This is a genomic window from Pseudomonas sp. TH41 (genome assembly GCF_016650695.1).
Lineage (GTDB): Bacteria > Pseudomonadota > Gammaproteobacteria > Pseudomonadales > Pseudomonadaceae > Aquipseudomonas.
Map to the genome: position 1 here is coordinate 1,421,094 of NZ_JAEKFH010000003.1, position 115,343 is coordinate 1,536,436.

94 protein-coding genes, 2 tRNA genes, 3 rRNA genes and 3 pseudogenes (2 of these 102 cut by a window edge) are annotated in these 115,343 nt (G+C 59.5%); 62 read left to right on the top strand and 40 right to left on the bottom strand.

Going from position 1 to position 115,343, the window contains the following annotated elements:
- Nucleotides 1-125, top strand: partial view of a LysR family transcriptional regulator gene (locus tag JFU37_RS09235; protein WP_201115006.1) — the 3' portion only. Its footprint begins 826 nt before the window's first position; only the last 125 of its 951 coding nucleotides appear in the window; its start codon lies beyond the left edge, outside the window; the stop codon is at nucleotides 123-125.
- Here JFU37_RS09235 and recD read toward each other — a convergent pair whose 3' ends face one another.
- The 10 genes from recD to JFU37_RS09285 form a co-directional block, all read right to left on the bottom strand.
- On the bottom strand, nucleotides 126-2,228 hold the full coding sequence (gene recD / locus JFU37_RS09240; RefSeq protein ID WP_201115007.1) for an exodeoxyribonuclease V subunit alpha: 2,103 nt from the start codon (nucleotides 2,226-2,228) through the stop codon (nucleotides 126-128).
- Nucleotides 2,225-5,917: an exodeoxyribonuclease V subunit beta gene (recB, locus tag JFU37_RS09245; protein WP_201115008.1), complete on the bottom strand. Its 3,693-nt coding sequence runs from the start codon at nucleotides 5,915-5,917 to the stop codon at nucleotides 2,225-2,227. Before recB ends, recD begins: the two co-directional genes overlap by 4 nt.
- Nucleotides 5,914-9,366, bottom strand: coding sequence for an exodeoxyribonuclease V subunit gamma (recC, locus tag JFU37_RS09250; RefSeq protein ID WP_201115009.1), 3,453 nt, complete (start codon nucleotides 9,364-9,366; stop codon nucleotides 5,914-5,916). The genes recB and recC overlap by 4 nt, the downstream gene beginning before the upstream one ends.
- 156 nt (nucleotides 9,367-9,522) lie before the next feature.
- Nucleotides 9,523-9,638, bottom strand: a 5S ribosomal RNA gene (gene rrf, locus JFU37_RS09255).
- Between the two features lie 175 nt (nucleotides 9,639-9,813).
- Nucleotides 9,814-12,705 (bottom strand): 23S ribosomal RNA (locus JFU37_RS09260).
- Nucleotides 12,706-12,941: 236 nt separating this feature from the next.
- Nucleotides 12,942-13,017: transfer RNA gene (locus tag JFU37_RS09265), tRNA-Ala, on the bottom strand.
- 30 nt (nucleotides 13,018-13,047) lie between these two features.
- Nucleotides 13,048-13,124: transfer RNA gene (locus JFU37_RS09270), tRNA-Ile, on the bottom strand.
- 82 nt (nucleotides 13,125-13,206) lie between these two features.
- Nucleotides 13,207-14,745 (bottom strand): 16S ribosomal RNA (locus JFU37_RS09275).
- The 16S, 23S and 5S rRNA genes sit together here with 2 tRNA genes alongside, the layout of an rRNA operon.
- Nucleotides 14,746-15,333: 588 nt before the next feature.
- Nucleotides 15,334-16,827: a CoA-acylating methylmalonate-semialdehyde dehydrogenase gene (locus JFU37_RS09280; protein ID WP_201115010.1), complete on the bottom strand. Its 1,494-nt coding sequence runs from the start codon at nucleotides 16,825-16,827 to the stop codon at nucleotides 15,334-15,336.
- A gap of 161 nt (nucleotides 16,828-16,988) precedes the next feature.
- Nucleotides 16,989-18,338 carry an aspartate aminotransferase family protein gene (locus JFU37_RS09285; protein ID WP_201115011.1) on the bottom strand — a complete coding sequence of 450 codons (1,350 nt, stop codon included), beginning with the start codon at nucleotides 18,336-18,338 and terminating at the stop codon, nucleotides 16,989-16,991.
- Nucleotides 18,339-18,462: 124 nt separating this feature from the next.
- Between JFU37_RS09285 and JFU37_RS09290 the strand changes: the two genes are divergently transcribed.
- The 5 genes from JFU37_RS09290 to JFU37_RS09310 all read left to right on the top strand — a co-directional run bounded on the left by JFU37_RS09290 (nucleotide 18,463) and on the right by JFU37_RS09310 (nucleotide 23,583).
- Complete coding sequence (locus tag JFU37_RS09290; RefSeq protein WP_007940170.1) at nucleotides 18,463-19,383, top strand: LysR family transcriptional regulator; 921 nt, start codon at nucleotides 18,463-18,465, stop codon at nucleotides 19,381-19,383.
- A 186-nt stretch (nucleotides 19,384-19,569) separates the two neighbouring features.
- Entirely contained in the window at nucleotides 19,570-20,220 is a 651-nt protein-coding gene (locus JFU37_RS09295) for a TetR/AcrR family transcriptional regulator (RefSeq protein WP_201115012.1), read from the top strand.
- Between the two features lie 7 nt (nucleotides 20,221-20,227).
- Complete coding sequence (locus tag JFU37_RS09300; protein ID WP_201115013.1) at nucleotides 20,228-20,809, top strand: IMPACT family protein; 582 nt, start codon at nucleotides 20,228-20,230, stop codon at nucleotides 20,807-20,809.
- A gap of 483 nt (nucleotides 20,810-21,292) precedes the next feature.
- Nucleotides 21,293-21,979 (top strand): SDR family oxidoreductase, encoded by a 687-nt coding sequence (locus tag JFU37_RS09305; protein WP_201115014.1) that lies wholly within the window; start codon nucleotides 21,293-21,295, stop codon nucleotides 21,977-21,979.
- Nucleotides 21,980-22,224: 245 nt separating this feature from the next.
- Nucleotides 22,225-23,583: an 8-oxoguanine deaminase gene (locus tag JFU37_RS09310; RefSeq protein WP_201115015.1), complete on the top strand. Its 1,359-nt coding sequence runs from the start codon at nucleotides 22,225-22,227 to the stop codon at nucleotides 23,581-23,583.
- Between the two features lie 114 nt (nucleotides 23,584-23,697).
- On the opposite strand, the gene JFU37_RS09315 is transcribed toward JFU37_RS09310, so the two are convergent.
- Nucleotides 23,698-24,786, bottom strand: a complete 1,089-nt coding sequence (locus JFU37_RS09315) for a calcium:proton antiporter (RefSeq protein ID WP_201115016.1) — start codon at nucleotides 24,784-24,786, stop codon at nucleotides 23,698-23,700.
- 184 nt (nucleotides 24,787-24,970) lie between these two features.
- Here JFU37_RS09315 and JFU37_RS09320 point away from each other — a divergent pair, with 184 nt between their 5' ends.
- Nucleotides 24,971-25,924 carry an adenosine deaminase gene (locus JFU37_RS09320; protein WP_201115017.1) on the top strand — a complete coding sequence of 318 codons (954 nt, stop codon included), beginning with the start codon at nucleotides 24,971-24,973 and terminating at the stop codon, nucleotides 25,922-25,924.
- Nucleotides 25,925-26,064: 140 nt separating this feature from the next.
- On the opposite strand, the gene JFU37_RS09325 is transcribed toward JFU37_RS09320, so the two are convergent.
- Both JFU37_RS09325 and JFU37_RS09330 read right to left on the bottom strand, forming a co-directional pair.
- The gene (locus JFU37_RS09325) at nucleotides 26,065-26,799 is read right to left on the bottom strand and encodes an ArsR/SmtB family transcription factor (protein WP_201115018.1); all 735 of its coding nucleotides are present in this window, start codon (nucleotides 26,797-26,799) and stop codon (nucleotides 26,065-26,067) included.
- A 231-nt stretch (nucleotides 26,800-27,030) separates the two neighbouring features.
- The gene (locus tag JFU37_RS09330; protein ID WP_201115019.1) at nucleotides 27,031-27,960 is read right to left on the bottom strand and encodes a LysR family transcriptional regulator; all 930 of its coding nucleotides are present in this window, start codon (nucleotides 27,958-27,960) and stop codon (nucleotides 27,031-27,033) included.
- Nucleotides 27,961-28,157: 197 nt separating this feature from the next.
- Here JFU37_RS09330 and JFU37_RS09335 point away from each other — a divergent pair, with 197 nt between their 5' ends.
- Both JFU37_RS09335 and JFU37_RS09340 read left to right on the top strand, forming a co-directional pair.
- Nucleotides 28,158-29,171 (top strand): zinc-binding alcohol dehydrogenase family protein, encoded by a 1,014-nt coding sequence (locus tag JFU37_RS09335; protein WP_201115020.1) that lies wholly within the window; start codon nucleotides 28,158-28,160, stop codon nucleotides 29,169-29,171.
- 198 nt (nucleotides 29,172-29,369) lie between these two features.
- Nucleotides 29,370-29,540: a hypothetical protein gene (locus JFU37_RS09340; protein WP_178129551.1), complete on the top strand. Its 171-nt coding sequence runs from the start codon at nucleotides 29,370-29,372 to the stop codon at nucleotides 29,538-29,540.
- 8 nt (nucleotides 29,541-29,548) lie between these two features.
- Here the strand turns inward: JFU37_RS09340 and JFU37_RS09345 are convergent, their stop codons facing one another.
- A complete protein-coding gene (locus JFU37_RS09345; protein ID WP_201115021.1) occupies nucleotides 29,549-30,745 on the bottom strand; it encodes a multidrug effflux MFS transporter in 1,197 nt (398 codons plus the stop codon).
- 221 nt (nucleotides 30,746-30,966) lie between these two features.
- Nucleotides 30,967-31,164, bottom strand: coding sequence for a heavy-metal-associated domain-containing protein (locus tag JFU37_RS09350; protein WP_201115022.1), 198 nt, complete (start codon nucleotides 31,162-31,164; stop codon nucleotides 30,967-30,969).
- Between the two features lie 148 nt (nucleotides 31,165-31,312).
- Between JFU37_RS09350 and JFU37_RS09355 the strand changes: the two genes are divergently transcribed.
- The 3 genes from JFU37_RS09355 to cueR all read left to right on the top strand — a co-directional run bounded on the left by JFU37_RS09355 (nucleotide 31,313) and on the right by cueR (nucleotide 34,662).
- Nucleotides 31,313-31,696, top strand: coding sequence for a hypothetical protein (locus tag JFU37_RS09355; protein WP_201115023.1), 384 nt, complete (start codon nucleotides 31,313-31,315; stop codon nucleotides 31,694-31,696).
- 162 nt (nucleotides 31,697-31,858) lie between these two features.
- Nucleotides 31,859-34,252 (top strand): heavy metal translocating P-type ATPase, encoded by a 2,394-nt coding sequence (locus JFU37_RS09360; protein WP_201115024.1) that lies wholly within the window; start codon nucleotides 31,859-31,861, stop codon nucleotides 34,250-34,252.
- Nucleotides 34,249-34,662: a Cu(I)-responsive transcriptional regulator gene (gene cueR / locus JFU37_RS09365; protein ID WP_201115025.1), complete on the top strand. Its 414-nt coding sequence runs from the start codon at nucleotides 34,249-34,251 to the stop codon at nucleotides 34,660-34,662. The genes JFU37_RS09360 and cueR overlap by 4 nt, the downstream gene beginning before the upstream one ends.
- 195 nt (nucleotides 34,663-34,857) lie before the next feature.
- On the opposite strand, the gene JFU37_RS09370 is transcribed toward cueR, so the two are convergent.
- Nucleotides 34,858-35,751: a PA4780 family RIO1-like protein kinase gene (locus JFU37_RS09370; RefSeq protein ID WP_201115026.1), complete on the bottom strand. Its 894-nt coding sequence runs from the start codon at nucleotides 35,749-35,751 to the stop codon at nucleotides 34,858-34,860.
- 601 nt (nucleotides 35,752-36,352) lie between these two features.
- Between JFU37_RS09370 and JFU37_RS31230 the strand changes: the two are divergent.
- Together JFU37_RS31230 and JFU37_RS31235 are read left to right on the top strand one after the other, a co-directional pair.
- Nucleotides 36,353-37,285: pseudogene (locus JFU37_RS31230) on the top strand (cache domain-containing protein); the annotation flags it as partial.
- A 261-nt stretch (nucleotides 37,286-37,546) separates the two neighbouring features.
- A pseudogene (locus JFU37_RS31235) lies at nucleotides 37,547-38,143 on the top strand (methyl-accepting chemotaxis protein); the annotation flags it as partial.
- A gap of 127 nt (nucleotides 38,144-38,270) precedes the next feature.
- Here the strand turns inward: JFU37_RS31235 and JFU37_RS09380 are convergent.
- Both JFU37_RS09380 and JFU37_RS09385 read right to left on the bottom strand, forming a co-directional pair.
- On the bottom strand, nucleotides 38,271-39,062 hold the full coding sequence (locus JFU37_RS09380) for an AraC family transcriptional regulator (protein WP_201115028.1): 792 nt from the start codon (nucleotides 39,060-39,062) through the stop codon (nucleotides 38,271-38,273).
- A 188-nt stretch (nucleotides 39,063-39,250) separates the two neighbouring features.
- Complete coding sequence (locus JFU37_RS09385) at nucleotides 39,251-40,528, bottom strand: acetyl-CoA C-acetyltransferase (RefSeq protein ID WP_201115029.1); 1,278 nt, start codon at nucleotides 40,526-40,528, stop codon at nucleotides 39,251-39,253.
- Nucleotides 40,529-40,740: 212 nt separating this feature from the next.
- Between JFU37_RS09385 and JFU37_RS09390 the strand changes: the two genes are divergently transcribed.
- Nucleotides 40,741-42,093 (top strand): 3-oxoacyl-ACP reductase, encoded by a 1,353-nt coding sequence (locus tag JFU37_RS09390; protein WP_201115030.1) that lies wholly within the window; start codon nucleotides 40,741-40,743, stop codon nucleotides 42,091-42,093.
- Between the two features lie 2 nt (nucleotides 42,094-42,095).
- Nucleotides 42,096-42,950 carry a MaoC family dehydratase gene (locus tag JFU37_RS09395; protein WP_201115031.1) on the top strand — a complete coding sequence of 285 codons (855 nt, stop codon included), beginning with the start codon at nucleotides 42,096-42,098 and terminating at the stop codon, nucleotides 42,948-42,950.
- 141 nt (nucleotides 42,951-43,091) lie between these two features.
- Here JFU37_RS09395 and JFU37_RS09400 read toward each other — a convergent pair whose 3' ends face one another.
- Both JFU37_RS09400 and JFU37_RS09405 read right to left on the bottom strand, forming a co-directional pair.
- On the bottom strand, nucleotides 43,092-43,505 hold the full coding sequence (locus tag JFU37_RS09400; RefSeq protein ID WP_201115032.1) for a response regulator: 414 nt from the start codon (nucleotides 43,503-43,505) through the stop codon (nucleotides 43,092-43,094).
- Nucleotides 43,506-43,564: 59 nt separating this feature from the next.
- Nucleotides 43,565-43,774, bottom strand: a complete 210-nt coding sequence (locus tag JFU37_RS09405; RefSeq protein WP_201115033.1) for a Flp family type IVb pilin — start codon at nucleotides 43,772-43,774, stop codon at nucleotides 43,565-43,567.
- Between the two features lie 324 nt (nucleotides 43,775-44,098).
- On the opposite strand from JFU37_RS09405, the gene cpaB reads away from it, so the two are divergent.
- The 8 genes from cpaB to JFU37_RS09445 are packed head-to-tail and all read left to right on the top strand — an operon-like array spanning nucleotide 44,099 to nucleotide 51,585.
- A complete protein-coding gene (gene cpaB / locus JFU37_RS09410) occupies nucleotides 44,099-45,043 on the top strand; it encodes a Flp pilus assembly protein CpaB (RefSeq protein ID WP_201115034.1) in 945 nt (314 codons plus the stop codon).
- 21 nt (nucleotides 45,044-45,064) lie between these two features.
- Nucleotides 45,065-46,327 (top strand): type II and III secretion system protein family protein, encoded by a 1,263-nt coding sequence (locus JFU37_RS09415; RefSeq protein ID WP_201115035.1) that lies wholly within the window; start codon nucleotides 45,065-45,067, stop codon nucleotides 46,325-46,327.
- Complete coding sequence (locus JFU37_RS09420; protein WP_201115036.1) at nucleotides 46,324-47,514, top strand: AAA family ATPase; 1,191 nt, start codon at nucleotides 46,324-46,326, stop codon at nucleotides 47,512-47,514. The genes JFU37_RS09415 and JFU37_RS09420 overlap by 4 nt, the downstream gene beginning before the upstream one ends.
- Nucleotides 47,511-48,791 carry a CpaF family protein gene (locus tag JFU37_RS09425; RefSeq protein ID WP_201115037.1) on the top strand — a complete coding sequence of 427 codons (1,281 nt, stop codon included), beginning with the start codon at nucleotides 47,511-47,513 and terminating at the stop codon, nucleotides 48,789-48,791. Before JFU37_RS09420 ends, JFU37_RS09425 begins: the two co-directional genes overlap by 4 nt.
- A gap of 10 nt (nucleotides 48,792-48,801) precedes the next feature.
- Nucleotides 48,802-49,686, top strand: a complete 885-nt coding sequence (locus JFU37_RS09430) for a type II secretion system F family protein (protein ID WP_201115038.1) — start codon at nucleotides 48,802-48,804, stop codon at nucleotides 49,684-49,686.
- Entirely contained in the window at nucleotides 49,683-50,573 is an 891-nt protein-coding gene (locus tag JFU37_RS09435) for a type II secretion system F family protein (protein WP_201115039.1), read from the top strand. Before JFU37_RS09430 ends, JFU37_RS09435 begins: the two co-directional genes overlap by 4 nt.
- A gap of 10 nt (nucleotides 50,574-50,583) precedes the next feature.
- A complete protein-coding gene (locus JFU37_RS09440) occupies nucleotides 50,584-51,297 on the top strand; it encodes a hypothetical protein (protein WP_201115040.1) in 714 nt (237 codons plus the stop codon).
- A 12-nt stretch (nucleotides 51,298-51,309) separates the two neighbouring features.
- On the top strand, nucleotides 51,310-51,585 hold the full coding sequence (locus tag JFU37_RS09445) for a DUF3613 domain-containing protein (RefSeq protein ID WP_201115041.1): 276 nt from the start codon (nucleotides 51,310-51,312) through the stop codon (nucleotides 51,583-51,585).
- Between the two features lie 793 nt (nucleotides 51,586-52,378).
- Here JFU37_RS09445 and JFU37_RS09450 read toward each other — a convergent pair.
- Both JFU37_RS09450 and JFU37_RS09455 read right to left on the bottom strand, forming a co-directional pair.
- Nucleotides 52,379-53,167: a response regulator gene (locus tag JFU37_RS09450; protein ID WP_201115042.1), complete on the bottom strand. Its 789-nt coding sequence runs from the start codon at nucleotides 53,165-53,167 to the stop codon at nucleotides 52,379-52,381.
- Nucleotides 53,168-53,270: 103 nt separating this feature from the next.
- On the bottom strand, nucleotides 53,271-53,753 hold the full coding sequence (locus JFU37_RS09455) for an A24 family peptidase (protein WP_201115043.1): 483 nt from the start codon (nucleotides 53,751-53,753) through the stop codon (nucleotides 53,271-53,273).
- A 75-nt stretch (nucleotides 53,754-53,828) separates the two neighbouring features.
- On the opposite strand from JFU37_RS09455, the gene JFU37_RS09460 reads away from it, so the two are divergent.
- Together JFU37_RS09460 and JFU37_RS09465 are read left to right on the top strand one after the other, a co-directional pair.
- Complete coding sequence (locus tag JFU37_RS09460; protein WP_201115044.1) at nucleotides 53,829-54,269, top strand: TadE/TadG family type IV pilus assembly protein; 441 nt, start codon at nucleotides 53,829-53,831, stop codon at nucleotides 54,267-54,269.
- Nucleotides 54,266-56,992 (top strand): PAS domain-containing sensor histidine kinase, encoded by a 2,727-nt coding sequence (locus tag JFU37_RS09465; protein ID WP_201115045.1) that lies wholly within the window; start codon nucleotides 54,266-54,268, stop codon nucleotides 56,990-56,992. The genes JFU37_RS09460 and JFU37_RS09465 overlap by 4 nt, the downstream gene beginning before the upstream one ends.
- Here JFU37_RS09465 and JFU37_RS09470 read toward each other — a convergent pair.
- The 5 genes from JFU37_RS09470 to JFU37_RS09490 all read right to left on the bottom strand — a co-directional run bounded on the left by JFU37_RS09470 (nucleotide 56,989) and on the right by JFU37_RS09490 (nucleotide 61,496).
- On the bottom strand, nucleotides 56,989-58,992 hold the full coding sequence (locus tag JFU37_RS09470) for a pilus assembly protein TadG-related protein (protein WP_201115046.1): 2,004 nt from the start codon (nucleotides 58,990-58,992) through the stop codon (nucleotides 56,989-56,991). The genes JFU37_RS09465 and JFU37_RS09470 overlap by 4 nt on opposite strands.
- Nucleotides 58,993-59,205: 213 nt before the next feature.
- Nucleotides 59,206-59,763 carry a DUF4136 domain-containing protein gene (locus JFU37_RS09475; protein ID WP_201115047.1) on the bottom strand — a complete coding sequence of 186 codons (558 nt, stop codon included), beginning with the start codon at nucleotides 59,761-59,763 and terminating at the stop codon, nucleotides 59,206-59,208.
- A gap of 54 nt (nucleotides 59,764-59,817) precedes the next feature.
- On the bottom strand, nucleotides 59,818-60,432 hold the full coding sequence (locus JFU37_RS09480; protein ID WP_201115048.1) for a DUF4136 domain-containing protein: 615 nt from the start codon (nucleotides 60,430-60,432) through the stop codon (nucleotides 59,818-59,820).
- Nucleotides 60,433-60,444: 12 nt separating this feature from the next.
- Nucleotides 60,445-61,194: a methyltransferase domain-containing protein gene (locus tag JFU37_RS09485; protein WP_201115049.1), complete on the bottom strand. Its 750-nt coding sequence runs from the start codon at nucleotides 61,192-61,194 to the stop codon at nucleotides 60,445-60,447.
- Nucleotides 61,194-61,496 carry a MazG-like family protein gene (locus JFU37_RS09490; RefSeq protein ID WP_201115050.1) on the bottom strand — a complete coding sequence of 101 codons (303 nt, stop codon included), beginning with the start codon at nucleotides 61,494-61,496 and terminating at the stop codon, nucleotides 61,194-61,196. The genes JFU37_RS09485 and JFU37_RS09490 overlap by 1 nt, the downstream gene beginning before the upstream one ends.
- 294 nt (nucleotides 61,497-61,790) lie before the next feature.
- Here JFU37_RS09490 and JFU37_RS09495 point away from each other — a divergent pair, with 294 nt between their 5' ends.
- Together JFU37_RS09495 and JFU37_RS09500 are read left to right on the top strand one after the other, a co-directional pair.
- Nucleotides 61,791-62,084 carry a hypothetical protein gene (locus JFU37_RS09495; RefSeq protein ID WP_201115051.1) on the top strand — a complete coding sequence of 98 codons (294 nt, stop codon included), beginning with the start codon at nucleotides 61,791-61,793 and terminating at the stop codon, nucleotides 62,082-62,084.
- Between the two features lie 160 nt (nucleotides 62,085-62,244).
- Complete coding sequence (locus JFU37_RS09500; protein WP_201115052.1) at nucleotides 62,245-63,594, top strand: MATE family efflux transporter; 1,350 nt, start codon at nucleotides 62,245-62,247, stop codon at nucleotides 63,592-63,594.
- 13 nt (nucleotides 63,595-63,607) lie between these two features.
- Here JFU37_RS09500 and JFU37_RS09505 read toward each other — a convergent pair whose 3' ends face one another.
- The 6 genes from JFU37_RS09505 to JFU37_RS09530 all read right to left on the bottom strand — a co-directional run bounded on the left by JFU37_RS09505 (nucleotide 63,608) and on the right by JFU37_RS09530 (nucleotide 70,463).
- Entirely contained in the window at nucleotides 63,608-64,390 is a 783-nt protein-coding gene (locus tag JFU37_RS09505; RefSeq protein WP_201115053.1) for a DUF4123 domain-containing protein, read from the bottom strand.
- Nucleotides 64,387-65,694: a contractile injection system protein, VgrG/Pvc8 family gene (locus tag JFU37_RS09510; protein ID WP_201115054.1), complete on the bottom strand. Its 1,308-nt coding sequence runs from the start codon at nucleotides 65,692-65,694 to the stop codon at nucleotides 64,387-64,389. The genes JFU37_RS09505 and JFU37_RS09510 overlap by 4 nt, the downstream gene beginning before the upstream one ends.
- Nucleotides 65,695-65,927: 233 nt before the next feature.
- A complete protein-coding gene (gene speA / locus JFU37_RS09515; protein WP_201115055.1) occupies nucleotides 65,928-67,841 on the bottom strand; it encodes an arginine decarboxylase in 1,914 nt (637 codons plus the stop codon).
- A gap of 220 nt (nucleotides 67,842-68,061) precedes the next feature.
- Complete coding sequence (locus JFU37_RS09520; RefSeq protein ID WP_201115056.1) at nucleotides 68,062-68,433, bottom strand: translation initiation factor Sui1; 372 nt, start codon at nucleotides 68,431-68,433, stop codon at nucleotides 68,062-68,064.
- Nucleotides 68,434-68,834: 401 nt separating this feature from the next.
- Nucleotides 68,835-69,392 carry an NUDIX hydrolase gene (locus JFU37_RS09525; RefSeq protein WP_201115057.1) on the bottom strand — a complete coding sequence of 186 codons (558 nt, stop codon included), beginning with the start codon at nucleotides 69,390-69,392 and terminating at the stop codon, nucleotides 68,835-68,837.
- 3 nt (nucleotides 69,393-69,395) lie between these two features.
- Nucleotides 69,396-70,463: a DUF2333 family protein gene (locus tag JFU37_RS09530; RefSeq protein ID WP_201115058.1), complete on the bottom strand. Its 1,068-nt coding sequence runs from the start codon at nucleotides 70,461-70,463 to the stop codon at nucleotides 69,396-69,398.
- Between the two features lie 570 nt (nucleotides 70,464-71,033).
- On the opposite strand from JFU37_RS09530, the gene JFU37_RS09535 reads away from it, so the two are divergent.
- The 15 genes from JFU37_RS09535 (at nucleotide 71,034) to JFU37_RS09605 (ending at nucleotide 91,259) form a co-directional block, all read left to right on the top strand.
- Complete coding sequence (locus JFU37_RS09535; RefSeq protein ID WP_201115059.1) at nucleotides 71,034-72,704, top strand: response regulator; 1,671 nt, start codon at nucleotides 71,034-71,036, stop codon at nucleotides 72,702-72,704.
- Nucleotides 72,705-73,656: 952 nt separating this feature from the next.
- Nucleotides 73,657-74,700, top strand: coding sequence for a methyl-accepting chemotaxis protein (locus JFU37_RS31240; protein ID WP_446739440.1), 1,044 nt, complete (start codon nucleotides 73,657-73,659; stop codon nucleotides 74,698-74,700).
- Nucleotides 74,701-74,874: 174 nt separating this feature from the next.
- Complete coding sequence (locus JFU37_RS09545; protein ID WP_201115061.1) at nucleotides 74,875-76,629, top strand: protein-disulfide reductase DsbD; 1,755 nt, start codon at nucleotides 74,875-74,877, stop codon at nucleotides 76,627-76,629.
- A gap of 131 nt (nucleotides 76,630-76,760) precedes the next feature.
- Nucleotides 76,761-77,216 carry a type II 3-dehydroquinate dehydratase gene (aroQ, locus tag JFU37_RS09550; RefSeq protein ID WP_201115062.1) on the top strand — a complete coding sequence of 152 codons (456 nt, stop codon included), beginning with the start codon at nucleotides 76,761-76,763 and terminating at the stop codon, nucleotides 77,214-77,216.
- Between the two features lie 24 nt (nucleotides 77,217-77,240).
- Nucleotides 77,241-77,702, top strand: a complete 462-nt coding sequence (gene accB, locus JFU37_RS09555; protein ID WP_201115063.1) for an acetyl-CoA carboxylase biotin carboxyl carrier protein — start codon at nucleotides 77,241-77,243, stop codon at nucleotides 77,700-77,702.
- Between the two features lie 17 nt (nucleotides 77,703-77,719).
- The gene (accC, locus tag JFU37_RS09560; RefSeq protein WP_201115064.1) at nucleotides 77,720-79,078 is read left to right on the top strand and encodes an acetyl-CoA carboxylase biotin carboxylase subunit; all 1,359 of its coding nucleotides are present in this window, start codon (nucleotides 77,720-77,722) and stop codon (nucleotides 79,076-79,078) included.
- Between the two features lie 156 nt (nucleotides 79,079-79,234).
- Complete coding sequence (locus JFU37_RS09565; RefSeq protein WP_201115065.1) at nucleotides 79,235-80,776, top strand: Fic family protein; 1,542 nt, start codon at nucleotides 79,235-79,237, stop codon at nucleotides 80,774-80,776.
- A gap of 173 nt (nucleotides 80,777-80,949) precedes the next feature.
- Complete coding sequence (gene prmA / locus JFU37_RS09570) at nucleotides 80,950-81,828, top strand: 50S ribosomal protein L11 methyltransferase (protein WP_201115066.1); 879 nt, start codon at nucleotides 80,950-80,952, stop codon at nucleotides 81,826-81,828.
- Between the two features lie 30 nt (nucleotides 81,829-81,858).
- A complete protein-coding gene (locus JFU37_RS09575; protein WP_201115067.1) occupies nucleotides 81,859-83,070 on the top strand; it encodes a DUF3426 domain-containing protein in 1,212 nt (403 codons plus the stop codon).
- Nucleotides 83,071-83,255: 185 nt separating this feature from the next.
- On the top strand, nucleotides 83,256-84,266 hold the full coding sequence (dusB, locus tag JFU37_RS09580) for a tRNA dihydrouridine synthase DusB (RefSeq protein WP_201115068.1): 1,011 nt from the start codon (nucleotides 83,256-83,258) through the stop codon (nucleotides 84,264-84,266).
- A complete protein-coding gene (fis, locus tag JFU37_RS09585; protein WP_007907419.1) occupies nucleotides 84,263-84,583 on the top strand; it encodes a DNA-binding transcriptional regulator Fis in 321 nt (106 codons plus the stop codon). Before dusB ends, fis begins: the two co-directional genes overlap by 4 nt.
- Nucleotides 84,584-84,664: 81 nt before the next feature.
- Nucleotides 84,665-86,272 (top strand): bifunctional phosphoribosylaminoimidazolecarboxamide formyltransferase/IMP cyclohydrolase, encoded by a 1,608-nt coding sequence (purH, locus tag JFU37_RS09590; RefSeq protein ID WP_201115069.1) that lies wholly within the window; start codon nucleotides 84,665-84,667, stop codon nucleotides 86,270-86,272.
- A 153-nt stretch (nucleotides 86,273-86,425) separates the two neighbouring features.
- Nucleotides 86,426-87,721: a phosphoribosylamine--glycine ligase gene (purD, locus tag JFU37_RS09595; protein WP_201115070.1), complete on the top strand. Its 1,296-nt coding sequence runs from the start codon at nucleotides 86,426-86,428 to the stop codon at nucleotides 87,719-87,721.
- Nucleotides 87,722-87,820: 99 nt separating this feature from the next.
- On the top strand, nucleotides 87,821-90,598 hold the full coding sequence (locus JFU37_RS09600; RefSeq protein WP_201115071.1) for a response regulator: 2,778 nt from the start codon (nucleotides 87,821-87,823) through the stop codon (nucleotides 90,596-90,598).
- 64 nt (nucleotides 90,599-90,662) lie between these two features.
- Nucleotides 90,663-91,259 carry a MarC family protein gene (locus tag JFU37_RS09605; protein ID WP_054044032.1) on the top strand — a complete coding sequence of 199 codons (597 nt, stop codon included), beginning with the start codon at nucleotides 90,663-90,665 and terminating at the stop codon, nucleotides 91,257-91,259.
- Here JFU37_RS09605 and JFU37_RS09610 read toward each other — a convergent pair.
- The 7 genes from JFU37_RS09610 to JFU37_RS09640 all read right to left on the bottom strand — a co-directional run bounded on the left by JFU37_RS09610 (nucleotide 91,228) and on the right by JFU37_RS09640 (nucleotide 98,309).
- Nucleotides 91,228-91,974 (bottom strand): hypothetical protein, encoded by a 747-nt coding sequence (locus JFU37_RS09610; protein ID WP_201115072.1) that lies wholly within the window; start codon nucleotides 91,972-91,974, stop codon nucleotides 91,228-91,230. The two genes, JFU37_RS09605 and JFU37_RS09610, sit on opposite strands and share 32 nt — an antisense overlap.
- 55 nt (nucleotides 91,975-92,029) lie before the next feature.
- A complete protein-coding gene (locus JFU37_RS09615; protein WP_201115073.1) occupies nucleotides 92,030-92,809 on the bottom strand; it encodes a hypothetical protein in 780 nt (259 codons plus the stop codon).
- A gap of 204 nt (nucleotides 92,810-93,013) precedes the next feature.
- Nucleotides 93,014-94,711 carry a precorrin-3B C(17)-methyltransferase gene (cobJ, locus tag JFU37_RS09620; protein ID WP_201115074.1) on the bottom strand — a complete coding sequence of 566 codons (1,698 nt, stop codon included), beginning with the start codon at nucleotides 94,709-94,711 and terminating at the stop codon, nucleotides 93,014-93,016.
- Nucleotides 94,711-95,442, bottom strand: coding sequence for a precorrin-2 C(20)-methyltransferase (locus JFU37_RS09625; protein ID WP_201116461.1), 732 nt, complete (start codon nucleotides 95,440-95,442; stop codon nucleotides 94,711-94,713). Before JFU37_RS09625 ends, cobJ begins: the two co-directional genes overlap by 1 nt.
- Complete coding sequence (locus tag JFU37_RS09630; RefSeq protein WP_201115075.1) at nucleotides 95,442-96,068, bottom strand: precorrin-8X methylmutase; 627 nt, start codon at nucleotides 96,066-96,068, stop codon at nucleotides 95,442-95,444. Before JFU37_RS09630 ends, JFU37_RS09625 begins: the two co-directional genes overlap by 1 nt.
- The gene (gene cobG, locus JFU37_RS09635; RefSeq protein ID WP_242485722.1) at nucleotides 96,061-97,368 is read right to left on the bottom strand and encodes a precorrin-3B synthase; all 1,308 of its coding nucleotides are present in this window, start codon (nucleotides 97,366-97,368) and stop codon (nucleotides 96,061-96,063) included. The genes JFU37_RS09630 and cobG overlap by 8 nt, the downstream gene beginning before the upstream one ends.
- Nucleotides 97,369-97,535: 167 nt before the next feature.
- Nucleotides 97,536-98,309, bottom strand: coding sequence for a hypothetical protein (locus JFU37_RS09640; protein ID WP_201115077.1), 774 nt, complete (start codon nucleotides 98,307-98,309; stop codon nucleotides 97,536-97,538).
- Nucleotides 98,310-98,540: 231 nt separating this feature from the next.
- Here JFU37_RS09640 and cbiE point away from each other — a divergent pair, with 231 nt between their 5' ends.
- The 19 genes and pseudogenes from cbiE to ureC form a co-directional block, all read left to right on the top strand.
- A complete protein-coding gene (cbiE, locus tag JFU37_RS09645; protein WP_201115078.1) occupies nucleotides 98,541-99,752 on the top strand; it encodes a precorrin-6y C5,15-methyltransferase (decarboxylating) subunit CbiE in 1,212 nt (403 codons plus the stop codon).
- Nucleotides 99,745-100,842 (top strand): cobalt-precorrin-5B (C(1))-methyltransferase, encoded by a 1,098-nt coding sequence (locus JFU37_RS09650; RefSeq protein WP_201115079.1) that lies wholly within the window; start codon nucleotides 99,745-99,747, stop codon nucleotides 100,840-100,842. The genes cbiE and JFU37_RS09650 overlap by 8 nt, the downstream gene beginning before the upstream one ends.
- Nucleotides 100,839-101,567: a cobalt-precorrin-6A reductase gene (locus JFU37_RS09655; protein ID WP_201115080.1), complete on the top strand. Its 729-nt coding sequence runs from the start codon at nucleotides 100,839-100,841 to the stop codon at nucleotides 101,565-101,567. Before JFU37_RS09650 ends, JFU37_RS09655 begins: the two co-directional genes overlap by 4 nt.
- A 263-nt stretch (nucleotides 101,568-101,830) precedes the next feature.
- Nucleotides 101,831-102,118, top strand: a complete 288-nt coding sequence (locus tag JFU37_RS09660; protein WP_201115081.1) for an addiction module antidote protein — start codon at nucleotides 101,831-101,833, stop codon at nucleotides 102,116-102,118.
- 99 nt (nucleotides 102,119-102,217) lie between these two features.
- Nucleotides 102,218-102,616, top strand: a complete 399-nt coding sequence (locus tag JFU37_RS09665) for a DUF2946 domain-containing protein (RefSeq protein ID WP_201115082.1) — start codon at nucleotides 102,218-102,220, stop codon at nucleotides 102,614-102,616.
- 48 nt (nucleotides 102,617-102,664) lie between these two features.
- The gene (locus tag JFU37_RS09670) at nucleotides 102,665-103,144 is read left to right on the top strand and encodes a copper chaperone PCu(A)C (protein ID WP_201115083.1); all 480 of its coding nucleotides are present in this window, start codon (nucleotides 102,665-102,667) and stop codon (nucleotides 103,142-103,144) included.
- Nucleotides 103,145-103,164: 20 nt separating this feature from the next.
- A pseudogene (locus JFU37_RS09675) lies at nucleotides 103,165-103,613 on the top strand (DUF2946 domain-containing protein).
- Nucleotides 103,614-104,074: 461 nt separating this feature from the next.
- Nucleotides 104,075-105,454: a PepSY-associated TM helix domain-containing protein gene (locus tag JFU37_RS09680; RefSeq protein WP_201115084.1), complete on the top strand. Its 1,380-nt coding sequence runs from the start codon at nucleotides 104,075-104,077 to the stop codon at nucleotides 105,452-105,454.
- Nucleotides 105,455-105,823: 369 nt separating this feature from the next.
- On the top strand, nucleotides 105,824-107,089 hold the full coding sequence (gene urtA, locus JFU37_RS09685; RefSeq protein WP_201115085.1) for an urea ABC transporter substrate-binding protein: 1,266 nt from the start codon (nucleotides 105,824-105,826) through the stop codon (nucleotides 107,087-107,089).
- A gap of 157 nt (nucleotides 107,090-107,246) precedes the next feature.
- Nucleotides 107,247-108,749: an urea ABC transporter permease subunit UrtB gene (urtB, locus tag JFU37_RS09690; protein ID WP_201115086.1), complete on the top strand. Its 1,503-nt coding sequence runs from the start codon at nucleotides 107,247-107,249 to the stop codon at nucleotides 108,747-108,749.
- Nucleotides 108,749-109,828, top strand: coding sequence for an urea ABC transporter permease subunit UrtC (urtC, locus tag JFU37_RS09695; protein ID WP_201115087.1), 1,080 nt, complete (start codon nucleotides 108,749-108,751; stop codon nucleotides 109,826-109,828). The genes urtB and urtC overlap by 1 nt, the downstream gene beginning before the upstream one ends.
- Nucleotides 109,825-110,694: an urea ABC transporter ATP-binding protein UrtD gene (urtD, locus tag JFU37_RS09700; protein WP_201115088.1), complete on the top strand. Its 870-nt coding sequence runs from the start codon at nucleotides 109,825-109,827 to the stop codon at nucleotides 110,692-110,694. Before urtC ends, urtD begins: the two co-directional genes overlap by 4 nt.
- Nucleotides 110,695-110,824: 130 nt before the next feature.
- A complete protein-coding gene (gene urtE / locus JFU37_RS09705) occupies nucleotides 110,825-111,523 on the top strand; it encodes an urea ABC transporter ATP-binding subunit UrtE (protein WP_201115089.1) in 699 nt (232 codons plus the stop codon).
- A gap of 30 nt (nucleotides 111,524-111,553) precedes the next feature.
- Nucleotides 111,554-112,393, top strand: coding sequence for an urease accessory protein UreD (locus tag JFU37_RS09710; protein WP_201115090.1), 840 nt, complete (start codon nucleotides 111,554-111,556; stop codon nucleotides 112,391-112,393).
- 185 nt (nucleotides 112,394-112,578) lie between these two features.
- A complete protein-coding gene (gene ureA / locus JFU37_RS09715; RefSeq protein ID WP_033055605.1) occupies nucleotides 112,579-112,881 on the top strand; it encodes an urease subunit gamma in 303 nt (100 codons plus the stop codon).
- 9 nt (nucleotides 112,882-112,890) lie between these two features.
- Nucleotides 112,891-113,424 carry a GNAT family N-acetyltransferase gene (locus tag JFU37_RS09720; protein ID WP_201115091.1) on the top strand — a complete coding sequence of 178 codons (534 nt, stop codon included), beginning with the start codon at nucleotides 112,891-112,893 and terminating at the stop codon, nucleotides 113,422-113,424.
- A gap of 5 nt (nucleotides 113,425-113,429) precedes the next feature.
- Nucleotides 113,430-113,963: a GNAT family N-acetyltransferase gene (locus tag JFU37_RS09725; RefSeq protein ID WP_201115092.1), complete on the top strand. Its 534-nt coding sequence runs from the start codon at nucleotides 113,430-113,432 to the stop codon at nucleotides 113,961-113,963.
- Complete coding sequence (locus JFU37_RS09730; protein WP_201115093.1) at nucleotides 113,963-114,268, top strand: urease subunit beta; 306 nt, start codon at nucleotides 113,963-113,965, stop codon at nucleotides 114,266-114,268. The genes JFU37_RS09725 and JFU37_RS09730 overlap by 1 nt, the downstream gene beginning before the upstream one ends.
- Before the next feature lie 156 nt (nucleotides 114,269-114,424).
- Nucleotides 114,425-115,343: the 5' portion of an urease subunit alpha gene (gene ureC, locus JFU37_RS09735; RefSeq protein WP_201115094.1), read on the top strand. The gene runs 782 nt beyond the window's last position; only the first 919 of its 1,701 coding nucleotides appear in the window; its start codon is at nucleotides 114,425-114,427; its stop codon lies beyond the right edge, outside the window.

Sequence of the window (115,343 nt, forward strand, 5' to 3'; positions counted from 1 at the left end):
GCCGCGAGGACCTGAGGAAGCTCAAGCGGATTACCCTGTTGTGGGATTACATCAGGGAGGTCACAGAGCTGAATCGCCCGTTGTTGCTGGGCGAAACGCGGGATCTTCGGTTTGCAGACTCATAGTCAATCACCTGACTTGATGCCCTCTTCCAACTCCAGCATTAACCCGCTCAAGCGCTTGACCTTGCGCCGCACCGCCTCTTCGAACACTCCGGCACGAGGTTCGATCAATGTGAACCAGTCCTTGGCCCGAGTAATCCCGGTATAGATCAACTCCTTGGTCAGCACCGGGTTCAAGGCGTCCGGCAGAATCAACGCGGTGTGGGCAAACTCCGAGCCCTGGGATTTATGCACGGTCATGGCATACACGGTTTCGACATCGTTGAGCCGGCTCGGGAGCACAAAACGCACGCCGCCCTGACCATCGTTGCGCGGAAACGCCACACGCAGCACCTGCTTGCCCGGACTGTCACGTTCCGGCAATTTGAGGGCAATGCCGATGTCGCCATTCATCAAACCCAGCCCATAGTCGTTGCGGGTCATCAGCACTGGCCGACCTTCGTACCACTGCTGATCGCTATCGATCAGCCGGGCCTTGAGCAACGCGCCGGTCACTCGCTGATTCAAGCCTTCCACACCCCAGGGCCCTTTGCGTACGGCGCACAACAACTGGAACGTGTCGAAGGCTTGCAACACCTGACGTGCCCAATCGGCCCAGCGCGAATCATCGAGCGTGCAGTCGAGCGGCGGCCGCTCGCGTCGCAGCAGGCCCAGGTAATGCCGATACCCTTGCGGCCCATCGCCATGACCTTCGAGCAGCAAGCGCTCCAGTGCCCGATCCTGCTCCCCCTTGAGGGACAGTGAAAACACATCGCCATGGCTTCGAGCCGCCAACAACTTGCGAGCCTCCTCGGGCTGTTGCTGGTTCACCCAGCGTGCCAGTTGGCCAATGCCGCTGCCTTCGCCAAACCGGCGCGAGTGGCGCAGCATCACGACTTGCTGGGCCAGTGGATGCGTGCCGTCGGTGTCTTCATGCAAACCACTGGAAACCAGGCTTTCTCCGCTGACCGACTCCAGCCACTGGCGAGTCTGCGGGCTGTACCAGCCGGCCTCGGCGTCGCGACACAGATCGCCCAGCACAGCGCCCGCTTCGACCGATGCCAATTGATCCTTGTCACCAAGCAGCACCAGACGGGCATGGGCCGGCATCGCGTCGAGAAGATTGGCCATCATTTCCAGATCGATCATCGAGGCTTCGTCCACCACCAGTACATCCAGCGGCAAGCGATTACCCGCGTGGTGACGAAAGTGCCGGGTACCAGGACGACTGCCGAGCAGACGGTGCACGGTGGTGACGTCAGACGGTATTTTGTCTCGTATGGCTTCAGTGACTTTGAGTGTCCGGACTTGCTGACTGATGGACTCCGTCAGCCGTGCTGCAGCTTTGCCGGTGGGCGCAGCAAGCCGTATGCGCAGCGGTTTGCCAGCCTCTACCGCCGGCGCCTGGAGCAACGCCAGCAAACGCACGACCGTGGTGGTCTTGCCGGTTCCCGGGCCTCCGGTGACGATACTGAAGGCGCTACGGGTCGCCAGGGCACAGGCGAGTTTCTGCCAGTCAATTACTTCGCCGGGTTTGGCTGGGCCGAACAAACCGGTCAGGCGCTGGGGCAAATCAGTGGGGGCTGTTTCGTGCTCCGCCAGGCGCTGGCGCAGCGAGTTGTCGATGCGCCGTTCGTAAGCCCAGTAACGGCGCAGGTACAGGCGCTTGCCCGATAACACCAAGGGCCGGTGCTGCGCCGCATCACGACTGTCGGCCGCCAAAGCGACCAGGCTGCTGCTGGCCAATACCTTGCACCAATGAGCGCCCTCCAGCGCTTCAAGCAATTGCGATGGCAGCAGCATCGCGCCGCTTTGCACATCACCTTCAGGTGGTAACGACAGGGCGAAGTCCGGCGCTTTCAACGTTTCGAACAAATCCAGGCAGACGTGGCCGTGACCCAGTTGGTGACTGGTCAATGCCGCCGCCAGCAGCACCAGCGGATCATCGTCAGGGGCGAGTTCATGAAGAAAGGCAACGAAGGCTTTGTCCAGCGACCGAAGCCAACCGCGCTCGACCCATCGCGTGAGTAATATCAACAAGTCATCGGCGCGACTCAACGGAGTCAGGTCCGCCAGGCTTTCGCTCGCCAAAGGCGTGGGCAGCAAATCGGCGAAGGTGCGACTCATAGCAGTACTCCCTGTTCCCAGACGGGTTCAACCTTGGGTTCTGGCTTGCCTTGGAACAACCGGTCCAGACGTTCGATCAGCTCTTTTGGAGGTCGGACGAAATACACACCCTGGCTGGGTGCGCGCGTACCACGCAGAAACAGGTACATCGCCCCCCCGACATGCCGGTCGTAATCGTAATCGACCAATCGCGCCTTGAGCTGTCGATGCAGGGCCAACAGGTACAGCACGTATTGCAGGTCGTAACGGTTGTCGAGTATCGACTGTTCCATGGCCTGCTCGGTGTAGGCCGCATCGTCAACGCCCAGCCAGTTGGATTTGTAGTCAGCGACGTAATAGCGACCGTCGTGTTCGAACGTCAGGTCGATAAAGCCCTTGAACATGCCATTGAGCAAGACCGGCTCTGCAGACACCCGGGCCACGCCGTTGTGGGTGTATTGGCGCACCAGTTCATCGAGCTTAAGGACATCAACTTTGTGGCTGGCGAACCAGAACTCCATCTCGACCCGGCATTGGGTCAACTGCTCGAACACCACGGGCGTGTGCTCTGCGCCGATGTGCAACGGGGATTTGAGCAGATGCTGCAGCCATTCGCTCAACGTGGTGATCCAGCCTTCCCAGCCGCGGCGATTGCAGCGCCGGCCAACGGCGTCTTCGACGGCTTTCGGCGTAACGGCAAAACCTTCGTTACCGGCCCATTCAAGCAAGCCGTGAAGGAAGGTCCCAGGGTTCGGGCCACGAGGGAATCGATGGATATCCGCACCGCCTGCCAGTACTTCTCGTGGCGCTTGCGGGTCGAGGCGTTCGTCATCAAAGAGCTTTTGCGCTTGCGGGCTTTCAGGGGCTTCATCGGTACTCACACTCAGACGGTCACCGATGCGCAAGGCACTGTAAGAGGCAATCCACCAGTTTTCACTGGCCTTGCGTTTGGGGACCAGCGGAGCCAGCAAGGCGGCTTCGTTACGCGGCGGATGATAATCCTCGGCGCTCGCTTCAGGCATTTCACTGCAGTTCAGCGCTGGACAGTCCTGCTGCAGGTCCTCCAGCCAACGCTTCAAACCAGCCGACTCGGCCAATGCAGCGCCGCCGCCGAGCAAATAACCCAATGCTGACAAATGCAGCACCGAGCTGTTGTTACTACCGCGCTTGAGGTCTGTCACTCCGAGCCAACAAGCGTGTTGTGCTCGGGTCAGCGCCACATATAACAAGCGCAGGTCCTCGGCCAGACGCTCATCGTCAGCCAGGGTGATCAACTCGGCCGTCGGCTTCAACGTCACTTGGGCTTTGCCGGTGGAATCGTGGTAATGCAACGGCAGTCGGCTGCCATCTACCGGCTTCGCCGAGCAGATGAAGGGCAGAAACACCAAGGGATACTCAAGCCCCTTGGACTTGTGAATGGTCACGACTTTGACCAGTTGCTCGTCGCTCTCCAGACGCAGGATCTGCTCTTCGCCTGCCTGACCGGACAGCGCCAGATGCTCGGACAAATGTCGGATCAGCGCCTGCTCGCCATCGAGTTCGGCAGACGCCTGTTGCAGCAATTCGGACAGGTGCAGCAGGTTGGTCAACACCCGCTCGCCATCGCTACGCGCGATCAATGCCTGGGGTAGCTGAAAGTCATGCAGAAGGCGTCGCAGCATCGGCAATACGCCCTGCTTGCGCCACAGTTCGCGGTAACCGCGGAACTGCATGACCCGCGCTTCCCAGGCCAACTCGTCCTGATTCAGCTGTTCCAGTTCAGTCAGCGACAGGTTCAACGTGATACAGGCCAACGCGGCGCGCAGCGGACGCTCGACATCCGGCTCGGCACAGGCTTTCAGCCAGGTCAGCACATCGTGGGCTTCCTGGGCGGCGAACACTGAGTCCTTGTCCGACAAATAAACGCTACGCACGCCGCGAGCAGACAGTTCGCCCCGCACGGCCTGCGCCTCTTTGCCATCGCGTACGAGGATGGCGATATCCGAGGGCAACAGCCCCCTGAAATCTTTGCCGTCCTGTATGAAACCTGCCCGACCTTGTTGCCCACCGTTAAGCAACGCCGTGATTTCACTGGCGCAGCTGGCGGCCAATTGTTGTCGGTACACCGCGCCGGACAATGGCTGCTCGGCGGACAGATGCCAGACGTTCAGCGCAGGCACAACCTGACCAGCAATGTGCAGGGCTTCTTTGCGTCCCTGGGAGGCGACGGGCAGAAACGGTACCGGGTTCTCGCCATTCTTTTCGCGAAACAGGAATGCGCCACGCCCCACCGCACGAGCCTCGGCACGCTCGAAAACATGGTTCACCGCATTGACCATGCCATGACTGGAACGGAAGTTGGTGCCCAGGGTATGTAGACGGCCAGCGGTCGCCTGTCGGGCGCGCAGGTAGGTATAGATGTCGGCGCCGCGAAAGGCGTAAATCGCTTGTTTCGGATCACCGATCAGGAACAGACCACCCTCGGTATTGTTGTCTTCGATGCGATAAATGCTCTCGAAGATCCGGTACTGCACCGGATCGGTGTCCTGGAACTCATCGATCAGCGCGACCGGAAATTGCTCGCGGATCAGGGTTGCCAGACGCTCACCGCCATCGGCCTGTAGCGCTGCATCGAGGCGCAGCAGCATGTCATCGAAGCCCATTTCTGCGCGGCGACGTTTTTCCTCTTCGAACCGCGCCCCCACCCAATGGGCAGCGTGTTGCAGCACCGCAGCATCAGGTGTCGGCAATTCATCGAGACTCGCCTTGAGGCCGGGCATCGCGTCCAATCCTGGATGATTCGGGACCTCGCCCTTCTTCCAGGCTTCAGCCATGCCATCGGGGGTCAGGCGAGTGAAGCCAGTACCGATATCCAGTTGTTCGAGGGATTCGTCCTCGGCCCAGGCTTTTATTTTTTCGAACCAGGGCTCGAAATAGCGCGCCTGCATCTTGCGACCGTCGACGCTCTTGCTCGCAACTCCCTCGTGACAGATGGCAAGCAGCTCATCCGCCCACTGACGCCAAGGCATCTTGAGCTCAAGCAACGCCGCGCGTCGCTCCAGCAGACACTCAGTGATCAGCTCAGCGGGTTCTTTGCCTTCGCCGCTATCCCGTTCACTGGCGAACAAACCCCGTATTCGTGGTAGCAGGGCGGCCGGGCCGCCCCAATTGCCGCGCACCCAGTTCAGCGCATCGCCTTGCATCGGATAACAAAACAATCGCCAGTAATCGCGCAGGACCTCACCCAGTAAATCACTGTGATCGGTTTCCAGGGTTTGAGTAAACAGACTGCCACTGTCGAACGCGTGCTCGCGCAACATGCGCTGACACCAACTGTGGATGGTCGAGACGGCGGCTTCGTCCATCCACTGTGCCGCGATGTCCAGTCGATTTGCACAACCGGACCATTGCTCCGGAAGGTACTGCTCCCGAAGTTCGGCAATCAGGCCATCGGGCGCCGACGTTTCATCTCGAAAAAACCGTGCCGCCTCGGCCAAACGTGTACGGATACGTTCGCGCAGCTCCTTGGTCGCCGCATCGGTAAACGTCACGACGAGGATCTGCGGCGGTAACAGCTCGCGTCCGAAACCGCTCGACTCGCCGCCGTGCCCCAGGACCAGACGCAGATAAAGCGCGGAGATGGTGAAGGTCTTGCCGGTCCCGGCACTTGCTTCGATCAGTTGGCTGCCGCGCAGCGGGAATGCCAGCGCCAGAGGTGCTTTCGTGGTCATGGGCGCGCCTCCTCGCTGGTCAATGAACGCCAAGGGGCTTCAAGCAGCGGACGATACAATGCGTCGCACCAGCCGGGGAACGTCTCATCCGCAACCAGAGTGTCGTAGTCGGCGAACTGCCGTGCGAGTGCCGTGCTTTCACGACGTTCACCCTCCGTATTCACGCCATCGCCTTCATAGGCTTTACGGGCGGCCGCTTCGGCTTTGACCGGATCGGTTTGGCCAAGCCACGCGAACGCTGTTTTCACGGCAATCGGCAGTGGTTGGCGCATGCCCGTTTGCCAGGCCATTAACAGGTCACCCAGAATCCGCAGCGCTGCCCCCTCCTCAATCGGACCGAGCAGCAGACTGTCGTCACTGGCAACCAATGCGGTGGTCATCGCCATACCGCTGGCGCAGGCCACCAGATGATTGACCCAGGGCCGCGTCAGGCGATGCCATTTACGAGACTTGATCGAGCCGATGCTGTTCGGGATGGTAGTGACCGATAACAAACGGCCATCAGCTCGTTGATGCAGACCACTGAGCCAACCTTCCAGCTGCAGCCCCTGCAATTCCAGGTTCACTGGCAGCGCACTGGTGAGCGGTGTTGGCCATAACGCCAAGAGCTGCTGATAGCGATGCAGCAGATCTGGCAGCGGTTCAATCAACTCTCGCTGAAGGCATTCACCAAAACCGGCCATCGGTAGCAACCCGCTGTGTTGCAGGCGTTTTGCCTGTGCCTCCAGTGCCTGATCGATGTCATCCAGACTTCCCAGCGCAGCTCCAAGCAGACTGTCGCTGAGGCTATAGCGCTGCAACGCGTCGAGTACGAATGGCTCTTCATCAGCCAACGGCGCCTCAGCCACTTCGAAGAACACCTTCAGCCGCTGGCTGAAGAAATGTCGAACCGGATTACGCAGAAAATCCTGCAGTTGACCGAGACTGAGCGGCTCGTCCTGGACGTAGGGAACGAGGCGCTCGGTATCAGTCGTTTGCTCAGCGGTTTGATGGAGTACTTGCCACTCATTGGCGTAGCTGAACAAGGCATCGGCTTCATGGAAGTAGCGGGCGCTAAATGGCTGCAGCGGGTGTTCCTGAGTCATGGCCTCCAGTAAATCTTCGTCGACGTCGTGCAATCGCCAGCCGCTGGCGAGGTGGTCACGCAATTGACCGATCAATACCGATGCAGGACGCTCGCTGTTGTCGCGAATGCTACGACCGACCCAGCTGATATAGAGCTGGTCGCGAGCCGACAATAGGGCTTCCAACAGCAGGTAGCGGTCATCTTCGCGTCGCGAGCGATCACCAGGGCGGTAATCACTGCCCATGAGATCGAAGTCCAAAGGTGGTTGCGCGCGCGGGTAATCGCCGTCATTCATACCGAGCAGGCAGACCAGTTTGAAAGGGATCGCACGCATGGGCATCAGGGTGCAGAAATTCACCGCTCCAGCCAGGAAACGCTGGGACAGTCGGCCTTGATCAAGACCGGCCAGCCAAGCCTCACGGACCACCGTCAACGACAATTCTTCCTGCAGGCTTACTGACTCACAGGTCTCAAGCCAGGTTTCGCGTAACGCTTCGAGTTGAGCCAGCAAGTAGTCGTCGTGCTCGTTACTGGCCTGGAAGAACAACTGCACCAACGCTTGCAATCGCAAGCTCCATTGCTTGGGTGGCGCAGGTCGAGCGAGTTCTTTATGAGCAATCTCAAGAGCGTTGAGCAGTGCGACCAAAGGACCTATCAGCGCAGCGTCCAGTCCCCCGATCTCGTCGTAGGGCTCGATACCTTCGCAAGCACCCGCGCTACCTACCGCATAACCGAGCAGCATCCTTCGCAGACCGAAACGCCAACTGTTTTGCTCCAGTGCCTCAGGCAGCCCGAGGCCTTCGCGCTGCTCCGCGTTCATACCCCAGCGAATGCCAGCGCCTTCGATCCAGCGGTGCAGTGTCGGTAGATCTCGCTCCTCAACACCAAACCTGGCACGTAGTGCGGGAACGTCCAGCAGGTCGAGGATTTCGCTGACGGGGAAACGACTGTCAGGCAACTTGAGCAGATGTTCGACAGCGATCAGAAGCGGGTCACGGCCGCGCTGGCCCTGGTCTGCGAGCGTGAAGGGAATGAATCGCGGGTCATGACGCTCCAGCTGGCCAAATACCGCACGAATATGCGGTGCATAACTGTCGATGTCCGGGACCATCACGATGATGTCGCGAGGTCTTAGGTCTGGATTAGCGCTGAAGCGTGCGAGCAATTGATCGTGGAGCACCTCCACTTCGCGCTGAGCGCTGTGGACGATGTGAAAACGGATCGATTCGTCACGCTTCAAATCGACAGCCGGCCAGCGCTCGCGTGTTTCATTCAGGGGACGCAATTCAAGAATGTCGTCCTGCAGTTGGTTGAGCATGTTCTGTGGCTGGCTGTCGCTGAACAAGTCTATGCGCCCGTCACGAAATGCCGAGCGATAGCTGTTGGGATCGTCGTAGCTGTCGAGCAGATTGATGTAGTCGCGCCCTTGCTTACCCCAAGCCGCCAAGAGCGGATGGGCGTGCTGATGGAGGGTCTGCGGATCAAGTGCAGCGGGCATGCCGCTCTTGCGGGCCTGGCGTTTGTATTGATGTCGCAGCAGGTCTTTATCGGCGACGATGTCCGCCCAGTGGTGACGACACGGGTTATGGACACAAAGCAAAACCTGGCTGAATCGGGCCAGTCCGGCGAGTGCTTCCAGGGCTTGAGCCGGCAGAGAAGAAATACCGAAAACGATCACCCTTGAAGGCAACCCCTTGGGCGCCACGTCGAGGCTATTGATGCGTTCGATAAACCGCTGGTGGACGCCGGCACGGCTCTGCGCCATGCCTTGCTCCCCCACGTCCAGCAACAGCGCCCGCCACAACTCTGCCTGCCAGCAGTTCGCAGGGGTCAGGGGCTTTGTTTCGCCTCTGCCATTGCGTAACTGATGACGACCGTCTGCCCAGTCTTCTAGCCAGTCAGCCCGATACACCTGATATTGGTCGAACAAATCCGCCAGTCGCTCAGCCAACTGATAGCGTTTGCGCAAATCACTGTCGTTGGTAAGGAAGCGTTGCAGAGGTTCGAAGTGCGGTTGATTGATCAACTGAGGAAGCAGACGCATCAGACGCCAGGTCAGCGGAGCTTTATCGAGCAAGGATTTGACCGGAATCTCATCACGTCCAAGCACCATGCGATAGAGCTGCCACATGAAACTGCCCGGTAACTGCACGTCGATGGCGGCGGCTATTCCGCAGCCGCCCATGTCGTCATCCCCTGGGTCTTCAGCCAGCGCCAGTTTCAGCCATTGAGCGATACCATTGCTCTGCACCAGCGCAATTTCATTTTCCAATGGAGCCAACGGGTAGCGCCGCATCCAGCTGATTACCAGGCTGCGCAACTCGTCCAGGCGATTGCCATGAACCACCATAAAACCAGCACTGAGGGACGTCGCGTCCGGCATAAAGGCTTCCTTGGAAAAATACAAAAGCTAGGGCCGAACCTTAGCATTGTCGGGAGACCGTGACAGCGGAGAGGCGTCCGGTATTGCTGTACGAACTTTCCTGCGGGCAAAACAAAACCCCTACCTGCATACGCAGATAGGGGTTTCGGAATTTAATCTTGACGATGACCTACTCTCACATGGGGAAACCCCACACTACCATCGGCGATGCATCGTTTCACTGCTGAGTTCGGGATGGGATCAGGTGGTTCCAATGCTCTATGGTCGTCAAGAAATTCGGGAGCCAGGTCGTTTTCTCTTGCGAGATCACGCTCCAGCGAATGGGTATGTGATAGATCTCGGTGTTTTGTGAGCAGCTCGAACTTTCGGTTCGTTTCGTCTTCACACACCGCAATCTGGTGCTCTTTCGCTTTTCAGCTCGAAGCCTGCAAATTGCTTGGGTGTTATATGGTCAAGCCTCACGGGCAATTAGTATTGGTTAGCTCAACGCCTCACAGCGCTTACACACCCAACCTATCAACGTCGTAGTCTTCGACGGCCCTTCAGGGGACTCAAGGTCCCAGTGAGATCTCATCTTGAGGCTAGTTTCCCGCTTAGATGCTTTCAGCGGTTATCTATTCCGAACATAGCTACCCGGCAATGCCACTGGCGTGACAACCGGAACACCAGAGGTTCGTCCACTCCGGTCCTCTCGTACTAGGAGCAGCCCCTCTCAAATCTCAAACGTCCACGGCAGATAGGGACCGAACTGTCTCACGACGTTCTAAACCCAGCTCGCGTACCACTTTAAATGGCGAACAGCCATACCCTTGGGACCGGCTTCAGCCCCAGGATGTGATGAGCCGACATCGAGGTGCCAAACACCGCCGTCGATATGAACTCTTGGGCGGTATCAGCCTGTTATCCCCGGAGTACCTTTTATCCGTTGAGCGATGGCCCTTCCATACAGAACCACCGGATCACTAAGACCTACTTTCGTACCTGCTCGACGTGTCTGTCTCGCAGTCAAGCGCGCTTTTGCCTTTATACTCTACGACCGATTTCCGACCGGTCTGAGCGCACCTTCGTACTCCTCCGTTACTCTTTAGGAGGAGACCGCCCCAGTCAAACTACCCACCATACACTGTCCTCGATCCGGATAACGGACCTGAGTTAGAACCTCAAAGTTGCCAGGGTGGTATTTCAAGGTTGGCTCCACGCGAACTGGCGTCCACGCTTCAAAGCCTCCCACCTATCCTACACAAGCAAATTCAAAGTCCAGTGCAAAGCTATAGTAAAGGTTCACGGGGTCTTTCCGTCTAGCCGCGGATACACTGCATCTTCACAGCGATTTCAATTTCACTGAGTCTCGGGTGGAGACAGCGCCGCCATCGTTACGCCATTCGTGCAGGTCGGAACTTACCCGACAAGGAATTTCGCTACCTTAGGACCGTTATAGTTACGGCCGCCGTTTACCGGGGCTTCGATCAAGAGCTTCGCGTTAGCTAACCCCATCAATTAACCTTCCGGCACCGGGCAGGCGTCACACCCTATACGTCCACTTTCGTGTTTGCAGAGTGCTGTGTTTTTAATAAACAGTCGCAGCGGCCTGGTATCTTCGACCGGCATGGGCTTACGCAGTAAATGCTTCACCCTCACCGGCGCACCTTCTCCCGAAGTTACGGTGCCATTTTGCCTAGTTCCTTCACCCGAGTTCTCTCAAGCGCCTTGGTATTCTCTACCCAACCACCTGTGTCGGTTTGGGGTACGGTTCCTGGTTACCTGAAGCTTAGAAGCTTTTCTTGGAAGCATGGCATCAACCACTTCGTCACCCAAAGGGTAACTCGTCATCAGCTCTCGGCCTTAGACTCCCGGATTTACCTAAGAGTCCAGCCTACCACCTTAAACTTGGACAACCAACGCCAAGCTGGCCTAGCCTTCTCCGTCCCTCCATCGCAATAACCAGAAGTACAGGAATATTAACCTGTTTTCCATCGACTACGCTTTTCAGCCTCGCCTTAGGGACCGACTAACCCTGCGTCGATTAACGTTGCGCAGGAAACCTTGGTCTTTCGGCGTGGGTGTTTTTCACACCCATTGTCGTTACTCATGTCAGCATTCGCACTTCTGATACCTCCAGCAAGCTTCTCAACTCACCTTCACAGGCTTACAGAACGCTCCTCTACCGCATCACCTAAGTGATACCCGTAGCTTCGGTGTATGGTTTGAGCCCCGTTACATCTTCCGCGCAGGCCGACTCGACTAGTGAGCTATTACGCTTTCTTTAAAGGGTGGCTGCTTCTAAGCCAACCTCCTAGCTGTCTAAGCCTTCCCACATCGTTTCCCACTTAACCATAACTTTGGGACCTTAGCTGACGGTCTGGGTTGTTTCCCTTTTCACGACGGACGTTAGCACCCGCCGTGTGTCTCCCATGCTCGGCACTTGTAGGTATTCGGAGTTTGCATCGGTTTGGTAAGTCGGGATGACCCCCTAGCCGAAACAGTGCTCTACCCCCTACAGTGATACATGAGGCGCTACCTAAATAGCTTTCGAGGAGAACCAGCTATCTCCGAGCTTGATTAGCCTTTCACTCCGATCCACAGGTCATCCGCTAACTTTTCAACGGTAGTCGGTTCGGTCCTCCAGTTAGTGTTACCCAACCTTCAACCTGCCCATGGATAGATCGCCCGGTTTCGGGTCTATTCCCAGCGACTAGACGCCCTATTAAGACTCGCTTTCGCTACGCCTCCCCTATTCGGTTAAGCTCGCCACTGAAAATAAGTCGCTGACCCATTATACAAAAGGTACGCAGTCACCCAACAAAGTGGGCTCCCACTGCTTGTACGCATACGGTTTCAGGATCTATTTCACTCCCCTCTCCGGGGTTCTTTTCGCCTTTCCCTCACGGTACTAGTTCACTATCGGTCAGTCAGTAGTATTTAGCCTTGGAGGATGGTCCCCCCATATTCAGACAAAGTTTCTCGTGCTCCGTCCTACTCGATTTCATGACTAAGAGATTTTCGCGTACAGGGCTATCACCCACTATGGCCGCACTTTCCAGAGCGTTCCGCTAATCTCAAAGCCACTTAAGGGCTAGTCCCCGTTCGCTCGCCACTACTAAGGGAATCTCGGTTGATTTCTTTTCCTCAGGGTACTTAGATGTTTCAGTTCCCCTGGTTCGCTTCTTAAGCCTATGTATTCAGCTTAAGATACCTAACTTATGTTAGGTGGGTTCCCCCATTCAGACATCTCCGGATCAAAGTCTGTTTGCCGACTCCCCGAAGCTTTTCGCAGGCTACCACGTCTTTCATCGCCTCTGACTGCCAAGGCATCCACCGTATGCGCTTCTTCACTTGACCATATAACCCCAAGCAATCTGGTTATACTGTGAAGACGACATTCGCCGAAAATTCGCAATTACTCACAAATTTTACCTTAGCCTGATCCGTTACCAGTGAAAGTAACGTTCAGTCTATCTTTCTATCACATACCCAAATTTTTAAAGAACGATCTAATCTTAAAGATCAGAAATCAACATTCACCATCGTCACGATGGAATGCTCATTTCTAAGCTTTACAATCCAGAAGCAGTTAGTGGTGGAGCCAAACGGGATCGAACCGTTGACCTCCTGCGTGCAAGGCAGGCGCTCTCCCAGCTGAGCTATGGCCCCGTATTTCTACAGGCGTTTCCCACACAAAATTGGTGGGTCTGGGCAGATTCGAACTGCCGACCTCACCCTTATCAGGGGTGCGCTCTAACCAACTGAGCTACAGACCCAATTTCGGGCTGCTTCTTATCGTCTTCTTCAATGAATCAAGCAATTCGTGTGGGAACTTATGGAGCAGCTGATGTCGTCGATTAAGGAGGTGATCCAGCCGCAGGTTCCCCTACGGCTACCTTGTTACGACTTCACCCCAGTCATGAATCACACCGTGGTAACCGTCCTCCCGAAGGTTAGACTAGCTACTTCTGGTGCAACCCACTCCCATGGTGTGACGGGCGGTGTGTACAAGGCCCGGGAACGTATTCACCGCGACATTCTGATTCGCGATTACTAGCGATTCCGACTTCACGCAGTCGAGTTGCAGACTGCGATCCGGACTACGATCGGTTTTCTGGGATTAGCTCCACCTCGCGGCTTGGCAACCCTCTGTACCGACCATTGTAGCACGTGTGTAGCCCAGGCCGTAAGGGCCATGATGACTTGACGTCATCCCCACCTTCCTCCGGTTTGTCACCGGCAGTCTCCTTAGAGTGCCCACCATTACGTGCTGGTAACTAAGGACAAGGGTTGCGCTCGTTACGGGACTTAACCCAACATCTCACGACACGAGCTGACGACAGCCATGCAGCACCTGTCTCAATGTTCCCGAAGGCACCAATCCATCTCTGGAAAGTTCATTGGATGTCAAGGCCTGGTAAGGTTCTTCGCGTTGCTTCGAATTAAACCACATGCTCCACCGCTTGTGCGGGCCCCCGTCAATTCATTTGAGTTTTAACCTTGCGGCCGTACTCCCCAGGCGGTCAACTTAATGCGTTAGCTGCGCCACTAAGAGCTCAAGGCTCCCAACGGCTAGTTGACATCGTTTACGGCGTGGACTACCAGGGTATCTAATCCTGTTTGCTCCCCACGCTTTCGCACCTCAGTGTCAGTATCAGTCCAGGTGGTCGCCTTCGCCACTGGTGTTCCTTCCTATATCTACGCATTTCACCGCTACACAGGAAATTCCACCACCCTCTACCATACTCTAGCTCGACAGTTTTGAATGCAGTTCCCAGGTTGAGCCCGGGGATTTCACATCCAACTTAACGAACCACCTACGCGCGCTTTACGCCCAGTAATTCCGATTAACGCTTGCACCCTCTGTATTACCGCGGCTGCTGGCACAGAGTTAGCCGGTGCTTATTCTGTCGGTAACGTCAAAACAATTACGTATTAGGTAACTGCCCTTCCTCCCAACTTAAAGTGCTTTACAATCCGAAGACCTTCTTCACACACGCGGCATGGCTGGATCAGGCTTTCGCCCATTGTCCAATATTCCCCACTGCTGCCTCCCGTAGGAGTCTGGACCGTGTCTCAGTTCCAGTGTGACTGATCATCCTCTCAGACCAGTTACGGATCGTCGCCTTGGTGAGCCATTACCTCACCAACTAGCTAATCCGACCTAGGCTCATCTGATAGCGCAAGGCCCGAAGGTCCCCTGCTTTCTCCCGTAGGACGTATGCGGTATTAGCGTCCGTTTCCGAGCGTTATCCCCCACTACCAGGCAGATTCCTAGGCATTACTCACCCGTCCGCCGCTCGCCACCAGGTACAAGTACCCGTGCTGCCGCTCGACTTGCATGTGTTAGGCCTGCCGCCAGCGTTCAATCTGAGCCATGATCAAACTCTTCAGTTCAAACATCTTTGGGTTTTTAAGAAACCCTAAACTTGGCTCAGCAATCGTTGGTTACATCTTTGATTTCTCGCGGAGTAACTTGTGATGCTGATAATCTTGTTGACCATCAGTCTGACTCCACAAGCACCCACACGAATTGCTTGATTCAGTTGTTAAAGAGCGGTTGGTTGAGTCTTTCGTCTCGACCGAGGCGCGCATTCTACAGCAGCCTCTGTTGCTGTCAAGCGGTTATTTTCCGAAGCTTTCAAAGTTTCCTTTGTAACTTCAACCACTTGCGCTTTCGATCTCTCGTTAGCGGGAGGCGAATTCTACAGCGTTACTCGCTGCTGTCAACACCTCTTTTTCAACTCCTTGCGCGCTTCGATGACCTGAAGCAACTTGCTGCCGAAAACTGCGTAACTCATTGTTTACCAAGGAGTTTTCCGTTTCGACTGCGCCGGAAGTGGGGCGAATTATAGACGTCTGGAATCTGCCGTCAACACCTATCTTCACAATTCTGTCATCTAGGTTAGAAAACCCCGGAAACGCGAAGGCCGGCGCCCCTTTCACAAAGGGTGCCGGCCTTCTTCCCAGCTACTTATAAGCTACTTACAAGCTAGGGAACGCGAATTGCGACGCTTCATGGCTCGCGCGCTGCGGCCAGCGCTGAGTGATGGCCTTGCGACGGGTATAGAAACGCACGCCATCCGGACCATAAGCATGCAAGTCGCCAAACAACGAACGCTTCCAGCCACCGAAGCTGTGATAAGCCACTGGCACCGGCAGGGGCACGTTAACGCCGACCATGCCGACTTCGATTTCGTCGCAGAACAACCGCGCCGCTTCCCCGTCACGGGTAAAGATGCAGGTGCCGTTGCCGTACTCGTGATCGTTAATCAGCTGCATCGCCTCTTCCAGGCTGTTGACCCGAACGACACACAGCACCGGCCCGAAGATCTCTTCTTTATAGATGCGCATTTCTGGCGTGACGTTATCGAACAGGCAGCCGCCCAGGAAGAAGCCGTCCTCATGACCGGCCACGATCAGACCACGACCATCGACCACCAACGAAGCACCGGCAGCAACGCCGTCTTCTATATAGCCACTGACTTTGTCGCGAGCCTGACCGGAAACCAGTGGCCCCATGTCCAGACCACACGTCGTCCCGGCGCCGATTTTCAACGCCTTGATCTGCGGAGTCAGTTTGGCCACCAACGCATCCGCCACCTGATCACCCACGCACACGGCCACCGAGATCGCCATGCAACGCTCACCGCAAGAACCATAAGCGGCGCCCATCAATGCGCTGACCGCGTTATCCAGATCCGCATCCGGCATCAGCACTGCATGGTTCTTCGCGCCGCCCAGTGCCTGAACGCGCTTGCCGCGCTTGGTGCCTTCGGCGTAGATGTACTCGGCAATCGGCGTCGAACCGACAAAGCTCAGCGCTTTGACTTCCGGTGCTTCGATCAGTGCGTCCACCGCAGCCTTGTCACCATGCACGACGCTCAGCACGCCTTTAGGCAGACCGGCCTCGATCAACAACTGAGCAATCAGCAGCGTCGAGCTTGGATCACGCTCGGACGGCTTGAGGATGAAGCAGTTGCCGCAGACGATCGCCAGCGGATACATCCACAGCGGCACCATCGCCGGGAAGTTGAACGGTGTAATACCGGCAACCACACCCAGCGGCTGGAAGTCCGACCAGGCATCAATGTTCGGGCCGACGTTACGGCTGTATTCGCCCTTGAGGATTTCCGGCGCCGCGCAAGCGAACTCAACGTTCTCGATGCCGCGTTTCAGTTCGCCTGCCGCATCTTCCAGCGTCTTGCCGTGTTCTTCGCTGATCAGCTGAGCGATACGCGCCTCGTTCTGTTCCAGTAATTGCTTAAAGCGAAACATCACCTGCGCACGCTTGGCCGGCGGCGTGTTGCGCCAGGCCGGAAACGCAGCTTTAGCCGAGTCGATAGCTTTCTGAATGGTTTCGCGGCTGGCCAATGGCAGCTTGTGTATCACCTGGCCGGTAGACGGGTTGAACACGTCGGCCGTGCGACCTTCTTCGGTCACCAGTTCGCCATTGATCAAATGCGGGATAAGGCTCATGCGGGGCTCCTGAAAAGTTGTCCACAGGCGCCTGCTTCGGGACGCCTGCTATATAAAAGTTGTTCTGTAGGAGCGAGCTTGCTCGCGATAGTGTGTCAGTCGATGCTGATGTAGCTGACAGATCTTCGCGAGCAAGCTCGCTCCTACAGATTGCGTGTCGATCAGTCGATTTTGTTCAGTACTTCGCCGACCGCGTCGAACAGACGATCAAGGTCTTGCGGCTTGCTGTTGAACGTTGGGCCAAACTGCAGGGTGTCGCCGCCAAAACGAACGTAGAACCCGGCTTTCCACAATGCCATGCCCGCTTCGAACGGACGCACGATTGCATCGCCGTCACGCGGTGCGATCTGGATCGCACCGGCCAGGCCGTAGTTACGAATGTCGATGATGTTTTTCGAACCTTTCAGACCGTGCAGCGCATTTTCGAAATGCGGTGCGACTTCAGCCACGCTCTGTACCAGGTTTTCCTTTTGCAGCAGGTCGAGTGCTGCCAGGCCAGCGGCGCAAGCCACCGGGTGCGCGGAGTAGGTATAACCGTGCGGAAATTCCACTGCGTACTCAGGCGTCGCCTGGTTCATGAATGTCTGGTAGATCTCGGAGCTGGCAATCACGGCGCCCATCGGAATCGCGCCGTTGGTGACTTGCTTGGCGATGCACATCAAATCCGGGGTGACGCCAAAGGTGTCGGCACCGAACATTTTGCCGGTTCGGCCGAAACCGGTGATCACTTCGTCGAATACCAACAGGATGTTGTGCTGATCGCAGATCTCGCGCAGACGCTTGAGGTAACCCTGTGGCGGAACCAGCACGCCAGCGGAACCGGCGAGTGGCTCAACGAATACGGCGGCGATGTTCGACGCATCGTGCAGTTCGATCAGCTTCAGCAGCTCATCGGCCAAAGCGATACCACCCAACTCCGGCATGCCACGCGAGTAGGCATTGCTCGCCAGCAATGTGTGCGGCAGGTGATCGACGTCCATCATCGCCTGACCGAACATTTTGCGGTTGCCGTTCACGCCACCCAGGCTGGTGCCGGCGATGTTCACACCGTGGTAACCACGGGCACGCCCGATCATTTTGGTCTTGGTCGCCTGGCCTTTCAGACGCCAGTAAGCGCGGACCATCTTCACGGCGGTATCGGCGCACTCAGAGCCCGAGTCGGTGAAGAACACGTGGTTCAGATTGCCCGGCGTCAGGTCAGTGATTTTCTCAGCCAACTGGAACGACAGCGGGTGGCCGTACTGGAAGCCTGGCGAGTAATCGAGGGTGCCCAATTGCTTGGCGACCGCTTCCTGGATTTCTTTTCGCGTGTGGCCAGCGCCGCAAGTCCACAAACCGGACAGCGAGTCATACACCTTGCGGCCCTTGTCGTCTGTCAGCCAGCTGCCTTCAGCCGCCACGATCAGTCGCGGGTCGCGCTGGAAATTGCGGTTGGCGGTGTAGGGCATCCAGTGAGCATCAAGCTTGAGCTGACTGGCCAGGGAAGTCGGGGCGTTTTCAGGCAAGTTCATGGGCAAAACCTCGCAGAGCGATTAGCGGCGTGGAGATGAAAAGCGTTCTTGCAGCTAAATTGCCACGGGGATAAAGTCGGTGAAATTCAATTTTTCAAACCTTCAGTCAGGCCACCACTAAACTATGAGTACTCGTCGCCCCGATCCGCTGGCACAAGTCAGTGACTTTGATATCCGCTTGCTGCGGATTTTTCGCAGTGTGGTGGAGTGCGGCGGTTTCTCTGCGGCGGAATCGGTGCTGGGCATCGGTCGTTCGGCCATCAGCCAGCAGATGAGCGATCTGGAGCAACGCCTTGGTCTGCGCTTATGCCAACGCGGTCGCGCTGGCTTTTCCCTGACCGAGGAAGGCCGCGAGGTTTACCAATCGGCGTTGCAACTATTAAGTGCGCTGGAAAGTTTCCGCACCGAGGTCAACGGTCTGCACCAACACTTGCGCGGCGAATTGACGATTGGCCTGACCGATAACCTGGTCACCCTCCCCCACATGCGCATTACCCACGCGCTGGCCCAATTAAAAGAACGCGGGCCGGATGTGCAGATCCAGATCCGCATGATCGCGCCCAACGAAGTCGAACAAGGAGTACTCGACGGCCGCCTGCATGTTGGGGTGGTGCCGCAGGCCAGCGCATTGTCGGGGCTGGAGTATCAACCGCTCTATAGCGAACGCTCGCTGCTGTATTGCGCGGTCGGCCATCCGCTGTTTTATGTCGACGACAAACAACTGGACGACGAACGCCTCAACAGCCAGGACGCCATTGCGCCGACCTTCCGTTTACCCGCTGAGATTCAGGCCCATTACCAGGCCCTCAATTGCACCGCCAGTGCATCGGACCGCGAAGGCATGGCGTTCCTGATCCTTACCGGCCGTTACATTGGTTACTTGCCGGATCACTACGCCAGTCTCTGGGTGCAACAAGGACGCCTGCGCGCACTGAAACCCAAAGCACGCTTCTATGACCTGAGCCTCGCATCCGTCACGCGCAAGGGAAGACGCCCCCATTTGGTGCTGGAAAGTTTTCTGGAGAGCCTGGCGGCTACACGCTGAAGACTTGTGGGAGCGGGCTTGCTCGCGAAGGCTGTGTGCCAGTCGCCATTTCTATTGCCTGACACACCGCCTTCGCGAGCAAGCCCGCTCCCACAGGGAAGGTTTTATCGCCACAACACTTGTCTGATGCCCATGGGTGCGCTATCAACGCACTCGCTGCACCCACCTACCTGTTCGGAAGTGCCTATGACCTTTGAAGTCCCCGCTCACGGCGGCAAGCCTGCCAGCCGCATTCGTCAGAAGAACGAAGAGACCATCATCAAAGCCGCCGAAGACGAGTTCGCTCGTCACGGGTTCAAAGGCACGAGCATGAACACCATCGCCCTGAATGCCGGGTTGCCGAAAGCGAACCTGCATTACTACTTCACCAACAAACTGGGTTTGTACGTGGCGGTGTTGAGCAACATCATCGAGTTGTGGGACAGCACCTTCAATACCCTGACTGCCGAGGATGATCCGGCCGAAGCACTGACCCGGTACATCCGCGCCAAGATGGAATTTTCCCGTCGTCAGCCGCAAGCCTCACGGATCTTCGCGATGGAAGTCATCAGCGGCGGCGAATGCCTGACCGAGTATTTCAATCAGGATTATCGCGCCTGGTTCCAGGGTCGGGCGGCGGTGTTCCAGGCGTGGATCGACGCCGGAAAAATGGACCCGGTCGACCCGGTAAACCTGATCTTCCTGTTGTGGGGCAGTACCCAGCACTATGCTGATTTCGCCACGCAGATCTGCCGCGTCAGCGGGCGCACCAAGTTGACCAAGCAGGACATGGAAGACGCCGGCAACAACCTGATCCGCATCATTCTCAAGGGCTGCGGCCTGACACCTGTCATCTAAGACTCTTATGCCATTTACCCTCAGCGGTTTTTGCGAACACCGCGAAGAAATTCGCAAAAGCCGTTTCATTACCTTCGCCGCGCCGATATCCAGCCCGGCTGAAGCCCAGGCGTTCATCGAACAGCACAGTGACTTGAATGCCACGCACAATTGCTGGGCCTGGAAGCTCGGCGATCAATACCGCAGCACCGATGACGGCGAACCCGGCGGCACCGCTGGCCGACCGATTCTGGCAGCGATCGACGCGCAGGATTGTGATCAGGTCGTGGTGCTGGTGATTCGCTGGTATGGCGGCATTCAACTCGGTACCGGCGGCCTGGCCCGAGCGTATGGCGGCGGTGCCAACAAGTGCCTGCAAGCAGCACCGAAAGTTGAACTGATCAGTCGAGTACCGGTGAGTTGCGCCTGTGGGTTTGGTGAACTGCCCCTGGTAAAACTTCGGGTAGCGGAACTGGGCGGGTTGGTGCTGGAAGAAACCTTCACCGCCAACGGCGTTGAACTGCAATTGGCGATTGGCCAAGCGCAGATCGACACGTTGCAATCGCAGCTGGCGGATTTGAGTCGCGGGCGCATTCTGTTGCAGCACTAATCGCACCAACAACGCCAACAGCCCTTCTGCCAAACGGATCTACTTGCCCACATCTGCTGTGCACCCGGCTGTGGATAACCTGAGCACACCCGGCTGTAACCCTTCTGTCATGCGGCTTTGCGGGCTTTGCTCGTTTTTCGTTCAATTCATCATCGAAAATATTAAATCCATATAAAAACAATTAGTTAGATCGGTTTATCACCTTTAGAAGAAAGCCCGACAATGCTTATGCCCGAGCTTTGAGCTTGCGCACAAATACTGTGGAGCAATCTGTGGATAACCCGTTCATGATCGCCGCGGCCCCATGCCCGGTATGGTTTACCGTCAACTGCTCATTTTTTGATCAATTGATCACCGGCAACCACGAGCCTGATCAACGGCTTCGCGCCCACTTGGCGTCTGGTTCTGAATTAATATTGCAACAACGACTCGGGCAACGTTGTCCATTGAATCCGTGATTCTCTTTTATCGAGGAAGCCACTCATGTCTACGGCAAAAACCGCACTCATCATCGGCGCGTCCCGGGGGCTGGGCCTCGGCCTGGTGAAAACCCTGCTGGCCGACGGTTGGCAAGTCACCGCCACCGTGCGCAATCCGCAGAACGCTGAAGTTTTGCAGTCCTTGGGCAAGGTGCGGATCGAAAAACTCGACATGGATGATCAGCAGGCAGTCAGCGCTTTAAGCCAACAGCTTAAGGGCGAAGTGTTCGACTTGTTGTTCGTGAATGCCGGGGTCAAGGGGCCGGAGGTTCAAACCCCGGGCGGCGCGACGCTGGCCGAAGTCGGGCAACTGTTTTTCACCAATGCCGTGGCGCCGATCAATCTGGCTCAGCGCTTTGTCGGGCAGATCCGTCCTGAGACCGGCGTATTGGCGTTCATGAGTTCGGTGCTGGGCAGCGTGACGATGCCGGATGCGCCGGAGCTGGCGTTGTACAAGGCGAGCAAAGCGGCACTGAACTCGATGACCAACAGCTTTGTGACGCAATTGGGCGAGCAGAAACTGACCGTGCTGTCGCTGCATCCGGGCTGGGTTAAAACCGACATGGGGGGCGAAGGCGCAGATATCGATGTGGAAACCAGTACCCGCGGATTGGTCGATCAGGTGAACGCCTATACCGGCAAGGGTGGGCATTATTTTGTGAATTACAGGGGTGAAACCATTCCCTGGTAACACCGCCCCCCTGTAGGAGCGAGCTTGCTCGCGAGGGTGTGTCAGTCGACTTCAATGTAGCTGGCACACCCTCGCGAGCAAGCTCGCTCCCACAAGGTTATCCATCGTCCTGTCGGGCGATACTTGCCCATCGAGCGTTTTTGTTCGAAACTCCGAACCTCGTCCCCCGCGACGACCCTGGATCAGCAGACAGGGTAATCACTGAGCTGGCTAACCTGAACCCACTTTCAGAGGAGCCGGCCAACATGCCTGCGACCCGTACCTGGTTAAAAAATCCCCTCGCGATCTTCACTGCCAATGGCCTCGATGCCCGTGGCGGCCTGGTGCTGCATGACGGTTTGATCGTCGAAGTGCTTGCCGCCGGCCAGCAACCGTCTGCGCCCTGTGGACAAGTCTTCGATGCCCGCGAACATGTGATTCTGCCGGGGCTGATCAACACCCATCACCATTTCTATCAAACCCTCACCCGCGCCTGGGCGCCGGTGGTCAATCAGCCATTGTTCCCTTGGTTGAAAACCCTGTACCCGGTCTGGGCACGCCTCACCCCTGAAAAACTCGCCCTCGCCACTAAAGTCGCGTTGGCCGAGCTGCTGCTGTCCGGCTGCACCACCGCCGCCGATCATCATTATCTGTTTCCGGAAGGCCTGGAAAACGCGATCGACGTGCAAGTCGACAGTGTTCGCGAACTGGGCATGCGCGCCATGCTGACCCGTGGTTCCATGAGCCTCGGTGAAAAGGACGGTGGCTTGCCGCCGCAGCAGACTGTTCAGGAAGGCGAAGTGATCCTCGCCGACAGCCAGCGCTTGATTGCCGCGTACCACGAACGTGGCGATGGCGCGCAAATCCAGATCGCCCTGGCGCCCTGCTCGCCGTTCTCCGTGACGCCGCAAATCATGTCCGCCAGCGCCGAACTGGCGAATAAACTCGACGTGCGCCTGCACACGCACCTCGCCGAAACCCTCGACGAAGAAGACTTCTGCCTGCAACGTTTCGGCCTGCGCACCGTCGATTATCTGGACAGCGTCGGCTGGCTCGGCCCACGCACTTGGCTGGCGCACGGCATCCATTTCAACCCGGATGAAATCGCCCGCCTCGGCGCAGCCGGCACCGGCATTTGCCATTGCCCGAGTTCGAACATGCGCCTGGCGTCCGGCATTTGCCCGACGCTGGACCTGACCGACGCTGGCGCGTTGCTGGGGCTTGGCGTGGACGGCTCGGCATCCAACGATGCGTCGAACATGATGCTGGAAACCCGTCAGGCACTTTATCTCCAGCGGTTGCGTTATGGCGCCGAGAAGATCACGCCAGAGTTGGTACTGGGCTGGGCGACCAAGGGCTCGGCGGGTTTGCTGGGGCGTACGGATATTGGCGAACTGGCGGTGGGCAAACAAGCAGACCTGGCGTTGTTCAAGCTCGATGAGCTGCGTTTTTCCGGCAGTCATGATCCGGTTTCGGCATTGCTGCTGTGCGGCGCGGATCGGGCGGATCGGGTGATGATTGGCGGCAAGTGGCGAGTGATTGATGGCCAGGTTGAAGGGCTGGATTTGAAGGGATTGATTGCCGATCACAGTCAGGCGGCCAGGCAGCTGATCGCTGGCACTTGACCCAACACCTACCCCTGTAGGAGCGAGCTTGCTCGCGATGGTGTGTCAGCTACATCGATATCAACTGACAGACCATCGCGAGCAAGCTCGCTCCTACAGTGTTATGTGGTGGCCTTAGAGGCCGAGCAACGACAACATGATGAACGTCGCGAACAGCACGAAGTGGGTCATGCCTTCGATGGCGTTGGTTTCGCCATCGTTGAGGTTGATCGCGCTGGCGATCAGGGTGAGGAAGACCATCACGGTCTGCACCGGGGTCATGGCCATCTGAAACGGCTGGCCGGTGTAGAGCGCCATCGCTTCCATCACCGGCACCGTCAGGATGACCGTCGACAGCGATGCGCCCATGGCGATGTTAACCACCGACTGCATGCGGTTGGCCAGTGCCGCCCGCAACGCTGTCAGAATCTCCGGCGCCGCCGATATCGCCGCCACCAGAATCGCCGTGATGACTGGGGGGGCACCGGTTCCTTCCAGGCCCAGATCGAGGGTCTTGGACATCACCTCGGCCAATGCGCCGATCACCACCACGCCGAACACCAACGTCCCGATACTCAGCCCAAGATTGACCGGTTCAGGGGCCTCATCTGGCACTTTCTTGCGGCGTTTTTCCGGGTAGCTGTAGCTGAAAAAATAGCTGTGCGGCCCGACCTGCATGCGCAGAAACAAGGTGTAGAGCACGACCATCGCGCCAATGGTAAAGCCCGAATACATCTTCCAGTTCGCTTCCGGGATGAACTCCGGCACCACCATGGAAACCCCCATGGCGGTGAGGATCATCACGCTGTAGCTGCGTGCCGAGTCATCGTTGTAGGACTGTTCGCCATGCTTGATTCCGCCCATCAACGCAGCGAGGCCGAGGATCCCGTTGATGTCGAGCATGACCGCCGAATAGATCGTGTCGCGTACCAGGGTCTTTGATGCCTCGTTGCTCATCATGATCGCCAGAATGACCACTTCCACCAGCACGGCGGCCAGGGTCAGGATCATTGTCCCGTAGGGATCGCCGACTTTTTCGGCGAGCAGTTCGGCTTGATGGGCGACGCGCATGGAGGCGGCGACAATGAAGGCGATCAGCACCAGCCCGGACGCCAGCGCGACAGGCTGGCCACTGTTGAGCATCCAGTGCTCCATCGGATAAGCGGCGACGGCAGCGATCAGGGCCAGCAGCAGAAACGTTTCTTGCTTGAGAAGTGTGAACATTGCTGGCCTTTTTACCGAGTGGCGCGCAATCAGCGTGGTGAACTAATGACTACAGGGTGACGCTAACGTTTCGTTACACCTTAGCGCACCCAACATGGCGGGATGAACCGGCTGGTCAGGTTTTACCAATTGTTGCAGCGAGCATCTGTAGAATGTCGTCATTGCACCTGATGAGATTTCAACAATGTACGATTGGCTGAACGCCCTGCCCAAGGCAGAACTGCACCTGCACCTGGAGGGTTCGCTAGAGCCTGAGTTGCTGTTCGCCCTGGCCGAACGCAACAAGATCGCCCTGCCGTGGAGCGATGTCGAAACCCTGCGCAAGGCTTACGCCTTCAACAACCTGCAAGAGTTTCTCGACCTGTATTACCAGGGCGCCGACGTGTTGCGCACCTCCCAGGATTTCTATGACCTGACCTGGGCGTACCTGCTGCGCTGCAAGGCGCAGAATGTGATTCACACCGAACCGTTCTTCGACCCACAGACCCACACCGACCGTGGCGTGCCGTTCGAAGTGGTGCTCAATGGCATTGCCGCCGCACTGAAGGATGGTGAGCAGCAGCTAGGCATCACCAGCGGTTTGATCCTGAGTTTCCTGCGCCATTTGAGCGAAGAAGAAGCCGAGAAAACCCTCGACCAGGCGCTGCCGTTCCGCGATGCATTTATCGCTGTCGGCCTGGACAGCTCCGAGATGGGACACCCGCCGAGCAAGTTCCAGCGCGTGTTTGATCGCGCCCGTCACGAAGGCTTCCTGACCGTCGCCCACGCCGGTGAAGAAGGCCCGCCCGAATACATCTGGGAAGCCCTCGACCTGCTGAAAATCCAGCGCATCGACCATGGCGTGCGCGCCATCGAAGACGAACGCTTGATGCAGCGGATCATCGACGAACAAATCCCGCTGACCGTGTGCCCGCTGTCGAACACCAAGCTTTGCGTGTTCGATCACATGTCCCAGCACAACATTCTCGACATGCTTGAGCGTGGCGTGAAAGTGACCGTGAACTCGGATGACCCGGCGTACTTCGGCGGTTATGTGACCGAGAACTTCCACGCGTTGTACACCGATCTGGGCATGACTCAGGATCAGGCCAAGCGTCTGGCACAGAACAGCCTGGATGCGCGGTTGGTGAAACCGTAAGGTCACCGCCAAACCAATGTGGGAGCGAGCCTGCTCGCGAAGCGGTAGGTCATTCAGCATTTATGTTGAATGTGAAGGCCCTTTCGCGAGCAGGCTCGCTCCCACAGGTTATGACCTGGGCGCAGCTCCTCCCAATGGTTCTAAAGCGCCACTTCCAGCTCGGTTTCCTTGGCAAAACGATGGATTTCACGTTGCCCTGAGGCCGTGATTTGCAAGGCTCGCGAATCGTTGGGCAGGCTCAGCCAGCCCGACTGCATGAACAACTGCAACAATGCCGCCCCCAATGCCCCCCCCATGTGCGGGCGTCTTTCGCTCCAGTCGGGACACGCGCAAGCGACGCTGCTGTTGCGATGAGCCAGCGCCTGGATGAAGACCCCCCGTGTCGCCAATTGCGTGGCGCCCTTGTGCGTGATCATCACCCGCTGCTCGAATTGCTCGATCCAGCCCGCATCCAGTAGACGCTGGTACAGATCGGCGGCCAGGGTGCCGCCTAGATGGTCGTCGCACAGCCTGGCGCGCAGTAATGACGAAGGCGCCGCCTGAGGCTTGGCGGTTGGGGTTGATCGTTTGAAAATGTCCGGGACGTCCCGTGGCGTGCTGGCAAGTGTGGCACTGGCCAATGCTTCTATCGCGGCACCAATCTCGGGCGCGGCAAGTCGAAAGAATCGCTTGCGCCCGCGCGGTTCGACTTTCAACAGACCTCCGGCGAGCAAGCGCCCCAGGTGTGCACTGGCCGAAGACGGCGACAGACCGGCCAGCAAGGCCAGCTCTTCGGTCTGCCGCGCCGCGCCGTCCATCAAGGCCCACATCATTGCGCTGCGCTTTGGGTCAGCCAGCAATGTGGCGATCTGGCTGATGCAAGGTGCATGTTCCATGTATTCACTCCCTGTTGAATCGTTTCGTCTACTGCTCTCAGACATCTTGACCAGTAATGTGTCATCGGCCAAGACGGGGAAACCGCCATAACCCGGGCAAAGCCATCCACTCACATCGACGGTGCGTACATGAGGCGAGCGCTAGTATAGGCGGGTTAACCGCCGGTTCCTGCCCTAGGAGAACCGTTGCTGGTGATAGTTCCTGAGGGAAATTTCTCTATTTGCCTGCGACTAATGATCCGAGCCCGAAAACAGCGGATATTGACTACTTAACCGGGCGCATCGGCTGGCAAGCATATCCCGCAAAAGGTTCACCGGCTTACTGAGTTGTGCGCGATGGGCGCACAGCAGATTCAGCGGAGCGCGCTCACAGAGCAGCTCCGGCATCAGTACTTTCAATCGGCCTGCCAACACATCGGCACCGACGTCAAGCCAGGACTTGTAAGCGATCCCGGCGCCCGCCACGGCCCACAGTCGCACCACATCGGCATCGTCGCTGAAGCGATCACCGCTGACGGTCAGGCTGACCTCGCGCTTGCCATCGTGAAAACTCCAGTGATCGTGGACCCGACTGCCGAGCATGAACAGCAGGCAATTGTGCTGAGCCAGTTGCTCCAGGTGTTTCGGTTCGCCATGACGCGCCAGGTAGCTCGGGGCCGCACAGAGCACGCGGCGATTCTGCGGGGCGATGGGCAGCGCCACCAGACTTGAGTCTTCCGGCTCGCCGTAACGCAGGGCAATGTCCACCGGTTGGCGGAACAGGTCGGCGATGCGGTCCCCCAGCAGCAAACGAACGCTGAGTTTCGGGTGCTCACGCTGAAACTCGTCCAGCCATGGCAGCAGCAGGTTACGGCCGAAATCAGAAGGCGCCGACAACTGCAAAATCCCACTGACCTGATCCTGACCACTGGCCAACAAACGGCGGCCCTCATCGAGATTGCTCAAGGCCGCGCGGGCGTATTCGAGAAATCCCTCGCCCTCAGCGGTCAGGCGCAGGCTGCGGGTTGAACGCGCGAGCAAACGGGCGCCGAGCTGATGCTCGATACGTTTCAACGCCGCACTGGCCACCGCCGCCGACATGTCCATCACCCGTGCAGCCGCCGACAGACTGCCCAGGTCCGCCGCCCGGACGAACACCTGCAAGTCATCGAAACGCAGCATCTTTAGCCTCGATTATCAAAAATATATTGAAAGAGCCTGCTCTTTTAGCGGGTTTTATCTAGCAGATAAATAGCCAATCATCTTCCCCATCGAAATCATCCCGTTTCCGAAGTCGATCAGGTCCCAGCTTTCACCGACCTCAAGCGCTTGCGCTCCCTGGCGTGATCCCTTCTTCTCTTACTTTTCAGGAACCCCATATGAAAGCCATTGCCTACTACGCCTCTTTGCCGATCAGCGACACACAATCCCTGCAAGACGTTGAGCTCCCTGAACCGGTCGCCGGCCCGCGTGACCTGTTGGTGGAAGTCAAAGCCATCTCGGTCAACCCGGTGGACACCAAGGTCCGTCAGAACGTCCAGCCTGAAGACGGTACGGCGAAGGTGCTGGGCTGGGACGTGGCCGGCGTGGTCAAGTCTGTTGGCAGTGAAGTGACACTGTTCAAGGCCGGCGACAAGGTGTTTTACGCCGGTTCCATCGCCCGCGCGGGCGGCAACAGTGAACTGCACGTGGTGGATGAGCGGATCGTGGGTCATATGCCAAAAACCCTCGGTTTCGCCGAAGCCGCCGCGCTGCCGCTGACCGCCATTACCGCGTGGGAACTGCTCTTCGAACGCCTGCAAGTACGCGAAGGTAAAACCGATGAAGGCCAAAGCCTGCTGATCGTCGGTGCGGCCGGCGGTGTCGGTTCGATCCTCACGCAACTGGCCAGTCAGCTGACCGGGCTGAAGGTGATCGGCACCGCGTCCCGCCCGCTGACCCAGCGCTGGGTGGGTGAACTGGGTGCCGACCTGGTGATCGATCACAGCCAGCCGCTGAACGAAGAACTCAAGCGCGCCGGCCTTGATCATGTGACCCACGTCGCGAGCCTGACCCAGACCGATCACCATCTGGATCAATTGGTCGAGGCGCTGGCACCGCAAGGCAAACTGGCGCTGATCGATGATCCGAAGGCGCTGGATGTGACCAAGCTCAAACGCAAGAGCCTGTCGCTGCATTGGGAATTCATGTACACCCGCTCGCTGTTCGAAACCGCGGACATGATCGAGCAGCACACACTGCTTAACCGCGTGGCCGAGCTGATTGACGCCGGGACACTTAAAACCACGGTGGGCGAGCATTTCGGAACCATCAATGCAGCGAATTTGCGTCGCGCCCACGAACTGCTGGAAAGCGGCAAGTCCAAGGGCAAGATTGTGCTTGAAGGGTTCTAAAGATCAAAAGATCGCAGCCTGCGGCAGCTCCTACGAGGATTGGAGTGCATCAAAAATCCCTGTAGGAGCTGGCGAAGCCTGCGATCTTTTGATCTTCGAACCGTCAGTCCGAGAGTTGACCGTTGTCACAATTGCGATCGTATTCAGGTCTACAATCGAAACCTCTGCGATGCAATCTTTTACGAAAGGAGGTCAGCAATGAAGATCCTGATAAAAGAAATGGCAAAATCCCAGTGGCAGGTCCGCTTGGACCAACATGCGGTGACGTTCCGTAGCGAAGCCGAAGCCCGCGCGTTCACCCGCACACTAGAAGCACGTCTGTACGCCCCTCATCAAATTCCAGACCGCCAGCAGCGCGCCGCTGGTTAAGTCTGTTCTCAGACCTGGACTTGCAGCAGCGCCCGGGCATTTTGCAAACGCCGGGTGAGCATCGCCATGCTCACGACCAGAATCCCGCACAGGCTGATGACCATGGCCATCGGCAGGGCCGTGCCGTCATATAAAATGCCCACCAGCGCAGCAGCCCCGGCAGCAACGCTGAATTGCAGACAACCGAGCATCGCCGATGCACTGCCGGCGCGGGCGCCCTGCCCGTTCATGGCGCAGGCCGAGGCGTTGGGGAGGATGCACCCGAGGCTGGCGATGCAAATAAACAGCGGAATCAGTAGCGGCCATAACCGCTCGGTGTGCAGCGCACTGACCGCCATCAGCGTCAGGCCTGCCCCCAGGTAGACCCACACCGCACGCGCCAGCAAAAACGCCGGGCCACGCTTGGCCAGCAGCCGCGCGTTGATCTGCGCTACCAGAATAAAGCCCGCCGCATTAGTGCCGAACAACCAGCCGAAATGCTCGGCCGGCACGCCATAGAGTTTGATAAAGACGAACGGCGAACCGGCGATGTAGGCAAACATCCCCGCGATGGCAATGCCACCGGTCAAGGCATGGCCGAGGTACACCGGTTCCGACAACAGGCGACCGTATTGACGCAGCGCGCCCGATAACGGTTGACGTGGCAAATGAGCGGGCATGCTTTCCGGCAATCCGAGGGCCACGGCCGACGCCGCCAACGCACTGAAACCGGTCAACGCCAGGAAGATCGACTGCCAGCCCGTGGTGTTAACCAGCAACCCGCCGAGCATCGGCGCGAGAATCGGCGCCAGCCCCATGACCAGCATCAACTGTGAAAAGACTTTCGCCGAACCCACCGCATCGCATTTGTCACTGACGATCGCCCGGGAAATCACCATCCCCGCGCAACCACCCAGCGCCTGGATAAAGCGCGCGCCGATCAGCCATTCGAGGTTCGGCGCATAGGCGCAGGCCAGGGAGGCGGCGGTGAACAAGCCGACACCCGCCAACAAGGGAATGCGTCGCCCAAAACGATCCGCCACCGGCCCGTAAGCCAGCTGACCAATGGACAAACCCAGGAAATACGCTGCCAGCGTCAGCTGAACGTGTTGTTCATCGGTGCCGAAAGCCAGCGCCATGGCCGGGAATGCCGGCAGATAGAAATCGATCGCCAGTGGACCAAAAGCGCTCAGGGCGCCAAGAATCAGAATGGTACGGAAGTTCATCAGGCATCCAGTTGGACAGAGGTCAGCATGCCCGACAGTCTAGCCGCGCAGGGACGCCTTGAACATTCCGGTAGCTCGCTAACAATTAAAAACCACTGAATGAATGCAAAAACCAGTGTGGGAGCGGGCTTGCTCGCGAAAGCGGTCTTCCAGTCAGCATTTATGTCACTGATCCACCGCATTCGCGAGCAAGCCCGCTCCCACAGGGATAGCGCTTGATCTCAGGCGACTTTCGCCTCGTAGCCTTCTTCAGTGATCGCGGCGATCACTTGATCAGCGGTCAAACCACTCTCGACGCCGACTTCTTTGGCCGCCAGATCAACCCGCACACTCGCTGCCGGATCCTTGTCCTGGACCGCCCGAGTGATCGCCTTGACGCAATGACCGCAGGACATGCCTTCAACGTTAAACACTTGCATGGGATGACTCCGTTTATGAGGGGTGTGAGCAGTCTCGAGCTTGCCACCATGGCAAGGTCAAGTTCTTAAGTGAGCTGCCGGGCTGGCATTCGCCGCCGCGCTCGGCCAAGCTGCGTGCATTAATGACTCGACATCAGGAGATTCAGCCATGCGCTGGTCAGCTCTCAGCCTGTTTGGCTTCCTCAGCCTTTTCGCCGCCGTACCCTCGGCCAATGCCGCTGGGGAGGACTACGGCGTGTTGATCATTTCCCGCGAGCGCCTGGAAGTGTCGACCAACTGCGAGATCGGTGTGTACATCCAGGATCAGCTGTCGGCGCGGTTGTTCCAGGAACAAAGCACCTCGTTCAACCTGCCACCGGGCAATGTGTCACTGCGTCTAAAATTGCTGCCGGGACAGGCACCGGGTTGCAACCCGGGCATGCTTGCACCGGGTTCGCAGAACATCATGCTCAAGGCCGGTGACGTGCTGAAGTTCCGGATTGCGATGACGCAGGAAGGGATGTACCTCAAACCGGCGGCTCTGGAATATTGAGTCGCCGTTAAAAGATCGCAGCCTTCGACAGCTCCTACAGGGGAACGCAAATCTCTGTAGGAGCTGCCGCAGGCTGCGATCTTTTGATCTGAAACATGGCGCTTGACCTTGCCAGCATGGCAAGGTTGATCCTGTAGGCATCTTCTACAGGGAGCGCGACCGATGTCCGAATCCACTACGTTCGATCTGCCGATTGCCGGCATGACCTGCGCCAGTTGCGCCGGGCGTGTCGAGCGTGCCTTGAGCAAAGTCATCGGCGCCACGGCCGTCAGCGTCAACCTCGCCACCGAGCAGGCCCGGGTTCAAGCGCCCAGCGACAGCCTGCCGGCGTTGATGGATGCCGTGCAGCAGGCCGGTTACAGCGTGCCGCAGCAGAGCCTGGAATTGAGCATCGACGGCATGACCTGCGCCTCCTGCGTCGGCCGGGTTGAACGTGCGCTGACCAAGGTGCCGGGGGTGAAGAGCGTCAGCGTCAACCTCGCCAACGAGCGCGCTCACCTCGAACTGCTCGGCCAGATCGACCCGCACACCCTGATCGCGGCCGTCACCAAGGCCGGCTACTCCGCCAGTGTCTGGGAAGTCGAACACCCGCAAACCGATCTTCAGCAACAGCACCTGCACCGTGAGCGCTGGGCCTTGATCATGGCCATCGTCCTCGCCTTGCCATTGGTGCTGCCGATGCTGCTGCAACCCTTCGGCGTGCACTGGATGCTCCCGGCCTGGGCGCAATTCGCCTTGGCCACGCCGGTGCAATTTATCTTTGGTGCGCGTTTTTATGTCGCGGCCTGGAAAGCAGTGCGCGCCGGCGCCGGCAACATGGATTTACTGGTCGCCCTGGGCACCAGCGCCGGGTATGGCTTGAGTCTTTACGAATGGGCCACGGCCGCCGGGCGCATGCCGCACCTGTATTTCGAAGCTTCGGCGGTGGTCATCGCCCTCGTGCTGTTGGGCAAATACCTCGAAAGCCGTGCCAAACGCCAAACCGCCAGCGCCATTCGCGCCCTCGAAGCCTTGCGCCCGGAACGGGCGATTCAGGTGATTGACGGCCGCGAGCAAGACGTTGCCATCAGCGCTTTGCGCCTTAATGATCTGGTCATGGTCAAACCCGGTGAACGCTTCCCGGTGGACGGCGAAGTAGTCGAAGGTCAGAGCCACGCCGACGAAGCGCTGATCAGCGGCGAAAGCGTGCCCGTGCCGAAACAACCGGGTGACATGGTCACCGGTGGCGCGATCAATGGGGAAGGTCGACTGTTGGTCCGCACCCAGGCGCTCGGCGCAGAAACGGTGCTGGCGCGGATCATCCGATTGGTGGAAGACGCCCAGGCGGCCAAGGCACCGATCCAGAAACTGGTGGATAAAGTCAGCCAGGTATTTGTACCCGTGGTTTTGCTGCTGGCACTGGCAACCTTGATCGGTTGGTGGCTATACGGCGCGCCCATCGAAACGGCGTTGATCAACGCCGTCGCTGTATTGGTGATCGCCTGCCCTTGCGCCCTCGGGTTGGCCACACCAACAGCGATCATGGCCGGCACCGGTGTAGCAGCGCGTTACGGGATTCTGATCAAGGATGCCGAAGCACTTGAACGCGCCCATGAAGTCAGTGCGGTGGTCTTCGACAAAACCGGCACGCTGACCTCGGGTGCGCCGCGAATTGTGCATTTGAGTGCCATCGGCGCTGATGAAACCGCCCTGCTGCAAATGGCCGGCGCCCTGCAACGCGGCAGTGAGCATCCACTGGCCAAGGCGGTTCTGGACGCCTGCGCCGAACGCGGTTTAAGCGTGGGCGATGTCTCGGACAGCCAGTCCCTGACCGGACGCGGCATTGCCGGCAGTCTTGAGGGGCGGCGTTTGGCGCTGGGCAATCGGCGCCTGCTGGAAGAGAGCGGTTTGACCGCAGGTCAATGGGATGACTCCGCCACCGCGTGGGAAACCGAAGGCCGGACCCTGTCCTGGCTGATCGAGCAAAGCCCCAAACCGCAAGTGCTGGGCCTGTTCGCGTTCGGCGACTCGCTCAAACCCGGTGCGCTGCAAGCGGTGCAACAACTGCGCGCACGCAACATCAGCAGCCACTTGCTGACCGGCGACAATCGCGGCAGTGCCAACGTGGTTGCCGAAGCGCTGGGCATCACCGATGTGCACGCCGAAGTGCTACCGGCCGACAAAGCCGCCACTGTCGCCGAACTGAAAAAAACCGGCGTAGTGGCGATGGTCGGCGACGGCATCAACGACGCCCCGGCCCTGGCCGCCGCCGACATCGGCATCGCCATGGGCGGCGGCACCGACGTCGCCATGCACGCGGCCGGAATCACGTTAATGCGCGGTGATCCACGGCTGGTGCCAGCGGCGCTGGACATCAGCCGCAAAACCTACGCAAAGATTCGTCAGAACCTGTTCTGGGCCTTCGTCTATAACCTGATCGGCATTCCCCTGGCAGCCTTTGGTTTTCTCAACCCGGTACTGGCCGGCGCTGCGATGGCCTTGTCGAGCGTCAGCGTGGTCAGCAATGCGCTACTGTTGAAAACCTGGAAACCCAAGGATCTGGAGGACAACCGATGAACATCGGCCAAGCGGCCCGCGAGAGCGGCCTCAGTGCGAAGATGATCCGCTATTACGAGTCCATCGGTTTGCTCAAGGCCGCCCATCGCACCGACAGCGGTTATCGCGTGTACGGCGCCGACGACTTGCACACCCTGGCGTTTATCAAGCGCTCCCGGGACCTGGGGTTTTCGCTGGAAGAGGTCGCCAAACTGCTGACCCTCTGGCAAGACCGCCAACGGGCTAGCGCCGACGTCAAGGCCCTGGCCCGTCAGCACATCGAAGAGTTGAACCAGAAAATTCGCGAACTGGGCCAACTGCGCGACACCCTGCAAGACCTGGTCGAACACTGCCAGGGCGACCACCGCCCGGACTGCCCGATTCTCAAAAACCTCGAGTCGGGCTGCTGCGCTGAACCGGTTCGTGCCTGAATGCCAGAGCGTTTCCTGTGGGAGCGAGCCTGCTCGCGATGAACCTGAGAACGCCGCCGGGTGTCAGGCTTGCAGCGTTATCGTTGACGACCATCGCGAGCAAGCTCGCTCCTACAGTGGATCTCCACCGTTTAGAGATTTCGGTGACAGGTACCCACAAAAAACCCGGCCGAAGCCGGGTTTTTCTTTAACCAATCACTGCATCCACGGCGGAGGCGGTTCTTCGGTTTTGTTCGGTGGCGCATCATCCGCCGCCCGAACGGCTTGCTTACGCTCTTCATCAAGGCGTGCAGCCTCGATCTCGCGCATGATCCCGCCAACGTCGGCCAACTCTTCCGGCTCGTCGAACTCGCCGGTCAGCACGCTGGCCGGGTGCAAGGTGCCGGCTTCGTACAAGGCCCACATTTCCTTGGCGTACTTGGTCTTTTTCAACTCCGGGGCAAAGCGCCCGAAGTAGGAGGCCATGTTGCCCACGTCCCGCTCCAGCATGTTGAACGCGTGGTTGTTGCCCGCCGCATCCACCGCCTGAGGCAAGTCGATGATGACCGGGCCGTCCGGGGTCAACAGCACGTTGAACTCCGACAGGTCACCGTGCACCAGACCGGTACACAACATCAGCACGATCTGCGAAATCAGGAACGCGTGATATTCGCGCGCCTGGTCCGGCTCCAGCACCACGTCGTTCAGACGCGGCGCGGCATCGCCGTATTCATCGGCCACCAGTTCCATCAGCAGTACGCCTTCGAGGAAGTCATACGGCTTGGGCACCCGCACACCGGCACCGGCCAGACGGAACAACGCCGCCACTTCGGCGTTCTGCCAGGCGTCTTCGGTTTCTTTCTTGCCGAACTTGGAGCCCTTGGCCATCGCCCGAGCCTGACGGCTGTTGCGCACCTTGCGGCCTTCCTGATACTCGGCCGCCTGACGGAAACTGCGTTTATTCGCCTCCTTGTAGACCTTCGCGCAACGTAACTCGTTGCCGCAGCGCACCACATAAACAGCTGCTTCTTTACCACTCATGAGTGGGCGCAGCACCTCGTCGACCAGACCGTCCTCGATCAGGGGTTCAATGCGTTTTGGAGTCTTCATCAGCTTTTATTGTGGGTCCTTTATTACCAAACACGCGAAAGTCATTCGTTATACGGCAATCCTCTCATTCGGGGGAGGGGTTGCCGACCTATGAACGTCAGGATGCGCACAATATGCCGAATTAATCGGTCAACCGCCGCCGGTCGTCATCGACCGCCCAAGATCATAGCTGAGCCTGCGCCACTTGTTCACGACGGGTTATGCGGGCATTGGCGACAGCAGCTGACACCCTAATTCATACCCTTCGTAGGATATTTCTCAATTGGCCTAAATTTTCGCCACCGACAGCCGAAGTCCTCAGTGACAAACTGATTTGTCCGACAATCGTCCCGACAGCAATAACGATGGCGCACCAAGGACTCCGGTGATCACAAACGTTTACGGCTGCCAATAATCCGCGAGTCATCTGCACTGCGTGGGCCTACAACAAAAATCTGGAGCGCGGATGAACATCAAACAGAAGTTGACATGGGCGTTTGCAATCATCGCCTGCTTACCGGTGGTGCTGGTTGCCACCCTCGTTGTGCTGAACTTGCGCAGTGATGCCAAGGACGGGTTCGTCGACGGCAGTGGTCGCGAAATCCGCCAGGTCAGCAATGCCATGCAGCTGTTTTTCGATGGCATTAGCCAGAACGTCGATTACCTGGCGAGCCAACCGGTGATCAAGAACTCCGACGACAGCCTTAAAACCTACATGGCCGCCAACGCCGAGAGCATTCCTCAGGGCGAGATGGACAAAAAGGTCTTCACCCTCCTGCAGGACCTGGGCAGCAGCCACCCGTCCTACGCCTATGCCATTCTCGGCACGGCGGCGGGCGGTTATGTGTCATGGCCCGACGATGCCAAGCTGAGCAACTACGACCCGCGCCAGCGCCCTTGGTACAAGGCTGCCCAGGCCAAACCGGGCAAGCCGTTTCGCACCGAGGCTTACTATTGGGCCCAGGATGACTCGACTTACGTCAGTACCGTGCGCACCATCGACAACAAACTGGGCACCAATGGCGGCGTGGTCAGCATCGACGTGACGCTCAAGCAGCTCACCGAAATCGTCAAACAGATCAAGCTCGGTGAATCCGGCTACCTGATGCTGCTGGAAAATACCGGCACCGTGCTGGTGGATCCGAAGCAACCGGAACACAACTTCAAAGCAATGAGCAGCCTCGGCGAGGGCTACGCGCAACTGGCCAAGGCCGGCAAAGGGTTGGTGGAAGTCGAGCTGAACGGCGAGCGTTACATGGCCAACGTCTGGCCGTCGGAGCAACTGGGCTGGACCTTCATTGGCCTGATCAAACAGACCGACGTGATGAGCTCCGCCACTCAGCTGACCTGGCTGATCGCAATCATCGCCGCCGTGCTGGCCGTGTTGTTTGCTCTTGTCGGCGCCAGCTTCGCCAACTTCATCGTACGGCCGATCCGCAGCGTGGCCAGCGGCCTGGAAGGTATTGCCCAGGGCGAAGGCGACCTGACCAAGAACCTGCAAATCCGTGGCAGTGACGAAACCGCGCAATTGGCCAACTGGTTCAACCAGTTCCTGGCGGCGATTCGCAACCTGATCCAGAACATCGGCGGCGCGGCGACCAAGATCCTCGCGACCTCCAAGAGCTCGACTCAGGTCTCCAGCGACATGGCCGAAGCGGCCGGGCGCCAGCGTGAGGCGGTGGACATGGTGTCCACGGCGTTCCACGAAATGGTCGCGACCGCCAACGAAGTCGCACGGTCTTGCAGCCAGGCCGCTGAATCGGCCGACAGTGGCCAGCGTCAGGCCCGCGAAGGTCAGCAGCAGATTGATGCGGCAGTGACCAGCGTCGATCGCTTGAGTCAGGAAATCGAACAGTCCGCCCAGTCGATGCAGCAGCTTGAGCGGGATAGTAACGACATTCAGTCAATCCTCGGGACCATTCGCTCGATTGCCGAGCAAACCAACCTGCTGGCGCTGAACGCAGCCATTGAAGCAGCGCGGGCCGGAGAACAAGGTCGCGGGTTTGCGGTGGTGGCCGATGAAGTCCGGGCGCTGGCCAAACGCACGGCCGATTCCACGGCAGAAATCGACGGGCTGCTGGGCAACCTTGCCAAGCGCACCAGTCAGGTCACGCATCAGATGCACGCGAGCCTGGAAGTGTCGCAGCAGTCGGTGACGCGTATCGGTGAAGCGCGCAGCAGTTTCGGGCTGATTCGTGAGTCGGTGGACGTGATCCGTGACATGAACACCCAGATCGCCACGGCGGCGGAACAGCAGCATCAGGTGGCCGAAGACATCAATCGGCACATCAGCCAGATTCATGGCGATGCGCAGTTGGTGGCGGAACTGGCGAACTCGGCGCGGCTGGATTCGCAGAGTCTGGCGGGGCTGTCGAATGAGCTGGACGGGTTGGTTCGCCGCTTTAGAACCTGATCCTGAACACACCGCAGATCAAATGTGGGAGCGGGCTTGCTCGCGAAAGCTATATGCCAGTCGACATCATCGTTGACTGACACGCCGCCTTCGCGAGCAAGCCCGCTCCCACACTGGATCTGCGGTGTTACTGCTTGAACAGCTCGCCGGGGGTAAACCCAAACAACCCCTTGAACGCCGCAATAAACGCCGACGTCGAATCGTAACCACAAGACAACGCCGCATTCGTCACACTGTCCCCCTCCTCCAGCAAACTCAACGACGACAGCAACCGCATGCGCTGGCGCCACCCTCGAAAGCTCAATCCGGTTTCGCGCTGAAACAATCGCATCAGCGTCTTCTCTGACATCCCCAACTGCTCGGCCCATTCCTGCAAGGTCACGTGGCGCTCAGGGCTTTCGATCAGCTCATTGCACAACCCCAGCAATCGCTGATGCCGAGGCAACGGTAGCGAAAAACCGACCTCCGGCAGATGTGCCAACTGGTCCAGCAGCACATTCACCAGCCGGGCTTCCTGACTGTCACCCTGTGGATACTCCACCGGTAGCAGGCAAAAACTCTTGATCAGCTCCCGGGCCAGGGGCGTCACTTCCAGCACTCGGCAACGGCCGTCCGCCCACTCACAGTCTTCCCGGCGCACATAGAGGCTGCGCATCTCGGCGCGCATCGAGGTCACGACCTGGTGTTCAAGGTCCGCCGGAATCCAGATCCCCCACTGTGGTGGCGCAAAGAAACTGCCCTCGGCCGTGTGCACGCCGAGAACACCGCTGATGGCGTAGGAAAACTGCACCCAATCGTGGCGATGAGGCGGCGTCCACGAACCGGCATTCAGGCTTTCCGCCCGCGCGAACAGCGGACGCGGCAACGCCGTCAGGGTCGGAATGGTCCGTTCGAGGGAAAGTTGTCCGTTAGACGTCATTGATGAGCCTTATGTCGCAAGGTGGCTAATGAGGCCGACGTTAGGCTATGCGCAATATCTATTCAATCTCGGAGATCCCTGTAGGAGCGAGCTTGCTCGCGATGGTGTATCAGCTGAATAGGTGTCGACTGACACACCTTCGCGAGCAAGCTCGCTCCTACAGGTTTTCGGTCCATCCAATGACATCTTCAGCGCTCGATGATTGCGGTGACGCCCTGACCGCCGGCGGCGCAGATCGAAATCAAACCCCGCCCCTTCCCCGCCGCGTCGAGCAGCTTCGCCAGGTTGGCGACGATGCGCCCGCCCGTGGCGGCAAACGGATGCCCGGCCGCCAGCGAGCTGCCTTTGACGTTGAGGCGGCTGCGGTCGATGGAACCCAGCGGGGCGTCGAGACCCAGGCGGGTTTTGCAATAGTGCGGATCCTCCCAGGCCTTCAGCGTGCAGAGCACCTGCGCGGCGAAGGCTTCGTGGATTTCGTAGTAATCGAAGTCCTGCAAGGTCAGGCCATTGCGCGCCAGCAACCGCGGCACGGCATACACCGGCGCCATCAATAGCCCTTCGGCGCCGTGGACGAAATCCACCGCCGCCGCTTCGCCGTCGCGCCAGTAGGCCAGGATCGGCAAGCCACGTTCTTTCGCCCACTCCTCACTACCCAGCAGCACCAGCGACGCGCCGTCAGTGAGCGGCGTGGAGTTGCCCGCCGTCAGCGTGCCCTTGGCACTTTTCTCGAAGGCCGGTTTCAGCGAGGCGAGTTTTTCCAGGGTCAGGTCCGGGCGCAGATTGTTATCGCGGGTCAGGCCGAGGAACGGTGTTATCAGGTCGTTATGCCAGCCTTCGGTGTAAGAGGCCGCCAGTTTTTGGTGACTCTCCAGCGCCAACTGATCTTGCGCGTCTCGCGGGATGCTCCAGGTCTGCGCCATCAACTCGCAGTGCTGGCCCATCGACAAACCGGTGCGAGGTTCGCCGTTGCGTGGAAATTCGGGGACCAGATGACGTGGGCGTAGCTGCAAAAAGGTCTTCAGTTTATCGGGCGTGGTCTTGGCGCGGTTGGCTTGCAGGAGGATTTGCCGCAGGCCTTCGTTGATGCCGATGGGCGCGTCGGACGTGGTGTCGACGCCGCCAGCGATGCCGCAGTCGATTTGGCCGAGGGCGATTTTATTTGCCACCAGTAACGTCGCTTCCAGACCGGTGCCGCATGCTTGCTGAATGTCATAGGCCGGGGTGGTCGGCGACAGCCGCGAGCCGAGCACGCATTCGCGCGTCAGGTTGAAATCCCGGGAATGCTTGAGCACCGCCCCCGCCGCCACTTCGCCCATGCGTAAACCGTGCAGGTTGAAACGCTCGATCAAGCCTTCGAGCGCTGCCGTGAGCATCGCCTGGTTACTGGCGGTGGCGTATGGCCCGTTGGAACGGGCGAAGGGGATCCGGTTTCCGCCGATAATCGCGACGCGGCGCAGCTGAGTCATGAAAAACTCCTGATGAAAATCCAAATGCAGACACCAATCCCTTGTAGGAGCGAGCTTGCTCGCGATGGTGTGTCAGTCGACATCAGTGCAGCTGACACACCATCGCGAGCCTCGCTCCTACAATGTTTTAGCGTAGGCCTTATCTTGTGGATCGAACGACTGATCGCCATTCGTGGTCCACACTTTGAACCTCAGCTGCTGGAGCGCGTTCCATGTCTGACCGTTATATCGACTTCGCCAATTCGTCCATCGGCCATCGTTTGGTCGGGGCCCTGGGGCTGCCGTCGCCGGAACGGCTGGAGCGCTGGCAAGCAGGCCGGCTGCGCCCGGTCGAAGGGGCGCTGTTGATTGGCGGTGGCCCGCTGGCGGAAAAAGTCGGCGCCTTCGCCAACCGCCTGACCGACGCGATTTACAGCTACGGCATCGAACCGTCACTGACCACCGCGTGGATTCCCGGCCATGGCCCCAGACTCAAAGCCGTGGTGTTCGACGCCAGTCATTTGGTGCAGACCGATCAGCTCAAACAACTGCGCGAATTCTTCCAGCCACTGATGAAAAACCTCGATCACAGTGCGCACCTGGTGATTCTCGGGCGCGCGCCGCAGACCTTGAGTGATCCGTTTGCCGCCAGCGTTCAACGCGCCATCGAAGGTTTCAGCCGGTCACTGGCCAAGGAATTGCGCATTGGCGGCACCTTGCAGTTGATCCATGTCGACGAAGGGGCCGAGGATCAACTGGAGGGCCCGCTGCGATTTTTCCTCTCGCCGAAAAGTGCGTTCGTGTCCGGGCAAGTGATTCGCCTGACCGCCTGCAACACGCAAGTGACGGACTGGACTCGCCCGCTGTCCGGTCGCACAGCGCTGGTCACCGGCGCAGCACGCGGCATCGGTGCCTCCATCGCAGAAACCCTGGCCCGTGACGGCGCGCAAGTCATCCTGCTCGACGTACCACCGGCCAAGACCGATCTCGAAGCCCTCGCCGCACGCCTTGGCGGACGCAGCATCACCCTGGACATTTGCGCCGAGGACGCCGCCGCACAGTTAGTCGAACAGTTGCCCGACGGCGTCGACATCGTGGTCCATAACGCGGGCATCACCCGCGACAAAACCCTGGCCAACATGACCCCGGAATTCTGGGACGCCGTGCTCGCGGTCAACCTCAATGCGCCACAAGTGCTGACCAAGGCTCTGCTCGACAGCGGCACCTTGCACGACAACGGCCGAGTGATTCTGTTGGCCTCGATCAGCGGCATCGCCGGCAATCGCGGGCAAACCAATTACGCGGCGAGCAAGGCCGGATTGATCGGCCTGGCCCAGGCCTGGGCGCCGCGGCTGAATGAGCGCGGCATCAGCATTAACGCAGTGGCGCCGGGGTTTATCGAAACCCAGATGACCGCGCACATTCCCTTCGCGCTGCGCGAAGCCGGTAGGCGCATGAGTTCGTTGGGCCAGGGTGGCCTGCCGCAAGACGTCGCCGAAGCCGTCGCGTGGCTGGCTCAACCGGGGACCGGCGCGTTTACCGGACAGGCACTGCGAGTGTGCGGGCAAAGTGTTTTGGGAGCGTAGACATGATCATCGACTGGCACACTCTCAACCATGAACCGAGCCTGACGGGACTGTATCTCCGGGCCGCGACGCGACGGAAAATCACCGGCACTGCCCTGCCCGATTCAGGTTTGCGCTGCTGGGTCGATGTCAATCCGAAGCGGCTGGCGGCGTATCGCGCCGTCTGTGGTTTTACCGACAATGGATTTTTGCCACCAACGTACCCACACGTCATCGCGTTTGCCCTGCAGATGCAATTACTCACGGCGAAGGAATTTCCGTTTCCGCTGCTGGGCCTGATTCACCTGAGCAATCGCATCCGTGTCTTGCGGCCGATGGGCGGCGTGGGGCGTGTACGGGTCAGCGTGCAAGTGCAGAACTTGCAACCTCATGCGAAGGGGGCGACGTTCGACCTGGTGACCACGCTCGATGATCAGTTGGGCGCACTGTGGGAGGCCGAGAGTCAGATGCTGTGTCGCGGCGTCAAACTCGACGGGGACGCTGTCGAGGATGTTATGGCGTCGACCCTGTCGCTGATCGAAGTGGCGCGATGGAAAGCGCCAGCGGACATTGGCCGGCAATATGCCAAGGTTTCCGGCGACTACAACCCGATTCACTTGAGTGCCGCCAGCGCCAAACTCTTCGGCTTCCCGAGGGCCATCGCCCATGGGTTGTGGAACAAGGCGCGGACGCTGGCGGCGCTCGCCGATCACCTGCCCACGGCGAATGTCGAGATGGCGGTGCAGTTCAGGAAACCGGTGCGGTTACCCAGCGAAGTGACCTTGCTGGCCAGCGCGGCAGGTTCCAGTGGGGATTTTCAGTTGGTGGGTGCGGGGGATCTTGAGCATATGGTCGGGCATTGGCGGCCGGTTGCCTGACAGATCAAAGATCGCAGCTACAGGTGTACGCGTTTCCCTGTAGGAGCTGCCGAAGGCTGCGATCTTTTGATTTAGGCGACCGTAAAACCGACGAAGATCAAGATCAACAGATCGCAGCCTTCGGCAGCTCCTACAGCGATGTCACGAACGAGCCAGATTCAACCGCGGTTGCGGAAACAAATTATTCAACGTCTCCAACAATCGCACGTGATAAATCGGTTTGCGGAACAGGTCCAGTACCTGCAATCGCAACATGTCGCTGACATCCTCCATATCCGCATGCCCCGACGTCACTATCACCGGCAAATGCTGCCGGGACGTATGCTCGCGCAATCGCTTGATCAACGACATGCCGCTCTCTTCGGGCATCCGCAAATCCGTGATCACCAACGCAATATCAGGATGGCGCGTCAGATGATGCAGCGCGAGCTTGACCGAAGTCGCCGTAAAACAACTGAAACCCTCGCCCTCCAGCAGTTCCGCCAGCTCCAGCAAAGCGTCCTCTTCATCATCAACCAGAAGTAACTGCTGGCGGAGGAGTATGGGAGAGCTCATAAGCGACACCTGCAATGGATTGAGCGCTGACGTTAGAATCCGTTCTCAGCATTGGCACGTTATGGGTTGCCGACCAGTGCATTCGTGATTTGTAAAAAGATAGCCTTGATCGAGTTGCCCATGCCCGCACTGAGTCCAGCAATCACCACCGCAACCATCGCGGCAACAATCGCGTACTCAATACCGGACGCGCCCTCGGTGTCTTTGGCCAGGCCTTTGTAAAAAACGATTTCGGATTTGATCTTATGGACAAGCTTGGTAGCGAACATGGCACTTCTCCTGGATGACAACGGGTGTTGCACAACCGAAACATGATTCCCCTTCGCCAGCACCAGCATTGTCGGCATTCCCCGTTCCAACAACTGTAAGAAAGCATTAATACCTAAGTAGTATCGGTTTAGTTGACGTCAAGAAATCGCTACCAATCAGTAACCATTTGCTTTAACTAAATATTGTTCCACTCGCTAATGGCGTTTTGCCCTTTCTGAGCTACGGTCAAACAGCAAAACAGTTTTATGTTCATAGCTTCCTGATTAATAAGATCTCGTCGGACAGGGCGGGAGTCTTAGAGCAGCAGGAAAGGGAGAGCCGTCATGAACAGTCGCATTACCATGGGCCTGGCCGGGTTGTTTCTGGTGGGCGCCATCATTGCCGGTTACTGGGGGCTCATGTTGAGCCGTCAACCGTCCCCCGAGCCTGTCGCTCAACCTGCCGTTGTCGCCGCCACGCCAACTGTCCAGACTCCTGCGCCAGTGGAAGACCCTACTCGTCAGCCGGTGGTCGTGCTGCTGCATGACGTGCCGCCGTTCGTGGCGATTACCGCCGCCGATGTGACCCTGGAAAAACTCCGCACGGCCCCCGCCGGCAGTCTGACCCGTCTCGATCAAGTCATTGGCCGCACACCCTGGCGTGCGCTGACCGCCGGCAGCTGGCTCAACGATGAAAGCTTCGAGGCTGGCGGCAGACTGGCGCGGATGATTCGTCCCGATGAACGCGCACTCGCCGTCGCGGTGGACGAAGTGATCGACGCCGGTGGGCAACTGATGCCAGGGGACTACGTTGATGTGCTGCTGTTTCTGCGCATGGACAGCAACAACCTTCAGTCGTCGGCTCAGCTGGTGGTACCCGCATTGCGGGTGCTCGGGGTGGGTGAACAATTGGGGTTGACCAACGACGGCCATCCCTCGAGCACGGCACTCGGCAACGACGAAAAACTCAATCAGAACCAACTGCGCGCCAGCGCACGCACGGTGTTACTCGCCGTCCCCGAACAGCTCCTGAGTCGACTGATGCTGGCAACCCAGGCCGGCATGCTGCGCCTGGCCGTGCGCAGTGCCGATGAAAAACGCCTGGCGCACTACTGGGCCGGGGAACGTGATTCATCGGCCAACCTCGCTAGCGCCAACCGCGAGCTGATCCAGTTCAGTCAACTAGCCATGACCGCTCCCCCCAAACCTGTCGCCACGGCTGGCACAGTCGCCCCGCGCAAGTCGAGCGTGGAAGTCATTCGCGGCAGTGAAATCACCCAAACCCCCTGAGTCGAGCAAGGACGCATCTAAATGCGCAGAGTTTCCATGCCCCTGTTCCACAGCTTGCTCTGGGTCTCCCTCTTGAGCGGGCTTCCGTTCACGACGACGGTTGCCGCTGTCGGAAATTGCGCCGCGCTGGGCTCGATGCCGGCCGTGCTGGAAGTCGGTGAAGGGCTGCAACAGGCGATACAATCGCCCGTAGCGATCACCCGCGTGGCGGTGGGCGATCCGAAAATTGCCGACGTGCGAGTCAACGGCAATCAAGCCTTCCTGCTCACCGGCATGGCCCCCGGCGCCACCAGCCTGATGGTCTGGACGGCCTGTGCCAGCGCGCCGCGTCAAAGCATGGTGTTCGTTCAAGGACGGGCCACCACGGCCATGACCACCGCCACCCAATTACCGTCCGATGACCCGCTGCTGCCATCGCAAGTGCAGACCGACATCCGTTTCGTCGAAGTCAGCCGGACCAAACTGAAAGAAGCCGGCACGTCCATTTTCGGCAAAAGCTCGAACTTTCTTTTCGGCTCCCCCGGCACTGTGCCGAATACCGCTGTGACGCCTGGTGTGCTGCCGCTGCGCAACATCGATCCGCGGATCGCCGTGCCGAGCATTCCCTTGGCCAACGACGTGTACAACATCGTCGCCGGCGGCGGTAACTTCCTCGCCATCATCAATGCCATGGAAAGCAGTGGCTTCGCCTACACACTGGCGCGGCCCAGCCTGGTGGCCATCAGCGGGCAGAGCGCGAGTTTCCTGGCCGGTGGTGAGATCCCGATTCCGGTGCCCAGCGCCAACAGCAACAGCTATTCCATCGAATACAAGGAATTCGGTATCCGCCTGACACTCACGCCGACCGTGGTCAGCCACGACCGCATCGCCCTGAAAGTGGCGCCCGAGGTCAGCGAACTCGACTTCAACAATGGCGTGACCATCGGTGGCACCACCGTCCCGGCGTTCACTATTCGCCGCACGGACACCAGCATTTCCCTCGCCGATGGCGAGAGCTTTGTCATCAGCGGCTTGATCAGCACCCAAAACGCCTCACAGGTGAGCAAATTCCCCGGCCTGGGCGACATCCCGATTCTCGGCGCTTTTTTTCGCAGCTCATCCATCAAACGTGAAGAGCGTGAACTGTTGATGATCGTCACGCCGCACCTGGTTCAACCCTTGGCGGCCAACGCACAACTGCCGTCATTGCCCGGTGAAAAATTGCGCAACTACGACCCGAACTGGTATCGCCTGTACTTCCTCGAAAACGGCAATTTTGATAAGCGCAGCGGGTTATCACAATGAGCCAGAATCTCTGTCAAACCTTCCTCGCGATTACGCGCAACAGCACTGACCTTGAGTGGCTGCAAGGTGCTCTCGCCCCGTTGGGCCAGGTGGTCAGCGCCGAGGGCGGCAGCCTCGACGAATTGTTGGCGCTGGTGGACGTGACCCTGGCCAGTCTGGTGTTCGTCGGGCTGGATCGTGAACATGTGGTGGCTCAGAGCACCCTGATCGAAGGCGCTCTGGAGGCCAAGCCGATGTTGGCGATCGTCGCGTTGGGCGACGGTATGGATAATCAGCTTGTGCTGAATGCTATGCGCGCCGGGGCACGGGACTTCGTCGCCTATGGTTCTCGCTCCAGTGAAGTCGCAGGTCTGGTGCGACGACTGAGCAAGCGCCTGCCGCCGGTGGCACCAAACACGCACCTGGGTGGTTTGACCGTGCTCTACGGCGTGCAGACCAATGCCGACGGCGCACTGCTTGCCACCCACATGGCACAAGTGGTGCAAAAGAGCGGGCAACACACCTTGTTGCTCGACCTGGGCCTGCCACGCGGCGACAGCCTGGCCTTGCTCGGCCTGGAAAGTTCGTTTCACTTCGGCGATGCCTTGCGGCATTTGCGGCGCCTCGACGCAACGCTGATCGACAGCGCGTTCACCTGCAGCGAGGCCGGGATGCGGATCCTTGCCTACGCCAGCAACGACGAACTGCTGGAGCACACCAGTGCCGCCGAGTTGTACATGTTGCTCAGCGCCCTGCGCCAACACTTCCAGCACATTGTGGTGAACCTCACCGGCCAGCCCGACAGTGAAGCCTTGCGCACCTTCGTCAGTCATTGCGACAAGCTGTTGTGGTACACCGACCAGAACGTGCTCGACTGCCGCCGCAACCTGGCCGTGCTCAACCTCTGGCGCGAAAAAGGTATGAAGCTCGATCACGCCCGGCTGCTGGTGGACCGCTACCTGCGCAACGTCGCGCCGGACTCTGACACCCTCGGTAAAAGCTTTGGCATGGAGGTCATCGCGACGCTCGCCTACAGCCCGGAAGTGCGCCTTAACGCCAAAAACCAGGGCATTACCCTGTTCGAGCTAGCCCCACGGGAAGGCCTGACCCAAAGCCTGCGAACCCTCGGCGAATGTCTGGCCAAGCGCTACGAAGGGCTGGCCAAACCCAAGGTGGGCTGGTTTAACCGGTTGAGGGGCGCGCAATGAGTGGCGAAAAACTCTTCGGTGCCCCCCAACGTGGGCCGGTGGGCAATACGGATCACGATGGCCTGAAACTGGTACTGCACCGCTACATCATCGACGCCATCGAAGAGTCCGGAAAAAACCTGCTGGAAGGTTCGCGGCAGGTACTGTCGCAGTTCGTCATCGACAAGATTGCCGAGTACATCGCCCGGCTGCACCTGGCGATTTCCCGTTACGAAATGGAGCGCCTGGCCGAAGAAATCGTCGACGAACTCACCGGTTTCGGCCCGCTGGAAGTCCTGCTGCGCGACCCGGCGGTGACCGAGATTCTGGTCAACGGTCCGCACCGGGTGTTTGTCGAACGCGACGGTGTGCTGCATCAAAGTGACCTTCGTTTTATCGATGCCCACCACGTCGAACGGGTGATGCAACGGATCCTCGCGCCCCTTGGCCGACGACTCGATGAATCGTCGCCGATGGTCGATGCGCGCCTGCCCGACGGCAGCCGGGTCAACGCGATCATTCCGCCGATTGCCCTCGATGGCCCGTGCCTGTCGATTCGAAAGTTTCGCAAGGACATGCTCAAAAGCTCTGACCTGGTGGCAATGCAAACCATCGACCAGGCGATCTTCGATTTCATTCAGGACGCCGTGGGCAAGCGCTGCAACATTCTGATCAGCGGCGGCACCGGCACCGGCAAGACCACACTGCTGAACATTCTCAGCCAGTTGATCAATCCTCACGAACGGCTGGTCACCATCGAAGACATCGCCGAATTGCAGCTCGGCCACCCTCATGTGGTGCGCCTGGAAACGCGTCCGCCGAATGCCGAAGGGCACGGCGAAGTGAAGGCCAGCGACCTGATCCGCAACGCCCTGCGGATGCGCCCGGACCGGATCATCCTCGGCGAAATACGAGGCGTGGAAGTGCTCGACGTGTTGACGGCGATGAACACCGGCCACGACGGTTCCATGAGCACAGTGCACGCCAACAATGCCCAGGATGCGCTGTTGCGTCTGGAGACGTTAGTCGGGCTGACGGGCCGGACCATTGCCGAACGCACCTTGCGGCAGATGATCTGTGCCGCCCTGGATGTGGTGATCCAGTTGACGCGTATGCCCGATGGCCGCCGCTGCGTCAGCGAGGTGGTGGAGGTGGTCGGCATCCGTGAAGACGTGTACGTCACCAACACGCTGTTCCGACTCGACCGACGCAACGGTTTCGGTTTTATGCGCGAGGCGGTCAACCCCGCCGGCGACAAACTGCGCCGCGAGACGGCGTTTATCCCTTCCGCGTACTGAAGGCCTTGGCATGCTGAAACCGGTGCTGCTCGTTCTCATATGCCTGGTCTTGCTTGGCTTGTCGATCCGCCTGTTCTACCGCGGTTTGCGCCAGGCCGGCACCCAGCGGGTGCTGGGGCGCCTGAGCCAGGGGCAAGTTCAACGGGAGGTGGAAAAAACCACCTGGGCGGGACTGGAGCGGGCCTTTTTGCGAGCAGGTCTGGGGCGGCCAACCGACCGACTGAGGGGGTGGCTGCTGCTCTGGGCGGTGGGGATCTTTCTTGGTTTTGCCGTGGGTGGCTGGTTCGGTTTACTGCTTTTTTTGGTGGTTCCTCCCCTGGCTGCACGGCTGTATATCAGCTGGCGTTATAAGCGCCGACTCAAGCGCATGATCGAACAATTGCCGCAACTGCTCGACCACGCAGTGCGCAGCCTAAAGTCCGGACGCACCTTGGCCGATGCAGTGTTGAGCGCTATCGAGGTCGCTGAAGATCCGCTGAAAAACGCCATGAGCCGGGTTCAGCGCAATGTGCAATTGGGCGTCAGCCTGCCAGACGCTGCCTCGGACCTCGCGGAGCTGTATGAGAAAGACGAACTGCGTTTATTCGCACTCGGGTTGAAGGTCAATCACCGCTACGGCGGCAATGCCAGTGAGTTGCTGGAGAACCTGATCAAGATGATTCGCGAACGTGAACAGGCTGCACGCCAATTGAGCGCCCTGACCGGAGAAACCCGGGTGACGGCGTGGGTGCTGGGTGGTTTGCCGATTGTCCTGGCCGGCTATTTCCTGATCACCAATCCTCACTATTTACTCGCCATGTGGCACGACAGTTCCGGGCAAATCATGCTCGCGAGCGCGTTCGGCCTGCAGGTGGTGGGTAGCCTGGCGCTCTGGCGCATGTTGCGCAGTGTATGAAAGTACCGCTGCTGATCAGTGCGTTGCTGTTTTTGGGGGCCGCCCTGCTGCTATTCAGCGTGTTGCTGGAACAGCGTCGACGGATTCGTCAGGTGGCCCAGCGCCTGGACGGAAAACTGCTGAGCGACCATCAGGTGGGTCACTGGCTGCAACTGCTCGGCAACAGCCGGATCGGTCAACGTGCGGTCAATCTGGACAACGAAACGCAGACGCTGCTGAACCGTCTAGGCTGGCGTAGCGCCCGGCGACGCTCGCTGTTCGCGGCATTCCAGGTGGGGGGGCCGGTGCTGGCGCTGGCCCTGAGCCTGCTGATCCAGGGCGTGTTTTTTCCCCATGTGGACAACCACTGGCTCGCCCCGGCCTTCGCCACCGGTGCCGGTTACTTGTTGCCCAAACGCCTGCTCGCGGCGGCCGCGCACCGTCGTCAAAAACAATTGGCGACCGAGATTTCCACCTTCATCCCGCTGCTTCGCATCCTGTTCGAATCGGGCATGGCGGTGGAGCAGTCGCTGCGAGTTCTGAGCCACGAAGGAAAACAGTTATTGCCGGCGCTGACCCATGAACTGCGCCTGGTGCTGGCCCGTGTCGACTCCGGCCTGGAACTGGGCGAAGAACTGAGCAAGGCCACCCGATTGCTCGCGGTGGATGAGTTCACCGACACCTGCGTCATCCTTCAACAGCTGATCCATCAGGGTGGCGGCGCGATGAAATCCCTGCTGTCGCTCAAGCAGCTGCTCGATGACCGCCGCCTGACACGCTTGCAGGAATACATCTCCAGAATGTCCGCCAAAATGTCCGTCGTGATGATGTTGTTTCTCTTCCCGGCGTTATTGATCGTGCTCGCTGGCCCGGGTTTTACTGCCCTGGCCCGAGCCTTTGCTTCTTAGAGGGAACGTAATGAAAGCAATGATCGCCGGTTTGAGTCTGCTGTTGTTAAGTGGGTGCGCGAGCGACGGCCAGGCCCCCTGGAGCGCGTTGGCCAACACCGCCAGTTGCGGCAAATTAAGCTCGGATGAACAGCTGACGCTGAACCTCGCCGACGACATGGCCAACGACGGAAAATTGCACGCCAGCCTGGCCAACCTGCAAAGCCTTCCCGACAACCAGGCCGACGTACGTTTGCGCAAAGCCAAGGTTTATCGTTTGCTGGGACGCAGTGAAGCCGAGCCGTTGTACCGCAGCCTGCTCGGCAGTTGCCTGGCTGCCGAAGCCGAACACGGCCTCGGCCAACTCGCCGCCGCCAAGAGCGACAACGGCCTGGCCTTGACCCACCTGCAACGGGCCGCACGGCTGGCGCCCACCGACGAGAAAATCCGTAACGACCTGGGCGTCGTGTACCTCAACCAATTACAGATGGAGGATGCGCGATTCGAGTTCCTGACGGCCATGGAACTCAAGCAGAGCGACTCGTTGGCCGCGCTGAACCTGGTCACGCTGCTGATCTATCAGGACGACTGGAGCCGCGCCGCTGAACTGGTCAGCCGCTTCGGCTTGAGTCCCTCCCAGGTCACCGAAGCCCAGGCCCGCGCGGAAAAACTCAAGACCACCGGCAAACCCGCCCCGACCGTTGCGAACCAGGTGGCTGCCGTCGCCACAACGTCCCTTCAATAAGGAGAGGACCTGATGAAACCGACCACCCTCTACTACCTCGGCCTGCTGGCCATGCCCCTCACGGCCCACGCCATCGACGCCGGCCCCGCCTCGCCCCAACAACAGGAAACCGAAGGCTGGCTGCAACTGCAAAGCAGCAACAAGGCTGCCTCAACCACCCCCCAGACCTCCACCGCGGCCGAGCGAGAACTGAGCCTGCAGCGGTGGTTGAAAAGTTATCAGCATGAGATCCCGCAATACTTTGATCAAGACGCGGGTGGGCAGGTGAATAGCGGGTCCGGGGGGTAGCACATAACCTGTGGGAGCGAGCCGGCTCCGGGCGGCGTTCCGACGAAAAAATTGAACGGTTGTAAGCCCTTTATGTAGGAGCTGCCGAAGGCTGCGATCTTTTGATCTTTTTTGGGGCGCGACTTCTAAAGATCAAAAGATCAAAAGATCGCAGCCTTCGGCAGCTCCTACAGTGGGACCAAGTACACCTGCAAGAGATTGGTCGGCTGTCAGGCCGCCTTCGCGAGCAGGCTCGCTCCCACAGAAAAGCAAAAACAAATCGACGTACACGCCCCGCTTCTCACCACTCAACAGGCCGAGCGTTAGCTCGCCTGCAGCTTTTGATCTACCCGCCCCTTCGGGAGGCCGAGTGGAGGTTCTGCGCAGTGGGCAGCCCGGCATGGATGCCGGGCTAGCCGCCCCCGGCCATGGATGCCGGGCTAGCCGCCCCCGGCCATGGATGGCCGATGGCGGCGGGCCCACGGAGCAGGACCGGAGCGAGGGAACGCCGAGCCTTAGCGAGGGGCCGGACGCTCGGGGCGAGCGTTTTTTTGCTTACTTTTTTTAGGCGTTTGTAAAAAAAGTGAGTCGCCGTAAGGGCGAAACCCTAAGCCGCCGTTACCGCAGAAATGGATATGTACACCTGAAAGAGACTGGTCGGCTGTCAGGCCGCCATCGCAGGCAAGCCAGCTCCCACAATGGTTAGGGGTACAGCCGCAAGATCAGGTCGGCTATCAGGCCGCCTTCGTCGGAACGTCGCCCGGAGCAGGCTCACCCCCACAGTTGATTCGTGTAATTTGAACGGCGTACCGTTTTAGTGAGCAGTAGCGCTTTGGCGCCCCCCAGAACTACCCGGCGACGACGCCAAAGCCAACGCCAACTGCGTCCGATTATGCATATGCGTCAACCGCAACACCTGTGACACATACAATTTCACCGTGTTCTCGGTAATCCCCAACTCACAGGCAATCTGATAATTCGTCTGCCCCTTTCCCACCAACTGCGCCACGCCCAATTGCCGTGGCGACAGCTGAGTGAAAATCGTCGGAATCTTCATCCGATCCAGATCACTGACCTCGCCATCAGCAGCATCCGACCACTGCGGACCGCGTCGAACCTTATCCAGGTCCTGATACAAATCATCGAGCGACTCGGAAAGGTACTGCAGCTTCTGATCTAAATGTCCCAATTGCAGACTCTTCTGCTGTTCCTGCAACGCCACTTCCTGACGTTGCATCCCATTGAGCAACTCGTTCAGATCAACCGGCTTCTGATAGTAATCGGCAAACCCGGCCCGCAACGCCTTGATCACATCCTGCTTGTCCGCACGCCCAGTCAGCATGATCGCCTCGAAAGCCCGATGCTTGCCGGACAAACGTTGCAGCTCCTTAATAAGCTCGATGCCGTCGATGCCGGGCATGTGCAAATCGCAGAGCACCAGGCCGATACCCAGGTCCTCACTGAACCGCGCGATCGCTTGACTGCCGGACTTACACGGCACGCAGCGATAACCACTGCGCTCAAGGAACTCGCAAAGCTCTTCAACGATCAACGGCTGATCATCAACCACAAGGACTTTCACTGCCGAGGTAGGCTTGTTCACGGGTGACTCCCTGCAAGGCCAAAGGGCTGACCGTTCCTGTACCGACAGCCGCGAGTTGTACAACGACAGCTTTGAAAGTAGACGTACTTTCTGACTATGTACATCAAACGGACAACAAATGGATCCAGGCGAGCGTCAGCAAAAAGCCCACCAGCACGAAGGGCGCATAGGGTTGTTTATTTGACGCTCCAGGCCCTAGATAGCGAAGGCGAACCCTAACGCTTTGACTCATATGAACCCAGACGCTTGGCGCCAGTAACAGCCAGACGGCGCTGGTCAATCCGGCACCGATAAACGTGCCGAGCAAATGTTTACTGTCCGTCGCAAGTCCCAAGGCTGTCATCAGTTTCACATCGCCTGCGCCCAGGCGGCGCAACGAATAACCGGGAAGGGTGAAGGCCAGCGCCAGTACAAAGGCCCAGCCGCCCTGCGCCGCTTCGGCCCCCAGCCAGGTCGAGTTCGTCCACAGCAGATACGCCAGCACCAACGCGCCCGCGCCAACCGTCAGGCCATTGGCGATGTGCCGCTCTCGAGCATCCTGCGCTGCGCATAGCGCCAGCCAGATCAGTAGGGCAAAGCTTTGCATGCGGTAAAAAACATCCGTTTTGGCTGAATGATTCTATGCTGACATTACGCCATGATGGTCAGGGTAGACGCACTCATGAAAACAAGCCTCCCCCGCAAACAAAAAGGTGCCGTCGCGATTGAATTCGCGTTGGTGTTCGTTATTTTTTTCGCCGTGTTCTATGGGGTTGTGACTTACAGCCTGCCGTTGTTGCTGGTGCAATCGTTCAACCAGTCGACCGCCGAAGCCGTGCGCCGAAGCGTGGCGCTCGATACGACCACGCCCGGTTACGACACCGCGATCACCACCGTTGCCACCACGGAACTGACCCGGCAACTGGCCTGGATCCCCGCTGCGCTGAATTTCAATGTCGCCACCGACGCCACCGCCACCTACATTGGCGGGGTGTTGAAGGTCACCATCAACTACCCCACAAATAAACTGAAACAGGTCATCCCGTTTCTGGTACTCCCGGGAATCGGCCCGGTGCCTAATCTGCCGGCGAATCTCAGCGCCAGTTCGAGCCTGCAATTTTGAGTTCCGGGGACAAACTGTTCGGGCGTCTGCTCAACCGCCACCCGCCACCGCAACAGATCGAGCCGGCACCCCTGAGCGTGCAAAGCGTCGGTTTGCAGGTGCACCTGGATGCCGAAGGTCGAGTGGCGCACATGACCGGCCCATTGCGGCATGCACTGGCTCAGCAGATCCCTGCCGCGCAGGCACCGTACCTTCTTGAATTGCTCATGCCCCACAGCCAACTGGCCATCGAAGGTGCGCCGGCTGATTGGCAGGGACAGACACTGGACCTGGATTTTTACAGCCTCAGTGGACACCCCCTGCACCTGCGCGGCTGGGTCCAGCCGTTGGCCGATGCCTGGCTGTTGCAGCTGCTGGACATCGGCGACTTGCTGCTCGAACGCCGACAAGCGCGTAGCCGCGACCACTGTCAATTACTGGCAGCGCAGATCGGCGAGCAATTACGCCTCTGCAGCTTGACGCGCCTGCCCTATGTGCTGGAGGAACAACTGCAAGTGCTGGCCCAGCGTTTTCAGATACCGTGCATCGCCGTGGCAATACTCGACGAGCAGGAACACGGCTGGCAGATCCATCAACATTACGCGGCCTTCGATGCGCCAGGTCTGTGGCAAAACGGACAGCGACTGGGCATGGGCCTCGACAGCTTGAATGGCTCCGCGCCGCACCCTCTGACCCTCTGCGAGCATCCACGCCTGCAAAGCATTTTCGGCAATGCTGAAGGATTCGCGGTGCCGTATCAGGACGCGCAAGGTGTGGCCGCCTGGTTGCTCTGTGATTTTTACCCGGTGCAGCAACGTGCACCCGACGTCAGCGAGCGTGACTGGTTACAGTTCGCCGCTGCACTCGCCGGGCCGTTACTGGAGCGCTTGCGCGAGCACCGGCACCATTTGCAACTGGAGCGGCTGGAGTCGCTGCAAGCCTTGCTCGGCGCCGGATGGTGGGAGCTCTTCAGCGAACGCGACGAAGTGCAACTGTCCCCGTCACTGGCCACCCTCCTGAACCTTGAGAATGCCTGTTTGCCGCTCCACGACTGGCTCGATGAGGTGCATCCCGCCGACCGTGAAGAGCTGAACAGTCGTTTGCAAGATTTGCAAAATGAAGGCAAACCCTTGCTCCTGTGCGTACGGTTGGCACACGCGCCGATCTGGTATCGCTTGCAAGGCCAGGCCCTGGGTGTCGGTACACATCGGCGGCTAGTGGGTTTCATGCTCGACATCAGCGACATCAAGAATCAGCAACAGCATGCCGCCGCGGCGCATGCCCGGCTGGACAACCTGATCGCCAGCTCTCCGGCGGTGATCTACGTGCAGCGCTATGTCGAAGGTGCACTGCAACCGACGTTTTTCAGTGACAGCTTGCTGCCATTGCTCGGCTGGACCCTTGCCGATTGCGCCACCGGGGCGATGGTGGAAAGGGTTCACCCCGAGGACCGCGATCGCTACTTCGAGCGCACACGCCAATTGCTGCGTGAAGGTTCGGTGCGCGCCCGCTATCGACTGCGCGACAGTCGCGGTGACTACCACTGGCTATTGGACGAAGCCAAGCTGCTGCGCGACGACCTGGGACTGCCGGTGGAAGCGGTCGGCCTGTGGCTGGACGTGACCGAAGCGACACTGGCCGCCGAGCAGGTGAAACAGAGCGAAGAGCGCTATCGGATCCTGGTGGAGGATTCCCCGGCGATGATCTGCCGCTACCGCCCGGACCTGACCCTGACCTTCGGCAACCGACCGTTAGCGACGTATATGGAATGCTCACCCGAGCAGCTGCCGGGGGTAAATCTGGGCAGCTGGATGTCGCAGCAACAACGCGAAACGTTCCTCCAGCGGCTCGGCCAACTGAGCCCCGAGTATCCGGTCAGTACCGCGGAAATCAATCTGCAACTGCCGGGACGTGAACACGCCTGGTGGGTCTGGTCGGATCGAGGGGTGTTCGATGACCAAGGCCGCTTGCTGGAGATTCAGGCCGTGGGCCGCGACAACACTGAAGTCAGGCGTTCTCAGCAGCAACTCACCCAAAGCGCCAAAATGGCCACCCTCGGCGAAATGGCTACCGGGCTCGCGCATGAAATCAACCAGCCGTTGAACGTGATGCGCATGGCGATCGTCAATGTGCTTAAACGTCTGAGCAACGGCGATGTGCAGGTCGATTACCTCACTGACAAACTCAACCGCATCGATGCCCAGGTCCAGCGCGCTGCCCGTGTGGTCGACCACATGCGCGTGTTTGGCCGCCGCTCTGAGGTCGAACAGCATCCGTTCAATCCGGCTCATGCCATCGAGGGTACGTTGTCGTTGCTGGCCGAAGGCATGCGCGGCAAAGGGGTCGACCTGCGCGTCAGCGAGACCGGTTTTGAGGTGCAGGTGCGCGGGTACGTCGATCAGCTGGAACAGGTGCTGATCAACCTGATGGTCAACGCCCGGGATGCGCTGCTGAGCAAACGCGAGACCGACCGCGAGTTCAAACCGTGGATCTCGGTGTACGCCGAACGCGACCAGCATTCGGTCAGGCTGTGGGTCGAGGACAACGGCGGCGGTATCGATCCACGGCTGCTGGAGCGGATTTTCGAGCCGTTCTTCACCACAAAACCCGTGGGCGTCGGCACTGGGCTCGGGTTGTCGGTGAGTTACGGCATCGTCGAGAACATGGGCGGTCGATTGAGCGTGAGTAACGCGCTCGAGGGCGCACGGTTTTGTGTCGAATTGCCGATTATCGAGGGTGATTAAATCATCAGGTAGGCTTTACCTTTCTGCCCACAGGTCATGTTGGCGCCGACGTCGACGTCCATCAGGTTGATGCCCAGATTCTTGAGCAGATTGTTCAGCAACGGATCGAGTAGCGGGCTCAGCAGATTGGTGATCACTGGCCCCAGTAGCGTGGTGACATCGCTAATCGCGCTTACGGCACTGGCAATGATGCTCCCCAGTGGACTACTACCCACAGGCTGATAGGCATTCAAACTAATGCCTGCCAGGGTGTTCGTCAGGCTGCCGACGATATTGTTGGTGGGGGCGGCGGAGATTACGCTCGGCGGCAGTTTGAGATTCGGCGGAGTCGCGAAAGGCGTGGTACTGGAAAACACTAGCTCCTGGGTGTTTTGCCCGACGCTGGTGTTGGCCATGATCCCTATGCCGCCAGCGGCAAACGCCACATGAGTCGTCTCGTCACAGCTACCGAGTAAAAAGGCAACCTTGTGACACGTCACGGTGCCGAGATCGATCAGCGGCAGCGGCGTGACAGTCGGCTCGGCGGTGGATGAAAAAGCGGCGACGGGATCGATTTTGCCAACTTTGAGGTCGGCTATCGAGGTGATGGTGTGGGCGGTCAGGCTTTTAATGCCCGTGGTGCCTACCGGGCAACTGTAGGCAGTGACATAACTTTTGGCGCCGCCGGCATCCAGGCTGATGTCGATTTCGGGTGATGGCAGCAGCAAGGGGTCCAGTTGTTGACAGCCAGCACCGAGCAGGCAAAGGAGCGAGTTGAGGGTGGTGACCAGATTCAGGCTCAGCACCCCGTTGAGTATCGGGGTCAATCCGCCCACCAGGCCGGACACCGCATTGCTCAGCCCGGTCACCCCGGACAGCACCGGCAGATTCACCGACAACATCGTGCGCACTTGTGCGGTACGCACATAGATCTGGTTCGGCCCCGTGGGGTTGGCCGCGGCCAGTGCCGGATCGCCAATAGCGGAGAACTGCGGGGGCTGTATCACCTTGATCCGCACCGTCACATTGGCCAACCCGAGCACGCTGACTGGCAAGGTCGCGGCCACGGCACTTTTGCTGTTGGCCAACTGGACCACGCCTTGAATCAATTGCAGCAATTGCACGTTGGCATCCAGCTCGGCGGCGGTAGTGCCAGCTTGCAGCTGCAAAATATCGCCCAGTTTGACCGGGCTGTTGTTCGCCCCCGCCGCCCCTTTCAGATTACCTAGCGCAACCATGACATCGGCGGTTGCGCCGTTGAGTTGAACCACCGTCGCCGCGGCCTGGATCAGTTGAGTCACCGTAGTCTGGGTGTTGAGCAACTGGGTGTAGTTGCCGGCCGCAACATTCAGATTGATCGCCAACTGGTTCAGGTAGCTGAGCAGTTTAATGTCGGTGTTCAGCAAACCGTTCCAGCCCGCCGCCGAAAGGCTCACGTTACCGCCCAACAGTCCAGTGAACAGCGGGTTGAGGATGTTTGATTGGGCGGTGCTGATGTTGAGCAGGGCGCTGCGAATATTCAGCTGGGCGATACTCGGCCTAGGCTCGGCCGCTACGGCGGTGGCACTCAGCCGGGTGCTGAGATTGACCGGTCCGCCGGACAACAGCGCGCCGATACCCGCGGCGATGCTGGTGGGCACGGTATGGGTGGCAATGACCTGGACGGCAGCGGATTTGGTGGAGTCGGCGGTGAACGCATGAAGGTTATCGGCGCCGGTCTGCAAGGTGCCGCAACTGACGTTCAACGTGCTGTCGGCGTTGACCGTAAACCCGTTGCGGACTGCACTTTGGGTGGCGTAATTGGCAGCGCTCAATCCGGGCAGACAATTGCCATCGCGGCTCACGGCCTCGAGTGCGGCGGTGTCTGCCACCCTCTGCAATTTGCGCTTTTCCAGGTAGAGCCTGCCGGTATCGACCACCAGCAACATAAACCCCAACGCCAGACTCAGGGTCAGCGCCGCGATCAAACCGATCGCACCCCGCTGCCGGACCGGGCCATGAAACTGCATGCCAAAAGACATCGAGCACTCCTTTGCCAGCGCACGGCCGAGGGTTACCTCCGTAAGTGAACAGCAGTGTAGACAAGGGTTGACGAGGTTGCTGGCAACACGCCAGCACCGACAACAAAAAACCCTCTGTAGGAGCGAGCTTGCTCGCGATGGTGTGTCAGCTACATGTGAGTCGACTGACACACCATCGCGAGCAAGCTCGCTCCTACAAGGGGGTGATGGGGTTTATCTCGGTGGATAGTTGGCCAATATTCGCCCGACGGTTTCGTGTATCGCATTGGTGCGATCAGTCGGGTTGGGTGTACGGCTGAGCATTTGTTCGTCGCTGCCGCGCCACACCAGTTTGCCGTCCTTGCCATCGAGCAAGTCGATCTGAATGGTCGCGACTTTGTAGGTGACGTTGCGGGTTTCGTTGTACATCGGCGCGCCCCAGTAACCGTTCCATGGGTTACCCCACCCGCCGCCATAGTTGGTGGTGACCTGTTGCTGACGTTCTTCGACGATCAGGTAAGTCTGCACGTGCAAATCAGCCTTGCTGCCGGTAGCGGCTGGGCGCAGACCACGCTGATCCAGCTGATCGGCAACCGCCTCGCGCATGCGTTGCTCGGTCAGGTCGCTTTTGATTCGAGGGTCATCGGGGCGATACTGCAGGGCAGGCTCTTTCCAGCTCCAGCTTCGATAGGCTGCGAAATCACGGCTGGCGTCGAAGTCATGGTTGACCTGGTTGGCGGCGCAGGCACTGAGCAGCACGGCCATGGCCAATAAAACGAAACGGCGGAACATGATTTTTCTCCGACTGAAGACATGATCCTGCGGAATGCTTCTTAGCGACGGAAGCTAACTCGGAGGATACGCCGACATGGCCTTTTCCACAGCCTCCCGTATGGCATCCGCTTGCTCGCTTTGGGTGCCCTTGTGGCTGGTTTCGGCGCTGGAACTCCACACGGGCTGACCGGTGCCCGCGTCGAACATATCCACCTGCACGACCACGACCTGCTCCTGGTAGGTACGGACGATCGGCACCGAGCCGTACATGCCATAACCGTTGCCGTAGTGGTTGTAACCGCCATAACCTGCGCCGTAGTAACCGTAGTCGTCCTGGACCTGACGCAAGCGGGTTTCCAGCCGCAGATCGGCGCTGACCAACAGGTCCGCCGGCCGATTGTCCTGCAGGGGGCGCAATCCGCGTTGATCGAGGGCGTTACTGACCGCTTCAGCGACCTGCGCCGAGTCCGCCCACGCCGTGCCCGGCGGCAGGTGCCCGTTGAGCCAGGTCCAGCTGCGATAGCGCCCATAGTCACGCGTCGGTGCCGGGTAGGCACTGCGGTCGAAGGTGTTGGCCGCTTGAGGCGGCGCTGGGGGCAAGGGGTTGGAAGTCGCCACATAAGGGTTGCTGCCCTGGCAGGCGGCCAACCCCAGACAGATCGCCAATAACCCTGAACGACTTTTCATTTCGAGCTCCGATCAGACCGGCCGACAGATCCAGTGCAAGTAACGCCCAAGCCCGGCAAAGCTTGGGTGGCGACGGTGAGCCAGCTCCATTTCCAGCAAGTCCACCAGTTCGGCGCGGGCCTGGAATTCCACCGGCATGTAGTCGTGAAAAACCCGCACCCCGCTCTGGGTTTCGACCTGCCACAGACCCTCAAGTTGCGCCGCCAGTTCACGTGGATCGAGCGGTTGCTGCGGGGTCAGGCTCTGCTTCTCGCCGGCCATGTCGTTCTTGCGCATTTTGCGGAAATGACCCTTGAGCAAATTGCGGTAGATCAGCGCATCGCGGTTGTAGAAGGCCAGCGACAACCAGCCATCCTTTTTCGTGAGCTGATGCAAGACCGGCAGGATCGCATGCGGTTCGGCCAGCCACTCCAGCACGGCGTGGCACAGCACCAGGTCGTAAGGTTCGGTGAGTTGACCGAGCAGTTCCTGCCACGGGGCCTGAATGAACGTCGCAGCCTGCCCGGCCTCGGCGAAGCGCTGGCGCGCGCCTTCAAGCATCGGCTCGGCGGGTTCGGCCAGCGTGACGTCATGGCCGCGCTGGGCCAGCCACAACGACATGTGGCCAAGGCCGGCGCCGATGTCCAGCACGCGCAACGGTCGGTCCGGCAAGGCTTCGGCCAGGTCCGCCTGAAGCACGGCCAGACGGATCGCACCTTTGGCCCCACCGTAGATTTTTTCGGCGAAACGGGTCGCCAGCTGATCGAAATGACGATCACTCATCAGCTGAACCTCCGTTCACTGTCCGCGAGTTTGTTGTTCACGACTTCATTCATGTCCAACCCCAGCTCGCTGCACAGCAGCAGTAAATAGAGCACGATATCGCCAACTTCCTGCCCGGCATGGGCCAGTTTATCCGCCGGTAACTGACGTGACTGGTCTTCGGTCAGCCACTGGAAAATTTCCACCAGCTCGGACATCTCCACACTGGCGGCCATGGCCAGGTTTTTCGGGCTGTGGAATTGGCGCCAGTCATTGCGGTCACGGATGGCGTGCAGGCGTTCGGTCAGTTCAACTAAGTTCATCGGGCTCTCCTGAAGGCGTATAGCTTCGGGGGGATGATCGATCAAGGCAAGGTCTATGTGGCAGCACTGTAGGAGCGAGCTTGCTCGCGATGGTGTGTCAGCTACATGGGTGTCGACTGACACACCATCGCGAGCAAGCTCGCTCCTACGAGGGGTAAACGCAGGCTTCGGCAGTTGCTACAGAGATCTTTGCGCCATAATCAAAAGATCGCAGCCTCCGGCAGCTCCTACAGGGAACTCGCCACCGCGATCAATGGCCCAAGGCTCGACCACTTACATCAGGACGTTAACGACATGCAGGTAGAAAGTTTTTTCGAATGGCTCGGTCAGGCACTCGGCACGGTCATCCGCTTTATCGTTGACGGTCTCAGTGGCTTGTTCAACATCCTGAGCCACGCCGGCAGCAACTTTGTCGACGGATTGTCCCGGACGTTGGGGATGGACACTTCGATCATCAGCATCATCGCTTTGGTCATTGGGTTGATGCTGTTGTGGTCGGCGATTCGGGCGTTCATGAATGCGTCGATCATCATGGGGATTATCTGGTTGCTGCTGGGTTTGTGGTTGTTGAGCTGGATAATCCACTAACCCCACAATTCCCTGTAGGAGCGAGCTTGCTCGCGAAGGACTTAAGAGCAACGCGTTTATTCAGGATGAACGCGTTATCGTTAACGTCCTTCGCGAGCAAGCTCGCTCCTACATGGTTCCAAATGTGCCGCTACAATGCCCGCTCCCCCAAGGAGCTTGCATGACCGACCTGATCGCCGACTGGCGCGACCGCCCTACCCATCGTCGGGTCTGGGCGCTGGCTGCGCCGATGATTCTTTCGAATATTTCCGTGCCGCTGGTGGCGCTGGTTGACAGCACAGTCATCGGCCACTTGCCCCATGCCCACCAGTTGGGCGCTGTCGCGGTCGGGGCCAGTCTTTATACCTTTCTTGCCTGGGGCATGGGTTTCCTGCGCATGGGCACGACCGGTTTCGCCGCCCAGGCTGCCGGGCGTGACGATGGCGCGGCCTTGCGGCAGATTTTGCTTCAAGGTCTGTTGCTGGCCATGGGGCTGGCGGTGGTGTTGGGTGCATTGGGCGTCCCGTTGAGCGGTGTTGCGCTGCACTTCATGCAACCCTCCGCAGCGCTGGATCAGCTGACCCGCGAATTTTTCCACACCCGGTTGTTCGGTCTGCCGGCCGCGCTGGCCAGCTATGCGTTGGTCGGCTGGTTCCTCGGCACGCAGAACGCCCGGGCGCCCCTGGCGATTCTATTGAGCACCAACCTGGTCAATATTGCGTTGAACCTGTGGTTCGTCCTCGGGCTGGACTGGGGCGTAGTCGGTGCCGCGCGGGCCTCGGTGATTGCCGAATGGACCGGCGCATTGATCGGCTTGCTGATGACTCGCAAGGCTCTGCGCGCCTACCCCGGCCACATTGCCTGGGCCGCCTTGGCGTTGTGGCAGAGTTGGCGCCCATTGCTGGCAGTCAACCGCGACATTTTCATTCGCAGCCTGGCGCTGCAATCGGTGTTTTTCCTAATTACCGTGCAGGGCGCTCGGCTGGGTGATGCCACCGTCGCCGCCAATGCGCTGCTGCTCAACGGCTTGCTGCTGACCGCCCACGCGCTCGATGGGTTGGCCCATGCCGTGGAAGCCCTTTGCGGACATGCCATCGGCGCTCGCAACCGTGATGCCCTGCGTCGTTCGCTGGTGGTGGCCTGCGGTTGGTCATTGCTGGCGAGCCTGGGATTTGCCGCACTGTTCCTGTTCGCCGGGCACCTGTTCATCGAGATGCAGACCAATATTCAGAGCGTGCGCGACACGGCGTTCATCTACCTGCCTTACCTCGCCGCGCTGCCGCTGATTGCCGTCTGGAGTTACCTGCTTGACGGGTTGTTCATCGGCGCCACCCGCGCCCGGGAAATGCGCAACGGCATGCTGCTGACGGTGGCGCTGCTGCTGCCGTTCGCCTGGGCGCTGCAAGGCTTGGGCAACCATGGGCTGTGGATAACATTTCTGTTGTTCATGTTGCTGCGCAGCCTGACCCTCGGCGCGTTTGCCTGGCTGCTGCGCAAAAATGACGGCTGGTTCGCCAGTCGGACTCACTGAGCCAACAGGGCCCTCAAGGTTGATCGCTTTGCCAGCGTTTGCGCAGGTTATCGAGACGTTCTTGCTGAGTCAGCCCTGACAAAGGTTGCACCAGCGGAGCTCGGGGGTGCTGCAAGCGCAGCCATAACCACCCATCGAGCACCGGCCGTTCGCTGAACCCCAACGCCAGGCCCTCCTGAACACGGGACCACACGCTGCTGTAATCGGCCCCGGTCGATTGGCTCCATTGCCAGGCATGGTGTTCCAGCAGACAGGTTTGCAGTTTCTCCTGCTGACAAGGGTTGAGCCTCTCTTCGACCACCAATGGGCTGACGATAAGCCCCGGATTGATCAACTGCTGCCAGCCCTGACTGCCAATCGCGCGGTCGGCCCAGGTCCCGCCGAACCAGCGCAACTGGCTGATCGGCCCCAGCCAACGGCTCAGCTCCAGCGCATCGCAAGCATCGAAAAAATAGCTGGCAGTCTGCGGGTTGTAGTAACTCAATAACGCCCGATGATGCAGGCCGACAGAGACCGTGAGCATACGGCGCAAATGTGCCAGCAATTGCGCCGGGGTTGCCTCACTGACCAGCAGCAGCCCGCGCCAGAGCTGCGAATCGCTGTGGCACAACTCGGCCAGCGCCGGGCATGCCCGAAGGTTGACCAGGACTGGGCCTTGTTCACGTAGCGCCTGCAACTCCGTGTCTTCGAACAACCAGAATCGGGGGACCTGCGCAAACGACTGTTGCAGGGTTGCCCCCGCGAGTGGCGCACCCGGTACATCCAGCAACAGCCATTGCGGGCTCGCGGCGATCATGCCGCACCGCTCTGACCAAGCCGCGTTGCGAACCGGCACGTGCAAACGGCCAGTGCGCAATGGCTGAAACTGCCGCCACCGGGCAACAGGCACAGCAACGACAAAGGCTCACCCGATCGCAGCAAGCCCAGCAGGCCTTCGACGGGCGGATAGTCCTCTGTCGGCCTCGGCGCCTGCGCCTCTTCTAGCGGTGACGGAACGTGAAGAAAACCGGTGATCAACGGCTGATCCGGATCCCCCTCGATGAAGCTCACCACCACCTCGATGCCCTCACTCAATTGCGCAACGGTTGCTGCGCCAAGCCCTGCGGCCACCGGCAGCCAACAGTGACTGGCCGTGGCACCCTCGCCCTGATAGAGCCAGTCAAACTGCACGGCGACCGGCCTGGATGAATCGGGCTGTTGCTCATCGACGTCGACCACCCAGGCCCTTTGCAGGCTGTGCATCCGCGGTTTCTCTGCAGAATGGGACGAGACGAAAGGCTGCGTCCAATGAATGGCGCGGAGCTGGTTGCTGTAGCGATCCTCCGTTCCCTGGTGCTCGACATGCGTCAACAGCCAGCGATGATTGCAGCTGGCGATGGGGTGGTCAGACAGCGGCATCAACTGACCACTGCGCAACGTCGGCAGATCCGAACGCCCTTCGGCACGCTGCGAGGTGAGGTGCACCGCCTGAAGCTCGAACTGCCGCACTGCCGGTTGCTCGCGCTCGACGTGGAAATCGGCGCGTTCCCCCAGGGGGAAATGCCCCTGACCCTCACCAAAAACCACGCAGTGCCCTCGCGCACCGTGCTCGAAGTGGTAGTGAAGTCGATGCTGGGCACACAGCCGCTGCAGAAATTGCAAATCCGATTCCCGGTACTGCGTGCAGAAATCGCGAGGTGGGTAGTCGCCACTCAGGTCAAAGCGCCGATGCTTGCCGACGATGCCGTGCTCGATCAGCACCTGATCCAGGATGTCAGGCACAGAACGCCCGCTGAAAATACGCTGACTGAAACGCTGTGCCAGGCATGCCAGCTTCGGCCCAAGACGCGCTCGGCAGAGCCGGGCAGCCGAGCCATGCTCACGCTGGACGAGTTCATGCAAGAGTCCATGAAATCCGTTGCCTTGCGGCCCGAAGCGCAAAAAAACCGGACGGTACAGCAGGCGGGCAAGGTCGAGCGCCGGGTCATCAATCAGCAGATCCACATCGAACACAAACGGCTCGCTGATGGCTTCTCTACCAGTAAAGCCCAAGACTTCTAAGGAGTCGGGCAGGCCTGCTACATCCAGACGAAATGAAGGTTCGTTGACTGGATCGAACATCGGCGATTCTCTACAGGAGGGACGGCAGGGGATTCTCGCTGAGAGACATGGCCGAGTAGAGTGCCGAAGTACAACTTAGGAAATGGCCTACGCGAAAAGAAGACCATCTGGCTTTAATAGCTGGGAACGTAGGGTATTTCGCTAGGAAAAAGAGACCCGTCGCACCAGGTCATCTGAAATTTCCGCTGTGCGCGGAACATTTTCAGACAACCTGATGAGAGCGGCGACTTACCTCAAGAAGACAGGTAAGAGGAACGGGTCAGCCCCAGGCGCAATGCGTCGAGGAACTGGGTGCGCTCGGCAGCGGTGATGCGGGCGCTGGCGCACTTGTCGCGGTAGTGGGTCATCAGCTCTTCCGGCGACAAGTGCACGTAACGCAACATGTCTTCGATGGTGTCGTGGGTTTCGATTCCCGCGTGGTACACACTGCCATCGGCGTTCTGGTAGATGTTCACCGAGTCGGTGTCACCGAACAGGTTGTGCATGTCGCCGAGAATTTCCTGGTAAGCGCCGACCAGGAAGATCCCCAGCAGGTAGTCCTCGCCGTCGTTCAGTGCGTGCACCGGCAGACTGGTTTCAATGCTCTGCTCGTCGACGTATTGCTTGATCTTGCCGTCGGAGTCGCAGGTCAGATCCTGCAGCACGGCGCGGCGCATCGGCTCTTCGTCGAGACGGTGCAGCGGCAGAATCGGCAGGACCTGGCCAATCGCCCAGGTGTCCGGCAGGCTCTGGAAAACCGAGAAGTTGCAGATGTACTTGTCAGCGAGCTTGTCGTTGAGTTCGTCGAGCACCTGACGGTGGGAACGCTGACGGGCTTTCAACGAGTTGTGCAGGCGACGGCAGACGGCGAAGTAGCATTGCTCGGCCAGGGCTTTCTCGGCCAGGGTCAGCTTGCCATCGGCGTACTGGGTGGCGATGTCGCTCATGTAGTGCGTGGCGCGCCAGTAGGTTTCGGTGACCATTTCGATGTCGGTCGGCCCCAGCAGGTCAACCAGCCACTGCACAGTTTCCGGCAAGGCTTCCTTGTTCTCGATCTGCGGCACGTCGTCGTTGTGCTTCTCGACGTCGGTCACCTGCACCACCAGCATGGCGTGGTGGGCCGTCAGGGAACGGCCACTCTCGGAGAAAATGTTCGGGTGCGGCAGGTTCTGCGCGTCGCAGAATTCCTTGAGCATCCCGACCACGACCCCGGCGTAATCGTCCATGTCGTAGTTGATCGAGCTGGCGTTGCGCGAGTGCGTACCGTCGTAGTCGACGCCCAGACCGCCACCGACGTCGATGTGGTCAACCGGCAAGCCAAGGTTACGCAATTCACCGTAGTAACGAATCGCTTCCTTGAAGCCGTGTTGGTAGTCGGCCAGGTTGGCAATCTGCGAACCCATGTGGAAGTGCAGAAGGCGAATGCCCTGATCCAGACCCGCCGCGCGGAAACGCTCGACCACCGACAGCAGTTGCGCCGCCGACAAGCCAAACTTGGATTTCTCACCGCCGGTGTCCGCCCACTTGCTCGACGCCAGGGACGACAGACGCACGCGCAGGCCCACCTGAGGCTTGACCTTCAGCGAGGCAGCTTCTTCGATCACCAGTTCAACTTCGGATTCTTTCTCGATAACGATGAACACGTTATGGCCGAGCTTCTGCCCCATCAGCGCCAGACGGATGAACTCACGGTCCTTGTAACCGTTGCAAACGATGGTGCCGCCCTTCGGCGCCAGCGCCAGCACGGCCAGCAGCTCAGGCTTGGAGCCCGCTTCCAGGCCGATGGAAACGTCCTGGGTGGCGATGATGTTCTCGATCACCGCTTCTTGCTGGTTCACCTTGATCGGGTACAGCGCGGTGTACTTGCTCTGGTATTCCAGGCGCTCGATATTGGCATCGAAGGCACCGGTCAGCTGACGCACGCGGTCTTGCAGAATATCCGGGAAACGCACCAGCAATGGCAAGGACAGGCCACTTTTGCGCAACTGGTCGACTTGTTCGAACAGGTCGATAGGTGCACTGGTCGGACCGTTCGGACGAACTTCGACGCGACCGGCGTCATTGATCGCGAAATACCCGGCCCCCCAATGGCGAATCCCGTAAACACTGCGGCTGTCCGCAACTGTCCATTGGCTGCCATCGTCTTTGCGTGTGCGTCGTACGGACATTGAAGTCCCCTATAAAGAAGTCATGGTGCGTCGCCTGGGTTCAGGCCGGCGCAGTCTAAAGAATGAAAATGACGATTAGCCTGCATGCAAGGGGCATAGACCTCACATTCAGCGCTGAGTTTAGAACCGGTCAGAACAGGCTCTGTGAAAACCATGTAGACGACGCCAGACCTGAATGCTCAGGGCAGGATCAAGCCGAGGGTGGTTTTCACAGAGGCTGCTAGCCGCCGGACTTCTTCGCTTTGAAACCGAGTTTGATCAGCTCGCCCAAGAGTAGCTCGACATGATCGCCCTGGATTTCGATGATTCCGTCTTTCAACGCTCCGCCGGTCCCGCAACGTTTCTTCAACGTCGTGGCCAGTTCCTTGAGCGCATCTTCAGCCAATGGCACGCCGGTGATGGTCGTCACCGTCTTGCCGCCACGGCCCTTGCTTTCGCGACGCACGCGAGCAATGCCGTCGCCAGTCGGGATAACGGTCTGTTTGCAGATGCAGGCATCCACCGGCTTACTACATTCCGGGCAATGACGACCTGCGTCGGTGGAAAATACCAAGCCACCAAGGGCGGCGAAGGATGCGGCTTTTTTGGCCACCGGCAATCCTCTTGGGAGGACAAAGACTGGTCGCGGCAACTTGGGCAAGTGCCATCGACCGCGAAGCCCCACTCAGGCAGGGGCAGCGCTACTGAAACGGTGAAACCTTGTAGGAGCGAGCTTGCTCGCGATGGTCGTCAACGATAACGCGTGCATTCAGAATGTACGTGTCGTCCATTCGTTCTTCGCGAGCAAGCTCGCTCCTACACGGTACGCTTCCGTAGGAGCGAGCTTGCTCGCGATGGTCGTCAACGATAACGCGTGTATTCAGAATGTACGCGTCGCCCTTGCGATTTTCGCGAGCAAGCTCGCTCCTACAAAATGCAATGCCGGTTCAGCTTGAAAAGGTCGCGCAGTGTAACGGCAAAAAGCCGACTTGCTAAGAGCCAATCGGCGCCAATTTATGCCTCTTTTGCGACGTCCTCGCCACGCGCACGCAGATAGCGCTTCAACGCGGCCAGAGAGTCCGGGCAATAAGGCTTCTGCGTGATTTCCAGCATGACCTGATCGATGGGGATAAAGCGTGCTTCAAGCACCTCTTCGGGCTGCAGGATCAACGGGCCGTCCCACACCGCCGAAAACGCCGAACACCACAGCCGATTGCCGGTGTCTTCGAAAAAGAAATGGTCATGGGCGGTCAATTCCACGCCGCTGACGCCCAACTCTTCTTCCAGCTCGCGGGCGGCCGACTCGGCGTAGGTTTCGCTGGCGAGCACCATCCCCCCCGCTGCCACGTCCCAGAAACCGGGATAAATGGCTTTGCTCAAGGTCCGTCGATGCACACACAGCTCACCGGCCGAGTTGAACAGCATGATGTAGGTGCCGCGCCCGATCAGCCCGCGCTCGCGCAGGTCGGATCGGACCAGGGCGCCGAGCAGGTTGTCCTGCTCGTCGACCCAGGCGATCTGTTCGGCATCCGAGGCCGCGCGATGGGCGGCCTCTTTGGCGTTATCGACCATGACTCAACCCTGATTGAGCAATTGACGTAAATCGATCACTGCCGCATTGGCCCGGGAGATGTAGTTGGCCATGACCAGCGAGTGGTTGGCCAGAATCCCGAAACCGCTGCCATTGAGGATCATCGGACTCCAGACCGGCTCTTGCGAGGCTTCCAGCTCACGAATGATCTGGCGCACGCTGACGGTGGCGTTCTTCTTGGCCAGTACGTCGGCGAAGTCGACTTCGATGGCACGCAGCAAGTGGGACAAGGCCCAGGCTTGACCGCGAGCTTCGTAGAACACGTTATCGATCTGCATCCACGGGGTTTCGACGATTTCTTCGTCAACCTGCGGCACCTGGCCCGGCATCACGACTTCGGTTTTCAGCGAGGTGTTCAGTTTGACCCGGCCAACGCTGGCCGACAGCCGTTGCGACAACGAGCCCAAACGGGTGCCCACATCGCCCAACCAGTTGTTCAGGTTGTCGGCGCGGGCATAGAACAGCGCGTTTTTCTGCGTAGGGTCGGACAGACGCGCCTGATAGCGGCTCAGGGAATTGATGCCTTCCTGATACTCGGACTCACTGGAAGGCAGCACCCAGCTCTTGTTGTCGAAGTTGAAACGCGGCTCGGCCTTGGCCAGGTCTGCATCTTCGGCCGATTGCGATTGCGAGCGGGCGAAGTCTTTGCGCATGGCTCGCGTCAGGTCACGGACCTGGACCAGCACGCCATATTCCCAGCTCGGCATGTTATCCATCCACAACCCCGGCGGGAAACGGTCGTTGGAGATATAGCCACCCGGTTTGGTCAGCAACGTACCGGCGACGGTCTTGAGGGTTTCTACCGTGGTGTAGCCGATGACCATCTGCTTGCCTTCTTTCTCGGCCGCCAACTGGGCATTCTGCTGAACCGGAAACAGCGCAGGCTCCTCGCTCCAGTACCATCCCAGACCGATGGTCACCAGCAGATACAGACCAATCAACGTGGCCAGCGCCCGGCTGAACAAAACGCCACCGATATAAGTACGGGCAGCCGATTTCGGTTCAGCGGCACGTTCAGGCGCGCTGCCCGCGCGGTTCTTCCAGTCCAGCATGGCGATATCCTTTCAATCACTTGAGTTCGTCGGTTCGACCACAACCATACAACAACGTGCCTTTGACCGGCACCCGCCGTTGGGCTTATCCCGAAAATTATCGGCTAAACCGCCGACAACCGTTGCCAATGAACTCAAGCGTCCAGCCCCCGCTAAACGCACATGCCGGAATTGTTGCTGGACCAACGACAAGCCCTCCCCCGCTGAACGAAAATCCACCGGGGGTGCTCTTCGAAACACCGGGTCATGATTTGCAGGCTTCTAGGGGAATCCCTGAACCCTATCAGCCGCTTGCCTCGCCCGAATCACCCTGCCGAAAAATCAGAAATCCCTGACAGACGAAATTCGTCGGGCAGGAGGAAGTTGCGCGGATATAAATAGGAAGCGTCCTGAAACGCCCTCTTTGCTGGCTGCTACCGGCCAGCGACAAACCCAACTAGACCAGCCAGTCAGAAACTGAATAACGTCGCACTACAGTTTATTGACGTACGACACTCATCCCATTGAAAAGAGGTGCTAGCATAGAGCCACCAGTCGATCTCAGCATGCACCCTAACTAGTAGTCAGGATATGACCGAGCCAGAAGACCCCAGCCGTGAGCGCCTCAAGCACCACTTTGCCCAGCGGGTAATTCATCAGGCACGTCAAATTCTTGAGATATGGCAGCGCCTGCAAAGCAGCGAGTGGTCCGCCACTGACTTACTGGAACTGAGCGAGGCCAATTTGCGCCTGCTGCGTTTCGCCGAGCGCTTCGAACAACCGGAACACACTCAACTGGCTCGCCACATCAGCCAGTCGCTGGAGGCTGTCGACGCCAATCGCGGACGCCTGAGCAGTGGGTTGATCACCGACCTCAATCGTTTAATGCAACGTCTGTCGCGTACCGGCCTGCGCCATGGCGATCAACTCGAACATACTTTCCTGCCGCCACTACGCAAGCCAATCTACGTCATGCTGCAGGATCACGACCGTGCCGAGCGCCTGGCCAAGCAACTGGAATTTTTCGGGCTCAGCGCCCAGGCGCTGAACAGTGTGGCGGCGTTTCGTTCCTCGATGGTCGAGCGATTGCCCGCAGCGATCGTCATGGACGTCGATTTCAGCGGTGCCGGCATCGGCCTGAAACTGGCCGCCGAAGCCCAGGAAGGTCTCGATCATCAATTGCCACTTTTGTTCTTCAGCCTGCACGAAACCGATACCCCGACCCGCCTTGCCGCGGTGCGCGCCGGTGGTCAGGAGTTCCTCACTGGCACCCTCGAAGCGTCGAGCCTGCTGGAGAAAATTGAGGTCCTGACCTGCGTCGCCCAGTACGAACCATATAAAGTGCTGATCATCGACGACTCCCGCGCCCAGGCCCTGCATACCGAACGCCTGCTCAACAGTGCCGGAATTGTCACGCGAACCCTGATAGAACCGATTCAGGCCATGGCTGAACTGGCGGACTTCCAGCCGGACCTGATCATCCTCGATATGTACATGCCCGCTTGCACCGGCACTGAACTGGCCAAGGTGATTCGCCATAACGACCGCTATGTCAGTGTGCCAATCATCTACCTGTCGGCCGAAGACGATCTGGACAAGCAACTCGACGCCATGAGCGAGGGCGGCGATGACTTCCTGACCAAACCGATCAAACCCCGACATTTGATCACCACCGTGCGCAACCGCGCGGCTCGGGCACGCAATCTGAAAGCGCGGATGGTCCGCGACAGCCTCACCGGTTTGTACAACCACACCCACATTCTGCAACTGCTCGAAGACTGCTCGTTCCGCGCCCGACGCGAAAGCAAGCCGCTGAGCTTTGCGATGCTCGACATCGACCACTTCAAACGCGTCAACGACAGCCATGGCCATCCCATGGGTGACCGCGTGATCAAGAGCCTGGCGCTGTTCCTCAAGCAGCGGCTGCGAAAGACCGATTTTATCGGTCGTTACGGCGGGGAAGAGTTCGCCATCGTGATGCCGGACACCGATCTGGAATCGGCCTACAACGTGTTGAATGAAATCCGTCAGCGCTTTGCCGAAATTCACTACCCTGCCCAGCCCCATGATCTTTGGTGCACCTTCAGCGCCGGCGTTGTGGAGCTGTGCGAACACTCCGACAGCCTGTTGATGGCCAGCCAGGCAGACGAAGCGCTGTACCGCGCCAAGGACGCCGGACGTAATCGCGTCCAAGCTGCGCGGACGTCAAAGCAAAGTGCCAGCTTTTCATCGAAAACGATCGATTCGGTCATAACCCTGTAACATAAACGCAATAACTTCAGGCACTTACCATTCTGCCGTTGGTAGCCCCGTGCGCCTGAAGCTGCTGACCAATCTCAACACCCTCCTTTTAGTCGCCGTGTGCGTAGCCCTCGGCGCCACCCTGTGGTGGTCGCAAAAAGCCCTCGAACGTCCCTATCTATTGATGGAGCGTTACCTCAGGTTGTCCCAGCAATTTCAAAATGAAGTCGCGCGAAACGTCGAGGATTACCTCGCCAGCGGTGATGCCCTGCGCCTGAGCAGTGCCGGCCAGGCCATCGACGGCCTGCAAAAGGAACTTGCCGAATTGCCGCCGGCCTTGGCCGACACCTTACGGCCCAGCCTGTCGACCCTCGAAGAATTCAGCAAAACCGACTTGCTCGCAGCCGGCAAACTGGCGGGCGACCCGCAAGCACTGCTGTTGCAAGCCGAACGCGAACTCGGCGCCAGTCTCGATCAGCTCAGCCAATACGCCAGCACTAACGCGCCCTATCTGACACCGCTGCTCGCGGCCTCCCAGCACCTGGGCAAACTGTCCCTGGCCCGGGACAAACTGGTCAGCAGTGGTCGTAGCGAACTGGCGGCCGATGTCGAGCGCGAAGTCGCCAACATCCGCACTCAGGCTGAACTGCTAGGCGCCCTGCCGCTACTCGGCGTGACGACCAGCAGCGGATCGGGCACGGATGATTTCGCCTCGATGATGGGCCTGGAGAACACTGAAAAAACCGTCGCCGAAGATGCCGGCGTCGGCCTCAAGCGTGAACTCAACAGCCTGCTGACGCGCTACCCGGCAGAACTGGCGCGCACTCGCGACCAGATTCAGAAACGCGCCGACCTCAGCACCGCCACTCACCAAAAAATCGCCGCCGTGCAACAGGCCATCGCCGGACTGGAACCGGTGGTTCGTGCCCAACACGGGCAGATCCAGAGCGAAGTTCGACTGATGCAGGGGGTCATGATCGGCCTGATTCTGCTCATTGCATTGTTGATCGATACCCTGCAACGACGCTTGGCGCGGACGCTGACCAACCTGGCACCTGCCCTTTCGACCTGGGCCGAGGGTGACTTCAGTCGGGACATAGAGCTGGGCAAGACCAACCGCGAACTGCATGACATTCAAGCCTCGCTCAATCGTCTGCGCGCCTATCTGGTCGATCTGGTCGGGACCATTCGCCTCAACGCCGAACAGGTCGCTGGCAGCAGTCGAACCCTGGCTGAGCTGAGCAATGACCTGCACAGTGGCGCCGAACACCAGGCTGGCGACACCGCGCTGATCCGCGATTCCCTCGGTGAATTGGAAGCGACCATCCAACAAGTAGCCGGCGATGCCAGCCAGGCGGCCGACGCCAGCCGCCATGCCGGACTGGCGGTGGAACATGGCCAGAAAGTCATCGGCCTGAGCCTCACCGGGTTGCATGCGCTGGTGGATGAAGTGCAAGGCAATGCGCAAATGATCGAACACCTGGCCGAGGAGTCCGCGACCATCGGCGGCGTGTTGACGGTGATCCGCTCGATTGCGGACCAGACCAACCTGCTGGCCCTGAACGCCGCCATTGAAGCGGCCCGCGCCGGTGAAATGGGTCGCGGGTTTGCGGTGGTGGCTGAAGAGGTACGGTCATTGGCGCAACGCACCGCTGGCGCCACTGCAGAAATCCAGGTCCTGATCGCCGGCCTGCAAACCGCCGCACGGCAATCGGTGGAAGGCATGCGCGCCCAGGTTGAACACGCCGAAGCCACGGCCAATCAGGCCCAGGCCGCCGATGGCGCGCTGGATAAAATCGTTGGGGCGATCCAGACCATTGCCGACACCGCCGTGCGCATCGCCGATGTCACTGCCCAGCAGAGTGGCGCGGTCAGCGAGATCCGCGATCACAGCGAACGTATCCACAAGCTGGGAGGGGATAATTTGCTGAGGATTGGCGAGGGGCGTGAGCAAGGGGAGAATTTGTTGGTATTGGGCGGACGTCTTCACACAGCCGTTCAGGCCTTCCGCGTCTGACAGACCGTCTTCGCGAGCAAGCCCGCTCCCACATTTGATTTGTGTACGACGCAGATCCAATGTGGGAGCGGGCTTGCTCGCGAAGGCGTCAGACCAATCACCACAGAATTCCAAGCCCTGCACACCCGACCGACGTCCGCTATCATGCCCCCTACTCCGATACGCGAGATTGTCATGCGCCGTTTGCTCTGCCTGCTGCTTTTAGTGCTCGCCCTGCCGGCTTCCGCCGCCGGCTTGCTGGACACTCGACCCAGTACAACGCTGGGATCGATCAACAACAGCGCCGACTTTCTGCCGGTGCGCGAAGCCTTTCAGTTGAGCCTGGTAGACAGCACGCCGCAATCGATCAAACTGCGTTTCGTCGCGACCGAGGGTTACTACCTCTACCGGCATCGCTTTCAGTTTCGAGCCGATCCAGCCGATGTCAGCCTCGGGGCCGCACAGCTACCCCCGGGCGAAAAAAAGCACGATGAGTATTTCGGCGACGTCGAGGTCTACCACGGCATTCTCGATGTAGAACTGCCGCGCACCGATCAACGCGCCTTCACCCTGGCGGTAACGTATCAGGGCTGCGCCGACAAAGGCCTGTGCTACCCGCCAGAGACCGAGCGTTTGAGCATTGATGGCAGCAGCGACAGTGTCGGCAGCAGCGGCGCCACCAGCAAAAACTGGAGCTGGCGCGAACTGGCATTGTTCTTCCTCGCAGGCCTGGGCCTGACCTTCACACCGTGCGTGCTGCCCATGCTGCCGATCTTGTCCGGCGTGGTATTGCGTGGTCAGGTCGGTGGTGTGCGCGGCTTCAATCTATCCCTCGCTTACGTGCTGCCAATGGCCGCGTGCTTCGCCTTGCTCGGGGCGCTGATGGGGATGTTCGGCGCCCAGCTCAATCTCCAGGCGCGATTGCAATCAGCTTGGGTGCTGGTGCCGTTCGCGATGTTTTTTGCGGTGTTTGCGTTGGCGATGTTCGGCGTCTTCGAACTCAAGCTGCCGCAAGCCATCAGCAGTCGACTGGACCGGATCGCCGGCCGCACCGAAGGCGGCTCGCTGTGGGGCGCGGCAGTATTGGGCGTAGTGTCCAGCCTGCTGGTTTCGCCTTGCGTTTCGGCACCGCTGGCCGGTGCGTTGCTGTACATCAGTGCCAGCGGCGATGCGCTGGGCGGTGGATTAAAACTGTTCATGCTCGGTCTCGGCATGGGCGCGCCGCTGTTACTGGTGGCCACCGGTGGTGCCGCCTGGCTGCCGAAAAGCGGACCGTGGCTGGTCTATGTGAAAAACGCGATCGGGGTTTTGTTGCTGGGGTTGGCGATCGGGCTGCTCAGTCGCGTGTTGCCGGGGCAAATCACGTTGCTGCTGATCGGCTTGCTGGCCGGTGGTGTCGGGCTATTCATGGGCGCGCTGGAGTTCGTCTACAAGCCGCCTCGAAAACGTCTCGGCCAATTGCTCGGGATGTTCCTGCTATTTTATGCGCTGGCCTGTTGGTACGGAGCGTTCAGCGGTCAGACCGATCCGCTCAATCCGATTGGCCAGTCCCGCGTTGTGGCCGATAACACGCAAGACGCCAGCGACTGGCAAACCGTCAACACCCCGTCAGACCTGGACCGTGTCCTCGCTGACGCCCAATCGTCCGGCACCCCGCTGTTGCTCGACTGGTACGCCGACTGGTGCATCAGCTGCAAAGTCATCGAACATGAAGTACTTAACGACGCGAAGGTCGTCGAACGCCTCAAGGGCTATCGGCTGATCCGATTCGACATCACCGCCAGCAACGCCGAACAACGCGCCCTGCTCGACCGCTACAAGCTGTTCGGCCCTCCGGCGCTGATGTTTTTTGGCAAGGATGGCGTCGAACGTGCCGATGTGCGGGTGATCGGCGAGATCAATGCAACGGACTTCGCCGAACGTGTCGCGAAAGCAAATGACCGAATTTAATCACCCAGTCATAAATTTTTCGCAAACATCGGTCATCGTGCTGCCTATTGCAGAGAACTGGACAGTCACAAAGGCTTTGCGGCATAGTCGCCGGGTTCTGACAATTGCTCACAGATAACAAGGAACAGCAGATGGCGACCTTACTGGTTCTGCACGGACCCAACCTGAACTTGCTCGGCACCCGCGAACCGGGCGTCTACGGGGCGACTACCCTGGCGCAGATCAATCAGGATCTGGAGCGCCGAGCCCGTGAAGCCGGCCACCATTTGCTCTACCTGCAAAGCAATGCCGAGTACGAATTGATCGACCGCATCCACGCCGCTCGCGGCGAAGGTGTCGACTTCATTCTGATCAACCCAGCAGCTTTTACGCACACAAGTGTCGCATTACGTGACGCGCTGCTGGCGGTGAGCATCCCATTCATCGAAGTGCATTTGTCTAACGTGCACAAACGCGAACCTTTCCGCCATCACTCTTACTTCTCCGACGTAGCGGTGGGAGTGATCTGCGGCCTTGGCGCCAGCGGTTATCGACTGGCCCTGGAGGCCGCCCTGGAACAGCTTGAACAACAAGCTATACGCCCCTGACCGACCCTTGGGAGTTGATGATTCATGGATATCCGTAAAGTTAAGAAACTGATCGAACTGCTGGAAGAGTCCGGCATCGACGAGCTCGAGATCAAGGAAGGCGAAGAGTCCGTACGCATCAGCCGTCACAGCAAGACCCCGGCTCAGCAGTACTATGCACCGGCGCCAATGCAGGCTCCGGCGCCTGCGCCAGTGGCTGCTGCTCCGGTTGCCGCTGCTGCTCCTGCGGCACCCGCTGCCCCTGTTCTGAACGGCAACGTTGCCCGTTCGCCTATGGTCGGCACGTTCTATCGCAAATCCTCGCCGTCTTCGCCTTCCTTCGTTGAAGTTGGCCAGACCGTGAAGAAAGGCGACACCCTGTGCATCGTTGAAGCGATGAAGATGATGAACCACATCGAAGCTGAATCCAGCGGTGTGATCGAATCCATCCTCGTCGAAGACGGCCAGCCGGTTGAGTACGACCAACCGCTGTTCACCATCGTTTGAACCGCGGAGAGCCTTTGATGACTGCGAAGTTGGAAAAAGTTCTGATCGCCAACCGCGGTGAGATTGCCCTGCGGATCCTGCGCGCCTGCAAAGAGATGGGCATCAAGACTGTCGCCGTTTACTCCAAGGCCGACAAAGAACTGATGCACCTGGGCCTGGCAGACGAATCCGTCTGCATCGGTCCGGCATCGGCCGCTCATTCTTACCTGCACATTCCGGCAATCATCGCCGCGGCTGAAGTGACCGGCGCTACCGCCATTCACCCAGGCTACGGCTTCCTTGCGGAAAACGCCGACTTCGCCGAACAGGTCGAAAACTCCGGTTTCGCGTTCATTGGCCCGAAAGCCGACACCATTCGCCTGATGGGCGACAAGGTATCGGCCAAGCACGCCATGATCGCTGCTGGCGTTCCAACCGTTCCGGGTTCCGACGGCCCGCTGCCTGAAGACGAAGAAACCGCTCTGCGCATTGGTCGCGAAGTCGGTTACCCGGTGATCATCAAAGCCGCTGGCGGCGGTGGTGGTCGCGGCATGCGTGTTGTGCATAAAGAAGAAGACCTGATTTCTTCGGCGAAACTGACCCGCTCCGAAGCCGGTGCGGCGTTTGGCAACCCGATGGTCTACCTGGAAAAATTCCTGACCAACCCACGTCACGTGGAAGTCCAGGTGCTTTCCGATGGCCAGGGTCACGCAATCCATCTGGGCGACCGCGACTGCTCGCTGCAACGTCGTCACCAGAAGGTTCTCGAAGAAGCGCCGGCACCGGGCATCGACGAGAAAGCACGCGCCGAAGTCCTCGCACGCTGCGTCAAGGCGTGCATCGACATCAATTACCGTGGCGCGGGGACTTTCGAGTTCCTGTACGAGAACGGCGCGTTCTATTTCATCGAAATGAACACCCGCGTACAGGTTGAGCACCCGGTTTCGGAAATGGTCACTGGCATCGACATCGTCAAGGAGATGCTGAGCATCGCCGCTGGCAACAAGTTGTCGTACACCCAGGAAGACGTGGTTATCCGCGGCCACGCGCTGGAATGCCGGATCAACGCCGAAGACCCGAAAACCTTCATGCCGAGCCCTGGCACGGTCAAGCATTTCCACGCTCCAGGCGGCAACGGCGTTCGCGTCGATTCGCACCTGTACAGTGGCTATGCCGTTCCGCCGAACTACGATTCGTTGATCGGCAAGCTGATCACCTACGGCGCAACTCGTGAAGAAGCCATGGCGCGCATGCGCAATGCACTGGACGAAATCGTTGTCGACGGGATCAAGACCAACATCCCGCTGCACCGCGATCTGGTCCGCGATGAAGGCTTCTGCAAAGGTGGGGTCAACATCCACTACCTGGAACACAAGCTGGCTGGCGAGAAGCACTAAGCTTCGACCCAATCAACAAAGCCGCCTTCGGGCGGCTTTGTTGTTTCTGAAGGTTTCATCCACGCTCTGCGGGGATTAACTGACAGGCGTTCGCCTATCTGGGCTGGCTATAATCGCCCTCTAATCATCGCAACGCCGACGAACCAGAGCCCGCCCATGCCTGAAAAACTGCCAATAAACCTGAACGACCTGCTGCGTCAGCGGACAGTCGAGAGCGAGCGAATTGAATACAAAACGGGTTGGAATCCTGACCCGATCATTCGCACGCTCTGCGCCTTCGCCAATGACTTTGAAAATCTGGGCGGTGGTTATGTGGTGATTGGACAGGATTGTGACAGCAACGGCCAGCCTGTTTTTCCTCCGTCGGGTCTTGCAGATCAGACCCTCGACAAGATCCAGCTCGAGCTGTTGGCAGCCTGCCAAACAATTCAACCGGCCTATTTTCCGGTACTGAGTTTGGAGGAAGTCGACGGCCGCAAGCTAATCGTATTGTGGGCACCGGGCGGCCAAAATCGCCCCTATAAAGCCCCGGCAGCGGTGACAGCCAAATACCGGAGCCTGCATTACTACATTCGCCGCTACAGCAGCACAGTGGAGGCCAAGGGTGAAGCCGAGCAGGAGCTCTTGAACCTCGCTGCAAAGGTGCCTTTCGATGACCGCTTCCATCTGGGGGCCCGTGTCACCGACCTGTCCAAACCGCTGATGCAGAATTTCCTGCAAGAGATTGGCAGCGCCCTCGCAGAAGACGCTGACCACCTGTCAATCGAGACCTTGGGCCGACAAATGAATGTCGTGGGCGGTCCAATCGAGTCGCCATGGCCCAAGAATGTCGGCCTGATGTTCTTCAGCAATGCTCCCGAACAGTTCTTTCCCGCTACGCAGATTGACGTGCTGTGGTTTCCCGAAGGTGCCGGGGGCGACCGCTTTGACGAAAAAATTTTCAAAGGCCCTCTGGCAACCATGACCCGAGAGGCTCTGGCCTACATCCAGCGTAATTACCTTCATCAAACGGTCATCAAATACCCGGACCGTGCCGAGGCGACAAGGGTCTGGAATTTCCCGTATGCGGCGCTTGAAGAGGCGCTGGTCAACGCCGTGTATCACCGTTCTTATGAAGAACGCGAACCGATCGAGGTTCGCATCAGCCAGGAAGAACTTGTGATTTTGAGCTTCCCGGGACCCGACCGATCAATTCGCCTGGAAGACCTGCGAGCGGGTCGTGCAGTAAGCCGCCGCTACCGCAACCGACGAATTGGGGAATTCTTGAAAGAGCTGGATCTGACCGAAGGCCGCTCGACCGGAATCCCGAAAATCCTCAAGGTCATGGCTGCCAATGGTTCGCCCGCCCCGCTATTTGAAACCGACGACGAGCGGATTTCGTACGTCGTGCGACTGCCCGCACACCCTCAATCACACAGTTCTGATGCAACGACCATGGAAGTCACCATGGAAGTCACCATGGAAGTCGCTGCGCTGCTGAAGGTTATTGATGGCGATATGAGCAGGCAAGAACTTCAGGCATCCATGAACCTGAAAAACGCCGACCACTTCCGCAAGGCTTACATACTGCCGGCCATCGCTGCCGGGGCTCTTGAAATGACACTCCCCGGGCTACCTAACAGCCGCCTGCAACGCTATCGTCTAACGAGCAAAGGCCTGCAGTGGCTCAGAGCCAATAATGCAGGGAACCAGCATTAAGATGTGATCCAGACCAACAAAGCCGCTTTCGAGCGGCTTTGTTGGTCTGGAGATTGCTGAACACCGAAGCCCCTTTGTGGCGATCCGGTCGTCTTCTGGCGCGCGCTCGCGTAAACTTGCGCGCTTCTCGCAGCCCGCTAGGCTGCAATCAATATTTTTCAAAGGTGCCCGCCATGCCTTGGCTGCAAGTCCGTCTCGCCATCAGCCCAGAACAAGCCGAAACCTACGAAGACGCTTTCCTTGAAGTGGGTGCCGTGTCGGTGACGTTCATGGACGCCGAAGACCAGCCGATCTTCGAGCCGGAACTCAACACCACGCCGCTGTGGTCACACACTCACCTGTTGGCCCTGTTCGAAGGTGGCACCGAAGCCGCCAGCGTGCTGGCCCACCTTGAGTTGCTGACCGGCAGTCCGCTGCCCGAGCATCATAGCGAAGTCATCGAAGACCAGGATTGGGAGCGCAGCTGGATGGACGGCTTCCAGCCGATGCGTTTCGGCCAGCGCCTGTGGATTGTCCCGAGCTGGCACGCCGCGCCTGAGCCTGATGCGGTGAATCTGCTGCTGGATCCGGGCCTGGCGTTCGGCACCGGCACTCACCCGACCACCGCACTGTGCCTGGAATGGCTCGACGGCCAGGATCTGAAAGGCTGCAACGTGCTGGACTTCGGCTGCGGCTCGGGGATCCTGGCGATCGCTGCCCTGCTGCTGGGCGCCAAGGAAGCCGTCGGCACCGACATCGATGTGCAGGCGCTGGAAGCCTCCCGCGACAACGCCGGACGCAACAACATCGCCGAAGCCTTGTTCCCGCTCTATCTGCCAGAAGATTTGCCGCAGGTTCAGGCCGACGTGCTGGTGGCGAACATCCTCGCCGGCCCGCTGGTTTCCCTGGCGCCGCAACTGTCCAGCCTGGTCAAGCCGGGCGGTCGCTTGGCGCTGTCGGGCATCCTCGCCGAACAAGGCGAAGACGTCGCCAAAGCCTACGCCCAGGACTTCGATCTGGACCCGATTGCCAATCGCGATGGCTGGGTGCGCATTACCGGCCGTCGGCGCTAGAATGGACGCCTGCATAAACCGGATCGCCGCATGACCGACAGCTTCGTCACCCAGTGCCCGCATTGCCAAACCAGCTTCCGTGTCAGCCATGCTCAGTTGAGCGTGGCCCGCGGAGTAGTTCGTTGCGGCTCGTGCTTGCAGGTGTTTAACGCCGCCAAGCAATTGCTTGAGCAGGCCGGCAAGGAAGCGGTTGTGCCAACCGCCCCGCCCATCGTCGACGCGCCGGAGCAACGGGCCATCAGCCTGAAGCAATGGACCGCCTCCGAACTGGACCTGGACAGCCTGGACCTGGACGAAGAACTCGCGCGCCTCGAGCAGCGGGAAATCCAGCCGACCACCGAATTCGGCCGGCACCGCGAAGACAGTCTGAGTGCTCATCGCGACAACCCCGAGACCGAAGAACCCTGGTCCGACAGCCTGTTCAGTGAGTCGGCTGCCGATCGCGCACGGACCGCCGAAGACGACTTGCCGGAACTGGAACTCGAGCCGAGCAACCACGAGCGCACCGAACCTTCGCTGTCGCTTGAGCCGGTCGAACTGGATGACGAACCTCAGCCGCCACAGCTGCGCCTGCACGACCCGCTCGACCCCCCGACTCATCACGAACGCCTGTCGGCAACCGACGAGATTGACGACGACCTGCCGTCCATCGCCCCCCTGCGCAAGCGCCGCGAACGCAGCGAACCGGCCATACACGCCGAGGTGCTGCAGGACCTGACCGATGATCCGCTGCAACTCGATTGGCAAAAGCGCCGCTCACCGTGGGGCCGCCGGTTTTTCTGGCTGCTGCTAATCCTGCTCGGTGCCGCCGGTCTTGTCGGTCAGTACGTCGCCTACCATTTCGACGAACTGGCACGCCAGGACCAGTACCGTCCGTGGTTCCAGCAACTGTGCCCGCAAATCGGTTGCACGGTGCCGTCCAAAGTCGACATTGCGAAAATAAAAAGCAGCAACCTGGTGGTTCGCAGTCACCCGGACTTCAGTGGTGCCCTGGTGGTCGATGCGATCATCTACAACCGTGCGCCCTTCTCTCAGCCGTTCCCGCTGCTGGAACTGCGCTTTGCCGACCTCAACGGTCATCTGATCGCCAGCCGTCGGTTCAAGCCCGGCGAATACCTCAACGGCGACCTCGAAGGCATGGTTGAAATGCCTCCGCAAACGCCGATCCACATTGCGCTGGATATTCTCGATCCAGGCCCTAAAGCGGTGAACTACAGCCTGAGCTTTCATTCACCCGAGTGAAACGGTTCACCGTTCAAGGATTGACGGCAGCTTTCTGACTTTGCCTGCGGGAACCAAACCGCTGGCGATAACAGAATAACTGTTCAGATTTTGTTCAATTCAGCCTTTATCCAGTCATCGAGAGCGGGTATCATGCCAACCCTTTTTCGAACTCTCATGATCCGGCCCCACACCAGGGAAGTCCTATGTCGGCGGTACGCATCGGTCCATACACATTGCATAACGGTTTGATTCTCGCCCCTATGGCGGGCGTCACCGACCAGCCCTTTCGTCAGCTGTGCAAGCGACTGGGTGCCGGGCTTGTCGTCTCGGAAATGGTCACCAGCGACATGAGTTTGTGGAACACCCGCAAATCGCGCCTGCGCATGATCCACGAAGGTGATCCCGAGCCACGCTCGGTACAGATCGCCGGTGGCGATGCACAGATGCTGGCGGAGGCGGCCCGGGCCAACGTTGAACTGGGCGCGCAGATTATTGATATCAACATGGGCTGCCCGGCGAAGAAGGTCTGCAACAAGGCCGCCGGTTCCGCCTTGTTGAAGGACGAAGCACTGGTGACCGAGATCCTGCAAGCGGTAGTCGCTGCAGTCGATGTGCCGGTCACGTTGAAGATCCGTACCGGCTGGGACCGGGACAACAAGAACGGCCTGACCGTGGCGAAGATCGCCGAGCAGGCAGGCATTACGGCGTTGGCGGTCCATGGCCGCACCCGTGCCGATTTGTACACCGGTGAAGCCGAGTACGACACCATTGCCGCGATCAAACAGGCCGTGTCGATGCCGGTCTTCGCCAACGGCGATATTGATTCGCCGGAGAAGGCCCGGTACGTGCTCGACGCGACCGGCGCCGATGGACTGTTGGTTGGACGGGCTGCCCAGGGGCGGCCATGGATTTTTCGCGAGATCGATCATTTTCTGCGTACCGGTGAGAAACTCCCGGCACTGGAACTGATCGAGGTGGAACGCATTCTGCTAGAGCATCTGGCCGCACTTCACGTTTTCTATGGAGACGTTATGGGTGTCCGTATCGCTCGAAAGCATGTGGGCTGGTATCTCGCAACCTTGCCGGGCGCCAGGGAGTTTCGCGCCCACTTCAATCGTTTGGAAGATACGGAAGCACAATGCGCCAACGTTCAGAGCTTCTTCGCCGAACGTTATAAGAGCCTGACAGGGGACGGAGAGGGGGTGGCCGCATGACGATGATGACCGAGACTTTAGTGAGTGGAACAACACCCGTGAGCGACAACGTGAATTTGAAACAGCACCTCAATACGCCGAGCGAAGAAGGTCAGACCCTTCGCGGGAGTGTCGAGAAGGCGCTGCACAATTATTTCGCCCACCTTGAGGGCGCTGCCGTCACGGATGTGTACAACCTGGTGCTCTCCGAAGTCGAGGCTCCCCTGCTCGAGTGCGTGATGAACTACGTCAAGGGCAACCAGACCAAGGCCAGCGAGCTGCTCGGGTTGAACCGGGGCACGCTGCGCAAGAAACTCAAGCAGTACGATTTGCTGTAAGCATTCAATCAAACCAGAAAGGCGCCCGCGTAAAAACGGTCGCCTTTTTTGCTGACTCCTTTGCTTTTGATGGAAATTGAAATGACCGACCAGACTACCCGCCTGCCGATCCGCCGCGCCTTGATCAGCGTTTCCGACAAGACCGGGATCCTCGAATTCGCCAAAGCGCTTGAAGCCCTGGGCGTCGAGATCCTCTCCACCGGCGGAACGTTCAAGCTGCTGCGCGACAACGGTGTCGCCGCAGTGGAAGTCGCGGACTACACCGGTTTCGCAGAAATGATGGACGGTCGGGTGAAAACCCTGCACCCGAAAATCCACGGCGGGATCCTCGGTCGTCGCGGTATCGACGACGCCATCATGAACGAGCACGGCATCAAGCCGATCGATCTGGTCGCGGTCAACCTGTACCCGTTCGAAGCCACCATCAACAAGCCAGGCTGCGACCTGCCGACTGCGATCGAGAACATCGACATCGGCGGCCCGACCATGGTCCGTTCGGCAGCCAAGAACCACAAAGACGTGGCCATCGTGGTGAATGCCAGCGATTACGCCAACGTCCTCGAAGGCCTCAAGGCCGGCGGCCTGACCTACGCTCAGCGTTTCGACCTGATGCTCAAGGCCTTCGAACACACCGCCGCCTACGACGGTATGATCGCCAACTACATGGGCACCGTGAACCAGGCCGCTGAAACCCTCACCACCGAAGGTCGCAGCGAGTTCCCGCGCACGTTCAACAGCCAGTTCGTGAAGGCTCAGGAAATGCGCTACGGCGAGAACCCGCATCAGAGCGCGGCGTTCTACGTGGAAGCCAAGCCTGCCGAAGTTGGCATCGCCACTGCGACCCAACTGCAAGGCAAAGAACTGTCGTACAACAACGTGGCCGACACTGACGCCGCGCTGGAATGCGTGAAGAGCTTCGTCAAGCCAGCGTGCGTCATCGTCAAGCACGCCAACCCATGCGGCGTTGCCGTCAGCCCGGACGCCGAAGGCGGCATCCGTCAGGCCTACGAACTGGCTTACGCTACCGACACCGAATCGGCGTTCGGCGGCATCATCGCGTTCAACCGCGAGCTGGATGCTGAAACCGCCAAGGCCATCGTCGAGCGTCAGTTCGTCGAAGTGATCATCGCGCCATCCGTCAGCGCAGAAGCCCGTGCCATCGTGGCAGCAAAAGCCAACGTGCGTTTGCTGGCCTGCGGCGAGTGGTCGGCTGATCGCGCCGCGGCGTGGGACTACAAACGTGTCAACGGTGGTCTGCTGGTGCAGAGCCGTGACATCGGCATGATCGGCGCCGATGACCTGAAAGTCGTGACCAAACGCGCCCCGACCGAACAGGAAATCCACGACCTGATCTTCGCCTGGAAAGTCGCCAAGTACGTTAAGTCCAACGCCATCGTCTACGCCAAAAACCGTCAGACCATCGGTGTCGGCGCGGGCCAGATGAGCCGCGTGAACTCCGCCCGTATTGCCGCGATCAAGGCTGAACACGCCGGTCTGCAGGTGCAGGGCGCGGTCATGGCTTCCGACGCGTTCTTCCCGTTCCGCGACGGCATCGACAACGCGGCCAAGGTCGGCATCACCGCGGTGATCCAGCCAGGTGGTTCGATGCGTGATAACGAAGTGATTGCTGCAGCCGATGAAGCCGGCATCGCCATGGTCTTTACTGGCATGCGCCACTTCCGTCACTGATAGCACCGCTTTCACCTGTAGGAGCGAGCTTGCTCGCGATGAACGATACGTCGCCGCGTTGTTTCAGACACCCCGCGTTATCGTTAACCACCATCACGAGCAAGCTCGCTCCTACAGAGTTTCCCGAATTCAGCGTCATCCGAGGTTTTTGAAATGAATGTTTTGATCATTGGCAGCGGTGGCCGTGAACACGCCCTGGCCTGGAAAGTGGCTCAGGATCCGCGCGTACAGAAAGTCTTCGTTGCCCCGGGCAACGCCGGCACCGCCATTGAAGCCAAGTGCGAGAACGTCGCTATCGACGTGCTGGCCCTTGAGCAGCTGGCCGACTTTGCCGAGAAGAACGTTTCCCTGACCATCGTCGGCCCGGAAGTGCCGCTGGTCGCGGGCGTTGTCGATCTGTTCCGCGCCCGTGGACTGGACTGCTTCGGTCCGACCGCCGGTGCTGCTCAACTCGAAGGCTCGAAAGCCTTCACCAAGGATTTCCTGGCTCGCCACAAGATCCCGACTGCCGATTACCAGAACTTCACCGAGATCGAGCCTGCCCTGGCTTATCTGCGTGAAAAAGGCGCCCCGATCGTGATCAAGGCCGATGGCCTGGCCGCCGGTAAAGGCGTCATCGTTGCCATGACGCTGATCGAAGCCGAAGACGCCGTTCGCGACATGCTGGCGGGCAACGCATTCGGCGAAGCCGGGTCGCGGGTAGTGATCGAAGAGTTCCTCGACGGCGAAGAAGCCAGCTTCATCGTCATGGTCGACGGCAAGAACGTGCTGCCAATGGCAACCAGCCAGGACCACAAACGCGTCGGCGATGGCGACACCGGTCCAAACACCGGCGGCATGGGGGCTTACTCCCCTGCCCCGGTGGTCACCAGCGAAGTGCACAAGCGTGTCATGGACCTGGTGATCTGGCCGACCGTGCGCGGCATGGCCGAGGAAGGCAACGTCTACACTGGCTTCCTGTACGCCGGCCTGATGATCGACAAGGCTGGTAACCCAAAAGTCATCGAATTCAACTGCCGTTTCGGCGACCCTGAGACCCAACCGGTGATGCTGCGCTTGCAGTCGAGCCTGGTGTTGCTGGTCGAAGCGGCCCTGGCGCAAGCCCTGGACAAGGTCGAAGCGCAATGGGATCCACGTCCGAGTGTCGGTATCGTGCTCGCGGCGGGCGGCTATCCAGGTGACTATGCCAAAGGTGTGGCCATCAACGGCCTGGATGCAGCCGCGGCACTGGAAGGTAAAGTCTTCCACGCCGGCACCGCGCTCAAGGACGGTCAAGTGGTGACGGCCGGTGGTCGGGTGCTCTGTGCGACCGCCATGGGCACCAGCGTCGATGCGGCCCAACAGCAGGCTTACAAGCTGGCGGCCAAGATTGATTGGGAAGGCTGTTTCTATCGCAAAGACATTGGCTACCGTGCCATTGCCCGCGAGCGTGGCGAAACTCAGGAATAAGACAGCCATTCGGCCAGGCAAGGGCTTCGGGCCCTTGCCGGACTATTCCGGCGCCGCGCATAGTTATAATCTGGCATCAACCTACGAAGGGATTTCGCCGTGCGCTGGCTCAGGATTGCCATAGGTTTCACCGTCACTCTGCTGACTTTGCTCTGCATGCTCCCGGCCATGGCCGCGCAAGGCAGTGGCTGGGCCGTATTGCTCGACGACCAGGGCGATCTGCAGCTCAGCGACATCCGTTCCGCTCGCTACACCAATCAATTCAGTCCTATCGAACTGGACCACCTCACGGCCGCCGAGCCCGAAGGTGCGTTGTGGTTGCGCTTCAGGCTTGCACCCGGCAAGCATGAACAGCTACTGCGGGTGTTCGCGCCCGACCTGTCCCACTTCAATCTTTATGTGCTGGACGGCGATACGCTGATCGAGCATTTGAACACCGGCACCGAGCAGCCCCCGGGTGAACGGCCGTTGCCCAGCAGCGACGTCCTGTTGCCGCTACCGCAAAGCGACAAACCACTCGACGTTTACCTGCGGCTGGTCTCCGATCACCAGTTGAGGCCTTACATCACGCTGCAATCGGCAGTCATGGCCGCTGCCAATCAGAACCAGACGTTGATTTACGGTCTGCTGTTCGGTTGTATCGCCATGCTGATCCTGCACAACCTCATCCGTTACGCCTACACCCGCTCGCGCAGCAGCCTTTGGCTGGCCGCCTGCGAAGCGTTATTGATGCTCAGCCTGCTGCTGTTGCTGAACCTGGCCGGGCCCTGGTTGCCGGACTGGCGTGCAGTACAAACGCCCGGCGCCTACCTCGCCCTGCTGCTGACGGCACCGTGCGGGCTGATGCTTGCCTATTGCTTCTTCGCCCCACTCGGCCCACACCCGCTGAACAAAGTGCTGCTGGGCGACATCCTGCTCATCATTGCCAGCGGTCTGCTGCTGCTGTTCGTCAACACGCTGCCGCTGAACATCATCACTTACGCACTCGTCGCCCTCGCGGGCCTGACCATGTTGTTCGTCAGCGCCTGGCACTGGCAAAAAGGCTATCGACCGGCACGGCTGTTCGTGGCGGCCATGGTGGTCTTCAATTTAGGCACGCTGATTATCCTGCCGGCTTTGCTGGGGCTGACCCTGATTGAGCCACAAGGATTGATCACCATCCTGTTGGTGTTCATCTGCATCAGCGGCCTGTTGATGAGCATTGCCCTGAGCGAGCGCCAGCGCAGCATCACCGAAGACCGTTTCAGCATCAGCCGCGACCTGGCCGCCAGCAACGCCGAGATCAATGCCAAGGCCGAATTCCTGGCAAAAATCAGTCACGAAATCCGCACCCCGATGAATGGCGTATTGGGCATGACCGAGCTGCTGCTGGGTACGCCGCTGTCGGTCAAGCAGCGCGACTATGTGCAAACCATCCACAGCGCCGGCAACGAATTGCTGACGCTGATCAACGAGATTCTCGACATCTCCAAGCTCGAATCCGGGCAGATTGAACTGGACGACGTGCAGTTCGATCTCAACGCCTTGATCGAAGACTGCCTGAGCATCTTCCGCGCCAAGGCAGAGCAGCAGAATGTCGAGCTGATCAGCTTTATCCAGCCGCAAGTACCGCGGGTCATCAGCGGCGACCCGACGCGTTTGCGCCAGACCCTGCTGAGCCTGCTGGAAAACGCCCTGAAGAAAACCGACGAAGGCGAAATCCTGATCGTTGTCGCGCTCGACGAACGCAGCGCCAAACCGCGCTTGCGCATCGCCGTGCAGGACAGCGGTGAACCCATGGACGCCGAAGAACGCGATGCACTCATGCACGCTGAACTGCACAGCAAGAACTTTCTCTCGGCCACCCGCCTCGGCGGCAATCTGGGGTTGGTGATTGCCCGTCAGCTGATTCGCTTGATGCACGGAGAATTCGGCATCAAGAGTGGCGCCAACCAGGGCAGCACCCTTTGGCTGACCTTGCCGCTGGACGCTGACCGCCTCGAACACCCGACGTCCGACCTCGACGGCCCACTCCAGGGTGCACGGGTGTTGGTGGTGGACGACAACGACACCTGCCGCAAAGTGCTGGTGCAGCAGTGCAGCGCCTGGGGCCTGAACGTCAGTGCCGTCGCGTCCGGCAAGGAAGCGCTGGCGTTGCTGCGCACCAAGGCCCACTTGCGCGACTACTTCGACGTGGTCCTGCTGGACCAGAACATGCCTGGCATGACCGGCATGCAACTGGCGGCAAAGATCAAGGAAGACCCAAGCCTGAATCATGACATCCTGCTGATCATGCTCACCGGCATCAGCAATGCGCCAAGCAAGATCATCGCGCGCAATTCCGGGATCAAGCGCATCCTCGCCAAACCGGTGGCCGGCTACACCCTGAAGACGACGCTGGCGGATGAATTGAACCAGCGAAACAAGGGCCTCTCCGTGTCGCAGCTCCCCCCCACCGGTCCGACGTTGCCGGTCAAGGTCCCCAGCGATTTCCGCATTCTGGTGGCCGAAGACAACAGCATCTCGACCAAGGTGATTCGCGGCATGCTGGGCAAGCTCAACCTGCAACCGGACACCGCCAGCAATGGTGAAGAAGCCTTGCAGGCCATGAAAGCCCAGCGTTACGACCTGGTGCTGATGGACTGCGAAATGCCGATCCTCGACGGCTTCTCGGCCACCCAGCAATTGCGCGCCTGGGAAGTCGGCAACCAGCGGATTCGCACCCCCGTGGTGGCGTTGACCGCGCATATCCTCGCCGAGCATAAAGAGCGCGCGCGCCAGGCCGGCATGGACGGGCACATGGCCAAACCGGTCGAGCTGTCGCAACTGCGCGACCTGATCGAACATTGGGTTGCCCAGCGCGATCAGTTGAACCGTGCAGCGACTCAAACGTCCTGAGCCGACAGACCCCGCAGCGCCTGATAGACTCCCCCTCGACTTCCCTCGCCAGTGAGCTTGCACCATGCTCCACGTGTTGTTCAGCGTTTACCTGAAGATGCTGGTGCTCTACAGCCCCTTCTTCGTATTGTCCTGTTTCATCAGCCTGACTCGCGGTTATTCGCGCAAGGAACAACGTCGACTGGCCTGGAAAGTGGCGGTCGCCACACTGGTTTCCAGCGTCTTGCTGTACCTGTTCGGACGGGTGATTTTCAGTGTCTTTGGCATCACCGTGGATGCGTTTCGCATCGGTGCCGGCAGCGTGCTGTTCATCTCGGCACTGGGCATGGCCCAAGGCAAGTCGGCGGTACAGACCGACAACGTGCAACAGGACGTGACCATCGTCCCGCTGACCATCCCCCTGACAGTCGGCCCTGGCACCATCGGCGCCTTGCTGGTGATGGGCGTCAGCCAGCCACACTGGGATGACAAACTCACGGCCATCCTCAGCATTGCCCTGGCCAGTTTCACCGTTGGCGTGGTGCTGTACCTGTCGAACCGCATCGAGCGCATTCTCGGTGACCAGGGTTTGCAGATTGTCAGCCGATTAATGGGGTTGTTCGTCTGCGCACTGGCGGCGCAGATCATCTTTACCGGGGTGAAGGGCTATCTGGTGCCATAACGGCGCCACAAGACAATGGCTCCTGCGATAGCTCGAGCCTTGGCCTGACTGCCATCAGCGTGTGCCCTTGTACAAAGGCGACGATGTGTTCCCGGCTTTTCGAGAAAGCCCTGGCGGCCATCTCGAATGAGTGATGCTTCACCACGATCGGTGAAGTGAAGCTACGTGTCGAAAATGCCTGTTCCAGACAGTGTTCTCCCACGCTTTGCTTCGTCTCAAACTCAAGGTAGAACACCTCTATGCGGGCATTCTGTGTGCTCACGGCAAACAGCAAGTGCACAGTAAAACGGCGCTCTTCTCCCCCGCCCGGAACCTTGACCGTACGCTGACTGAGTTGCTGCGCCTGAATGGACAAATCGGTCGGGAGGCGGGCCAAGTCGGCGATGGCTTCGCACGCCAACGCACACTCACTCTGCAACGACCGGCCTATCATCGCGCGGGTCATTACCTCCGTCAGCGTGACGCTGGTCTGGTTCTCGAACAATGGCTGCAGGACTTGCTCTCGCCTGAGAGTCCAGGCGGACTGCTTAAGGGCCTCGATAAAAACACTGTGCCATTGCGAGAACTCGCTGGCATTCGGAAACTTGCTCGACGCTTTCAGTCGGGAGGCGAGCAAAGAATACAAAATATCGCACTTCATTTGTTTATATAATGAAACCGACAAAACACTTAACAAACCGGAATCGATAAAAGACTCCTGACGATGACTTTCCATGTCTCACTTCCCTATAAGAAGCGAGAGCTTCCAACCGCGAAGCTCTCGCAAAAATTTACAGCGGGGTCTTGAAGTACTCCAGCCGACTCCTGTCGACCTCAGCCTGAACAATATCCTTGACCACATTATAAGCGCGCCGATTCAATGTACGGCGCGTTGCGGCGTTATACACTTTCACTTCTTCGCCCCGATATTTGAAAAACAGTATTTTGGTAATAAGTTCGCGCGACTCCATTTGCATGGCGCACGCAATCATGGTTGGCCGTCCTCCCAGAGAAATACAGGGCACCATTTGAAAGTTAGCCGCCTTATTCTTTTTACTTTTGATTTCAACCAGCCTTATTGCACCTTCATTTTTTTCAAGGGCGTTCAAGGCTGAAGAAATCAGCGGTAAAACTTTGAGTTTATCCGCCCCGGCGACCAGCGCGATGATCTGCAGTGCAGCCTCATCCATGGTGAAGTCGAGTTCCCGACTGATGTACTCCTTGTACGGGTCGTTCATGGTTGGCCAACCGCAATTCGTTACGGCCTTGCTGTACTCGCGATACCACTCGCGACGTTGGGTTTCCCGATCGAAGAGCTTGTCGGCACGAAGTTCCGCATAAAGAACAGTATCGTCGAATGCCTCGCGGTCCTCCTCAGACAGCGCTTCATCATACGCAGCGATGGTCGAACCCAAAACAGCAGCCGAGTCGTTCCCCTCTTGCCTGGAAATACTGTTTGAACGTGCCATTCGCGCCATAGGAACAGATTGAGTCGACACCTCGCCCAGCCCAAAATATTCCGACTGTGCCGCATAATCAAAATTCAAATCAATTGCTTTACTTTCAATCATCCAACTTAACTCCTTGTTATTAACTTAGACTGCATCTTGCAGTCCCGTAAAACCTAACAAGCAACCCCTCTTCAGTCAAACCAACAAACGTATAATATTATTTAATAGCGCACACAAAAACCGCCATTAAAAAATCGACATTTAAATCCATATAAAATTGTTTATCAGTTGATATAGCCGGCCTTGCGCCGGCTATTCGCTACTTTATGGCTTGCTGCCATACCAGCGCGGCGTGTACACCCATTCCCCACCTTCTGAACGAGGAAAAGCACAGGTGGTCGAGGACCCCACAAGGACCATGGTTCGCATATCCACTTGATCGGGGGTCAGTTGCCCCAGCGTCGTTACTCGCAAGGTCTGCCCTGGGCGGCCAATGTCGCGGCCCAGTACGACGGGCGTCTGAGGAAGGCGATGCTGCGCGACGATCTCCAGCGCACGGCCCAGTTGCCATGGTCGTGAACGAGAGATCGGGTTGTAGAAAGCCAGTGCCAGATCGGCTTTCGCGGCCAGATCCAGACGTTTCTCGATGATCGACCAGGGCTTGAGGTTGTCCGACAGCGACATGACGCAGAAGTCATGCCCCAACGGCGCACCGGCCTGCGCGGCGGTAGCGAGCGACGCGGAAACACCCGGCAGAATCTCGAGATCCACGGCGTGCCAGTTCGCATCCGTGGATTCGTGAAGGGCTTCCAGCACGGCGGCGGCCATCGCGAAAACCCCCGGATCGCCCGAGGAAACCACCACGACCGAACGTCCCTGGGCCGCCAGCTCGAAGGCGTGGCGAGCTCGCTGCATTTCTTCACGGTTGTCAGTGCAATGCAGCACCTGGTCGGCGCGAAACGGCCCGGCCATCCGCACATAGGTTTCGTAGCCCAGCACATCATTGGCCCGAGCCAGTTCCGCCTTGACCGCGGGCACCATCAGTTCGGCGGCACCAGGCCCCAGGCCGATCACCGCCAGACGCCCGCGCGGTCGTCCGATCTGCGACGGGTCCAACGGCTGCTCGGCGATTGCAATGGCAATGGTGTCGTTGCCAAGGAGGGAAACTGACTGGCCGACGGCGTTTCGGGCCAGTTCACTGAGATCCCCGTCAGCGCTGGCAAACCGCAATGGCACGCCCAGCTCAAGCGCCGCTTCACGCAACGTCGGGCTGGCCATTTCAGTGTCAGCGGCCAGCAGGCAGGCCAGCGATTGCAGGGCGACTTTTGCCTGATGCAATGCCTCGCGCACCGCCTTCGGCACATTGGCCACGCCAGCATTCACAGCGACCACCACGTTGCGCGGGTAGATCAACAACTCATGGTCCGCTGGCGTTCGTTCGCCATGGCCCACATGAACGGTCAACCGCGCCTGTTCATTCTCCGGCAACTGGGCTTGCGCCAACCACGGCGCCGCACCTTCGATACGCACGGTTTCACCGGCCAGCAGATCGGACACGAAACGCTTGCCCAGTTCCAGATCGCCAAGGGCATAACCGCTGGGTGGATTGAGCAGGCAGGTGCCGAAACGCAGTTCACCGCTGGTGGTGATCGCGGCTGAGACGTCCAGCGCAGCGGCAATTTCCCGCGCCATCACATTCACGCCGCCGAGGCCGCCAAGCAATGGCACCACTGCGCTACCGTCTTCGGCCACTGCCAGGACTGGCGGCTCGGCGCCTTTTTCCAGCAGCAACGGCGCCAGCGTGCGGATCACGATCCCGGCTGCACACAACGCAATGATCGGCGTGTCCTGTTGATAAAGCTCACGCAGGGTCGTACCGAACTCGCGATAGACACGGTCCGCACCGTCAACGCGTTCGGCCAGGCCGTGGATCTGCGCACCGGGGTACAACTGTTGGATACCGCGTGCGGTGGCGAGGCTGCCATTGCCGAGAATGACAATTGCTGGAACAGGACGAGTCATCAGCCTTGCCACCTTTCGCCGGGAACAATAATCAGCGAGAAGTACGGCGAGGACATCGGTTCGACCTGATCCAGCGGGACGATTTTCTGGTTGGCCATGGTGGCGCGCTCAACGTACAGCGCGCGTTCGGCCAGGCCGAGTTCTTCCAGCACCTGGCGAACCTTGGGAAAGTTGCGCCCCAACTTCATGATCACCGCCGCGTCGGCATCGGCCAGTCGACGTTTGAGATCGTCGTGAGGCAACACCCCGGACAACACCGACAGACTCTGATTGCGATACACCAGCGGTGCACCGAGTACCGAGGCACCGCCAAGCATCGAACACACACCCGGCACGACTTCGGCTTCGTAACGCTCGGAAAGGCGATCGTGCAGGTACATGTAAGAGCCGTAGAAAAACGGATCGCCTTCGCAGATGACCGCCACGTCGCGACCCGCATCGAGATGCGCCGCGATTTCCTCGGCGGCGTCATCGTAGAAGTCGCTGATCACTTGTTCGTAGGACAGCGGTGCCGGCAAGGCTTCAGTGGTCACCGGGTAGACCAGCGGCAGCAGATTCTGTGCGGCTTGCAGATGCGCTTCGATGATGCCGAAGGCATTGCCCTTTTTGCCCTTGGCGACGAAATACGCCACCACCGGGGATTCGCGTAGCAGGCGCAGCGCCTTGACGGTAATCAGTTCCGGATCACCGGGGCCGACACCTAGGCCGATCAAACGTCCAGGTTGCTGCATCATTCGATCTCCGTGGCGAGGGCATTGACGGCCGCAGCGGCCATGGCGCTACCGCCCAGCCGGCCCTGCATGATGACGAAAGGCACGCCACGGCTGTTCGCCGCGAGCATCGCCTTGGATTCGGCGGCACCGACGAAGCCCACCGGGAAGCCAAGGATCAGCGCCGGTTTCGGGGCGCCGGCGTCGAGCATTTCCAGCAGATAAAACAGCGCGGTCGGCGCGTTACCGATCACCACCACGCTGCCTTCCAGATACGGGCGCCACAATTCCAGCGCGGCGGCGGAACGGGTGTTACCCAACTCGCGGGCCAGGTCAGGAACGCTTTCATCGCGCAGGGTGCAAATGACCTCGTTGTTAGCAGGCAAGCGAGTGCGTGTCACACCTTCGGACACCATCCGCGCATCACACAGAATCGGGGCACCGGCGGCCAGCGCATCGCGCCCGGCCTGGCCCGCGCCTTCGGAAAATTGCAAGCCGTCGATGGCCTCGACCATGCCACAGGCGTGGATCACACGTACCGCGAGTTTCTCCAGATCGGCCGGGATTCGGTCGAGGTTGGCCTCGGCACGAATGATCGCGAAGGAGTTGCGATAGATCTCCTGACCGTCGCGGATGTAATCAAGCATCAAGGGAGCTCCGTGAGCGGGCGTCGAGCAAGGCGGCGACCGCTTCAATAGTAAGGTTGCGTGCGTGCAGGGCGCCGAAACCCGGCTGCGCTGCATCGCGAAAATATAGATCGTAGTGACCCGGGGCGACGGCCAGTAATGTGAACGGCGCTGTATGTGCCGCAGCGCAAGAGCGCGAGCACCCACTTAAATGCACGTTCGGCACATGACCCTGTTGCTGCAACAGCGCAGCCAGTTGCAGGGCATCGCCCTTGGTATCGGCCAGTCCTTTGCCGCAGCCGTTTGAACCGGTGCAGGCGATCAACCGGGACAACGCCTGATCGGCTTCGCACATCAGGCCCAACCGTTGTAGACGCCGAATGACGTGCGCGGCATTTTCGATACGGACATTGGGTAACAGCACACTTTGCCAAGGCGTGAAACGCAGGCTCGCGTCGCCGAACTCGTGCGCCAGTTGTGCCGCCCCCCGAAGCATCGCGGGATCGAGCCGCCCCAATGGCGGCACGGCACCCACATACACAAAATCTGCCTCGGCCTGGGGGTGAGCGCCGATGTGCAGCGCGTTTGAGCCAGGGATACGCTGCCAATCGGCAACAGCTTGGATCGGCACACACTCGGCCAGTCGAACCCGAATGTCCTCGACCGGATGGTCAGTCAGCAAATGGCGCATACGGGTTTGCTCGGGGCGCGCAAGTTCGAGGAACAACGCAAGCACCGCGACCACCAGGGCATGACCATCGCCCAGTGCAACCGAGCCCGCGGGCCTGTCCGTCGGGCATCCCGCCAGACCGAACGCCAGCCGTAATGTTCCGTCGCGCTCAAAGGCCGAGAGCCATAGGTCATGGGGATGTTCGAGCATCGCCAATGATTCGCCGCCATCGAGTTGCACCGCGAACTTGGCGCTGAGGTCGTGGAACCGTTCGTGACTCTGCACCGAAGCGAGTATTTGTTCAGCCAGTGGCCGGGTGTCGAACACGCTCTGCCGATCAATCCCGGCGCTGGGGCTGAGCATCAGGTTGCGCACATCATCGCCCGCCGCCGTTCGTGGCCCCAAACCAACGGCCAACAGGCTGTCGATCAGCGCCGTTTGCGCACGGCCAATCCCGCGTATCTGCAGGTTGGCCCGGTTGGTTGCCTCAATCGCCCCGCTGGCGAAACGCTCGGCTGCACCCGCTACGGCCTCGGCCTGAACGCTGCTGATCGAGCCACCGTCCAGCTTGATCCGACAAATACCACCGTCCAGCGCCGGGACAATACGCAATAGCCCCGGGCAGGCCGAGGGGCGTAAGGCAGAGGACAACGGACGTTCGTTCAAGGGGGTGTGACCCGTTCAGGTGGCGAGGCACTTCGCGGGCGAAGCGGGCGGTATTATGCCTGCTTTGCAACGGGGTATGAAAAGCTTGTCGGACAACGAGCGCATTAACGCCCCCGGTTACCCGCCACTGTCGAATGAACGCTCGAGCCTTCTCACATCCGCAGGAGATAGTCGCGGCTGCGCTCTGTGATTTTGGCCCGCATCGCGGTGGCCACCCCGTCGAAGCGTTTGCGGTCCAGGGTGAACGTCCCGAAGTGCTGAATCAGCGTGACGTCATGCTCCAGCCACTTTACGAACAGAAACTGCTCCGGGTTCACAGCGGCCAAATACCATGAATGAATCAGCATGAGCGTCAGTCTGCCGCGGGCATCATAGGCGCAGGGCATGGTTTGAAATTGTCGCCCCCGCTCTCTCCCGCTGGTTTGTGCCAATAGCATGGATGCCTGCAGATTGCCTTTCAACGCCTCAAAAGACTCCATCGCTGCGGTGTACATCGGCCCACTGGCTTGCGGTTTCAGTGTGTCGAGGATTGCATGGGTAATGGGTTCGTACAGAACAGTACGTCGGCTTTCGAGCATGACGGGACGCTGATGAATCCAGCCAAGGTGCCAGAGCCCCAGCGTGTAATGTTGCAACCACTCATACCACTCGGTTTCCCGGTCATACTTTGTGTCCGTGTATTGTTCCAGATAAAGCGCACAGTCCAGCACACTTTGTTCATCGTCTTCGGAGACGACTCCGGCGACAGAAACAATCGTGCTGCCCGCAATGGCTGCCCGAGTATGGATGGAGGCTGTGCGGGGCTGAGCGACTGCCAGCGAGCGTGGTGTGATTGGCGCTACATAATCGTCAGATGCCGAGGGCATCAGGCCCAGAAAGTCCAGGCGTTGTTCCATTGTTGGAAAGTCGGTGGATAGATCGAACATAAAATTCCTTTTTATGTAGTTTGATTAGTTAATCTCAGCACGAATTAACACCTCAAATTAACCAGATACTCTCCACGCCAACAATCGGCGAAGTAACTCAGGATATTTAATCTCGCTCAGACACGTTAATGACTGACCCGCCATACATTCCAGTACGGCCGCGGTATCATTGCGCGCAGGCCCGAACCCGGTTGCAACCAACGCTGTGGGTCATTTTTTCAAGGAGCAGGCATGACGCCCTGGCTGACGGTAGTAGGCATCGGTGAAGACGGTTTCAAAGGGCTGGGCAAAAACGCCCGGCACGCACTGTTGCGTGCATCGCGGATTTTCGGCGGTCAGCGGCACCTGGATTTGCTGCCCCCGTGCATTCGTGCCGAGCGCCAGCCGTGGCCCAGCCCGTTCTCCCTCGATGCATTGTTGGCGATGCGTGGCGAGCCGGTTTGCGTACTGGCCAGCGGCGACCCGATGTTCTTCGGCGTTGGCGCCAGCCTGGCCCGGCAATTGCCCGGCGACGAAATGTTGATCCTGCCGGCACCCTCCTCTTGTTCCCTGGCCGCTGCGCGAATGGGCTGGCCGTTGCAGGAGGTAGTGACACTGTCGGTCGTCGCCCGCCCCATCGCCGCGTTGAATGCACACCTGTTCAGCGGTGTTCGTCTGCTGGTGCTCAGCAACGATGGCGAAAGTCCTGCCGCGATTGCCGCGCTATTGCGTGAGCGCGGGTTCGGACCCAGTCGCCTGAGCGTGCTGGAACACTTGGGCGGCGAGGCTGAACGACGCCTCGATAGCGTTGCCAACGAATGGACCGATCCGGCTATTGCCGACTTGAACCTGATTGCCATCGAATGCATCGCCGAACCGAACACGCCACGCCTGTCACGACTGGCCGGCCTGCCGGACTCGGCGTTCAAGCACGACGGTCAGCTGACCAAGCGCGATGTGCGCGCGATCACCCTCGCCCGCCTCGCCCCGACACCCGGCGAACTGCTGTGGGACGTAGGCGCCGGCAGCGGTTCGATCGGCATCGAGTGGATGCGCGCCCACCCGAGTTGCCGGACGCTGGCCATTGAGGCGGATGAAGGTCGACAGCAATTGATCGAGCATAACCGCGATGCACTCGGCGTACCCGGCCTGCAATTGATTCGCGGCAGTGCGCCGCACGCCCTGGCCGGCCTCGAACGCCCCGACGCAATCTTCATCGGCGGCGGCGTCACCCGCGAAGGCGTGCTGGACGCCTGCTGGGCCCAACTCAAACCCGGCGGCCGACTGGTCGCCAACGCCGTCACGCTGCAAAGCGAAATGACCCTGATGGCCTGGCGCGAACAGCACGGCGGTGAACTGACGCGTATTCATATCGCTCAAGCGCAGCCGCTGGGGGATTTCGATACGTGGCGCCAGGCGCTGCCGATTACCTTGCTGGACGTGGTCAAAGCCCTCGATGCGTGACGAAACCGCCGAACAACCCGCGCCTCTGCGCAGCGGCCTGACCACCGGCAGCTGCGCCACCGCCACCAGCCTCGCCGCCGCTCGCCTGTTGCTCAGTGGCGTGAGCTCGGACGCCGTGGAAATCATCCTGCCCAAAGGCAAGCAGGTGCAGATGCGCCTGGAGTTCTGTCGGCTGATGCACGATGGCGCCGAGGCCGGGACGATCAAGGACGCGGGCGACGACCCGGACGTGACCCACGGCGCCCTGCTCTATTCCCAGGTACGCCTGAGTGCCGAGCGGGGCGTCCGTTTCAGTGCCGGACGTGGCGTCGGCACGGTCACCCGACCGGGTTTGGTTCTCGGCGTCGGCGAACCGGCGATCAACCCGGTCCCGCGCAAGATGATCACCGATCACTTGACCCTGCTGGCCAAAGAACTCGATTACGGCGGCGGTTTCGAGGTCACGGTGAACGTCGAAGGCGGCGAAGCACTGGCGCTGAAAACCATGAATCCACGACTGGGCATTCTCGGCGGCCTGTCGATCCTCGGCACCAGCGGGATTGTCCGGCCGTTTTCCTGCGCGGCCTACATCGCCTCGATCCACCAGGGCATCGATGTGGCAAAAACCAACGGTTACCTGCACATCGCCGCGTGCACCGGCAACGCCAGCGAAGACACCATGCGCCGCGTCTACGCGCTGCCGGAAATCGCCCTGATCGAAATGGGCGACTTCGTCGGCGCCGTACTCAAACATTTGCGCAAAGTGCCTGTGGATAAACTCAGCCTGTGCGGTGGCTTCGGCAAGATCAGCAAACTGGCGGCCGGGCACATGGATTTGCACAGTCGACACTCGAGCATCGACCTGCCGCAACTGGCCGAATGGGCGGCGGCGGTCGGTGCCGAGGAACCGTTGCAGCACGCCATTCGAGAAGCCAACACCAGCCAACAAGCCCTGGCGATGGCCAGCGCGGCGGGCATCGCGCTGGGCGACACGGTGTGTCAGCACGCGCTGGATTTCGCCCGCAGCGTGGTGCCGGCGCAGGTTCAGGTTGAAGTGTTTGCCATCGATCGTCAGGGCGGGATTGTCGGCCACGCAGGAGCTTTTCAATGAAACGCATTTTGTTGCTCGGCGGTGTGACGGAAGCCCTGGCCATCGCACGGACACTCGGGCCCGAACACATCTATAGCCTGGCCGGAGTCGGTCGCGTGCCAACCGATTTGACCTGCCAGGTACGCGTCGGTGGCTATGGCGGCGCCGAAGGGTTGGCGCAATTTATCCGTGATGATGGGATCGATCTGCTGCTGGACGCGACCCATCCTTACGCGGCACAAATCAGTCAGAACGCAGCGACCGCCGCGCAGTTGAGTGGCATTCCATGCTGGGCCTTACGGCGCCCGGCCTGGCAACCGCAAGCCGACGATAACTGGCGCGAGGTCAGCGACTGGGCGGAGTTGATTGAAACACTGAAACCTTTTCGGCGACCGCTGTTCACCCTGGGACGCGAACCGTTGCAGCACCTGCAAGAAATCCCGCCGGAGCAATTCTGGACCCTGCGTGCACTGGACGTTTATCCGGGCAACGAGCGCTGTGAAGTCATCGGCGCGCGCGGGCCGTTTCTGATCGAGGATGAACGTGAACTGTTTGAGCGCCGGCAGATTGATGTGCTGATCAGCAAGAACAGCGGCAGCACCGCGACCGAACCAAAACTGGAAGTGGCACGGGAGCGAGGGGTGCCGGTGATTGTGTTGAAGCGGCCGGTGTTGCCGGGGGTGGATCGGGAGTTTGGGGCGGCGACAGATGTGCTGGCAGCCCTAATAGAAGAAACCCGCACGTAACCTGTAGCAGCTGGCGAAGCCTGCGTCCGGCTGCGCAGCAGTCGTAAATCCTGACGCCACGGATTACCTGCAAGATCGTGGTGTGAGATTTTTCGACTGCTGCGCAGCCGGACGCAGCCTTCGGCAGCTGCTACAGAAATGCGCAACGCCCTACATATCTATCGGAACTCACACACACCATTTTCCAAACCGGCTGACTAGTCGGATCACTACCCTGTCCCTATGTTACTGAGCTCCTTCAAATAGACTGCTCGGAGACTCCAATGCCCGAACACACCCGCTTCGATGCCGCTGAATTTCTCAAAACACCGGAAGAAATGGCCGCCTACCTGGATGCGTGCTTTGAAGAAGATGCAGGGGACGGAGTGCTCATACGTGCCGCACTTAACGACATAGCTCGAGCACAAGGCATGACACAGGCCGCGCGTGATGCGGGTCTGGGTCGTGAAAGTCTGTACAAAGCATTGGGCAGCACTGGCAATCCAGAATTCGCGACTATTATGAAAGTCATGAAAGCCTTGGGCCTGCGCTTGCATGCCACGGCACGCTGATTGTGCTGCGACACCACACCGCACGCCGCTTTTTTACTTATCGGTCCTGATCAGGCTAAATAGCCGCGTCTGATCGCCCACCCCAACCGGATCTGTCCCATGTCCCGACAACGGCTTGCAATTGCCTGGATCGCCTGCTTCGCAGTGCTGTTCAACCTGCTCGCCATGCCGATGACCGGAGCGATGGCACAGACGGTGAAATCGCCGGCCGAACAGTTGTTGTGGGGCAGTTTCTGCACCTCCAGCGGCACGAAGATGGTGGCGATCTCTCTGGGCGATATCGAGCAAAAAGCCCCGCAGAGCGACGATCATTCCAACATGCAGCATTGCTGGTGTTGCTCCGGCTCTGCTTCGCTGATGGCGCTGCCCGGGCATGTGCCGCAGCTGTATTTCGCGCACTTCGAAGCCAATCGAAGCCTGCCCGCCGCCTCTCTCGACACCCCGACACCGCGCCAGCAATGGCCAAGTCTTAATCCCCGCGCGTCCCCTCTGGTGTGATTCCTTTTCGCAATTGACCTGCGTTTTGAATCGCTCTGGAGAACTGCCATGTTGAACAAACTCATCGTTCTGGCTGCGTTGCTGCTGCCTGCCTGCTTTGCCAATGCCCACGAATACAAAACCGGCGAACTTGAAATCACGCACCCTTGGTCGCAGGAATTGCCACCCAATGCGCCGACCGTCGCGGCGTACTTCGTGATTCACAACAAAGGTAAAGCCGCCGACCGGCTGCTCAGTGTCGACACGCCGATCGCAGGCCTCGCCCAGTTGCACGAGCATGTGATGCAGAACGACTTGATGAAAATGCAGCAGGTGCCGAGCGTCGAAATCCCGGCCGGAGGCACCGTCACGTTTGCGCCGATGGCCTATCACGTGATGCTGCTGGAACTCAAAGACCGCAGCCTGCTGAGCGACGGCAAACGCTTCCCGCTGACGATGCATTTCGAGAAGTCCGGTGACGTGACCGTCGAGGTCGCTGTGCAGAAAGCAGCGCCCGACGCCATGCAAGAGCACGTGCACACGCCGTAATCAGCAGAGCTGAAACGCCCATGCGCCCGCTTAGCGCTAGGTCATCCGCAGCACGCCGTCAGCCATTGAGCCTGACCCACGGCAGCTGGATCAGCCTGTTCGCCATGTTGATGATCTTTATCGGCCCACTGATTTCTCAGTCGATGCCGATGGATCAACGCAGCTCGGCTTTGATGAACGTCTCCATGAGCATGTCGATGGACATGAGCATGGACAGGTCGGCAATGGAGCACGGCGCGCAAGCCACCGCCGAGCACTGCCCGCCCAAAGCCTCCCATCACGCACTCTGGGAAAAATGCGGTTACTGCAGCCTGCTGTTCAATTGCCCGGCACTCACCGGCGGTGTGACATTCGCCGCTTTCGACACCCCGCCCACTAACACATTCACCACCCCCTCCCCCGTCTGGGCCACGCCCGGCAAACCTTCTTCCCCGGCGCCCGCACCCGCGCCCCGCCCATCGTCGCGTAAACACCCACCTCAGATTTCACACGGCCCGCACGACAGCCAAAACAACCTGTGGGAGCGAGCCTGCTCGCGAAGAGGGGCAGTCAGTCAGCATAAATGTCGTCTGGCATACCGCTTTCGCGAGCAGGCTCGCTCCCACAGGAATTGCGCAGGCTGCCGGACGTGTCGTTTACGACTGTTCGAGGGAAATTGTCATGTCCAGGTTTTCTGCTGACACACGCTTGAGCCCTGCCCAAGCGTCGCCGCTAACGATCGTCACTAACCCCAAGGACCCGCAGGCCATAAAAGAACAGGGGCGAACGCTCTGGACCAGAGTGGACATGAGTTTCTAACAAGAGAAAGTCAAAAGATCGCAGGCTACGCCAGCTCCTACATTGGAGCGCGTACACCCTGTAGGAGCTGTCGAGTGAAACGAGGCTGCGATCTTTTCAAGACAAATTGAATCGCCAAGCGGAGCACACCTAATGAAACAACCCAAACCGAATTTCTACAACCTGGCCTGGCGCTGGCATTTCTATGCCGGTCTGTTCGTCGCGCCATTCATGGTGATGCTGGCCCTGACCGGCATCATTTACTTGTTCAAGCCGCAGCTCGACCCGTTGATGTACGACAGCTTGATGAACGTCCCCGCCGGGCATCACAGCGTCCCGGCCGACGACCTGCTCAAGCGGGTGAAAGACGCGTATCCACACGCGACCATCAAACAGTACCTGCCACCGGTCAACGCCGAGCGCAGCGCGCAATTTGTCGTGCTCAATGGCGGCAGCGAGCTCAACGTGTTCGTCGATCCGTACCACGGCGACATCCTCGGCGAGCAAGATGCAAAGAAGAATCTGCAAGCCGTTGCGCGAGCGATTCACGGTGAGTTGATGATCGGTACGGTTGGTGATCGACTGGTCGAACTGGCCGCCGGCTGGGCCGTGGTGCTGGTGGTTTCCGGCGTATTTTTGTGGTGGCCACGCGGGCAAGCCGCCGGCATATTATGGCCACGGCTGAACAGTCGCGGGCGCGTGCTCTGGCGTGACCTGCATGCCGTCACCGGTTTCTGGGGCGCCACTTTTCTGCTGCTGATGCTGCTCAGTGGCATGACCTGGACCGGGTTCTGGGGACAGAAATACGCGCAAGTGTGGAACGTGTTTCCGGCGGCTATGTGGAACAACGTGCCCACGTCAGACGTCGAGGCGCGGACGCTCAATACCGCCACTCGCCAGACCGTGCCATGGGCGATGGAAAACACACCGATGCCAATGTCCGGCGACCACGCCGAACACATGTCCCACGGCGGCGCACAAGCCGGCCCTGCCGCACCGACCATCAGCCTGCAAGACGTGCAGGACATCGCCGAACAGCGCAAGGTCGAACCGGGTTACAGCATCACCTTGCCAACCACCGCCACCGGCGTGTTCACCATCGCAGTGTTCGCGGATGACCCGCGCAACGACGCCACGTTGCATGTCGATCAGTACACCGGCGATGTCCTCGCCGATGTGCGCTGGGAGCATTACGGCACCGTCGCCCGCGTCACGGAAACCGGCGTGATGTTGCACGAAGGCAAGATGTTCGGTGCCTTCAATCAGATCGTCGTGCTGCTGATTTGCCTGATGATTTTGCTCAGCGCGGTCAGTGGTGTGGTGATCTGGTGGAAGCGTCGGCCACAGGGCAAATTCGGTGTCCCGCCGCTACGTCACGACCTGCCGAAATGGAAAACGGCGATGGTCATCATGTTTGCCCTGGCGGTAGCGTTTCCGTTGGTGGGCGCTTCGCTGATCGTCGTATGGCTGCTGGATCGACTGCTGCTGTCGCGCCTCAATCGGCACACCGAACCTGCCTCGACTTCATCGTAAAAAACGTTCCGCGCTCCCACAGGCTTCCCCCAATCCCTGTAGGAGCGAGCTTGCTCGCGAAGGACGTTAACGATAACGCGTTCTTCCTGAATAAACGCGTTGCGCTCAAGTCCATCGTCGGAACGCCGCCCGGAGCAAGCTCGCTCCTACAATTGATCGGTGTTGCCTGCAATGTTTGCGCCCCAATGTGGCGCATCGCCTCGCACCACCGCGCCAGACGCGGCCCTTCATGGTGCGCCGCCAAAGGGCGCAACCGCTCTAACACGACATTTCCCTGCCTTTTGCCGACCGGGCACAGCCCTTGCTAAAGACCCTTCCGTAGTCCGCATCTGCCACCAAGAAAATTCATAAATTCATGGAGATCGCACAATGAAGCGTCGCAGCTTGATCAAGGCTTTCACACTCTCGGCAAGCATCGCCGCGATGGGCATGACCTGGACCGTCCAGGCCGCCGAGACCATCAAGGTCGGTATTCTGCATTCGTTGTCCGGCACCATGGCGATCTCCGAGACCTCGCTCAAGGACATGGCGTTGATGACCATCGACGAGATCAACGCCAAGGGTGGCGTGAACGGCAAGATGCTGGAACCGGTAGTCGTCGACCCGGCATCGAACTGGCCGCTGTTCGCCGAGAAGGGCCGTCAATTGCTGACCCAGGACAAGGTTGCGGTGGTGTTCGGCTGCTGGACGTCGGTATCGCGTAAATCGGTATTGCCGGTGTTCGAAGAGCTCAATGGCCTGCTGTTCTACCCGGTGCAATACGAAGGCGAAGAGATGTCGCCGAACGTGTTCTACACTGGCGCCGCGCCGAACCAACAGGCGATCCCGGCGGTGGAATACCTGATGAGCGAGGAAGGCGGCAGCGCCAAGCGTTACTTCCTGCTGGGCACCGACTACGTCTACCCGCGCACCACCAACAAGATCCTGCGCTCGTTCCTGCACTCCAAAGGTGTGGCGGACAAAGACATCGAAGAGGTCTACACCCCGTTCGGCCACAGCGACTATCAAACCATCGTGGCCAACATCAAAAAATTCTCGGCCGGTGGCAAGACCGCCGTGATCTCCACCGTCAACGGCGACTCCAACGTGCCTTTCTATAAAGAGCTGGCTAACCAGGGTTTGAAAGCCACCGACGTTCCCGTCGTGGCGTTTTCGGTCGGTGAAGAAGAACTGCGTGGCATCGACACCAAACCGCTGGTGGGCAACCTCGCGGCGTGGAACTACTTCGAATCCGTCGAGAACCCGACGAACAAGAAATTCGTCGCCGACTGGAAAGCCTACGCCAAGAAACACAACCTGCCGGGCGCCGACAAAGCGGTGACCAACGACCCGATGGAAGCCACTTACGTGGGCATCCACATGTGGGCGCAAGCGGCGGAGAAAGCCAAGTCCACCGACGTCGACAAAGTCCGCGAAGCCCTCGCTGGCCAGACCTTTGCCGCGCCATCGGGTTACACACTGACCATGGACAGCACCAACCATCACCTGCACAAACCGGTGATGATCGGCGAGATCCAGGCAGACGGTCAGTTCAACGTGGTATGGCAAACAGAAGGCCCGATCCGCGCCCAGCCGTGGAGCCCGTTCATCCCGGGTAACGACAAGAAGCCTGAGTATGCGGTGAAGAGCAACTAAGCCACTGGATGTCGGGACCTGACGAAATTGTTCGTCCCGACACAATTCCCTGTAGGAGCGAGCTTGCTCGCGATGGTGTGTCAGTCGACATCAATGTAGCTGATACACCATCGCGAGCAAGCTCGCTCCTACAATGTCCGCGTCAAGGCGACCAACTATGCCCACCGCCCTTCACCGCTTCATTATTGCCCTCGCGCTGCTGTTGCCGATGGCCACCCACGCCGGTGACGCCGAAGACTTCATCGCGGCCAATCCCGTGCAGCAAGCCAAACTTCTGGAAGCCTGGGCCGCGCAGCCCGAGCCGGCCCGCATCGAACTGATCAAAGCCCTGCAACAAGGTGAGTTGACCCTCGACGGCCAGCCGAAAACCCTGCGCCTGAATAACCGCCTGCGAGGCCTCATCGACACCGCACTGGCCAGCCACCAATTGCTCGCCGCCGACGCCCACCTCCGCCTGGCCGCTGCCCAGCAATTGCAGAAAAGCGCAAAACCGGCGCAGCTTGCCTTCCTCGACCGGCAGCTGGCGGGCGAAAAAGATGAAAACGTTCACGCCACCCTGAGCCTGGCACTCGCCAATCTGCAACTGGTAGACACCACCCCCGCCGTGCGCCTCGCCGCTGTGCGTCTGCTCGGTGAAACCGGCGATCCATTGGCCCGCACGCGCCTCGAAAGCCTGCTTGAACCGGGCGTCGAAGCCGACGCCTCTGTGCGCACCGCCGCCGAAACCAGCCTGGCGCAAGTCAAACGCAAACTACTGATCGGCGAGGTCCTCGGCGAGGCGTTCAGCGGCATGTCCCTCGGTTCGATCCTGCTATTGGCAGCACTGGGACTGGCGATCACCTTCGGCCTGCTCGGCGTCATCAACATGGCCCACGGCGAGATGCTGATGCTCGGGGCCTACTCGACCTACGTGGTGCAGTTGATGTTCCAGCGCTTCGCCCCGCAAGCCATCGAGTTCTACCCGCTGATCGCCTTGCCGGTGGCGTTTTTTGTCACCGCCGCCATCGGCATGGCATTGGAACGCACGGTGATTCGTCACCTCTACGGCCGGCCACTGGAAACCCTGCTCGCCACCTGGGGCATCAGCCTGATGCTGATTCAGCTTGTCAGACTGATGTTCGGAGCTCAGAACGTTGAAGTGGCCAACCCGGCGTGGTTGTCGGGCGGGATTCAAGTGCTGCCCAACCTCGTGCTGCCATACAACCGCATCGTCATCATCGCGTTCGCCCTGTTCGTGGTGGCGCTGACCTGGCTGCTGCTGAACAAAACCCGCCTCGGCTTGAACGTCCGCGCCGTGACCCAGAATCGCAACATGGCCGCCTGCTGCGGTGTGCCGACCGGGCGCGTGGACATGCTCGCGTTCGGCCTCGGCTCGGGCATCGCCGGCCTCGGTGGCGTAGCGCTGAGCCAGATCGGCAACGTCGGCCCGGACCTCGGCCAGAGTTACATCATCGACTCGTTCCTGGTGGTGGTACTCGGCGGCGTCGGCCAGTTGGCCGGTAGCGTGCTGGCCGCCTTCGGCCTCGGTATCGCGAACAAGATTCTTGAACCGCAGATCGGTGCCGTACTCGGAAAAATCCTGATCCTCGCGCTGATCATTCTGTTCATCCAGAAGCGTCCGCAAGGTCTCTTCGCACTGAAAGGACGGGTGATCGACTGATGAATCAACCTCTGATGCTCACGGCCACGCAAAAGGCCGGCCCCAAAGTCACGATCGCGGTGGGCGCGGTGATTCTCGTTCTGCTGCTGGCATTGCCGCTGCTGTCGCTGTTGTCGCCGGACAGCGCACTGCATGTCTCGGCTTACACGCTGACGCTGGTGGGCAAGATTCTCTGCTACGCCATCGTCGCCCTCGCGCTGGACCTGGTCTGGGGTTACGCCGGCCTGCTGTCCCTCGGCCACGGTTTGTTCTTTGCCCTCGGCGGCTATGCAATGGGCATGTACCTGATGCGCCAGGCCTCGGGCGATGGCTTGCCGGCGTTCATGACGTTCCTGTCGTGGACCGAATTGCCGTGGTACTGGACCGGCACCAGCAGCTTCCTCTGGTCGATGTGCCTCGTAGTGTTGGCACCGGGGTTGCTGGCGTTGGTGTTCGGGTTCTTCGCCTTCCGCTCGAGAATCAAAGGCGTGTACTTCTCGATCATGACCCAGGCCCTGACGTTTGCCGGGATGCTGCTGTTCTTTCGCAACGAAACCGGGTTCGGTGGCAACAACGGTTTCACCAACTTCCGCACCATTCTTGGGTTTGGCATCACTGAACCGGGGACTCGCGCGGTGCTGTTTTTCGCGACAGTGCTGTTGCTGGTGGCGAGCCTGTTTATCGGCTGGCGCTTGGCGCAGAGCAAATTTGGCCGGGTCCTGACCGCGCTGCGCGATGCCGAGAACCGCTTGATGTTCTGCGGTTACGATCCACGCGGTTTCAAACTGTTTGTCTGGGTGTTGAGTGCCGTGTTGTGCGGTTTGGCCGGCGCGCTGTACGTGCCGCAAGTCGGGATTATCAACCCGAGCGAAATGTCGCCGACCAACTCCATCGAGGCCGCCGTTTGGGTGGCGCTCGGTGGTCGCGGCACGCTGATAGGACCGCTGCTCGGCGCCGGCGTGGTCAACGGCATGAAGAGCTGGTTCACCGTGGCATTCCCCGAATACTGGCTGTTTTTTCTTGGGGCGCTGTTCATCGTCGTGACCCTGTACCTGCCCAAAGGCGTGATCGGCCTGCTGAAAAAAAGGGGTGAACAATGAGAGTGACTGCGACGGCTGAGTTCATGCTCGAACCGGCCTTTTTCCCGGTGGACCCCAACAAGGATGCCGGCAGTAGCCGCGACGCCATCGGCCTCGGCCAACGCGCCAGCCCCGGCCTGAATACCCGCCACGGCACCCTCCTGACCCTGGAAGACATCAGCGTCAGCTTCGATGGCTTCAAGGCGCTGAACGATCTGAACCTGTACATCGGCGTCGGCGAATTACGCTGCATCATCGGCCCCAATGGCGCGGGCAAGACCACGCTGATGGACGTGATCACCGGCAAGACTCGCCCCAGTCACGGCAAGGCCTGGTTCGGTGAAACCCTCGATCTGACGCAGATGAGTGAAGTGCAGATCGCCCAGGCCGGTATCGGCCGCAAGTTCCAGAAACCTACGGTGTTCGAAGCCTTGAGCGTGTTCGAAAACCTGGAGCTGGCGCAGAAAACCGACAAGTCGGTATGGGCCAGTCTGCGTGCGCGCCTGAGTGGCGAACAGAAAGATCGCATCAGCGAAGTGCTGGAAACGATTCGCCTGACCACCTCGGTCAATCGCCCCGCCGGTTTGCTTTCCCATGGACAGAAGCAGTTCCTGGAAATCGGCATGTTGCTCATGCAGGACCCGCAACTGTTACTGCTCGACGAGCCGGTGGCGGGCATGACCGACGCCGAAACCGAATTCACCGCAGAACTGTTCAAGCGCCTGGCGGGCAAGCATTCGCTGATGGTGGTGGAACATGACATGGGCTTCGTCGGCTCCATCGCCGACCACGTTACCGTGTTGCACCAGGGCAGCGTGCTGGCCGAAGGGTCGCTGGAACAGGTACAGGACAACGAGCGGGTGATTGAGGTTTATCTCGGTCGCTGATTGCTACCTGTAGGAGCGAGCTCGCTCGCGATGGACGTTAACGATGACGCGTTTCTTCTGAATGATCGTGTCACCCCAAGGCTCTTCGCGAGCAAGCTCGCTCCTACAGGGGATTGAGGAGAATTCAACGATGCTGCAAGTCGACAAGCTGCACCAGTACTACGGCGGTAGCCACATCTTGCGCGGCCTGACGTTTGACGTGAAGGTTGGCGAAGTCACCTGCCTGCTCGGACGCAACGGCGTGGGCAAGACCACACTGCTCAAATGCCTGATGGGTTTGCTGCCGGCCAAAGAAGGCGCGGTGAATTGGGAAGGGAAACCGATCACCACGTTCAAGCCGCATCAACGGGTGCATGCCGGGATCGCTTACGTGCCTCAGGGCCGCGAGATTTTCGGCCGACTGACCGTGGAAGAAAACCTGCTCATGGGCCTGTCGCGCTTTCCCGGCTCCGAAGCCAGGGAAGTCCCGGCGTTCATCTACGAGCTGTTCCCGGTGTTGCTGCAAATGAAGCAACGGCGCGGCGGTGACTTGTCCGGTGGCCAGCAACAGCAATTGGCGATTGGCCGTGCATTGGCCAGCCGCCCACGGCTGCTGATCCTCGATGAGCCCACCGAAGGCATTCAGCCGTCCGTGATCAAGGAGATCGGCGCCGTGATCAAGAAACTCGCGGCTCGCGGCGACATGGCGATTTTGCTGGTCGAGCAATTCTACGATTTCGCCGCCGAACTGGCCGACCACTACCTGGTGATGTCCCGGGGCGAGATCGTGCAGCAGGGCCGCGGAGAAAATATGGAGGCCGAGGGTGTACGCGGTCTGGTTACGATTTAATCTGCAGCGTCCTAACGATAATTAGAAACCATGAATTTACCTGCCCTCACAACGCCGTTCACCCCGAGTTGGCATGCCGAGCTGGAACTGGGTTATGCCCGGTTCGGCGACAGCACGCGACCGGTTCAGCGCCGCCACCAGGGCCCGCTGCGGGTGCAGAAGCACCTGTATGCCGAAGGGCCGCAGGTGTGCCAGCACATCATCGTTCACCCGCCGGGCGGAATTGCCGGCGGTGACCGCCTGGACATCTCGGTCAGCGTCGGTGGCAATGCCTGGGCGCAGATCACCAGTCCGGGCGCGGCCAAGTGGTATCGCGCGGCCGGCCCCGCCTATCAGCAGCTGGAATTGCGGGTAGCCGCGGGTGCGACACTGGAATGGTTGCCACAGGAAACGATCATCTTCAGTGCGGCGCAGGCTGAACTCAGCACCTCCATCGACCTTGAAGGCGATGCCCGGCTGTTCTACTGGGACGTCGTGGCCCTGGGTCGCCCGGCCAGCGGCGAGCGTTTCGACCTCGGGTATTTCCAGGCGAAACTGGATATCCGCCGTGACGGCCAGTTGCTCTGGCACGAACGCCAGCGCATTGTCGGGAATGACGGTTTGCTTGATTCGCCGATCGGGCTGGACGGGCAACCGGTGTTTGCGACGTTGCTGGTGACCGGCGAGATTGATAGTGAGCTACTGGAGAAATGCCGTTCGTTGAGCAATGACGTACGCGGGGATCTGACGCAGTTGCCGGGACTGTTGGTTGCCCGGTGCCTGGCCAGCGAGGCGCTGTTGGCGCGCGGCTGGCTGATCGAATTGTGGCGATTGCTCCGGCCTGCATTGTTAGGCCGTGAAGCCGTCCCACCCAGAATATGGAGCACCTGAATTTGCATATCCCCTGTAGGAGCTGTCGAGCGAAGCGAGGCTGCGATCTTTTGATCTTCAGCGGTGCCGAAAAAGATCAAGATCAAAAGATCGCAGCCTCGCTTCGCTCGACAGCTCCTACATAGCTCCTACATAGCTAGTGCAAGACATTCGATTTTCATTCTGCCAAAAACGGATTCCAAACGATGGACCTGACCCCACGCGAAAAAGACAAGCTGCTGATCTTCACCGCTGGCCTCGTGGCCGAGCGGCGTTTGGCGCGCGGCGTGAAACTCAATTACCCGGAAGCCATGGCCTACATCTCCGCCGCACTGCTCGAAGGCGCGCGTGACGGTCGGACCGTGGCCGAGCTGATGCACTTCGGCACCACCCTGCTCAGCCGTGAACAAGTGATGGAAGGCATCCCTGAAATGATCCCGGAGATCCAGGTAGAAGCCACGTTCCCCGACGGCACCAAACTGGTCACCGTCCACCAACCCATCGCCTGAGGCCGCGCCATGACTTACCACATCCGCGACGCGGTGCACGCCGACCTGCCGGCGATCCGCGACATCTACAACGACGCCGTGCTCAATACCACGGCGATCTGGAACGAACAGGCCGTGGACCTCGGCAACCGCCAGGCCTGGTTCAGCGCCCGGCAAGCCCAGGGCTATCCGATACTGGTGATCGTCGACGGCGATAACAGCGTGCTGGGCTACGCTTCATTTGGTGACTGGCGACCGTTCGATGGTTTTCGCCACACCGTTGAACATTCGGTCTACGTGCGCAGCGATCAGCGCGGCAATGGTCTCGGTCCACAATTGATGAACGTGCTGATCGAGCGCGCCAAAGAGTGCGCCAAACACGTCATGGTCGCCGCCATCGAAAGCGGGAATACCGCGTCTATTCGTCTGCATGAACGCGCCGGTTTCGTGACCACCGGTCAGATGCCCCAGGTGGGCACCAAGTTTGGCCGCTGGCTGGACCTGACCTTTATGCAACTGACCCTAAATCCTGGCGCGGAGCCGCCGACTGCCAGCAAGGAGTAATGCCGATGAACGCTGCCCAACTGCGACGCGTCAATGTTGAAAGCTTTGCGCACTATCGTCAGGGTTTGATTGATTTGCTGCTCGACGCCGTTGGCGATGGCGCCAGCGTCGGGTTCATGGCCAACCTGGACGCGACCCAGGCCCGAGCCTATTTTGATGACGTCCAGGACAACCTGAACAAGGGCAATGTGCTGCTGTGGGTGGTGGTCAAGGACGAACAGGTACAGGCCAGTGTGCAACTGACCTTGTGCCAGAAAGCCAACGGCCTGAACCGCGCCGAGGTGCAAAAGCTGCTGGTGCGCGAACAGGCACGCCGCCGAGGTTTGGGCCAACAGTTGATGAGCGCGCTGGAACAGGCCGCGCTCCAGCACAAGCGCGGCATGCTCTACCTCGACACCGAGGCCGGTTCCCCCGCCGAGGATTTTTACCAGGCCTTGGGTTACACCCGCGCGGGCGAAATCCCCGACTACGCCTGCGACCCGAGCGGTCAGTACAAACCGACCGCCCTGTACTACAAGATTCTCCAGGGGGCTCATTGATGATTCCCGGTGAATACCAGATCCAGCCCGGCGAAATCGAGCTCAACGTCGGCCGCCGCACCGTCAGTTTGAAGGTGGCTAACAGCGGCGACCGGCCAATCCAGGTCGGCTCGCACTATCACTTTTTCGAAACCAACGACGCCCTGACCTTCGACCGCGCCGCCAGTCGCGGCATGCGCCTGAACATCCCCGCCGGCACCGCCGTTCGCTTCGAACCAGGGCAGAGCCGCGAGGTCGAGTTGGTGGACCTGGCCGGGCATCGCCGGGTGTTCGGGTTTGCCGGGCGGATCATGGGTGATCTTTGACTGTGGCGAGGGGATTTATCCCCGTTCGGCCGCGTAGCGGTCGTAAAACCTGCCATCTCGGTTCATCAGACAAACCTCATCAACCATATTGCGGGTGCTTCGCACCCGAACGGGGATAAATCCCCTCGCCACAATAAATTTGTGCAAGGAATTGTGATGAAGATTTCCCGTCAAGCCTACGCCGACATGTTCGGTCCCACCGTCGGTGACAAGGTCCGTCTGGCCGACACCGAACTGTGGGTCGAAGTGGAAAAAGACTTCACCACCTACGGCGAGGAAGTGAAATTCGGCGGAGGTAAAGTCATCCGCGACGGTCAGGGTCAAAGCCAGTTGCTGGCCGCCGAAGTGGTCGACACCTTGATCACCAACGCGCTGATCATCGACCACTGGGGCATCGTCAAGGCCGATGTCGGCCTCAAGGATGGGCGCATCGCCGCCATCGGCAAGGCCGGCAACCCGGACATCCAGCCGAACGTCACCATCGCCGTCGGTGCCAGCACCGAAGTGATCGCCGGTGAAGGCATGATCCTCACTGCCGGTGGCATCGATACGCACATTCACTTCATTTGCCCGCAGCAGATCGAAGAGGCGCTGATGAGCGGCGTCACCACCATGATCGGCGGCGGCACCGGCCCGGCCACCGGCACCAATGCGACCACCTGCACCTCCGGTCCGTGGCACCTGGCACGCATGCTCCAGGCCGCCGACGCGTTCCCGATGAACATCGGCTTCACCGGCAAGGGCAACGCCAGCCTGCCGGAACCGTTGATCGAACAGGTCAAGGCCGGCGCCATCGGCCTGAAGCTGCACGAAGACTGGGGCACCACGCCCGCCAGCATCGACAACTGCCTGAACGTCGCCGACCAGTACGATGTACAGGTGGCGATCCACACCGACACCCTCAACGAGTCCGGCTTCGTCGAAACCACCCTCGCCGCCTTCAAGGGCCGCACCATCCACACCTACCACACCGAAGGTGCGGGTGGCGGTCACGCCCCGGACATCATCAAGGCCTGCGGCTTTGCCAACGTGCTGCCGAGCTCGACCAACCCGACTCGACCGTTCACCCGCAACA

What these genes read in the sequence shown, in the direction of transcription:
- JFU37_RS09730 (WP_201115093.1), top strand. Translation starts at nt 113,963, where the DNA reads ATGATTCCCGGTGAATACCAGATCCAGCCCGGCGAAATCGAGCTCAAC.
- JFU37_RS09495 (WP_201115051.1), top strand. Translation starts at nt 61,791, where the DNA reads ATGCAGGTAGAAAGTTTTTTCGAATGGCTCGGTCAGGCACTCGGCACG.
- JFU37_RS09310 (WP_201115015.1), top strand. Translation starts at nt 22,225, where the DNA reads ATGCCTGCGACCCGTACCTGGTTAAAAAATCCCCTCGCGATCTTCACT.
- JFU37_RS09510 (WP_201115054.1), bottom strand. Translation starts at nt 65,694, where the DNA reads ATGTTCGATCCAGTCAACGAACCTTCATTTCGTCTGGATGTAGCAGGC.
- cbiE (WP_201115078.1), top strand. Translation starts at nt 98,541, where the DNA reads ATGACGCCCTGGCTGACGGTAGTAGGCATCGGTGAAGACGGTTTCAAA.
- JFU37_RS09655 (WP_201115080.1), top strand. Translation starts at nt 100,839, where the DNA reads ATGAAACGCATTTTGTTGCTCGGCGGTGTGACGGAAGCCCTGGCCATC.
- JFU37_RS09350 (WP_201115022.1), bottom strand. Translation starts at nt 31,164, where the DNA reads ATGCAAGTGTTTAACGTTGAAGGCATGTCCTGCGGTCATTGCGTCAAG.
- JFU37_RS09405 (WP_201115033.1), bottom strand. Translation starts at nt 43,774, where the DNA reads ATGTTCGCTACCAAGCTTGTCCATAAGATCAAATCCGAAATCGTTTTT.
- JFU37_RS09355 (WP_201115023.1), top strand. Translation starts at nt 31,313, where the DNA reads ATGCGCTGGTCAGCTCTCAGCCTGTTTGGCTTCCTCAGCCTTTTCGCC.
- urtB (WP_201115086.1), top strand. Translation starts at nt 107,247, where the DNA reads ATGCCCACCGCCCTTCACCGCTTCATTATTGCCCTCGCGCTGCTGTTG.
- JFU37_RS09665 (WP_201115082.1), top strand. Translation starts at nt 102,218, where the DNA reads ATGTCCCGACAACGGCTTGCAATTGCCTGGATCGCCTGCTTCGCAGTG.
- JFU37_RS09440 (WP_201115040.1), top strand. Translation starts at nt 50,584, where the DNA reads ATGAAAGCAATGATCGCCGGTTTGAGTCTGCTGTTGTTAAGTGGGTGC.
- JFU37_RS09330 (WP_201115019.1), bottom strand. Translation starts at nt 27,960, where the DNA reads ATGCTGCGTTTCGATGACTTGCAGGTGTTCGTCCGGGCGGCGGACCTG.
- purH (WP_201115069.1), top strand. Translation starts at nt 84,665, where the DNA reads ATGACCGACCAGACTACCCGCCTGCCGATCCGCCGCGCCTTGATCAGC.
- cueR (WP_201115025.1), top strand. Translation starts at nt 34,249, where the DNA reads ATGAACATCGGCCAAGCGGCCCGCGAGAGCGGCCTCAGTGCGAAGATG.
- JFU37_RS09545 (WP_201115061.1), top strand. Translation starts at nt 74,875, where the DNA reads ATGCGCCGTTTGCTCTGCCTGCTGCTTTTAGTGCTCGCCCTGCCGGCT.
- JFU37_RS09395 (WP_201115031.1), top strand. Translation starts at nt 42,096, where the DNA reads ATGATCATCGACTGGCACACTCTCAACCATGAACCGAGCCTGACGGGA.
- JFU37_RS09320 (WP_201115017.1), top strand. Translation starts at nt 24,971, where the DNA reads ATGTACGATTGGCTGAACGCCCTGCCCAAGGCAGAACTGCACCTGCAC.
- accC (WP_201115064.1), top strand. Translation starts at nt 77,720, where the DNA reads ATGACTGCGAAGTTGGAAAAAGTTCTGATCGCCAACCGCGGTGAGATT.
- JFU37_RS09485 (WP_201115049.1), bottom strand. Translation starts at nt 61,194, where the DNA reads ATGAGTGATCGTCATTTCGATCAGCTGGCGACCCGTTTCGCCGAAAAA.
- JFU37_RS09480 (WP_201115048.1), bottom strand. Translation starts at nt 60,432, where the DNA reads ATGAAAAGTCGTTCAGGGTTATTGGCGATCTGTCTGGGGTTGGCCGCC.
- JFU37_RS09535 (WP_201115059.1), top strand. Translation starts at nt 71,034, where the DNA reads ATGACCGAGCCAGAAGACCCCAGCCGTGAGCGCCTCAAGCACCACTTT.
- JFU37_RS09325 (WP_201115018.1), bottom strand. Translation starts at nt 26,799, where the DNA reads ATGGAACATGCACCTTGCATCAGCCAGATCGCCACATTGCTGGCTGAC.
- JFU37_RS09335 (WP_201115020.1), top strand. Translation starts at nt 28,158, where the DNA reads ATGAAAGCCATTGCCTACTACGCCTCTTTGCCGATCAGCGACACACAA.
- urtD (WP_201115088.1), top strand. Translation starts at nt 109,825, where the DNA reads ATGAGAGTGACTGCGACGGCTGAGTTCATGCTCGAACCGGCCTTTTTC.
- recC (WP_201115009.1), bottom strand. Translation starts at nt 9,366, where the DNA reads ATGCCGGACGCGACGTCCCTCAGTGCTGGTTTTATGGTGGTTCATGGC.
- aroQ (WP_201115062.1), top strand. Translation starts at nt 76,761, where the DNA reads ATGGCGACCTTACTGGTTCTGCACGGACCCAACCTGAACTTGCTCGGC.
- cobJ (WP_201115074.1), bottom strand. Translation starts at nt 94,711, where the DNA reads ATGACTCGTCCTGTTCCAGCAATTGTCATTCTCGGCAATGGCAGCCTC.
- JFU37_RS09660 (WP_201115081.1), top strand. Translation starts at nt 101,831, where the DNA reads ATGCCCGAACACACCCGCTTCGATGCCGCTGAATTTCTCAAAACACCG.
- JFU37_RS09425 (WP_201115037.1), top strand. Translation starts at nt 47,511, where the DNA reads ATGAGTGGCGAAAAACTCTTCGGTGCCCCCCAACGTGGGCCGGTGGGC.
- JFU37_RS09430 (WP_201115038.1), top strand. Translation starts at nt 48,802, where the DNA reads ATGCTGAAACCGGTGCTGCTCGTTCTCATATGCCTGGTCTTGCTTGGC.
- JFU37_RS31240 (WP_446739440.1), top strand. Translation starts at nt 73,657, where the DNA reads ATGATCGGCCTGATTCTGCTCATTGCATTGTTGATCGATACCCTGCAA.
- JFU37_RS09305 (WP_201115014.1), top strand. Translation starts at nt 21,293, where the DNA reads ATGTCTACGGCAAAAACCGCACTCATCATCGGCGCGTCCCGGGGGCTG.
- JFU37_RS09285 (WP_201115011.1), bottom strand. Translation starts at nt 18,338, where the DNA reads ATGAACTTGCCTGAAAACGCCCCGACTTCCCTGGCCAGTCAGCTCAAG.
- JFU37_RS09415 (WP_201115035.1), top strand. Translation starts at nt 45,065, where the DNA reads ATGCGCAGAGTTTCCATGCCCCTGTTCCACAGCTTGCTCTGGGTCTCC.
- JFU37_RS09530 (WP_201115058.1), bottom strand. Translation starts at nt 70,463, where the DNA reads ATGCTGGACTGGAAGAACCGCGCGGGCAGCGCGCCTGAACGTGCCGCT.
- JFU37_RS09500 (WP_201115052.1), top strand. Translation starts at nt 62,245, where the DNA reads ATGACCGACCTGATCGCCGACTGGCGCGACCGCCCTACCCATCGTCGG.
- JFU37_RS09360 (WP_201115024.1), top strand. Translation starts at nt 31,859, where the DNA reads ATGTCCGAATCCACTACGTTCGATCTGCCGATTGCCGGCATGACCTGC.
- JFU37_RS09445 (WP_201115041.1), top strand. Translation starts at nt 51,310, where the DNA reads ATGAAACCGACCACCCTCTACTACCTCGGCCTGCTGGCCATGCCCCTC.
- JFU37_RS09300 (WP_201115013.1), top strand. Translation starts at nt 20,228, where the DNA reads ATGCCATTTACCCTCAGCGGTTTTTGCGAACACCGCGAAGAAATTCGC.
- JFU37_RS09315 (WP_201115016.1), bottom strand. Translation starts at nt 24,786, where the DNA reads ATGTTCACACTTCTCAAGCAAGAAACGTTTCTGCTGCTGGCCCTGATC.
- urtC (WP_201115087.1), top strand. Translation starts at nt 108,749, where the DNA reads ATGAATCAACCTCTGATGCTCACGGCCACGCAAAAGGCCGGCCCCAAA.
- prmA (WP_201115066.1), top strand. Translation starts at nt 80,950, where the DNA reads ATGCCTTGGCTGCAAGTCCGTCTCGCCATCAGCCCAGAACAAGCCGAA.
- JFU37_RS09575 (WP_201115067.1), top strand. Translation starts at nt 81,859, where the DNA reads ATGACCGACAGCTTCGTCACCCAGTGCCCGCATTGCCAAACCAGCTTC.
- JFU37_RS09390 (WP_201115030.1), top strand. Translation starts at nt 40,741, where the DNA reads ATGTCTGACCGTTATATCGACTTCGCCAATTCGTCCATCGGCCATCGT.
- JFU37_RS09370 (WP_201115026.1), bottom strand. Translation starts at nt 35,751, where the DNA reads ATGAAGACTCCAAAACGCATTGAACCCCTGATCGAGGACGGTCTGGTC.
- JFU37_RS09470 (WP_201115046.1), bottom strand. Translation starts at nt 58,992, where the DNA reads ATGTCTTTTGGCATGCAGTTTCATGGCCCGGTCCGGCAGCGGGGTGCG.
- JFU37_RS09680 (WP_201115084.1), top strand. Translation starts at nt 104,075, where the DNA reads ATGAAACAACCCAAACCGAATTTCTACAACCTGGCCTGGCGCTGGCAT.
- JFU37_RS09455 (WP_201115043.1), bottom strand. Translation starts at nt 53,753, where the DNA reads ATGCAAAGCTTTGCCCTACTGATCTGGCTGGCGCTATGCGCAGCGCAG.
- JFU37_RS09475 (WP_201115047.1), bottom strand. Translation starts at nt 59,763, where the DNA reads ATGTTCCGCCGTTTCGTTTTATTGGCCATGGCCGTGCTGCTCAGTGCC.
- JFU37_RS09525 (WP_201115057.1), bottom strand. Translation starts at nt 69,392, where the DNA reads ATGGTCGATAACGCCAAAGAGGCCGCCCATCGCGCGGCCTCGGATGCC.
- urtE (WP_201115089.1), top strand. Translation starts at nt 110,825, where the DNA reads ATGCTGCAAGTCGACAAGCTGCACCAGTACTACGGCGGTAGCCACATC.
- purD (WP_201115070.1), top strand. Translation starts at nt 86,426, where the DNA reads ATGAATGTTTTGATCATTGGCAGCGGTGGCCGTGAACACGCCCTGGCC.
- JFU37_RS09280 (WP_201115010.1), bottom strand. Translation starts at nt 16,827, where the DNA reads ATGAGCCTTATCCCGCATTTGATCAATGGCGAACTGGTGACCGAAGAA.
- ureA (WP_033055605.1), top strand. Translation starts at nt 112,579, where the DNA reads ATGGACCTGACCCCACGCGAAAAAGACAAGCTGCTGATCTTCACCGCT.
- JFU37_RS09460 (WP_201115044.1), top strand. Translation starts at nt 53,829, where the DNA reads ATGAAAACAAGCCTCCCCCGCAAACAAAAAGGTGCCGTCGCGATTGAA.
- JFU37_RS09625 (WP_201116461.1), bottom strand. Translation starts at nt 95,442, where the DNA reads ATGCAGCAACCTGGACGTTTGATCGGCCTAGGTGTCGGCCCCGGTGAT.
- JFU37_RS09400 (WP_201115032.1), bottom strand. Translation starts at nt 43,505, where the DNA reads ATGAGCTCTCCCATACTCCTCCGCCAGCAGTTACTTCTGGTTGATGAT.
- JFU37_RS09615 (WP_201115073.1), bottom strand. Translation starts at nt 92,809, where the DNA reads ATGATTGAAAGTAAAGCAATTGATTTGAATTTTGATTATGCGGCACAG.
- dusB (WP_201115068.1), top strand. Translation starts at nt 83,256, where the DNA reads ATGTCGGCGGTACGCATCGGTCCATACACATTGCATAACGGTTTGATT.
- JFU37_RS09630 (WP_201115075.1), bottom strand. Translation starts at nt 96,068, where the DNA reads ATGCTTGATTACATCCGCGACGGTCAGGAGATCTATCGCAACTCCTTC.
- JFU37_RS09340 (WP_178129551.1), top strand. Translation starts at nt 29,370, where the DNA reads ATGAAGATCCTGATAAAAGAAATGGCAAAATCCCAGTGGCAGGTCCGC.
- cpaB (WP_201115034.1), top strand. Translation starts at nt 44,099, where the DNA reads ATGAACAGTCGCATTACCATGGGCCTGGCCGGGTTGTTTCTGGTGGGC.
- recB (WP_201115008.1), bottom strand. Translation starts at nt 5,917, where the DNA reads ATGACCACGAAAGCACCTCTGGCGCTGGCATTCCCGCTGCGCGGCAGC.
- JFU37_RS09710 (WP_201115090.1), top strand. Translation starts at nt 111,554, where the DNA reads ATGAATTTACCTGCCCTCACAACGCCGTTCACCCCGAGTTGGCATGCC.
- JFU37_RS09380 (WP_201115028.1), bottom strand. Translation starts at nt 39,062, where the DNA reads ATGACGTCTAACGGACAACTTTCCCTCGAACGGACCATTCCGACCCTG.
- JFU37_RS09435 (WP_201115039.1), top strand. Translation starts at nt 49,683, where the DNA reads ATGAAAGTACCGCTGCTGATCAGTGCGTTGCTGTTTTTGGGGGCCGCC.
- JFU37_RS09385 (WP_201115029.1), bottom strand. Translation starts at nt 40,528, where the DNA reads ATGACTCAGCTGCGCCGCGTCGCGATTATCGGCGGAAACCGGATCCCC.
- JFU37_RS09670 (WP_201115083.1), top strand. Translation starts at nt 102,665, where the DNA reads ATGTTGAACAAACTCATCGTTCTGGCTGCGTTGCTGCTGCCTGCCTGC.
- JFU37_RS09290 (WP_007940170.1), top strand. Translation starts at nt 18,463, where the DNA reads ATGAGTACTCGTCGCCCCGATCCGCTGGCACAAGTCAGTGACTTTGAT.
- fis (WP_007907419.1), top strand. Translation starts at nt 84,263, where the DNA reads ATGACGATGATGACCGAGACTTTAGTGAGTGGAACAACACCCGTGAGC.
- speA (WP_201115055.1), bottom strand. Translation starts at nt 67,841, where the DNA reads ATGTCCGTACGACGCACACGCAAAGACGATGGCAGCCAATGGACAGTT.
- JFU37_RS09650 (WP_201115079.1), top strand. Translation starts at nt 99,745, where the DNA reads ATGCGTGACGAAACCGCCGAACAACCCGCGCCTCTGCGCAGCGGCCTG.
- JFU37_RS09345 (WP_201115021.1), bottom strand. Translation starts at nt 30,745, where the DNA reads ATGAACTTCCGTACCATTCTGATTCTTGGCGCCCTGAGCGCTTTTGGT.
- recD (WP_201115007.1), bottom strand. Translation starts at nt 2,228, where the DNA reads ATGAGTCGCACCTTCGCCGATTTGCTGCCCACGCCTTTGGCGAGCGAA.
- urtA (WP_201115085.1), top strand. Translation starts at nt 105,824, where the DNA reads ATGAAGCGTCGCAGCTTGATCAAGGCTTTCACACTCTCGGCAAGCATC.
- JFU37_RS09490 (WP_201115050.1), bottom strand. Translation starts at nt 61,496, where the DNA reads ATGAACTTAGTTGAACTGACCGAACGCCTGCACGCCATCCGTGACCGC.
- JFU37_RS09505 (WP_201115053.1), bottom strand. Translation starts at nt 64,390, where the DNA reads ATGATCGCCGCGAGCCCGCAATGGCTGTTGCTGGATGTACCGGGTGCG.
- JFU37_RS09725 (WP_201115092.1), top strand. Translation starts at nt 113,430, where the DNA reads ATGAACGCTGCCCAACTGCGACGCGTCAATGTTGAAAGCTTTGCGCAC.
- JFU37_RS09720 (WP_201115091.1), top strand. Translation starts at nt 112,891, where the DNA reads ATGACTTACCACATCCGCGACGCGGTGCACGCCGACCTGCCGGCGATC.
- JFU37_RS09420 (WP_201115036.1), top strand. Translation starts at nt 46,324, where the DNA reads ATGAGCCAGAATCTCTGTCAAACCTTCCTCGCGATTACGCGCAACAGC.
- JFU37_RS09610 (WP_201115072.1), bottom strand. Translation starts at nt 91,974, where the DNA reads ATGGAAAGTCATCGTCAGGAGTCTTTTATCGATTCCGGTTTGTTAAGT.
- accB (WP_201115063.1), top strand. Translation starts at nt 77,241, where the DNA reads ATGGATATCCGTAAAGTTAAGAAACTGATCGAACTGCTGGAAGAGTCC.
- JFU37_RS09295 (WP_201115012.1), top strand. Translation starts at nt 19,570, where the DNA reads ATGACCTTTGAAGTCCCCGCTCACGGCGGCAAGCCTGCCAGCCGCATT.
- JFU37_RS09640 (WP_201115077.1), bottom strand. Translation starts at nt 98,309, where the DNA reads ATGTTCGATCTATCCACCGACTTTCCAACAATGGAACAACGCCTGGAC.
- JFU37_RS09565 (WP_201115065.1), top strand. Translation starts at nt 79,235, where the DNA reads ATGCCTGAAAAACTGCCAATAAACCTGAACGACCTGCTGCGTCAGCGG.
- JFU37_RS09605 (WP_054044032.1), top strand. Translation starts at nt 90,663, where the DNA reads ATGCTCCACGTGTTGTTCAGCGTTTACCTGAAGATGCTGGTGCTCTAC.